Origin of the sequence: Paenibacillus sp. FSL R7-0048, from assembly GCF_038004505.1 — a bacterium.
Lineage (GTDB): Bacteria > Bacillota > Bacilli > Paenibacillales > Paenibacillaceae > Paenibacillus_AQ > Paenibacillus_AQ odorifer.
Window position 1 is genome coordinate 2,477,603 of record NZ_JBBORF010000001.1, and the last position, 115,343, is coordinate 2,592,945.

General features: G+C 44.6%; 103 protein-coding genes, 1 tRNA gene, 1 other RNA gene, 2 pseudogenes and 1 riboswitch (2 of these 108 running past the window's edge). Of the genes and pseudogenes, 80 read left to right on the top strand and 27 right to left on the bottom strand.

Annotated elements, in window-relative coordinates; all coding sequences use genetic code 11:
• On the top strand, positions 1-1,644 hold the 3' portion of the coding sequence (locus NSQ91_RS10775) for a DEAD/DEAH box helicase (protein ID WP_036689288.1). The gene continues 9 nt to the left of window position 1, outside the view; the window shows 1,644 of its 1,653 coding nt (coding positions 10-1,653); its start codon lies beyond the left edge, outside the window; the stop codon is at positions 1,642-1,644.
• 127 nt (positions 1,645-1,771) lie between these two features.
• On the opposite strand, the gene NSQ91_RS10780 is transcribed toward NSQ91_RS10775, so the two are convergent.
• Positions 1,772-1,870 (bottom strand): hypothetical protein, encoded by a 99-nt coding sequence (locus NSQ91_RS10780; RefSeq protein ID WP_036689290.1) that lies wholly within the window; start codon positions 1,868-1,870, stop codon positions 1,772-1,774.
• Positions 1,871-2,056: 186 nt separating this feature from the next.
• Here NSQ91_RS10780 and NSQ91_RS10785 point away from each other — a divergent pair, with 186 nt between their 5' ends.
• The 3 genes from NSQ91_RS10785 (at position 2,057) to NSQ91_RS10795 (ending at position 3,738) form a co-directional block, all read left to right on the top strand.
• Positions 2,057-2,893, top strand: coding sequence for a YesL family protein (locus tag NSQ91_RS10785; protein WP_076125120.1), 837 nt, complete (start codon positions 2,057-2,059; stop codon positions 2,891-2,893).
• A gap of 104 nt (positions 2,894-2,997) precedes the next feature.
• Positions 2,998-3,189, top strand: a non-coding RNA gene (ssrS, locus tag NSQ91_RS10790) — 6S RNA.
• A gap of 159 nt (positions 3,190-3,348) precedes the next feature.
• A complete protein-coding gene (locus NSQ91_RS10795; protein WP_036689295.1) occupies positions 3,349-3,738 on the top strand; it encodes a DUF1499 domain-containing protein in 390 nt (129 codons plus the stop codon).
• Between the two features lie 189 nt (positions 3,739-3,927).
• Here NSQ91_RS10795 and tpx read toward each other — a convergent pair whose 3' ends face one another.
• A complete protein-coding gene (tpx, locus tag NSQ91_RS10800) occupies positions 3,928-4,446 on the bottom strand; it encodes a thiol peroxidase (RefSeq protein ID WP_076125122.1) in 519 nt (172 codons plus the stop codon).
• A gap of 117 nt (positions 4,447-4,563) precedes the next feature.
• On the opposite strand from tpx, the gene NSQ91_RS10805 reads away from it, so the two are divergent.
• Both NSQ91_RS10805 and NSQ91_RS10810 read left to right on the top strand, forming a co-directional pair.
• Positions 4,564-5,199, top strand: coding sequence for a rhomboid family intramembrane serine protease (locus NSQ91_RS10805; RefSeq protein ID WP_076125160.1), 636 nt, complete (start codon positions 4,564-4,566; stop codon positions 5,197-5,199).
• Positions 5,200-5,203: 4 nt separating this feature from the next.
• The gene (locus NSQ91_RS10810) at positions 5,204-6,118 is read left to right on the top strand and encodes a LysR family transcriptional regulator (protein WP_076125124.1); all 915 of its coding nucleotides are present in this window, start codon (positions 5,204-5,206) and stop codon (positions 6,116-6,118) included.
• A 36-nt stretch (positions 6,119-6,154) separates the two neighbouring features.
• Here NSQ91_RS10810 and NSQ91_RS10815 read toward each other — a convergent pair whose 3' ends face one another.
• Both NSQ91_RS10815 and NSQ91_RS10820 read right to left on the bottom strand, forming a co-directional pair.
• The gene (locus NSQ91_RS10815) at positions 6,155-6,826 is read right to left on the bottom strand and encodes a zinc metallopeptidase (protein WP_076125126.1); all 672 of its coding nucleotides are present in this window, start codon (positions 6,824-6,826) and stop codon (positions 6,155-6,157) included.
• 35 nt (positions 6,827-6,861) lie between these two features.
• Positions 6,862-7,293, bottom strand: coding sequence for a MerR family transcriptional regulator (locus NSQ91_RS10820; RefSeq protein ID WP_036689305.1), 432 nt, complete (start codon positions 7,291-7,293; stop codon positions 6,862-6,864).
• 548 nt (positions 7,294-7,841) lie between these two features.
• Between NSQ91_RS10820 and NSQ91_RS10825 the strand changes: the two genes are divergently transcribed.
• From NSQ91_RS10825 to NSQ91_RS10835, 3 genes are read left to right on the top strand one after another with little or no spacing between them, the layout of a single operon-like run.
• Positions 7,842-9,236 carry an ammonium transporter gene (locus tag NSQ91_RS10825; protein ID WP_036689307.1) on the top strand — a complete coding sequence of 465 codons (1,395 nt, stop codon included), beginning with the start codon at positions 7,842-7,844 and terminating at the stop codon, positions 9,234-9,236.
• A 39-nt stretch (positions 9,237-9,275) separates the two neighbouring features.
• Positions 9,276-10,349, top strand: coding sequence for a DUF294 nucleotidyltransferase-like domain-containing protein (locus NSQ91_RS10830; protein ID WP_076184365.1), 1,074 nt, complete (start codon positions 9,276-9,278; stop codon positions 10,347-10,349).
• Complete coding sequence (locus tag NSQ91_RS10835; protein WP_038569828.1) at positions 10,346-11,095, top strand: exonuclease domain-containing protein; 750 nt, start codon at positions 10,346-10,348, stop codon at positions 11,093-11,095. Before NSQ91_RS10830 ends, NSQ91_RS10835 begins: the two co-directional genes overlap by 4 nt.
• On the opposite strand, the gene NSQ91_RS10840 is transcribed toward NSQ91_RS10835, so the two are convergent.
• Positions 11,077-11,556 (bottom strand): M67 family metallopeptidase, encoded by a 480-nt coding sequence (locus NSQ91_RS10840; protein ID WP_076125127.1) that lies wholly within the window; start codon positions 11,554-11,556, stop codon positions 11,077-11,079. The two genes, NSQ91_RS10835 and NSQ91_RS10840, sit on opposite strands and share 19 nt — an antisense overlap.
• A gap of 160 nt (positions 11,557-11,716) precedes the next feature.
• Between NSQ91_RS10840 and NSQ91_RS10845 the strand changes: the two genes are divergently transcribed.
• A complete protein-coding gene (locus tag NSQ91_RS10845) occupies positions 11,717-12,280 on the top strand; it encodes a TlpA family protein disulfide reductase (RefSeq protein ID WP_076130112.1) in 564 nt (187 codons plus the stop codon).
• A 590-nt stretch (positions 12,281-12,870) separates the two neighbouring features.
• On the opposite strand, the gene cimA is transcribed toward NSQ91_RS10845, so the two are convergent.
• Positions 12,871-14,490 (bottom strand): citramalate synthase, encoded by a 1,620-nt coding sequence (gene cimA, locus NSQ91_RS10850; protein WP_076130113.1) that lies wholly within the window; start codon positions 14,488-14,490, stop codon positions 12,871-12,873.
• Positions 14,491-14,607: 117 nt separating this feature from the next.
• Between cimA and NSQ91_RS10855 the strand changes: the two genes are divergently transcribed.
• The 3 genes from NSQ91_RS10855 (at position 14,608) to NSQ91_RS10865 (ending at position 17,911) form a co-directional block, all read left to right on the top strand.
• Positions 14,608-15,939: a DNA polymerase IV gene (locus NSQ91_RS10855; RefSeq protein ID WP_282579938.1), complete on the top strand. Its 1,332-nt coding sequence runs from the start codon at positions 14,608-14,610 to the stop codon at positions 15,937-15,939.
• A gap of 161 nt (positions 15,940-16,100) precedes the next feature.
• A complete protein-coding gene (locus NSQ91_RS10860) occupies positions 16,101-16,343 on the top strand; it encodes a ferredoxin (RefSeq protein ID WP_036689316.1) in 243 nt (80 codons plus the stop codon).
• A 134-nt stretch (positions 16,344-16,477) separates the two neighbouring features.
• Positions 16,478-17,911: a L,D-transpeptidase gene (locus NSQ91_RS10865; RefSeq protein WP_076304799.1), complete on the top strand. Its 1,434-nt coding sequence runs from the start codon at positions 16,478-16,480 to the stop codon at positions 17,909-17,911.
• On the opposite strand, the gene NSQ91_RS10870 is transcribed toward NSQ91_RS10865, so the two are convergent.
• The gene (locus NSQ91_RS10870; protein WP_167348489.1) at positions 17,908-18,045 is read right to left on the bottom strand and encodes a hypothetical protein; all 138 of its coding nucleotides are present in this window, start codon (positions 18,043-18,045) and stop codon (positions 17,908-17,910) included. The genes NSQ91_RS10865 and NSQ91_RS10870 overlap by 4 nt on opposite strands.
• A gap of 209 nt (positions 18,046-18,254) precedes the next feature.
• On the opposite strand from NSQ91_RS10870, the gene NSQ91_RS10875 reads away from it, so the two are divergent.
• The 6 genes from NSQ91_RS10875 (at position 18,255) to NSQ91_RS10900 (ending at position 24,089) form a co-directional block, all read left to right on the top strand.
• Positions 18,255-19,349, top strand: coding sequence for a quinone-dependent dihydroorotate dehydrogenase (locus tag NSQ91_RS10875; protein WP_076304800.1), 1,095 nt, complete (start codon positions 18,255-18,257; stop codon positions 19,347-19,349).
• Positions 19,350-19,383: 34 nt separating this feature from the next.
• Positions 19,384-20,196 carry a GTP pyrophosphokinase gene (locus NSQ91_RS10880; RefSeq protein ID WP_036689325.1) on the top strand — a complete coding sequence of 271 codons (813 nt, stop codon included), beginning with the start codon at positions 19,384-19,386 and terminating at the stop codon, positions 20,194-20,196.
• A complete protein-coding gene (locus tag NSQ91_RS10885) occupies positions 20,186-20,638 on the top strand; it encodes a DUF309 domain-containing protein (protein WP_076130116.1) in 453 nt (150 codons plus the stop codon). The genes NSQ91_RS10880 and NSQ91_RS10885 overlap by 11 nt, the downstream gene beginning before the upstream one ends.
• 101 nt (positions 20,639-20,739) lie before the next feature.
• A complete protein-coding gene (locus NSQ91_RS10890; protein ID WP_076140926.1) occupies positions 20,740-22,260 on the top strand; it encodes an RsmB/NOP family class I SAM-dependent RNA methyltransferase in 1,521 nt (506 codons plus the stop codon).
• A 2-nt stretch (positions 22,261-22,262) separates the two neighbouring features.
• Complete coding sequence (locus NSQ91_RS10895) at positions 22,263-23,027, top strand: pseudouridine synthase (RefSeq protein ID WP_076186699.1); 765 nt, start codon at positions 22,263-22,265, stop codon at positions 23,025-23,027.
• A gap of 261 nt (positions 23,028-23,288) precedes the next feature.
• Positions 23,289-24,089, top strand: coding sequence for a Cof-type HAD-IIB family hydrolase (locus NSQ91_RS10900; RefSeq protein ID WP_076186697.1), 801 nt, complete (start codon positions 23,289-23,291; stop codon positions 24,087-24,089).
• Between the two features lie 152 nt (positions 24,090-24,241).
• Here NSQ91_RS10900 and NSQ91_RS10905 read toward each other — a convergent pair whose 3' ends face one another.
• Together NSQ91_RS10905 and NSQ91_RS10910 are read right to left on the bottom strand one after the other, a co-directional pair.
• On the bottom strand, positions 24,242-25,855 hold the full coding sequence (locus NSQ91_RS10905) for a DUF4179 domain-containing protein (protein WP_076304802.1): 1,614 nt from the start codon (positions 25,853-25,855) through the stop codon (positions 24,242-24,244).
• Positions 25,839-26,357 carry an RNA polymerase sigma factor gene (locus tag NSQ91_RS10910; protein WP_076301217.1) on the bottom strand — a complete coding sequence of 173 codons (519 nt, stop codon included), beginning with the start codon at positions 26,355-26,357 and terminating at the stop codon, positions 25,839-25,841. The genes NSQ91_RS10905 and NSQ91_RS10910 overlap by 17 nt, the downstream gene beginning before the upstream one ends.
• A 204-nt stretch (positions 26,358-26,561) precedes the next feature.
• A riboswitch (cyclic di-GMP riboswitch) is annotated at positions 26,562-26,653 on the top strand.
• Between the two features lie 117 nt (positions 26,654-26,770).
• On the opposite strand from NSQ91_RS10910, the gene NSQ91_RS10915 reads away from it, so the two are divergent.
• Both NSQ91_RS10915 and NSQ91_RS10920 read left to right on the top strand, forming a co-directional pair.
• Positions 26,771-27,619, top strand: coding sequence for a DUF6612 family protein (locus NSQ91_RS10915; protein WP_076301216.1), 849 nt, complete (start codon positions 26,771-26,773; stop codon positions 27,617-27,619).
• Between the two features lie 172 nt (positions 27,620-27,791).
• The gene (locus NSQ91_RS10920) at positions 27,792-28,895 is read left to right on the top strand and encodes an NADH-dependent flavin oxidoreductase (protein WP_076301374.1); all 1,104 of its coding nucleotides are present in this window, start codon (positions 27,792-27,794) and stop codon (positions 28,893-28,895) included.
• 78 nt (positions 28,896-28,973) lie between these two features.
• Here NSQ91_RS10920 and NSQ91_RS10925 read toward each other — a convergent pair whose 3' ends face one another.
• The gene (locus NSQ91_RS10925; RefSeq protein ID WP_076304803.1) at positions 28,974-29,990 is read right to left on the bottom strand and encodes a CapA family protein; all 1,017 of its coding nucleotides are present in this window, start codon (positions 29,988-29,990) and stop codon (positions 28,974-28,976) included.
• A gap of 269 nt (positions 29,991-30,259) precedes the next feature.
• Between NSQ91_RS10925 and NSQ91_RS10930 the strand changes: the two genes are divergently transcribed.
• From NSQ91_RS10930 to NSQ91_RS11045, 24 genes and pseudogenes are all read left to right on the top strand, one after another.
• Positions 30,260-31,498 (top strand): FprA family A-type flavoprotein, encoded by a 1,239-nt coding sequence (locus tag NSQ91_RS10930; RefSeq protein ID WP_076304804.1) that lies wholly within the window; start codon positions 30,260-30,262, stop codon positions 31,496-31,498.
• A gap of 16 nt (positions 31,499-31,514) precedes the next feature.
• Entirely contained in the window at positions 31,515-32,729 is a 1,215-nt protein-coding gene (locus NSQ91_RS10935; protein ID WP_076304805.1) for an NAD(P)/FAD-dependent oxidoreductase, read from the top strand.
• A gap of 28 nt (positions 32,730-32,757) precedes the next feature.
• A complete protein-coding gene (gene rd, locus NSQ91_RS10940; RefSeq protein WP_076304806.1) occupies positions 32,758-32,940 on the top strand; it encodes a rubredoxin in 183 nt (60 codons plus the stop codon).
• A gap of 47 nt (positions 32,941-32,987) precedes the next feature.
• Positions 32,988-33,698 (top strand): Crp/Fnr family transcriptional regulator, encoded by a 711-nt coding sequence (locus NSQ91_RS10945; protein WP_051491610.1) that lies wholly within the window; start codon positions 32,988-32,990, stop codon positions 33,696-33,698.
• Between the two features lie 167 nt (positions 33,699-33,865).
• Entirely contained in the window at positions 33,866-35,275 is a 1,410-nt protein-coding gene (locus NSQ91_RS10950; RefSeq protein WP_076304807.1) for an extracellular solute-binding protein, read from the top strand.
• 222 nt (positions 35,276-35,497) lie between these two features.
• On the top strand, positions 35,498-36,562 hold the full coding sequence (locus tag NSQ91_RS10955) for an SGNH/GDSL hydrolase family protein (RefSeq protein ID WP_076280258.1): 1,065 nt from the start codon (positions 35,498-35,500) through the stop codon (positions 36,560-36,562).
• A gap of 16 nt (positions 36,563-36,578) precedes the next feature.
• A complete protein-coding gene (locus NSQ91_RS10960; RefSeq protein WP_076304808.1) occupies positions 36,579-38,132 on the top strand; it encodes an extracellular solute-binding protein in 1,554 nt (517 codons plus the stop codon).
• 74 nt (positions 38,133-38,206) lie between these two features.
• Positions 38,207-42,460, top strand: a complete 4,254-nt coding sequence (locus NSQ91_RS10965; RefSeq protein WP_076304809.1) for an alpha/beta hydrolase fold domain-containing protein — start codon at positions 38,207-38,209, stop codon at positions 42,458-42,460.
• A gap of 103 nt (positions 42,461-42,563) precedes the next feature.
• On the top strand, positions 42,564-42,770 hold the full coding sequence (locus tag NSQ91_RS10970) for a tautomerase family protein (protein WP_076130129.1): 207 nt from the start codon (positions 42,564-42,566) through the stop codon (positions 42,768-42,770).
• Positions 42,760-43,716, top strand: coding sequence for an ABC transporter permease (locus NSQ91_RS10975; RefSeq protein WP_076130130.1), 957 nt, complete (start codon positions 42,760-42,762; stop codon positions 43,714-43,716). Before NSQ91_RS10970 ends, NSQ91_RS10975 begins: the two co-directional genes overlap by 11 nt.
• 21 nt (positions 43,717-43,737) lie before the next feature.
• The gene (locus NSQ91_RS10980) at positions 43,738-44,622 is read left to right on the top strand and encodes a carbohydrate ABC transporter permease (protein WP_139329962.1); all 885 of its coding nucleotides are present in this window, start codon (positions 43,738-43,740) and stop codon (positions 44,620-44,622) included.
• 64 nt (positions 44,623-44,686) lie between these two features.
• Positions 44,687-44,824 (top strand): hypothetical protein, encoded by a 138-nt coding sequence (locus NSQ91_RS10985; RefSeq protein ID WP_340917744.1) that lies wholly within the window; start codon positions 44,687-44,689, stop codon positions 44,822-44,824.
• A gap of 15 nt (positions 44,825-44,839) precedes the next feature.
• Positions 44,840-45,022, top strand: a pseudogene (locus NSQ91_RS10990) (response regulator); the annotation flags it as partial.
• An 87-nt stretch (positions 45,023-45,109) separates the two neighbouring features.
• On the top strand, positions 45,110-45,718 hold the full coding sequence (locus tag NSQ91_RS10995) for a helix-turn-helix domain-containing protein (RefSeq protein WP_340921447.1): 609 nt from the start codon (positions 45,110-45,112) through the stop codon (positions 45,716-45,718).
• Positions 45,718-47,514 (top strand): sensor histidine kinase, encoded by a 1,797-nt coding sequence (locus NSQ91_RS11000; protein WP_076280254.1) that lies wholly within the window; start codon positions 45,718-45,720, stop codon positions 47,512-47,514. Before NSQ91_RS10995 ends, NSQ91_RS11000 begins: the two co-directional genes overlap by 1 nt.
• 47 nt (positions 47,515-47,561) lie before the next feature.
• Positions 47,562-48,323 carry an SDR family NAD(P)-dependent oxidoreductase gene (locus NSQ91_RS11005; protein WP_076304810.1) on the top strand — a complete coding sequence of 254 codons (762 nt, stop codon included), beginning with the start codon at positions 47,562-47,564 and terminating at the stop codon, positions 48,321-48,323.
• Positions 48,320-50,398 carry a heparinase II/III domain-containing protein gene (locus tag NSQ91_RS11010; protein ID WP_076304811.1) on the top strand — a complete coding sequence of 693 codons (2,079 nt, stop codon included), beginning with the start codon at positions 48,320-48,322 and terminating at the stop codon, positions 50,396-50,398. The genes NSQ91_RS11005 and NSQ91_RS11010 overlap by 4 nt, the downstream gene beginning before the upstream one ends.
• 2 nt (positions 50,399-50,400) lie before the next feature.
• Entirely contained in the window at positions 50,401-52,695 is a 2,295-nt protein-coding gene (locus NSQ91_RS11015) for a DUF4962 domain-containing protein (protein WP_076304812.1), read from the top strand.
• 57 nt (positions 52,696-52,752) lie between these two features.
• A complete protein-coding gene (locus NSQ91_RS11020) occupies positions 52,753-54,309 on the top strand; it encodes an extracellular solute-binding protein (protein WP_076304813.1) in 1,557 nt (518 codons plus the stop codon).
• Positions 54,310-54,482: 173 nt separating this feature from the next.
• Positions 54,483-54,875 carry a hypothetical protein gene (locus NSQ91_RS11025; protein WP_340917750.1) on the top strand — a complete coding sequence of 131 codons (393 nt, stop codon included), beginning with the start codon at positions 54,483-54,485 and terminating at the stop codon, positions 54,873-54,875.
• 143 nt (positions 54,876-55,018) lie between these two features.
• The gene (locus tag NSQ91_RS11030) at positions 55,019-56,191 is read left to right on the top strand and encodes a serine hydrolase domain-containing protein (protein WP_076191371.1); all 1,173 of its coding nucleotides are present in this window, start codon (positions 55,019-55,021) and stop codon (positions 56,189-56,191) included.
• Between the two features lie 48 nt (positions 56,192-56,239).
• Positions 56,240-57,061, top strand: a complete 822-nt coding sequence (locus NSQ91_RS11035; RefSeq protein ID WP_076191374.1) for an ABC transporter permease — start codon at positions 56,240-56,242, stop codon at positions 57,059-57,061.
• Entirely contained in the window at positions 57,058-57,840 is a 783-nt protein-coding gene (locus tag NSQ91_RS11040) for an ABC transporter permease (protein WP_036689373.1), read from the top strand. Before NSQ91_RS11035 ends, NSQ91_RS11040 begins: the two co-directional genes overlap by 4 nt.
• A 34-nt stretch (positions 57,841-57,874) precedes the next feature.
• Positions 57,875-58,873 (top strand): ABC transporter ATP-binding protein, encoded by a 999-nt coding sequence (locus NSQ91_RS11045; protein ID WP_248549246.1) that lies wholly within the window; start codon positions 57,875-57,877, stop codon positions 58,871-58,873.
• Here NSQ91_RS11045 and NSQ91_RS11050 read toward each other — a convergent pair.
• On the bottom strand, positions 58,864-59,433 hold the full coding sequence (locus NSQ91_RS11050; RefSeq protein ID WP_076304815.1) for a TetR/AcrR family transcriptional regulator: 570 nt from the start codon (positions 59,431-59,433) through the stop codon (positions 58,864-58,866). The two genes, NSQ91_RS11045 and NSQ91_RS11050, sit on opposite strands and share 10 nt — an antisense overlap.
• Positions 59,434-59,596: 163 nt before the next feature.
• Between NSQ91_RS11050 and NSQ91_RS11055 the strand changes: the two genes are divergently transcribed.
• The 4 genes from NSQ91_RS11055 to NSQ91_RS32005 are packed head-to-tail and all read left to right on the top strand — an operon-like array spanning position 59,597 to position 61,586.
• Positions 59,597-60,535: a ketopantoate reductase family protein gene (locus tag NSQ91_RS11055; RefSeq protein WP_076304816.1), complete on the top strand. Its 939-nt coding sequence runs from the start codon at positions 59,597-59,599 to the stop codon at positions 60,533-60,535.
• A gap of 27 nt (positions 60,536-60,562) precedes the next feature.
• Positions 60,563-61,204: a histidine phosphatase family protein gene (locus tag NSQ91_RS11060; RefSeq protein ID WP_076304817.1), complete on the top strand. Its 642-nt coding sequence runs from the start codon at positions 60,563-60,565 to the stop codon at positions 61,202-61,204.
• A 15-nt stretch (positions 61,205-61,219) separates the two neighbouring features.
• Complete coding sequence (locus tag NSQ91_RS32000) at positions 61,220-61,402, top strand: hypothetical protein (RefSeq protein WP_076191385.1); 183 nt, start codon at positions 61,220-61,222, stop codon at positions 61,400-61,402.
• Positions 61,356-61,586 (top strand): hypothetical protein, encoded by a 231-nt coding sequence (locus tag NSQ91_RS32005; protein WP_370510793.1) that lies wholly within the window; start codon positions 61,356-61,358, stop codon positions 61,584-61,586. The genes NSQ91_RS32000 and NSQ91_RS32005 overlap by 47 nt, the downstream gene beginning before the upstream one ends.
• A gap of 71 nt (positions 61,587-61,657) precedes the next feature.
• On the opposite strand, the gene NSQ91_RS11070 is transcribed toward NSQ91_RS32005, so the two are convergent.
• Positions 61,658-61,753, bottom strand: a complete 96-nt coding sequence (locus tag NSQ91_RS11070) for a sporulation protein YjcZ (protein ID WP_081383126.1) — start codon at positions 61,751-61,753, stop codon at positions 61,658-61,660.
• A gap of 112 nt (positions 61,754-61,865) precedes the next feature.
• On the bottom strand, positions 61,866-63,266 hold the full coding sequence (locus NSQ91_RS11075) for an RsmB/NOP family class I SAM-dependent RNA methyltransferase (RefSeq protein ID WP_076304818.1): 1,401 nt from the start codon (positions 63,264-63,266) through the stop codon (positions 61,866-61,868).
• A 157-nt stretch (positions 63,267-63,423) separates the two neighbouring features.
• On the opposite strand from NSQ91_RS11075, the gene NSQ91_RS11080 reads away from it, so the two are divergent.
• The 3 genes from NSQ91_RS11080 to NSQ91_RS11090 are packed head-to-tail and all read left to right on the top strand — an operon-like array spanning position 63,424 to position 69,148.
• Entirely contained in the window at positions 63,424-64,560 is a 1,137-nt protein-coding gene (locus NSQ91_RS11080; protein ID WP_076191391.1) for a glycosyltransferase family 4 protein, read from the top strand.
• 6 nt (positions 64,561-64,566) lie between these two features.
• Positions 64,567-65,919, top strand: a complete 1,353-nt coding sequence (locus tag NSQ91_RS11085) for a metallophosphoesterase family protein (RefSeq protein ID WP_076218090.1) — start codon at positions 64,567-64,569, stop codon at positions 65,917-65,919.
• Complete coding sequence (locus tag NSQ91_RS11090; RefSeq protein WP_076304819.1) at positions 65,909-69,148, top strand: AAA family ATPase; 3,240 nt, start codon at positions 65,909-65,911, stop codon at positions 69,146-69,148. The genes NSQ91_RS11085 and NSQ91_RS11090 overlap by 11 nt, the downstream gene beginning before the upstream one ends.
• On the opposite strand, the gene NSQ91_RS11095 is transcribed toward NSQ91_RS11090, so the two are convergent.
• Positions 69,135-70,256, bottom strand: a complete 1,122-nt coding sequence (locus tag NSQ91_RS11095) for a YkvI family membrane protein (RefSeq protein WP_076304820.1) — start codon at positions 70,254-70,256, stop codon at positions 69,135-69,137. The genes NSQ91_RS11090 and NSQ91_RS11095 overlap by 14 nt on opposite strands.
• A 196-nt stretch (positions 70,257-70,452) precedes the next feature.
• Between NSQ91_RS11095 and NSQ91_RS11100 the strand changes: the two genes are divergently transcribed.
• The 3 genes from NSQ91_RS11100 to NSQ91_RS11110 all read left to right on the top strand — a co-directional run bounded on the left by NSQ91_RS11100 (position 70,453) and on the right by NSQ91_RS11110 (position 71,778).
• Positions 70,453-71,025, top strand: a complete 573-nt coding sequence (locus tag NSQ91_RS11100) for a xanthine phosphoribosyltransferase (protein ID WP_038569895.1) — start codon at positions 70,453-70,455, stop codon at positions 71,023-71,025.
• Positions 71,026-71,126: 101 nt separating this feature from the next.
• Positions 71,127-71,444: a hypothetical protein gene (locus NSQ91_RS11105; protein ID WP_036689410.1), complete on the top strand. Its 318-nt coding sequence runs from the start codon at positions 71,127-71,129 to the stop codon at positions 71,442-71,444.
• A 115-nt stretch (positions 71,445-71,559) separates the two neighbouring features.
• Positions 71,560-71,778 (top strand): hypothetical protein, encoded by a 219-nt coding sequence (locus NSQ91_RS11110; protein ID WP_076186635.1) that lies wholly within the window; start codon positions 71,560-71,562, stop codon positions 71,776-71,778.
• 96 nt (positions 71,779-71,874) lie between these two features.
• Here NSQ91_RS11110 and NSQ91_RS11115 read toward each other — a convergent pair whose 3' ends face one another.
• A complete protein-coding gene (locus NSQ91_RS11115) occupies positions 71,875-72,321 on the bottom strand; it encodes a hypothetical protein (protein ID WP_051491615.1) in 447 nt (148 codons plus the stop codon).
• A 182-nt stretch (positions 72,322-72,503) separates the two neighbouring features.
• On the opposite strand from NSQ91_RS11115, the gene NSQ91_RS11120 reads away from it, so the two are divergent.
• A tRNA-Leu gene (locus NSQ91_RS11120) sits at positions 72,504-72,587 on the top strand.
• Positions 72,588-74,013: 1,426 nt separating this feature from the next.
• Here the strand turns inward: NSQ91_RS11120 and NSQ91_RS11125 are convergent.
• The 3 genes from NSQ91_RS11125 to NSQ91_RS11135 are packed head-to-tail and all read right to left on the bottom strand — an operon-like array spanning position 74,014 to position 75,955.
• Positions 74,014-74,697: a hypothetical protein gene (locus NSQ91_RS11125; protein WP_340917769.1), complete on the bottom strand. Its 684-nt coding sequence runs from the start codon at positions 74,695-74,697 to the stop codon at positions 74,014-74,016.
• Complete coding sequence (locus NSQ91_RS11130; protein WP_076186440.1) at positions 74,697-75,587, bottom strand: ABC transporter ATP-binding protein; 891 nt, start codon at positions 75,585-75,587, stop codon at positions 74,697-74,699. Before NSQ91_RS11130 ends, NSQ91_RS11125 begins: the two co-directional genes overlap by 1 nt.
• Positions 75,584-75,955 (bottom strand): GntR family transcriptional regulator, encoded by a 372-nt coding sequence (locus NSQ91_RS11135; protein ID WP_036689422.1) that lies wholly within the window; start codon positions 75,953-75,955, stop codon positions 75,584-75,586. The genes NSQ91_RS11130 and NSQ91_RS11135 overlap by 4 nt, the downstream gene beginning before the upstream one ends.
• A 199-nt stretch (positions 75,956-76,154) precedes the next feature.
• Here NSQ91_RS11135 and NSQ91_RS11140 point away from each other — a divergent pair, with 199 nt between their 5' ends.
• Complete coding sequence (locus tag NSQ91_RS11140; protein WP_340917776.1) at positions 76,155-76,964, top strand: class I SAM-dependent methyltransferase; 810 nt, start codon at positions 76,155-76,157, stop codon at positions 76,962-76,964.
• Here the strand turns inward: NSQ91_RS11140 and NSQ91_RS11145 are convergent.
• On the bottom strand, positions 76,956-78,203 hold the full coding sequence (locus NSQ91_RS11145) for a S8 family peptidase (RefSeq protein WP_340917778.1): 1,248 nt from the start codon (positions 78,201-78,203) through the stop codon (positions 76,956-76,958). The two genes, NSQ91_RS11140 and NSQ91_RS11145, sit on opposite strands and share 9 nt — an antisense overlap.
• A 166-nt stretch (positions 78,204-78,369) precedes the next feature.
• On the opposite strand from NSQ91_RS11145, the gene NSQ91_RS11150 reads away from it, so the two are divergent.
• The 12 genes and pseudogenes from NSQ91_RS11150 to NSQ91_RS11200 all read left to right on the top strand — a co-directional run bounded on the left by NSQ91_RS11150 (position 78,370) and on the right by NSQ91_RS11200 (position 86,909).
• A complete protein-coding gene (locus NSQ91_RS11150; protein ID WP_076129971.1) occupies positions 78,370-78,741 on the top strand; it encodes a hypothetical protein in 372 nt (123 codons plus the stop codon).
• Between the two features lie 196 nt (positions 78,742-78,937).
• Positions 78,938-79,639: a hypothetical protein gene (locus NSQ91_RS11155; RefSeq protein WP_076280562.1), complete on the top strand. Its 702-nt coding sequence runs from the start codon at positions 78,938-78,940 to the stop codon at positions 79,637-79,639.
• Positions 79,640-79,664: 25 nt separating this feature from the next.
• Complete coding sequence (locus NSQ91_RS11160; protein WP_076129973.1) at positions 79,665-80,216, top strand: GNAT family N-acetyltransferase; 552 nt, start codon at positions 79,665-79,667, stop codon at positions 80,214-80,216.
• A 232-nt stretch (positions 80,217-80,448) separates the two neighbouring features.
• The gene (locus NSQ91_RS11165; RefSeq protein ID WP_081394070.1) at positions 80,449-81,486 is read left to right on the top strand and encodes an ABC transporter substrate-binding protein; all 1,038 of its coding nucleotides are present in this window, start codon (positions 80,449-80,451) and stop codon (positions 81,484-81,486) included.
• 16 nt (positions 81,487-81,502) lie between these two features.
• Positions 81,503-82,492 (top strand): FecCD family ABC transporter permease, encoded by a 990-nt coding sequence (locus tag NSQ91_RS11170; protein WP_051491618.1) that lies wholly within the window; start codon positions 81,503-81,505, stop codon positions 82,490-82,492.
• Between the two features lies 1 nt (position 82,493).
• Positions 82,494-83,273: an ABC transporter ATP-binding protein gene (locus NSQ91_RS11175; protein ID WP_076301194.1), complete on the top strand. Its 780-nt coding sequence runs from the start codon at positions 82,494-82,496 to the stop codon at positions 83,271-83,273.
• A gap of 44 nt (positions 83,274-83,317) precedes the next feature.
• A complete protein-coding gene (locus NSQ91_RS11180) occupies positions 83,318-83,845 on the top strand; it encodes a HugZ family pyridoxamine 5'-phosphate oxidase (protein ID WP_076129975.1) in 528 nt (175 codons plus the stop codon).
• Between the two features lie 3 nt (positions 83,846-83,848).
• Positions 83,849-84,274 (top strand): DinB family protein, encoded by a 426-nt coding sequence (locus tag NSQ91_RS11185; protein ID WP_340917787.1) that lies wholly within the window; start codon positions 83,849-83,851, stop codon positions 84,272-84,274.
• 186 nt (positions 84,275-84,460) lie between these two features.
• Positions 84,461-84,586, top strand: a complete 126-nt coding sequence (locus tag NSQ91_RS11190; RefSeq protein WP_340917791.1) for a MerR family DNA-binding transcriptional regulator — start codon at positions 84,461-84,463, stop codon at positions 84,584-84,586.
• A gap of 9 nt (positions 84,587-84,595) precedes the next feature.
• Complete coding sequence (locus NSQ91_RS32010; protein WP_445670798.1) at positions 84,596-84,793, top strand: MerR family DNA-binding protein; 198 nt, start codon at positions 84,596-84,598, stop codon at positions 84,791-84,793.
• A 298-nt stretch (positions 84,794-85,091) separates the two neighbouring features.
• Positions 85,092-85,865, top strand: a pseudogene (locus tag NSQ91_RS11195) (alpha/beta hydrolase).
• Positions 85,866-86,318: 453 nt separating this feature from the next.
• A complete protein-coding gene (locus tag NSQ91_RS11200; protein ID WP_076306293.1) occupies positions 86,319-86,909 on the top strand; it encodes a TetR family transcriptional regulator in 591 nt (196 codons plus the stop codon).
• A 24-nt stretch (positions 86,910-86,933) separates the two neighbouring features.
• Here the strand turns inward: NSQ91_RS11200 and NSQ91_RS11205 are convergent, their stop codons facing one another.
• Positions 86,934-87,203 carry a hypothetical protein gene (locus tag NSQ91_RS11205; RefSeq protein WP_340917794.1) on the bottom strand — a complete coding sequence of 90 codons (270 nt, stop codon included), beginning with the start codon at positions 87,201-87,203 and terminating at the stop codon, positions 86,934-86,936.
• 85 nt (positions 87,204-87,288) lie between these two features.
• Between NSQ91_RS11205 and NSQ91_RS11210 the strand changes: the two genes are divergently transcribed.
• From NSQ91_RS11210 to NSQ91_RS11220, 3 genes are all read left to right on the top strand, one after another.
• The gene (locus tag NSQ91_RS11210; RefSeq protein WP_076129980.1) at positions 87,289-88,032 is read left to right on the top strand and encodes an SDR family oxidoreductase; all 744 of its coding nucleotides are present in this window, start codon (positions 87,289-87,291) and stop codon (positions 88,030-88,032) included.
• A gap of 83 nt (positions 88,033-88,115) precedes the next feature.
• On the top strand, positions 88,116-89,201 hold the full coding sequence (locus NSQ91_RS11215) for a glycerol dehydrogenase (protein WP_076129981.1): 1,086 nt from the start codon (positions 88,116-88,118) through the stop codon (positions 89,199-89,201).
• Positions 89,202-89,306: 105 nt separating this feature from the next.
• A complete protein-coding gene (locus NSQ91_RS11220) occupies positions 89,307-90,167 on the top strand; it encodes a divergent polysaccharide deacetylase family protein (protein ID WP_076129982.1) in 861 nt (286 codons plus the stop codon).
• On the opposite strand, the gene NSQ91_RS11225 is transcribed toward NSQ91_RS11220, so the two are convergent.
• Positions 90,154-90,906 carry an N-acetylmuramoyl-L-alanine amidase gene (locus NSQ91_RS11225; protein WP_248549233.1) on the bottom strand — a complete coding sequence of 251 codons (753 nt, stop codon included), beginning with the start codon at positions 90,904-90,906 and terminating at the stop codon, positions 90,154-90,156. The two genes, NSQ91_RS11220 and NSQ91_RS11225, sit on opposite strands and share 14 nt — an antisense overlap.
• A 183-nt stretch (positions 90,907-91,089) precedes the next feature.
• Here NSQ91_RS11225 and NSQ91_RS11230 point away from each other — a divergent pair, with 183 nt between their 5' ends.
• Positions 91,090-91,278 carry a YqzE family protein gene (locus NSQ91_RS11230; RefSeq protein WP_036689445.1) on the top strand — a complete coding sequence of 63 codons (189 nt, stop codon included), beginning with the start codon at positions 91,090-91,092 and terminating at the stop codon, positions 91,276-91,278.
• A gap of 68 nt (positions 91,279-91,346) precedes the next feature.
• Here NSQ91_RS11230 and NSQ91_RS11235 read toward each other — a convergent pair whose 3' ends face one another.
• From NSQ91_RS11235 to NSQ91_RS11245, 3 genes are all read right to left on the bottom strand, one after another.
• Positions 91,347-92,369, bottom strand: coding sequence for a hypothetical protein (locus NSQ91_RS11235; RefSeq protein ID WP_076129983.1), 1,023 nt, complete (start codon positions 92,367-92,369; stop codon positions 91,347-91,349).
• Between the two features lie 157 nt (positions 92,370-92,526).
• Positions 92,527-93,591 carry a YqhG family protein gene (locus tag NSQ91_RS11240; protein WP_076129984.1) on the bottom strand — a complete coding sequence of 355 codons (1,065 nt, stop codon included), beginning with the start codon at positions 93,589-93,591 and terminating at the stop codon, positions 92,527-92,529.
• Entirely contained in the window at positions 93,588-95,333 is a 1,746-nt protein-coding gene (locus NSQ91_RS11245; RefSeq protein WP_076304829.1) for a DEAD/DEAH box helicase, read from the bottom strand. The genes NSQ91_RS11240 and NSQ91_RS11245 overlap by 4 nt, the downstream gene beginning before the upstream one ends.
• Positions 95,334-95,737: 404 nt before the next feature.
• Here NSQ91_RS11245 and NSQ91_RS11250 point away from each other — a divergent pair, with 404 nt between their 5' ends.
• The 4 genes from NSQ91_RS11250 (at position 95,738) to NSQ91_RS11265 (ending at position 110,800) form a co-directional block, all read left to right on the top strand.
• Complete coding sequence (locus tag NSQ91_RS11250) at positions 95,738-98,377, top strand: adenosylcobalamin-dependent ribonucleoside-diphosphate reductase (RefSeq protein WP_445670799.1); 2,640 nt, start codon at positions 95,738-95,740, stop codon at positions 98,375-98,377.
• A 2,135-nt stretch (positions 98,378-100,512) separates the two neighbouring features.
• Positions 100,513-101,364: a hypothetical protein gene (locus tag NSQ91_RS11255; protein WP_339173158.1), complete on the top strand. Its 852-nt coding sequence runs from the start codon at positions 100,513-100,515 to the stop codon at positions 101,362-101,364.
• A 44-nt stretch (positions 101,365-101,408) separates the two neighbouring features.
• Entirely contained in the window at positions 101,409-104,696 is a 3,288-nt protein-coding gene (locus NSQ91_RS11260) for a hypothetical protein (protein ID WP_340917817.1), read from the top strand.
• A 17-nt stretch (positions 104,697-104,713) separates the two neighbouring features.
• On the top strand, positions 104,714-110,800 hold the full coding sequence (locus NSQ91_RS11265; RefSeq protein ID WP_340917819.1) for a hypothetical protein: 6,087 nt from the start codon (positions 104,714-104,716) through the stop codon (positions 110,798-110,800).
• Between the two features lie 350 nt (positions 110,801-111,150).
• Here NSQ91_RS11265 and NSQ91_RS11270 read toward each other — a convergent pair whose 3' ends face one another.
• Positions 111,151-111,606 carry a hypothetical protein gene (locus NSQ91_RS11270; RefSeq protein ID WP_340917821.1) on the bottom strand — a complete coding sequence of 152 codons (456 nt, stop codon included), beginning with the start codon at positions 111,604-111,606 and terminating at the stop codon, positions 111,151-111,153.
• Positions 111,607-111,861: 255 nt separating this feature from the next.
• Between NSQ91_RS11270 and NSQ91_RS32015 the strand changes: the two genes are divergently transcribed.
• Together NSQ91_RS32015 and NSQ91_RS11275 are read left to right on the top strand one after the other, a co-directional pair.
• The gene (locus NSQ91_RS32015; protein ID WP_368665120.1) at positions 111,862-111,987 is read left to right on the top strand and encodes a hypothetical protein; all 126 of its coding nucleotides are present in this window, start codon (positions 111,862-111,864) and stop codon (positions 111,985-111,987) included.
• Positions 111,988-112,025: 38 nt separating this feature from the next.
• On the top strand, positions 112,026-112,412 hold the full coding sequence (locus NSQ91_RS11275; protein WP_340917824.1) for a hypothetical protein: 387 nt from the start codon (positions 112,026-112,028) through the stop codon (positions 112,410-112,412).
• A gap of 519 nt (positions 112,413-112,931) precedes the next feature.
• Here the strand turns inward: NSQ91_RS11275 and NSQ91_RS11280 are convergent.
• A complete protein-coding gene (locus NSQ91_RS11280; RefSeq protein ID WP_036689594.1) occupies positions 112,932-113,330 on the bottom strand; it encodes a cytidine deaminase in 399 nt (132 codons plus the stop codon).
• A gap of 239 nt (positions 113,331-113,569) precedes the next feature.
• Between NSQ91_RS11280 and NSQ91_RS11285 the strand changes: the two genes are divergently transcribed.
• Positions 113,570-114,520: a methylenetetrahydrofolate reductase gene (locus NSQ91_RS11285; protein WP_256715849.1), complete on the top strand. Its 951-nt coding sequence runs from the start codon at positions 113,570-113,572 to the stop codon at positions 114,518-114,520.
• Between the two features lie 86 nt (positions 114,521-114,606).
• Here the strand turns inward: NSQ91_RS11285 and NSQ91_RS11290 are convergent, their stop codons facing one another.
• Positions 114,607-115,343, bottom strand: partial view of an SGNH/GDSL hydrolase family protein gene (locus NSQ91_RS11290; protein ID WP_076129987.1) — the 3' portion only. 1,006 nt of this gene lie beyond the right edge of the window; the window shows 737 of its 1,743 coding nt (coding positions 1,007-1,743); its start codon lies off the right edge, out of view; it ends in the stop codon at positions 114,607-114,609.

A 115,343-nucleotide genomic window follows, 5' to 3' on the forward strand; every position in this document is an offset into this window, starting at 1 on the left:
TTCGCAGAATTTGGCTTGGAGCCAAAAGTGCTACAAGCAATCACAGAGTTAGGATTTGAGGAGGCAACACCGATACAGGAACAGTCGATCCCATTAGCATTGACTGGGTCGGATCTGATCGGTCAAGCTCAGACTGGTACAGGTAAGACTGCTGCTTTTGGTATCCCCCTCATTTCGAAGATTAACCGTGAAGACGAAAAAATCTTGGCCCTTATTATGGCACCAACTCGTGAGTTGGCCATCCAAGTGTCAGAAGAAATTGGCAAGCTAAGCCGTTTCAAAGGTCTTCGCTCGTTGGCGATTTATGGCGGACAGGATATTGGACGTCAAATCCGTGGATTGAAAAAGAAACCACAAATCATTATTGGTACACCTGGTCGTTTGCTCGATCACATCAACCGTAAAACGATCCGTTTGGATGATGTTCAAACCGTTGTATTGGATGAAGCAGATGAAATGCTGGATATGGGCTTTATGGAAGATATTCAGACGATCTTGAAGCTCGTTCCTGTAGAACGTCAAACCATGTTGTTCTCTGCTACAATGCCACCAAACATTCAACGCCTAGCTCAACAATTTCTTAACAACCCGCAACATGTCTCCGTTATTCCGAAACAAATCAGTGCCCCACTGATTGATCAAGCTTATGTGGAAGTGCCTGAGCGTCAAAAGTTTGAAGCTCTTAGTCGTTTGATTGATATGGAATCACCTGAATTAGCTATCGTATTCGGACGTACTAAGCGCCGGGTTGATGAGCTTGCTGAAGCTTTGCAAAAACGCGGATATTCTGCTGATGGATTGCATGGTGACTTGTCACAGAACCAACGTGATGCTGTAATGCGTAAATTCCGTGATGGCAGCATTGACGTGCTGGTAGCTACTGACGTAGCGGCACGTGGTCTGGACGTATCCGGCGTAACTCACGTAATTAACTTTGACTTGCCACAAGATCCTGAAAGCTATGTACACCGTATTGGTCGTACAGGACGCGCAGGTAAAGAAGGTACGGCTTGGTCATTCGTTACTCCACGCGAAATCGATCACCTGCATTTGATCGAACGTGTTACTCGTCACCGGATTACTCGTAAACCTTTGCCAACAATGGCTGAAGCTATTGAAGGTAAACAACGCGTTACTGCTGAGCGTTTGCTTGAAGTGGTAGAAAGCGGAGAATTGAACGAGTACAAAGGAATTTCTATTCAATTGCTTGAGCAATATGATTCCGTACAATTGTTGTCCGCAGCTATGAAGCTTCTCACTGGCGACAAGAAGGATTCCGCAATTGAATTGACTCCTGAAGATCCAATTCGTGCTAAACGTCGTGGTGGCAAAAACGATATCCGCAGTGGCCGTAAACCTAATGGTGGTTATGGCGGAAACCGTGGTACTTCCGGTGGCAGCGGTAGCGGTGGCGGATACCGTGGTAACCGTGATAATAACGGTGGCGGTAGTCGTGGTGGCTATAGCAGCGGTGGCAGCAACTACGGTAGCGGCAGTGGCGGCTATGGCGGTGGCTATAAAGGCAACCGTGATGGCGCACCAGCTCGTGACGGTGGTGCAAACCGCAGCGCAGAGCGTAAACCATACACTCGTCCAAGCAGCACGAGCACTCGTCCTGCAAAACGTGAAGATTTCGATAATTAATACTTCGTCCAGATACCAAAGAAGACGAGATGCCGCATTGCGGTTCTCGTCTTCTTTTTGCTGAAATATAAGGATGTTTGGTGAATTGTTGTGTCCTTAGTAGGGCGCGAATTTGTTTTGTGAGATATTAGTATCCGAATGTACGAGTGATGATAACGAGCAAGATAAACAATACGAGGATCGTGCCTGTAGAAGTCCAACCGCCGAAGCCAACAGGTGTAGACATGAGATAACCTCCTTTAGAATGTGGGGATTTTGGTATTTCTTATGGTTACAATCCTAATATATGGACTATAAAGGCTTTACGTATAGACGATAGTCTATAATTCAGAAAGTTGGGCTATGGAAATGAGGAGGTCAAATGAGGTATAGTTAAGATATGTAGTATGTAAGAGACAGAGGAGGAAGGGAATTGGAGTTTAAAGGAGCAATGGGCGGCTTATACCGCGTCACAGAATGGATTTCACGTATCGCAGGAAGTAATATCTTATGGGCACTATGTTCCGCCCCGTTTTTGTTTTTTGGTGTTTTAAAGATGATTATGTTAGGGACAGGCGCAGGTGGAGCGAACGAGCAAATTACATTGAACTGGGCAATGGGGATTCTAGCGCCCTTTACGGTGTTTCCAGCTTCAGCCGCTTTATTTACTGTAGTACGTAAGTGGGTAATGGGGAATACGGATGTAGGAACTTTTCGTACATTTTTTCAGGGGTATAAAGAGAACTATGTAAAAAGTATGCTCGGAGGAGTTATCTATACATTGATGTTCGTTGTTATGTACGTTGATGTAACAGTTTACATGACACAAATGCCTAACTTCAGAATTGTTGGTATTTTGATGTTGGTGCTGATGATACTTTTGTCGGTATCCATGTTTAACTTCTTTTCCATTGTGGTTCATTACCAAATGGGCTTCAAGCAAGTGATGACCAATTCTATATTGCTGACTATAGCACGCCCAATTCGTGTGTTTTCTACATTGATTGCAGCCGCGGTTCTTGTTTATATCGGTCTTAGATATCCGGCTCTGTATTTCATTTGTATTCCAACGTTGATTGCAATGGCGGCCTTCTTTAACTTCTACGCTACTTATAATAAGCTACAGCTGCAAGTAGAAAAGAAGAAACTAAAAGAGCAGGAAGAAGCAGAAGCAGCAGCATTGAACAATCGGGCAGATGAATACGACGACGATGACGATGATGATGACTACGAGGATGAAATTGATGAAAAGGACACCAAACGCATTTAACAAAATGCTGGATTAAGCGTTGGATATTTCCAGGTAATTAATTCCTGTGTAAAAATAAAGCGCATACAGGTTTACTTTTTCGTTAAAACGCAATATAATAATAACAAATCCTGCGATGTACGTTACGGTTACTCGTTGTTTTGAACCAATGATAATGTCTTGGGAGATCTACACGAAGCGCAGCTGAACCGCCCTGTCTATATGACTTGGGGAATTCAAAAACGTTTTCTGCGATCACCCACCTGCTCTAGCAGGTTCAGAAGACACTGTAGCCGGACGGCATAAGCGGGTTTTCTCTTGTTTAAGCCAAGGCGCCCTGTTTCCCGTGAATAATGGGAGCGGGCGCTTTTTTGTATGTCTGGAATAAAGGGAAAGTGAGTTATACCCTTTTGTTCCTGAGACAAGAGTGTTACACTTAGAATAATGAACTTGGGATTTGTAGAGGGGGAAGAATTTTGTCGTTAAAAAGAACCTTGGTTGGCTTATTCCGCAGTCATGATGGAACAAGCGACCGCGCCAAAGATCCGACATTAAAAACGCGTTATTACAATCTAACTAAAGACAAAGCATGGGAAGAAGTTTCATCAACTTTAAAGAAAGTTCCTGGATTTAAGGTGCTTCACGAAGTGGAGTCTGTAGGTGAGATTACTCTTGAGAAGAGAACGGCATTTGGCCGTACGCTGGACATCACGGTATCGGTGCTAAATACGACGCCTGTTCGTTGTGGTGTAGATATGTATTCTGCATCTAGAGGTTCACTTGGTGATCTCGGGGCGAATTACCGTGTGATTCAACGCTTGTATGCATCTTTGGACAAAAAATTAGGAAAATACAAAGCAGACTGATTTTTAGAGGCCCGTCAAACCCTTCTTGCTTAGGGGTAGTATGAATGCGTTTACGTAAACGGTGAGCTGCTCAGTGTGTTATCGATAAATCTTTCTATTACAAAAAAAGCGGGAGAAGGATGGACCTTCTGCCGCTTTTTTAACAGAGATAATTAAGTATTGTTGGAATAACCGCTACTGATTAAAGAATTAGAGCAGCTTCTTCACGGCAGCAATAGCATCTTCATAGTTAGGGTGCTCGGTCATTTCACTCAAATATTCAACATATACGATCTTGTCGTTCTTATCCAGAACAAAGATGGAGCGCATATCTAAGCGGAATTCTTTAATTAGCACACCATAGGCTTGTCCGAATGAGGTTGCTTTGTGATCGGAAAGAGTAATTACTCGATCGATGCCGGCAGCACCGCACCAGCGAGCTTGGGCAAACGGCAGGTCCGTGCTTACCGTGAGAATTACCACATCGTCACCAAGCTCTGCGGCTTCACTGTTGAACCGGCGGGTCTGTGCGTCACATACCCCGGTATCAAGAGAAGGGACAACACTGATTAGCTTGATTTTACCGGCATAATCACTTAGAGACACGTCTTCTAGAAGATTCTTGCTCAGAACAAAATCGGGTGCAGGATCACCAGCTGTTAGCTTAGGTCCTACGAGAGTGATGGGGTTGCCTTTAAAAGTAGCTACGCCTGTTTTTTCTTGCGTCATATCCTTGTTTTCCTCCTCGAATTATAATATTGGATTCTTACTGCCACAATAAATTATAATCTTAATAGCAGGAAGATGTCCAACCGGACAAGATATATATGTAAAGGGATGGGTGTTATGATATTTATTCGATACGAAAATTGGAAAAGTTATGTCCGGTATTATCCGGTAACCTGTCTGCTCATATTGGCCAATGTGATCATGTTTATCCTGACGGTAATTAACGGAGGATCAACTAATATTCAAACGCTTATTGATTTTGGTGCTATAGTTGATGTGAGTCCGTACAAAGAGGAACTGTGGCGCTATCTGGCCGCTATTTTTTTACATAATGGGTTTTCCCATCTGTTCTTTAATTGCTTCGCTCTCCTGGTGTTTGCACCGCCTCTGGAGCGATTGCTGGGCTGGTGGCGTTATGCGCTGCTCTATGTGGCGGGTGGTTTTCTGGCAAATCTGCTTACAATTGCGATTAGTGCCCGCTCAGTTGTGGAGGTTGGTACGGTTTCGGTTGGCGCTTCTGGAGCAATCTACGCCATTTATGGTGCATTTTTATACATTGCCGTTATTCAACGGGCGATGATGGATGAGGGCTCGCGTAAGACTTTATACGGATTGCTAATGATCGGGATCATTATGTCGTTTGCTACACCGAATGTGAATTGGGTTGCACATCTCGGAGGTTTGGTTTCTGGCTTTTTCGTATATGGGCTAATTATTCGTATATTCAAAAAAAGCCTAAGACAGGGGCGATGATGGAGTGGAGCTAAGACAGCTGCAATATTTTTTAAAGGTAGCTCAAAAAGAACACGTAACAAGAGCGGCAGAAGAGCTTCATGTAGCGCAGTCTGCGGTAAGCCGTCAGATTCATCAGCTGGAGCAAGAGCTTGGGGTTGATCTATTCATGCAAAAAGGGCGCAATCTGCAGCTTACCCCTGTTGGGCAGCTCTTTTGCAAGAAGGTTGAGAGTATCCTTAAGGAGTTGGAGCATTCAGTAAATGAGGTGCATGAATTTCTGGATCCCGAGCGTGGTGAGATTCGGATTGGATTCCCGCATAGCCTTGGCACACATCTAATCCCGACTATCGTTGCAGATTTTCGTAAGTATTATCCTCATGTCAAATTTCGTTTTAAACAAGGATCTTACCCTTCTTTGATAAAAGACGTATTGTCTGGAGAAGTGGATTTAACTTTCATTTCGCCTTTTCCGGAGAATGATGAGCATGTTTCGGGGGATATTGTAATGACTGAAGAGTTGTTTGCGATTCTTCCTCAGAATCACCGGTTGGCAGGAGAATCTGAAATTCGGTTGGAACAGCTGCAAAAAGAGAAGTTTGTTCTATTCAGCCAAGGCTATTCGTTAAGACCTATCGTTTGGCAAGCTTGCTTGCAGGCGGGATTCCAACCGCAGATTGCTTTTGAAGGCGGAGAGACCGATACCATTCGTGGTTTGGTGGCCGCAGGGATGGGTGTGAGCCTGCTTCCGGAGATGGCGTTCTATCAGACGAATCCGCTTCAACCAGCCCAGGTGAAGGTTGTGGAGCCTGCGGTGACGAGAACGGTTGGCTTGATCTACCGTACAGATAGTAAATTACCGCTGGTGGCACGTTCCTTTCGGACTTTTTTAATCTCCTACTTTAAAGCTAGGCAAAATAATACCCCGGTCGGCTCTTAGCCTTCCGGGGTTTTTGTTGTTTAGAGGTATGCGATATTAGTCGCGGTTGCCTAAAAAGACGGTGATCAAGCGAAGCAATTCAAGCAAGGATACTAGAGCGGCAGCAACATAAGTTAATGCAGCGGCGTTGAGAACCTTTGCTACTCCGCGTTCTTCTTCGTTGCGGATGAAACCTTGTTCTACCATGACCTGACGAGCCCGGTTACTGGCGTTGAATTCTACAGGCAGCGTTACGAGCTGGAATGCAACAGCTGCTGAGAAGAAAATGATACCCAAGCCTATAAGATTAAAGTAACCGAAGATGAAACCTGCCATCAGCATGAAAGGCGCGATGCCTGATGCGAAATTAACTACCGGGAACATCCGGTGACGAAGTGTCAACATAGGATAACTTACTTTATGCTGAATCGCGTGGCCTACTTCGTGACAAGCGACAGAAATTGCTGAGATGGAACTTTCATAATACACAGGCTCTGATAAGCGTACAACTCTGTGGATGGGGTCATAATGGTCTGAGAGTGTGCCTCTTACAGGTTCAATCGGAACATCGTGTAAGCCATTAGCATCGAGCATACGTCTCGCGGCTTCATATCCAGTCAGGCCGTTCGAATTAGCTACCTTTGACCACTTGCTGAAGGTTCCTTTGACTCTAAACTGTGCCCACAATGAGAAAAGAAAAGCAATAATTACTAATAGGTACATAAACATAGATGCATTCCTCCACTGTATTGTAAATATGGTATTTACATTGGCGGTCCTTGCGTAAGCAATAGCCGGATCGCTTCCATGCAGGCTAATCCCTGAGGGAGCAGATTTGAAAGTACGCGACTGGCCTGTCCTGGCTTCAAACCACTAATAAGAGGTTCAAGGGCTTTTACTTCCCGTTCTAGCCGCTGCATTTGCTGCTCTAACTCAACTAATTTATCAGAGACGTCAGTTTCTGGTGTTGCCTCGTTCCATTTGCCTAGCATAGATTTGATTTCTTCCAATGAATACTTGTCATGCTTTAATTGAGTAATACGTTCTAAAGCAGCCAAGGTTTCATGGCTGTATAGCCGATAATTTTTGGTGCTTCTAGATTCCGGGGAGATTAATCCCAGTTTCGTGTAATAATCAATAGTTCGTTCACTAATGTGAGCAGCCTTAGCTAATTCTCCAATTCGATACAAAATCATATCCCCATTTAATCTCGCCTCACTAATTGAATACGACTGCCGATAAGTGGCGGTCATCTCCTAAATTGATGGTTTCTTATGCTATCTGTAATGATAACAAACTGGAAACCATACAGTCAAACGTCATACTTTCATAAAGTATATGCAGTAAAGAAGGGTTAATTCATGAACGGTGATCTGTAGTTTCTATACAATACACTCAAACTCAAAGGGATATCAAATTTGAAGAATGATTGGGTTTGGAAATTATAAGTCACTCCAATACATAACATTAAATGTTATGTATTTTGTAATTTTGGTAAAAGATGCGTTCAATTATCAGGTAATATAAATGAGGTTGTGCGCGTAGTTATTTTAATGAAAATGCAGCTAGAATCAGGCCTTTAGGACCTCTAGTCCATTAGTACTGTGAAAATTTCGTGTGCTCAAATAAAATAAAATAAAAACATTCCTAAAATAGTCTTGTCAATTTACCTGACTTCTGATTATAATGACATTAAGAGTTTCACGCTTTGTTAGAAAATATAACATTGGGGAGTGGGGTAAAAATGAAAAAGAAATGGTTGATGATGTTACTGGCCATGATTACACTGATGATTTATCCGGTAAGTGCTTTTGCAGCAGACGGTCCGACGAACGTAGACTTACAAGTCGGATTGGACACAGCGTTTACCTTCCTGGCATTCATTTTAGTATTCTTTATGCAAGCAGGGTTTGCAATGCTCGAAGCGGGTTCGGTTCGGATGAAGAATGCAGGGCACGTAGCAGGTAAGACAGTACTTACCCTGGCTATCGCAAGTCTTTGCTTCTGGGCTATCGGCTTTGGACTTGGTTTCGGTAACGGCAATGGCTTCTTCGGTACTACAGGCTTCTTGTACGGAGGAGATTCAACCGCAGCTTCTTTTGAATCACTTGCATTTTCTGATGTTACTTTAAATGTTAAATTCTTATTCCAAATGGCCTTTGCAGCAGTTTCCTTGGCTATCGTATCTGGTGGTATGGCAGAACGTGCGAAGCTAAGTGTGTATATCATTTTCGGAATTTTGTTCTCCGTCGTAATTTATCCAGTTGTAGCTCACTGGGTATGGGGCGGTGGCTGGTTGGCTGAGCTGGGTATGCAAGATTATGCAGGTTCCACGGTTGTCCATCTTACAGGTGCAACGGCAGCAGTGGTAGCAACCATATTGCTTAAGCCTCGGCTTGGTAAGTTTAATAAAGAAGGTAAACCCGTGATCATTCCAGGTCATAACCAAGTATTTACTGTACTCGGTGTTATTATCCTCTGGTTTGGTTGGTTCGGATTCAATCCAGGTAGTGCTTTGTCCCCAATGGGCGGTTTCTTCGGTCACGTAGCCCTAACAACGAACATCGCAGCAGCAGCAGGTGGTTTGGCAGCATTGATTGCTTCTTGGTTGTACTTTGGTAAATCTGATATTCCAGCAATGCTGAATGGTGTTCTGGCTGCATTGGTTGCAATCACAGGAGCGTGTGCTTTCGTTGATCCATGGGCAGCAATCATTATTGGTTTTGTAGCTGGCGCTTTTACATTCATGACTTCCCAATGGCTGGAACGTGCAGGGCTTGATGATCCAATCTATGCTTTCTCGGTGCATGGTATTGCGGGGATGTGGGGTGCAGTTTCAACGGGTCTGTTCGCTGTACCTGAGCTTATCACTAAAGGTGGCTTGGTAGGTGAAGCTGGGTTGTTCTACGGTGGTGGTTTCCATCAACTAGGCGTTCAAGTGCTTGGTGTGGTTGGAACATTTGTTTTCGTAGCCGTTCTTTCTTTCATCATCTTGTATGTAATGAAGGTAACTATCGGACTTCGCGTTACAGAAGAAGAAGAATTAATGGGTCTGGATATCAGTGAGCATGGTACTTACGGATACCCTGAGCAAATGAAATTGATCGCAGATTCGGAATCCAAAACCCTTAAACAATAACATTTCAACTCGGACAGGGAGGCGGACCGTGTGGCATCGATGGAGTTAACAGATGAGTATAATGAAGAAAGCTTTAGGACCATCGTATTGGCCGGTTCGTCAGAGGAGCTTAGGGAGAGGCGTGTTGCCTGTCAAAAAGTACTTCTCGAACAGTTGAATGTTATTCCTATAGAGGAATGGATGTTCCGTGTGAATACTATGCATGATCTTATTGCCCAAACCGCAGTACTCATATGTGAGGCGCAGATGAAAGAGGCGGGCTATGGCCCGCCTCCCTGTGCTTATTCCTTTATTGTGTTTGGCAGCAGTGGGAGGCAGGAGGCAACGCTTTGGAGCGATCAGGATAATGGCCTGATAGTCGAAGGAGAGCCTGATGGGGAAAAAAATCGCTATTTCGAATTTTTCGGAACTTTGTTATCCGATATGCTTGAAGAAGTAGGATATGAGAAATGTGCGGGGAAGGTAATGTGCTCCCAAGTCATGTGGCGTAAGACATTATCTGAATGGATAGAGCAGCTTGATAGCTGGAGAACTCAGTTGGAATGGGAGCCGATCCGGTATCTTATTATCTCTTCTGATATGCGTCATGTGGCAGGAAGCGTGAAGTTATCAGCGAAGTGGCAAGAAGCTTTCTATGAAGGCTTTGCGGAAAATGAGCAGCTGTCTAATGCTGTTCTTCGCAATACAGTACGCCACAAAGCGACTTTGAATTTACTGGGACAGGTGTTAACAGAACGGTTTGGTGATTATGCAGGCGGATTTGATGTTAAGTATGGGGTCTATATTCCGTTAGTGAACATTGTTAGACGGTTGTCATTACTACATGGCATTAGAGCTGGCTCGACATTAGAGCGGATTGAAGCGCTTGATAGGCTTGGGAAATATCAACATTTAGAGGATATCCGCAGAGCTTTCTTATTAGCAATGCGGTTGCGAGTGAACACGCCATATAGTGTTCAGGATGGATTGTTAATCAGCAGTGATTATGTAGCTGAGAGTGAATTGAAGAATAAGCAGCTGCTGTCTGAGCTGCGTGAAAGCCTGCTGCTTGTCAGACGCCTTCATCGGGCGCTGCAGCGTCAGCTCCGCTCAGCGGAAAGGTGGCGGTCATGAGGGAGCCGAACAAAAGCGGAGGATTCTGGAGTAATCTAAGACAAGGTGGAATGCCCTCGGCAATTGCTTCGATGAGAGGTGGAGAAACTGCACAACAGACTGCGCAGCAAATGGCCTTTATTAGATCTTTGATGCGAGAGAAACGGCGGCCTGAGGTGCTGCATACCCCATTGTCTGAATTAGAGACAGTGATCTTTGATCTAGAGACTACAGGCTTTTCCCATCAGCATGGGGATGAGATTATGTCTTTCGGAGCCGTCAAGGTTGTTGGAGAGCAGATCAAAGAAGAGGAATGCTTTTATACACTGGTGAACTGTCAGACGGCTATTCCGGAGGATATTACAAGGCTGACTGGGATTACGGAAGAAATGACACAATCCGCTCCCTCCTTAATGGATGGCCTTCATAATTTTATGTCCTTTGTAGGTCAGAATGTGCTGGTTGCACATGCAAGCTCACATGATAAGGCTTTTCTTAATGCTGCTTTATGGAAAACCTCTAAAGTTCAGCTAACACACCGTGTGCTGGACACGATGATGTTAGCGCGATGGCTTGAGCCACAGCGAAGTAATTATTCGCTGGATGAGCTGCTATATGTACATGAAATTCCGATTCATGGCCGTCATCATGCCTTGGAAGACGCAAAGATGACAGCACAGCTGTGGGTGATCTACCTGCGGGAAATTTCGGAGCGCGGCCAAGTGGATACCTTGGGTGATCTTTATGCTTATTTAAGTAGAACGTGAAGCGGGGCTTGAGATAAACCCCGGAACAAATTACCGCCGCGGTCATCAGGCAAACGCTCAATATAAAATCCGTTCAGAATGGGATTGCCGCTATCTTTGGTGTTGGGAGAACCTATAAGATAAAGCGCAAACTCAGGTCCTAGTGCTGTTAGTCCTTTATAATCGGCAACTGAAGGGATAGGTGCTGAATGTGGGTGGGAATGAAATAGTCCGATGATAGTTGGTTCATTGTACAGTGCATTAATCCACTCTTCAGGGTGGGGAGTAAAGGTGTGCAGCGGGTCTGGCGCTACGTTGCGCAAGGGTACGTAAGTATCTATGAGCATGCCACCCGCTGCGGCAGCACCCAGCAGGACTCCGCATGCTTCATGCGGATAACAGGACAGCAGGTGCTTCCCCAGTGCTTGCTGTACGGAATATTTCAGTCTAATAGGCTGGACATTTCCCTGGAATGCTGCCATTTGTTCACCCCTCTCTCTTCATTAGGGTTTCGTCGCAGACGAAACCCTCTTTTTTATTATAAAAGTATATATTATTGTGTAAAAAATGGATGGTTTGAAATTTAACCTATTGAGGGTACAATAGTAGAAAACTATTCCAATCGTAAAGGAACAGATGACTATGAAAGCAAGTAATAAATTAAATATAACAGTATTACTCATAGTTGTATGTGTTGCTGTGTTTGCGGTGTGGCATAATCGTGAGCCCAAAGCAGAAGCTGTGCTTGCGCAACAAAATGAGCTGCCGATGAAGAGCGGACCTAAGGCTGGACTGCGTGCACCTTCGTTTTCACTTCAGGGAACAGATGGGACTACCTATGTTGTTGATGGCCCCAGAGATAAAGCGGTAATCCTTAATTTCTGGGCTTCATGGTGTGATCCCTGCCAGCAGGAAGCTCCTGAACTTAATACCATGGCCACTAAGTATAAGGATGTTCTAGATATTTACGGTATTAATGTGAGCAGTCAGGATTATAAACCCAATGCTGAACGTTTTATCAAGAAATACGGTCTTGTGTTTCCGGTTATGTTTGATGTAAAAGATGAGGTGTACAGCAAATATAATGGAGCTGTTTTTCCCACCAATGTGTTCATTGATAAGAATGGAGTGATCTCCGAGATTATTCTAGGTATTCTTAGTCCTGAAGAGTTGGAGGAGAAAATAATCAAGCTTACCGAATCATGAAGCAGGCTATCCCATGTGGAGCCAGATCTGTTTTTTTCTCCAAACAGCAAAAGTCTATAGATCAGCGATTCTTCTTTTTGGAGGATCGCTGATCTGCGTTTTTGGTCAGCCGTGATTTGCTTTAGTTGACCCCAAGCATTAATTTCACTATACAGTGGAGCAGAAATGGCTGGAACCCCGAAGTAAGCCTCGTTAGAACAATTGGGGAATTTCTCCCTATTATTTCGAGATCTCGGGTCATTCAACGAATAATTAGGGAAAATATCCCTCTAATCTAGCTGTTTTGGTGGAAAATAATGAAATCACCCTGATTTTTAGGGAGGAATTCCCTGGTTCTGTTCATTTATAGCGAATATCGGCTATTTTCAGGGAGTTTTTCCCTAATTACTCTACCGCACCCGCACCCCGCACTCGCCCCTGCGCATCCCGCACCGCACACTGCCCATTGCTCACCGCCCACCACCCAAAGTCTATGGGCTAAAGCAATAGTCCGTTATATAGCCTATTTAATAAAAAGAAGCTGCCCTATAAGTAGAATTCTACTTTTGGGAAGCTTCTTTTTTGTCTTACAAAATTCTATAAGTGATCAATTAATGATTGACCAGGCCTCTAGGTTCATTGCTGGTCGTCTTCTCATTCTCCAATGAGAGCTCATTGAGAAGCGCGTAGCGCATACTGTCAACAAGAGCCTCCCAGCTGGCTTCAATTACGTTACTGGAGACACCAACCGTACTCCAGGTGTCTGTGAAGTTCTTGGATTCAATCAATACCCTTACCTTCGCTGCAGTCTGATCCTGTTCATCTATTACACGGACTTTATAGTCGGATAGATGCATTTCCTTTAATTGTGGGAAATAGGTCTGTAATGCTTTACGAAGCGCGTTATCGAGTGCGTTGACTGGACCGTTACCTTCAGCAGCAGTATAAAGATTCTCACTGCCAACTTTCAGTTTCACGAACGCTTCAGATACTACTGGATGTTCTGCGGTTTTCTCAACTAACATCTTGAAGGATTCAAAGGTAAAGGTTTCATTCATCTCGCCGGTAGCTTCCCGAAGGAGTAGCTCCAGTGAGGCATCGGCACCTTCAAATTGATAACCTTGATGTTCCATCGTTTTAATCTTCTCGATCACCCGGCGAGCCTGCTCGCTGCTTGGATCCAGATTTAAACCCATGTCCTGTGCTTTGGAGAGTACATTGCTCTGTCCGGCAAGTTCGGAGACCAGCACACGCTGCTTGTTCCCGACAAGCTCAGGAGCGATATGCTCATAGGTCCGTGAATCACGCATGATGGCGGAGACATGGATTCCACCTTTGTGTGCGAAAGCTGCATTTCCGACATAAGGCTGATTTACCGGCAGATTAACATTAGCCACTTCACTAATATAGCGGGCAGTGTTGGTAATCTGCGATAATGAATCGCCTGGAATACAGTGATAACCCATTTTGATCTGTAGTGTAGGAATAATAGAACATAGGTTGGCGTTACCACACCGTTCACCGTAACCATTAATGGTACCTTGTACTTGCCGTGCTCCAGCTCCGATGGCGCTAAGTGCATTGGCAACCGCTAGCTCACAGTCATTGTGAGTGTGAATTCCGAGATTGGCTCCGGGCAATTGTTGATTTAGAGCGGTAACAATCTCATGAATTTCGTAAGGTAAGGTCCCACCGTTGGTATCGCACATTACAAGCCAATCTGCTCCGGCTTCCCGGGCTTTGGACAGAACAGCTGCTGCATATTCAGGATTATTCTTGTATCCGTCGAAGAAATGCTCGGCATCAAAAATCACTTCAAGGCCTTGGTGTTTCAAGTAGGATATGGAGTCGCCGATCATGGCGAGATTCTCCTCAAGCGTAGTCTGTAATGCAGTGTGTACATGGAAATCCCAAGATTTTCCGACGAGTGTAGCAGCAGGAACCCCTGCGTCAATCATACGTTTTAAATTGTCATCGTTTTCGGCCAAGGAATTCTTCCGCCGAGTGCTGCCGAACGCTGTAATTTTGGCGTTCAGATGAAGCTCCTTGACTCTTTTGAAAAATTCAATGTCTTTATTGTTGCTTCCCGGGATGCCACCTTCAATATAGTGCACACCCAGATCATCGAGTTTCTTGGCAATCTTCAGCTTGTCGTCAGCCGACAGACTGATGCCTTCACCTTGGGTGCCGTCGCGTAATGTAGTATCGAAGATGGAGATGGACTTAGACATGAGAGTCCTCCTTATAGGGAAATGAATTTATATATTATAGCATTTTTACGCGGGAATGTAACAAAGAACTTTACAGCCTCTTAAGTTGACCTAACCGCAGCGGAGAGTTATTCTAAGTTGGACAATAGAAAACCTGAGGATAAGAAGGTAGATATTGTGCAGAATGTTGATCAGTATTATCCAACGAGTGGCAGGGTTATCCTGCATGTTGATATGAATGCTTTTTACTGCTCTGTGCATGAGGCAGAGGACCCTGACCAATATAGAGGCAAAGCTACTGCGGTTGCGGGTAGTGTTGAATTGCGGAAAGGGATCATAGTGACTTGTTCCTACGTCGCCCGCAGAATGGGGATTTCGACGGGAATGCAGGTTCAGAAGGCGCTTCGTATTTGTCCATCGCTTATCGTTATTAAACCGGACTTCCATTTATACCGCAAATATTCTAATGCTTTTATGCAGATTGCATATAGCTATACTCCGTTACTGGAAGCAGTGTCCATCGATGAATGTTACCTTGATATAACTGGCTCCAGACAATTCGGTACACCCATGGAAATAGCGGAGACGATTCAGCGCCGTATAATGGAAGAATTGGGCTTGCCATGCTCAGTGGGGATCGCTCCCAATAAGCTGCTTGCGAAGATGGCTTCCGATTTAAAAAAGCCAAACGGTATTTCAGTGCTGCGACTGCGGGATGTGCCTAAGATTTTATGGGACAAGCCTTGTAACGAAATGTTCGGCATTGGTGGAAAAACAGCAGAAAAGCTCCGCAAACTGGGCATTTACAGTATTGGTCAATTAGCAGCGGCTGATGAAAATATGCTGGTTGAGAATTTCGGAGTTATGGGCTCATGGCTAAAGCGTGCTGGCAACGGTATTGATCATGGGATCGTTAATCCTGAGCGGGAGCAGAGTAAGTCGATTGGACACACCACAACATTGCCGCGGGATGTCATAGGTCTTGCTGAGGTACGACCGATTTTGTTGAATTTAAGTGATCAGGTAGCCCGGCGCTTGCGTAAGCAAGGTCTTGTTGCCTCAGGGGTGCAGCTGACCATTCGGACACCCGATATGAAGACCATAACCCGTTCGCGTCAGCTAGAGGCTCCTTCGGAGAGTGGGGAGGATATCTACAAGTCCGTCTGCGATCTATATGTTCGTCATTGGAATGGGGAGAAGCCTGTGCGGCTGCTGGGTGTGACCCTGCAGGGCTTGATTGCTAAAGAGGATTCTGCCATTCAGCTTGATTTGTTCGATTACGAACGTCAGCCTAAGAAAGAGTCTCTTAACAAGACTATGGACATGCTACGTAATAAATTCGGTGAAAATGCAGTGTTGACCGCCGGGATGTTAAGCGATTCTCACTCTGCAAGGCTCCGCAATCATAAAGAACGTGGCACTTCGTTGCAAAAGGATAATCTTCTATCTGTCGAGTCTGATAAAGAGTAACAAGAACATTCTATGACATGTCAAAATAGATGCCGTAGAATGCGTCAGAAATGCAAACGTATTGAAAATCGATTGAAATTGTATTCTTTTTATATTAATATGAGAAAATATAAGACGCTGGTACAACAGCGCTGTATTGTTCAACGGGAGGCAGAGATAAAATGGCTAAGTACACTTGGGTCGAAAAAGACACTTGTATCGCTTGCGGTGCATGTGGCGCAACGGCTCCTGATATTTTTGATTACGATGACGAAGGTTTGGCAGAAGTTATTTATGAAAATGACGGAAACCACGGCATCACAGCGATTCCGGATGATTTGTTTGATGATCTCCAGGATTCTTGTGATGGATGCCCAACCGACTCTATTAAAATTGCGGATGAGCCTTTTAACAAAGAGGGCTAATTAGCCGGGATTTTGTAACTTCTAGCACAACATAAAGACATCTCTCGCGAACTTTTGTTCAGCTAGGGATGTCTTTTTTGCGATGTCTGACCGATATTAATGTAGGAAGGAATTATAAAATTTCGGAGGTTCCGATGAAAAATTCTCAGCACCTCAAAGCATATGTACAGATGCATCCAGACAATAAGATGGCATGGTACTTGCTGGGTAAGGAATACTATAAGAACGGTCAACAGGGGAAAGCTAACTATTGCTTCAATCAGGCTGGAGAAGTATATGAAGCTTTCGAGCATAGTAAGGTGCCTGCGGAAACGCTACGGGAATATGAGGAAGGGCTGCTTCAGGCAAGCCGCCAGCGGGACCGAAGGCAGCAAAGATTCCGCTACATTATGCTTGGGCTGATGCTTCTATTACTGGTTATGGTGCCATCGGCTGTGGCTCCGGGTCTAGATATTGCGGAAGATCAGGAAATGGTCCAAGACACGGTTGCTTCTGAAGTCAAAGATCCGCTTGACCAAAAAGATGTTAAGAAGGAACCCGTTCTAGAGGCACGAAAAATGATGTATACAGCGCAAGAGAGTGGAGCTTCGGCTTCGTCAGGGAAGCTGATGGCAACTATGCTAATGCGCGAGGAACCGTTTCAAGCTGCTATTTTGGGCATGGAGCGGGAAGGGAAGTGGCTGCTGTGGAAAGAGAAGCTTCCGCTTAATTCCACACTGCAGAAGAATGGGAACGGACGGTTGGTATACCAATCCTATGATCCAGCGGCATGTGCATGCGAACCGCCAGAGCAAGGGGAACTTGCGGTGGATGCAGCTAAGTGGCAGGGGGAACAAGAGGAGCTAGCTACATTATGGAGTGCAATGAGGTCTTATCAGAATCATAAAGGCAAGCTTCCGGCTTCTCTGGCGGAATTGACCAGACCTTTTCCGGAAAATTGGATTGGCGGGACGACACCAGTTATGAAACGTGAGTTCAAATCTCTTAAGGAAATAGCAACTGCTAAGGCACTGGGTACACCGGAAGTTGCGGGTGAGCCTCCAAGCTCAACTGCTGAGGCGGGAATGGGCATACCGACGGCGTTAAGCGAGAGTGGAAGTAGTGGAAAGGGCGTTCCTTTTTTTGACCAGCCGCTTAGAGTGATTGTGGATAAACAAAAACACCGCTTGGCAGTAGTCAGCGGCTCTGTTATTCTACGAAATTATGAGGTAGGGCTTGGGGGAGACAAGACTCCGGAAGGCAATTTCATCATTACAGATAAAGTGGTCAATCCAAACGGTCATGATAATGGGGAGTTCGGAAGCCGCGGACTACAACTCTCAGATAGTAATTATGCTATTCATGGCACCAATGAGCCAGAAAGTGTCGGCAAGGATGAATCCCTTGGCTGTATTCGGATGAGTCGAGAAGATGTGGAAGAACTATTCGCTATGATTCCAAAAGGAACAAAAGTGGTGATTAGTAAAGGGGTTCTGCCTGACAAGCAGCTGCTGCCGGCGAAACGCTTCAACCCTGCTGCTCCATATGATCAGACCAACCCCCACAAAGTATACCACTGGCTGAATTAGTTCCCGGCAACTATAAACAGAACGATGATGAGAAGAATTAGTAAAGTTAAACTTACGCCGATCCACATTAGCGCTTTACGATTAACTTCTTCTTTCTTTTGCTGCAAAGTTGGTGGTTTACGTTTAGTTGACATCCAGCATACCTTCTTTCTCTCTTAATCGCTGATTACCCCTATATTGTAATGCGTTTACAAGAAAATTACTATACTTTGGGTTAAGCTCTCTGCACACTTACAGGGTAAAATGCTTTTCTTTTGTTCAAGAAAAGGCTAAAATTAAGAAGAAACCTACAGAATCGGGTAGACACGTGGATTAGTGAAGTACCCCTTAAGGAGCGAGAACGGTGTTGTATCGTAATTTTGGTAAACCAATTTTCTTTAAGCTGGACCCTGAGAAGGCTCACCATCTCGTCATAGGTGGATTGGATAAATCATCATCAGTTCCAGGGGGAAGCGCGGCATTGCGTTTAATGTATGGCGTTCCTGAAACGGCAGATTTAGCAGTTGATCTGTTTGGCATACATTTTCCGACTCCAGTTGGACTGGCAGCAGGCTTGGATAAGAATGCCGAGGCCGTTTCTGGATTCTCTTCGATCGGATTCGGATTTATGGAAGTGGGGACGGTTACCCCTAAGGGTCAGCCGGGTAATGATAGCCCGCGTTTGTTCCGTCTTCCCTCTGATGAAGCTCTGATCAATCGTATGGGCTTCAATAACGAAGGGGCTGACGCTATGGCAGAGCGTCTAAAAAAATTAAAAAATCGCAGAGTTCCAATAGCAGTAAATATTGGACGGAATAAAATAACTAGTAATGAAGCGGCTCATGAAGATTATCGTCAGTGTATCCGTACGCTTTATCCGTACGGTGATTTTTTTGTGGTCAATATCAGCTCACCAAATACACCGGGGCTGCGCAGTCTCCAGCATGGCAGCGAATTAGCGTTCCTGCTGGCACAAGTAAAGGAAGAAATGGAGATTCATCGTAAAGCCACAGGCCTGAATAAGAGCTTGTTGGTTAAGATTGCTCCAGATGTAAGTGATTCTGAATTGGAGTATATGGTTCAATCACTGACAGAAGCTGGTATGGATGGTATTATTGCTACGAATACTACATTGAACCGGGATGGACTTAGTCATGAAAAGGCTAATGAGACAGGTGGATTAAGCGGTAAGCCACTTCGTGACCGGTCAACGGAAATCATTCGTAGGATTTATCGCCAGACTGAAGGGAAGATGCCGATCATAGGTTCAGGGGGCATATTCACCAGTCAGGATGCGTATGACAAGATAAGAGCAGGCGCAAGTCTGGTCGAAATTTATACAGCACTCATCTACGAAGGACCGGAGGTTAACCGCAGGCTGCATGCCGGATTACGGCAGCTCTTACGGCGGGACGGATTCAGTCATATCTCTGAAGCAGTGGGTGCTGATCATCACTGATTGAAGGAGTCGAAAGGACAGGAGGACGAAGGCGATGGACGGCAGGGACTGGGGAACTTTTTTGCTTCCATATGAACAGACTGTGGAAGAATTGAAAGTTAAATTCAAAACAATGCGTTCGGAGTTGAAGAAAAGAGAGGAATACACGCCGATTGAATTCGTAACTGGTCGTGTAAAGCGGCTGTCAAGCATTTTGGAGAAGGCTAAGCGCCTGAATGTGAAGATGGAGGATCTGGAGACAGGCATTGAAGATATAGCCGGGATCCGGATTATGTGCCAGTTCGTGGAGGATATCCGCAGAGTGGCCGAATATATCCGGGCTCGTAAGGATCTTGAAGTCCTGTATGAGAAGGATTACATCACCAATTATAAAGAGAGCGGGTATCGCAGCTTTCATATGATTATTAAATATCCTGTGCAGACAGCTCTGGGACAAAAAATAGTGCTCGCAGAGATCCAAATTCGTACACTAGCTATGAATTTCTGGGCAACCATAGAGCACTCTCTGAATTATAAATATCGGGAAAGCTTACCGGATGAAATGCGAGTGCGCCTGAAAACCGCAGCTGAAGCAGCCTCCATCTTGGACAGCGAAATGTCCAGTATTCGTGATGAAATCCTGGAAGCACAAAAGACCTTCGAGGAAAACTCGAATATGACGACTCAAATTCTCAAATCTATTCATCAATTGTATTTCTATCATTTGGTGAATGAGGCTATAGATACTCAGGCTCGATTTAACGAAATATGGCAGGCTCAGGACATGGAAGCGATGAAGGAGCTTCTGGATCATGTACGGGGACTTCTCTCTGCAGCTAAAAAGGATAGTTTGCCGGATGGCTTATGATCCGTTGTACTTGGCGTATCTAGTGTACTTTAATCGTGACCGGGATTATTTCGAATGTCACGAGGTGCTCGAAGAGCTATGGCTTGCCAAGCAACGCGACCCATTGTACAAAGCACTTCTCCAAGTAGCTGTTGGGTTGTACCATTGCCGCAATAATAATATGCGTGGTGCAACGATTATGCTAAGCGGGGCTGCTGCCAAGCTGGAAGAATATTCAGCAGTGACACTCGGCATTAATTTGGCTAAGCTAGTGGTGGAAGTGAAGGATTATGTTCGCCGCATGGAGTCGTGTGAGCAGCAGCCATTTTCTTATTATGATCTGACTATAGAAATCATTGATCAAGGTCTAGCGGATGAAGTGAACTCTGCGGCTGAGGTGATCACACCGAATAATCCTCAACGACGAGGTCCTCAAAGACCGACCTCTTCTCATCGTAAATAATGATCCTCTATAAATGAGTATTGCCAAAGGGACACCCGTAAGGGTGTTCCTTGAATCTTTAAACACCTAAATTTTAGCAGTACTATCAGGAGGACGGCATCATGGCGGCACAACTGCCCAGTTCTTTCAGCGAGCGTATGATGGACTTGCTGGGAACGGATTATAATCAATTTGCGGATTCGTACAAGGAGACCCCTAACGGAGGCGTTCGTGTTAATACCTTGAAAATTTCAGTGGAGAAATTGCAAGCTCTTTCCACTTTAGAGCTGGAACCCATTCCGTGGTGTCCAACCGGATTCTATACAGAGGATGGGGCCAGACCAGGTAAACATCCACATTATCACGCGGGATTGTATTACATTCAAGAGCCAAGCGCTATGGCACCTGTGGAACTGCTTGATGTACAGCCAGGAGATCGTGTCCTTGATTTATGCGCTGCACCTGGGGGCAAATCCACACAGATTTCTGCCAAGCTCTCAGGAGAAGGCTTGTTGGTTACCAATGATCTTCATCCAGAACGCACGAAAGCCTTAGCCAAAAATCTAGAGCTATATGGGGTGCGCAACGGTATCGTACTAAACGAAAGTCCAGATCATATTGCAGCGGCATTCCCGCTTTATTTTGACAAAATCTTGATTGATGCTCCTTGCTCAGGTGAAGGGATGTTCCGTAAAGATGAAGACATGGTGAAGCAGTGGGATTCAGGTACACCTGCCAAATATGCTGCCATGCAGCGGGATATTTTACGTTCTGCTGCAACAGCGTTGGCACCGGGAGGTACACTTGTCTATTCAACCTGTACATTTGCTACAGAAGAAAATGAAGAAATTATAGCGGAGTTTATTTCTGAACATCCACAGTTTTCGGTGATTACAGTTGGAGGCACTGGCTCATTTGCTCCTGGTTTTGGAGAACTATCAGGGACAGCAAGACTATGGCCGCATAAAGTAAAAGGTGAAGGACATTTCATGGCTGTGCTGCAGCATGTGGGGCCAAAGGTATCTGCAGAGGAACGTGATCAAGCCGAAGTTAAGTTGAGTGCAGTTACACGGAATACGAATAAAAAAGGCACTGCTCATATTAAATCCGCAAACAAACCAGAAGCCAGACGAGGGAAAGAAGGTAAGTTCTCTAATAAATCTGCTGCTGGCGCTGAACGTGGCCGTCAAGGTTCAGGAGAAGAGCAAGCCTTGGCTGCATATGGAGATTTTATAAAAGACCAGCTTGGCTGGGAGCCAAAAGGGTATCCGATTTTCTTCGGTGATCATCTGTACATCTCCCCACTACCTAAGGAAAGATTAAATGGATTAAAGGCGATTCGTCCAGGATGGTATGTAGGACATGTCCGTAACGGCAGATTTATCCCAGGACATCCAATGGCTACCGCGTTACACCCTGAAGAGAGCTGCCGAAGTGTCTCACTTTCCAGTACGAGTAATGAAGCTATTTCCTATCTTAAAGGAGAGACATTGTTGATTAGTCAAGAACGTCTCTCTATTAAAATAGGAACTACCCAAAAAGGATACGTACTGGTCTGCATAGATGGTTATAGTGCAGGCTGGGGGAAGTGGCAGGACGGTGTGCTCAAGAATGAATATCCCGCAGGCTGGAGGTGGATGTAAGAATGAGCCTATCAGGGAAAACTGCAAAAAAGCAGCGTTTAGATAAAGTATTGTCCCATATGGGGGTAGGATCACGCAGCGATATTCGTAAACAAGCCAAGCAAGGTTTAATTACCGTGAATGGTGCAGTCGTCAAGGATAGTGGATTTCATGTAGACCCGTATCACGATAAAATTGTGGTTGGCGGCGAGCTTGTTACCTATCGTGAATTTATTTATCTTATGATGAATAAGCCACCGGGAGTTCTGTCGGCAACAGAGGACAAGCGGGATCGGACCGTTCTGGATCTTTTAAAGCAGGAATATGTACAGTTTGAACCTTTTCCTGTAGGAAGGTTAGATAAGGACACAGTAGGGCTGCTTCTGCTCACCAATGATGGAAAGCTTGCTCACGAGCTACTATCGCCACGCAAGCATGTCCCTAAGACGTATGAAGCTACAGTTGAGGGAGACGTAGATGCAGACGATGTAGCGGCTTTTGCGGCAGGTGTCGAGCTGGAAGATGGATATGTTACTTTACCTGCACAGCTAACTATATTGGGAAGAGAACGCGGCAGTAAAGTAATCTCACATATTTCGCTGATCATCACAGAAGGAAAGTTTCACCAGGTGAAGCGAATGTTCCAAGCTGTCGGCAAAAAAGTCACTTTTCTGAAACGAGTATCTATGGGAGAATTGAAGCTGGACGAAAGCCTGCCACTGGGAGCTAGTCGTGAACTTACGCTAGAGGAACTGGCACTCTTAAGTACAGAAGCATTAGAACAATAATATAGAGAAAAAATGGTATGTAAATTGAATTTGGAAACTTGGGATAAGGGAATGGAGTGGCGGAGGGGAAATTTGGAACTGTAAGAGCGATAGCGGCCGCCTTTGTTTCCGGATTTCAACCACTAGTAAACGGTATAAATCAAGAAATCTGGAAACAACAGCGGCTGGAAGTCCAAATATTCACCGCAGTTGCGACTGAAACTTAACTCAAATAGCCAGGTTCAATATATATAGAAAAAGAAAGACAAGGATGGTGGGAGTATGAGATACAAACTGATTGCACTAGATGTAGATGGTACACTGTTGAATGATGATCACCACTTGAGCACTGAGAATAAAGAAGCCATTGCTGAGGTTACACGTCTTGGAGGACAAATCGTGTTATGTACCGGCCGCAGTCCGCAGAACTCGATTCCTTTTATGGAGGAAATGGGGTTGTCTGGTTATGTGCTGGGTCATAACGGAGCTGCAACGGTTCGTGTGAAAGATCGGGAAGTGCTGCATCAATACGGTATGGATGCTCGTGGTCTTGACCCTTATATTGATTATTGTAGAAAGCATGATATTCATTATGATGTGAATACGGCTTTTGATATGTATGTAGATAATGTAGAAAACCTGACCAAAGAAGCCAATTATATGTATGAACACTTCCGTATCGTGCCGGCTACACTGCCAGCATGGGAAGATTTCCGTGAACCGGTTGTTAAGTTTACTGTATTTACACAATCAGAAATCCTTGACGAAGCTGAACGTGAATGGCGCACTTGGACCCATGAGTACAATATTTTGCGCAGTGGTGAATTTTTCGTTGATTTGATGCATCCGGAAGCCTCCAAGGGCAACGCCTTAAAGAATCTGGCTGTGAAGCTGGGAATTCCGCAAGAGGAAGTTCTTTCGATCGGTAATTATTTTAATGATATTTCTATGCTTACATACGCGGGTATGGGCGTTGCGATGGATAATTCTCCGGTTGAGGTCAAAGCGGCAGCGAATGCTGTCACGGGGTCTAACAACGAGCATGGTGTGCGAGATGCGCTGGTTAAATATTGTTTATCTTAATAATGGAAAGCATAAAGCGGACTTGAGTCCGTTCTATGCTTTTTTTGTGGTGAAGGAAATAAAAGAGATACATAAACAGAAATGATTTTATCCATAAATAACCCGCCCTTAGGATTAACTAGAAAGGGCGGGACATAGATTAACTTCCTGTATTAAAGTTTAATTTCCTCGTTCCGGCTAGGATCGCTATATTTATAGATACCAGGGTTCAGTTCGATTTTTTCGTCGAAAGGGATATCTTTGTAGCTATCAATATTAGTTCCTGTAGATATCATGCCCTTAGGTGTAATTTCAGGCACCACTTCTTTGCCATTAATCCGTAACGTAGTTTGGTTAACGCTTTTGAAGCCAGAAGATTTGGATGTTGATTCGACAATCAAATTTTCGTCCTCAGTATAGTAAGTGAATTCAATTTTTAACCCATCGACATCAAGTGAAGTGAACTGCTTTTCTTCTTTAGGTTTGTTTATAGTGATCCAATTCTTAGTAGTATCACGTTTCTCAATGACAGCATCCTTTAATATAAGTTTCATTGGAACATCGGACCAGTCGTTATACCATTCCGGAGATTCGAATTGAAATAAATGCTGGTAGCTTTCGGAATGATCTCCTTTCAAATTCCAACCCCCAGTGATTGTTTGATCACCTATAACCAACTGAGCGGTATTATAGTGGACAATTCCTTTTTTAAGCGAATCATTTTCATCTATTAGAATTTGGATATCCAAAGGGGTAACCACTAGCTGATCTAAGGTTATGCCGGTCTTTTCTTGAAATTCAGGACTGTTATACAGTTTCTTAGTGTAAATCGCCTCACTTGCTTTTTGTCCATCTGCTTTAAAATCGAACTTCCACGTACCTGAAAATCGTTTCGCTTCTTCAATGTAACTAAAATGAAGACTAGCTTCCTTCCAATCTGATTCAGTTATATTGAAAACCTGTTCAATAAATAAATCCGATCCTTCGTTAGGCATGATGGTTGGAATTGCTTCATTCTTTTGACCACCAGTACTAACTACCAAATGTGGATTACCCCGTCCTAAGTCAGATGGTGATGCAGCGACTTTGTAACGGATAATGGTTTGATTGGAAACATGTCGAACGGATTCGATTTGAATGCTTGGATATTGCTTAACTCCAGTATCGATAGTATCCCCTGCTTGATGATTAGATTGTAAGGGAATATTCTGATCACGGTAAAAAATGAGATTCCGTGCTTCAAACCTGTAGTCCTTTTTATCATCCTTTAATGTATCAGGTGTCTCATATACTCCAATGAGTTTCTGGCTTTCAGGATCGTATTCTAAATAACCGTATACCTTTGCCTTGGCACCGGATTCATTAGTCATGATGTTTTCCTCTGTAGCAAATCCAGTATATTTGGATAGATCAGATTTAGTATCAAGTGATAACAGCATTTTCATTTTTTCTCCATCAGTTACAACACCGTTCAAATTCATTGTTACTCCTGAACTGGAAGTTTGAAGATTATACTGTTGACCGATGCCGTTATTTAATGCATTGCTCACACTTCGACCACCAATTTTATCCCAATTAATCGTCATACTAGCGAATACAGGAATGGCTACAAGTAAGAGGCAAGAGAAGACAATACTGATAGGAATAACCTTTTTATTAGACCTAGGAGTATTCTGGGAGGCATGCAGATTTCTTTGACGTTTATAAGCTTCTTGTTCTATGGCAGTCCACATCAAATCATAATCCGGTCGGGGAATATGTTTATCTTTTTCAATATACAGACTCATTACTATTCAGCTCCTTTAGTTGGGTTCCACCCATTCTATTTAGTATTTTAAGTCCCTTGTTCAGTCTGGATTTTACAGTTCCTTCGGGTATGCTCATAACTTTAGAGATCTCGGGTACAGTCAATTCGTTTATAAAACGAAGGACTACTACCATTCTGATTTTGTCGGGAAGCTGACTGTATAACCCTTGTAATTCTTTTTTAGTTTCCTGTCGATCCAAACGTTTTTCTACAGGGTTTGATTCCTCAGACCTGGATAGTAAATAATTACGTACTTCTTTCATCCACCCCGTCTTACGCCTTTTGATCACACTGTTGCACTCATTCGAAGCAATTCGTAAAATCCAAGCTTTCAAGTTTCTTACCTTCGACTTATCCGCTAAGATAACTTTTACAAATACCTCTTGGGAAATATCCTCCGCATCTGCCTGATTTTTCATTAAGTAGTAACAAAAATAATATACTTGTTCTTTATAGAGCTCGAAAATTTCCCGGTCACTCATTTTGCTGCACCCCCTGTCTTTGCTGTTCTCATTAATAAGACTTATAAGCGTATGTAATCGTTCATTTTTCATTTTGATTGTAGTATTTCTTCTGAATATCATAGCGAATTCGAATGGAAGATAAGTCGTTTACAGGTAATTATAACCATGATAAAATTAGCGGTGGGACATGCGTCCGTAATCTAATTAAAACTAATTGAATGTCCGCGTTAAAGGTAAAATCATCGAAAGATGATGACACAAAGCCATGGGTCTAAAGCCTTTCGACAGAAGGAAATGATCGCCAGGCCGCCATAGGGATGTCTTATGAAGCATAAAGGATAGCTCTAAAAATATGTAGTCTATTTTGAGCTCTTTTATTATTTCGACCTATACGGCGTTACATTATCGCAAGGGGCCGAAAGGGGAAGTACATGAACAGTTTTTTCAAAACAATAGGTACTAGTTTGGCAGTAGGTGCTTTATTGCTGTCCGGAACGATCGGATGGATGTCTAATCCAGGAGTAGTGTCTGCAGCTACCTCAACAGTAGTAACCGCGGATCAGATGATCAGCAAAGTAACGGCAGCCTCCAAAGCAATAAAGAATTTCCATCTGGATGTGACCAAAAAACAGGATATTCAAAGCGGCGGGGTGCGTATCAGCAACACCAACACTCTGAAGCTGGATATCAACCGTCTGCCGAATTTTGCCGCAGCAGGCACTGTCGCTAGTAGTCTTTTAGAAACATCGTACAGTCTATATGCCAATGACAAGGAGTTTTACTATCTTGTAGACGGAAGTGAACTGATCGATGAATCTGAAGATGAAGGTTACGACGATGACGGGGAGCCAATCGATCCTGATGCACAATATTGGCTTGGACTGGAGAAAACGGAATGGGATGCCTTTTACTCTAAAGGCCAATACGATCCTGTTTCCATGCTTGATTCGGTCAAAAGTTATAAAAAATCCATGAAAGTCAGCACTGCTGGCGCACAAACAGTCTTACAATTCACGGTAACCGATCCGACAGCAGCTAAGGGGATAATCAAACTCTATGACCAGGAGAACCTCTGGGATGGAGAGACAGTTCAACCCAAAAGCGTAACGTGGAAATTATTCGTCAATACTAAGACCTGGCAAACGGAAAAGCTGATAGTCGATCTGAGTTATGTGCTGGTAAGTGATGGAGCCAAAGATACATACACCACGAAAATCGAAGCTAAATATTCCAAAAATAATAAAGGTGCAGCCATTGTAAAACCGGCCGAACTAGAATAATAAGGACGATTCATAACGAGCGAAAAGCGCTGTTCAGCGGAACAGCGCTTTTTGTTGTATCCAACAGCAGTTCTTTATTAGTTGACAAGAATAAATCATTGCTGTAATTTATATGTATGCGCATGTATATAATAATTTATCTAAATATAATTTAATGAAAGTTGGGAAAAAGATGATAGCACTAGACACAGCATTAACTTTTCGCAGAGGGCTGACATTAAAAAACCGAGTGGTTATGGCTCCAATGACCACTCGAATGAGCTTTTATGACGGTGTAGTAACACAAGATGAATTGAAATACTATTCGCTAAGAACGGGCGAAGTAGGTGCGGTCATCACTGCGGCAGCAAATGTACAAGAGGGTGGAAAAGGATGGGAAGGTGAACTTAGTGTTTCCTCCGATGAATTTATTCCTAGCCTCAGCCGATTAGCATCTACTATTAAACGAAATGGAACAAAGGCTATTTTACAGCTATTCCATGCAGGAAGAATGACAGATTCAAAAATATTGCGTGGCGTACAACCCGTCTCCTCCAGCGCCATTGCTGCCGAACGCCCGAATGCAGAAATTCCAAGAGCATTAACAGAAGATGAAATTTTCGGTGTAATTGAGGATTTTAAAAAAGCGACTCAACGTGCTATTCAAGCTGGATTTGACGGGGTAGAAATTCATGGAGCAAACACATATTTAATCCAACAATTCTTCTCTCCACACTCCAACCGTCGTGAAGATCAATGGGGCGGAAGCTTAGAGAAAAGATTTAATTTCATTAACCAATTAGTGGATGCAGTTATTGCTGTCGTTGACAATTCAAAGGTTAAGGATTTTATTGTCGGGTATCGTTTTTCTCCAGAAGAATATGAAGAGCCTGGAATTAAAATCACCGATACCTTTTATCTTATTGATAAATTAGCTGATAAAAAGCTGGATTATCTGCATATTTCATTAGGGGATTTTAAGAAAGTATCTGCATCAGAAGATTTTAAAGAAAAATCAATCCTGCAATATGTGCATGAGAAAATCAATGGCCGTGTACCTTTAATTGGGGTAGGAGATATCCGTACCAAACAGGACGCAGAGGACACGTTGACAAATGCTGAATTAGTAGCAGTAGGACGGTCTCTTATCATTGATCCTCATTGGACAAGTAAAGTACTGGAGGGTAAAGAAGATCTCATCAGAAGAGTACTTGCTGATCAAGATAGAGAAGAACTTGTAGTAGAGAATGGTATTCTAGAATTCCTTAAATTAATGATGCCTGATCGTTTACGCTAAACTCAAATACAGTTTTGAGGTCTAAATCTATAACGTTCCGCGGTAAATTCCGCGGAACGTTATTTTTCTGTAACGACTCTATTCCCTCTTTAAGATTGTTGTCGTATGTTTCAACATTCGATTCATGAGATTTCGCCGCTCTGTTTTTATGTCGGTGTCGCTTCTCTTTAATGCGTCGCGGATGGGGATGATCTCTGTAATTTTCCTGCCGCTTTTTATTCTTCGATCTACACAAGTCGGGATGTAACCTACGTTAGTTATACTCGTGTGTCCTTTTTCATCCTTCTTTATTTTAAGCGTAAGAATGATACCGCTTTGTGTATAAGGAATATTCATTAGTTTAGTAGAAACAAAATTCCCCAATGAGTAAATAACGAATTGTTTTTTTCCACGAAGCGCTAACGGTTGAAGAACATGTGGGTGAGACCCCAGTATGATGTCGGCGCCATTTTTAAAGAAGAGATTGACCAGCTCTTTTTGCCTCTTGTTTGGAGTGTAACGATATTCGCTTCCGAAATGCAGATAAAGCAAGACTAGATCGACTTTCTTTTTTAAATCTCGAATCTCCCGAATGATCTTGGGCGTAGATATCCGGTTAACCAGCCATGGCTTACTCACTGGTACAGGAATTCGGTTGGTTCCTGCTGTGTAGGAGAGGATGCCAATCGTAATTCCTTTGACGTTTTTAATAAGCGTTCTCTTGGATTCTTCTAATGATTTAGCTGTTCCCGTGTGGTCCATTCCATTACGGTCCAGAACTCGTAACGTCCGAACCAGACCCGGGGCACCATAATCCATGCAATGATTGTTGGCCGTTACTAATACGTCGAATCCGGCTTCCTTAAGTGCAGGGGCCAGTTCGTCTGGACATTTGAATATCGGACCGCCTGATCGGGGACTTTTCCGGCATTCGGGGCCACTTCCAGCAAAGGTGGTTTCGAGATTGCCAATCGTCAAATCAGCCTGTTTCAGATAAGGAGCTACTTTTGCAAACAGGGGGCTGAACGAATAGGTTCCGTCAGGCTGTTTAGCATCCGAAATAATATAACGTTTGACCATTAGATCTCCCACAGCAGCTATTTGTATTTCAGTCATGGATATCCACCTTTTTATTATTTTCATTAGGATATGGCATAAAGTTGTTATGGGTTATTCTTTCTTTAAGGCGAAGTGCAAACATTTGTGTGGCTTTTTATTTAAAATGTGACTCAACGCATAATCACTTTATTTAGATCGTCTAAATTTAAGGTATTCATTTTTTTCAAACTTTTATAATTTGATTCAAATCCTCTTTTTTGTTTGGCAGCCATAATAAAATAAGGTTGTTGATAAACATTATCAATCAAACATTGGAGGTTAAAGAAATGAGTACACAATTCAAAAAAATCGCCGGGGATACTTACTGGATAGGCAAAATCGATAACCGCCAGGTTCCATTTCACCGCCTGATTCTGGCAAAAGGAACTACCTATAATTCTTATTTATTAAAAACAGGTAAACCAACTGTCATTGATACCGTAGATATGGAATTCGGACGTGAATATGCCGAGTGTCTGGGTGAAATGATTGATCTTCTAGATATCCATTACATTGTAATTAATCATACAGAGCCTGATCACTCTGGTGGACTGGCAGCTCTCGCTGCCAAGGCTGCAAATGCCACGATCGTATGCACCGAGATTGCTGTTCCCGAATTGCAGGAAATGTACAAGCTTCATAGCCGGAACTTCCTGGTGGTTAAAGACGGAGATAAGCTGGATATTGGCGGGAAAACGCTGCTGTTTAAAGAAACACCGTATCTCCATACCGCAGAAACGATGATCACCTATTGTATCGAAGATCAAATCTTATTTCCTTGTGATATTTTCAGCACGCATGTTGCGGTGGAGAATCTATTCAGCGATGAAGCCGGGTTTGATATTACGGAAGATTTCCAGGGCTATTACGCAGCAATTATTCATCCTCACAGAAGATATGTAAGAACCCTGTTAGAGGCTGTTAAGGATCTTGAGATCCGGATGATCGCTCCTTCCCATGGGTTTGTGATCCGGAAGGACATACGTAAATATATCGGGATGTACGCCACATTGAGCCGTGAAACGACGCAAGGAAAAAAGGCAACCATCGTATATACCACCATCAAAAACAGTACCAAGAAGATGGCCAAAATCATACAGGATTGCTTGCAGGAAAATAATATAGAGACAGAGGTCTGGGATGCAGATAAAAGTAGTGCCACTGATATTCTGAACAGCATAACGTCAGCGGACGCGGTCTTTATTGGCAGCTCCACTAAATACGCGGACATGATTGGGAACCTGGAGAACATTCTGAAAGAATTGCACAATATGAATCTGGAAGGTAAACTTGCTGCAGCCTTTGGCTCCTACGGCTGGAGTGGTGAAGCCATTGAAGTCATTCAGGATTATCTGAATGGAACAAACATGACGGTGCAAAGCACATCTGAGGTTATTAAAACCACGGGGATGACACATGTAGAGTTCCCTGTACGAATCAGATTTTCCCCGAAAGAGCCTGAGAAAGTTCAAAAAATTAAAAATGCGGCTGAATTTGTTTCGGATTTGCTGCTGAGTTCATTTTAGGGAGGAGGAACATAGGATGACAAAACATTACGTTATTGTTGGCGGAGGAGTAGCCGCCGTCCATGCCGCCAAAGCCATCCGTGATCAAGACGCAGAATCGGAAATTTCGATCCTCGGGGAGGAAAGTCAACTGCCCTATAACCGGATTAAGCTGACCAAAGGGCTGTTTACCGACCTGCACAGTGAGAAGGTGCTGATTAAAAAGGAAAAATGGTACCGCGATAACCGTATCTCCGTAAAAACCTCGACCCGAATCCGTTCTGTCCACCCGGACCGGCAAATAGTTGTGACAGAAGATGGGCAGAGTGTTTCTTATCATAAGCTTTTATTGTGTATGGGAGCGAAGAATCGTGCACTCTCCCTTGAGGGCTTCGCCCTGAACAATGTTCATACCCTCCGGGATATGAACGACGCGGACAGATTGAAAGAAAACCTGCAGGATGGCAGCCATGTAGCCGTAATCGGTGGGGGAGTGCAGGGAATCGAAACCGCTTGGGCGCTGCATGAAGCTGGATATCAGGTAACGGTGATCGAAGCTTTTCACCGGTTGATGGGCAGACAGCTTGATGAGAAATCCTCACAGCTCCTTAAAGAGAACCTTGAACAAGCAGGTGTGAAGGTTATTCTTCGAGCTGATGTAGCGTCTATAACAGGAACTGAGTATGTTACCGGAATTACGCTGCACGACCAATCTCATTTTTCCTGTGACCATGTAGTCTACTCTATTGGTATTGTACCGAATACGAAACTGGTAAGTGGCTCGAATATTCAAGTCCGGCAGGGCATTATCGTAAATGAACAAATGCAAACAAATGATCCGCATGTGTATGCAGCCGGAGATGTTGCTGAAATTAACGGGCATGTGGAAGGACTGTGGGGCGGAGCGATTGAGCAGGGCAGGATTGCCGGCAGTAATATGGTTGCCAATCTGACGGCGTATCGTAGAGCTGTTCCGGTTACCTTGTTTACCGCCTTTGGTATCTCTTTATTTTCGATAGGCAACGTGGATGAACAGTGTTGCGATACGGCGGTAAGCGGAGATGACAATGGGGCGTATACGCGTATCTATGTGAAAGATAACACAATGATCGGTGCGATATCCTGGCAAGGTGCAGCTGCTTCTCTGGGGTATAAAACCGCTGTTGAGTATGGCATCTCCCTTGAGGGGATCGATGTTAACGGGAGTAGCATCGAGGAGATTATGGCTGAAGTACAAAGCAGGCTGAACTAAACTATTAACTTTTTAGGAGATGATAAAGATGAAAAAATACATTTGTCTACCCTGTGGTTATATCTATGATCCGGCATTAGGCGATCCCGATGGGGATGTTGTTGCAGGCACTGCATTTGAAGATTTGCCTGAAGATTGGGTCTGTCCGGTATGCGGTGAAGATACCAGTCATTTTGCGCCGGTTGAAGATAAAAAAACTTCTGTATCCTAAAGGAAAGTAGGAGTTGTACAAAAAAATGAACAACAGGGGGGACAGTTATGAAGGAGTATTCTTGCCAATACGCTGCTGAACCTTGTACCCGCAAGGTGCCTATTTTTGCTGCGTTAAGCGATGACGATCTCTCCCGGATCAGCGCTATGATCAAGCATCGTAAGTTTACTAAAGGTCAACCTTTAATTCTGGAAGGGGCGCCGTCAGATACGCTGTACATTATTCAGCGAGGGCATGTTAAATTATCTAAGACAACTCCTGAGGGCAAGGAACAAATTTTGCACATCTTGACGAATGGAGACTTTTTCGGAGAACTGAGCATTTTTAACAGCGATGAGCTGAGTAACTTCAGTGCTTATGCTCTGAAAGACACTAACATTTGCATGCTGACCCGAACGGATATGGAGCAGCTGATGAGGGATAATCCGGATATTTCGCTCAGACTACTGAAGAGTGTGACCAAAAGACTAGCTCATACGGAAAATCTGGCGCAAAGCCTGGCGACCAAAGATCCCGAAATACGAATTGCTTATATGATCATGGAACTCAGCGACAAATATGGTAAGCAGCGTGGCACTCATATTCATATTGACCTTCCGTTGTCTCGTGAAGAGCTGGCCAGTTATGTTGGGGTCACCCGCGAAACTATTAGCAGAAAATTCTCAAGGTTTGAAGATTCAGGTCTTATTGAGCTAATCGGAAACAAGCAAATGCTCATTATAGATCCAGCCGGTTTGGAGAGTTATATGGGGTATTAAGAGGATTACAGTGTATTGACCGCTCTGTATGAAACCGTGGGTGCAGAACATACGCTATATGGGGCCAGACTCCGATACTTGTCGTTCCCAAAGGATTTCAGTATGATGAATACTATATAAACTTGTCCCTATGGGCTCGATTAATCGGAAGATGGCGAGGAAACCCAATGCAGAAAAGGAATAGCAGAAAATTTTTCCGTATCAGGCTAGAGGAAATGATTCAAACCTTGCGACATGAAATTCATTCGGGAAGTATAGCGATCGGCAGTTATCTTCCTTCAGAAAGCGACTTAGAGGTGCGCTTCGGACTTAGCAACGCTTCTGTGCGCAACGGGCTCAAGGTGCTGGTGGATGAAGGCTTAATTGAGAAAATTCCGCGTGTTGGCAATCGGATAATTCCTCCCGTAGAGGAAGGCAGAACGACGATCAAGTTCGGATATGTGAACACCATCTCCAAGCTTGTAGAGATGCAAGAGCTACTGAATGAGTTCGGTAAACGCTATCCGCATATCGACGTTCAGCCGCTCGAGTTGTCTTCAGGAAACTACTCGACATCTTTGAAGGAATATTTGCAGTCGGAAATCATGGATGTCGTACTGATGAATAATAACAATTATGAGGATTTTTTGGAGCAAGGCTGTACGGAGCTGCTGGAGCCGATGGAGGAACAGCCGGACACGTATCGTTTTCTTTCCGACCCGTTCCGGTATGGTGACCGTAATCGCGTTCGCCCCTTCATTTATTCTCCAGTCGTGCTTTGTTATAATAAACAGCACTTTAAGGAAGCCGGCGTATCACCACCAGACAGTAGCTGGACCTGGGACGATTTGTTTGCTAATGGTCGAAAGGTAGCAGAAGGTCATGACTGGTACGGTTTTTATTTTTATTTGCCTTCTCGTAACCGGTGGCCGTTGTTCCTGCTTCAAAGCGGCACAACGTTTGCGGCAGAACAGGATGACGAAGGGAAATACCGGTTCAGCGGCTCAAAGCTACTCGACAGTTTAGGAACCATCCGAAAGCTGATAGGCATGAAAGATGTATTTCCAGCCGTATTGTCCGAGAGCGATGCGGATGCGGAAGCCTTGTTCTTGCAAGGCAAAGTGTCCATGATAATGACGACCTATTACTTCTTGAACCAATTGCGTCAATCCGATTTGGCATTCGATATTGCTCCATTGCCGCGGCTGCAAAATGCTGATACGCTGCTGATTATAAATGGACTGGCGGTTAACAGCAAATCACAGAACAAGGATGCATCCATGCTACTCGTCGATTTTCTCACCTCACACGAGGCACAACTGATCATTAGGCGCAAGACGCTGAATATTGCAGCCAACCGTTTGGTGATGGATTGGGAAGGTGAGGAAGTGGGTTATCGTCCGGCCCGTTTTCAGCTTTATCGTGAGATCTTCCCTACCTATCGTCTGGTTACAGAGCTGGGTTTGAGCAACCTCCAGTTGAAAGAGATTCAACGTGATATCATGATGTTTGTTTCAGGTCTACTGGACAACGACGAGTTATGCCGCAGACTTGAGGAAATATTGAATGCGGTAAATCAGGAGACTCAGCACTCTTGAGGACTGAAAGTTTATGTGAAAATCCCGGCACAGGTTCAATTCTGAATCTGTGCTTTTTGTTATGTTGAAGTATTTGTTTGTTGCACAAGAATTGACTCATATATGACTCATAATAAACATAAAAACTTGTTGACTATGCTTTTGTTGTTATTATATGATGCAATAGAAGTCAGATATGAGTTAACACGAACTCGATTTTATTAAGGTGGTGTAGCTGCAAAGATGGAAAAGGAAGGCGTTTATTTTCACAATGTTTCGGAGCTGGTTCATAAACCCTATCAATCTGGATTGCATCTCCAGCGTTTTCCACAGCATGTGCGCAATGGCTTGTCAGAGAAAGGAAGAACCAAAGCTATACAATCGAACGGCTGCGAATTGCGGTTTGTCACCGAATCCAAGCATGTTAGGGTCACTGTCGGATCGAATGATAGTAACGGCCGCGTTGTGGTATGCAGAGGGGATTTTTTTCATTCTCAGCATTTTCTGCAGGCGGGTACGGTAACCACTCTGCACTTGGAGGAGCCGGAACGTTTTACAGAGGTATCAAGTAAGCGGCTGAATCAGTCTGGATTTTCCTCTAACGTATGGCGTTTGCATTTTGATCGTTTCGGAGCTGTTTACTACGATGTGGATGCTTTTGGTTGTGAAGTACGTGCGCCTAGACCGGAAGAGGTACCGAAGCTTACGATGCTCGCCTATGGATCTTCCATCAGCCAGAGCGCGGGATCCACGCATCATTTCAATGGTTACTTACAGCAGACAGCGCGCAGACTTGGTGTGGATGTGCTAAATCTTGCGCTTAGCGGATCTTGTTATTGCGAGGACGTAGTTGCCGATCATCTGGCTGAACGTGAGGATTGGGATTTTCTGTTTCTGGAACTTGGTGTCAATATGCGTGCTGTAGTGTCTCCCGAGGAATTCAAGCGTAGAGTGTCTTACATGCTGGACCGGGTTATCAAAAATCATCCTGACAAACCTGTGTTCGTTACTACGATTTATCCGAATCGTGCAACGTATTTTCTTGATACAGGCCATCTTCTTCATGTCCAAGAGGCGGTTTTTAACGAAGTGCTGCTTCGTTACTGTGAGAGCAATAAACATCCACAACTACATCTGCTGGATGGCGCATCAGTCATGCGCGATCTAACCTCGCTGACCTCCGATCTTATTCATCCTTCCGATTATGGACACACGCTAATGAGCGAGCATTTAGCAAAGCTGTTGCGGCCCATGATCGAACCCCTCCGAACTTCTAGTCATTCTACCGAAGTGTCCCCAATTTTATAATAGGGAGTTGATGGAAATGAAGCGTTGGATGCTTACCATGGTGGGAGTTTCATTATTAGCCGTCTCTATGAATGGATGTTCCTCTTCTAATAAGGGGGGAGAAGAACAAGCAGGGGAGAGTCCGGAAAAAACCACTGCTTTCTCCATATCGTTCCGGAGCGGAAACATTTCGTATGCAGACAATCATCCGAATATCAATGATGACAAATGGGTCAAAAAGCTGGAGGAACTTACAAATACAGATCTTAACATCCGTTTGATGCAGCAGAAAAATTTTGATTCGCAAATGATTCAAATGTTCGCGATCAACGACATTTCGGATGTCGTGCAAGCAAGCTCTGGGCTGACGAACCCTCAGTTGGCAGGTTCCGTGGAGGCCGGAGTATTCATGCCCCTAAATGAATTGCTTGAGCAGTATGGGCAGGATCTTCTCAAGAAAGTTCCGAAGGAGGCATGGGACAAGGAGACCGATGCGAAAGGTAATATCTACGCGATTCCGGAATGGCTGTCCAATCCGTCACGCCGTGCAACTTGGATTCGTGCGGATCTTTTGGAACAAACAGGGCTGCCAGAGCCTAAAACAGTAGATGACTTCCTGAATGTCATGCGTGCTTTTAAGAAGCTGGGTGTGGAGAATCCTTATATGGGCCGGGAGGACTTTGTATATTCGGATATGTTCTTCGGATCTTACGATACCTTTGCTAATTTCTTTATGAAACAAGGGGATCAAATTGTCCCGAAATTTATGAATATCGAAAATATGCAAAAGACGATCCAAACGTACAAGACAATGTTCGACGAAGGACTGATTAACAAGGAATTCGTCACAATTAATCCCACGAAATTTAAGAACGATATTCTTGCAGGCAAGGCGGGCATCTGGAACATGAATGCGAACCTGTTGATCCAATGGGATCAGCAGCTAAGAGAACAGGTGCCTACTGGTAAAATGAAGCTGATTGCCTCGCCAACAGGGCCAGACGGTAAGGGGGGACTTCGTCTTGTCGGTACGGTGCCGCGAGCGTATTTAATTAACAGGAATGCGAAAGACCCTGCCGGGATCGTCAAGTTTTTCAACTGGATGGTTAGTGACGAAGCGGAGAAGTTTTTTACCTTCGGAATTGAAGGGGAAAACTACACTGTAGAGAACGGAAATATTAACTATAACAGACCGAAAACAGCTGATGAAGTTGATGAAGAAACGTTCCGTCAAATCCTGCTGTGGTTCGTACAGGATACTACCTACAATAAAGGTGCGCTTAGTCTCACACCCGAAGGAAAAGATTTGATGAAGCTCTACGACACAGTACTTGCGAATGAGGGACGCGACGGGATTCAATTTGAACCGCAAGTAAAAGGCTATCAGAAAAACCCGGACATCACCCCAGGTGGAGATAAATTGCCACCAGTTATATTGACGCATGTGATCAATATGGTATACGGAAAAAAGCCGATTTCCGACTATCCGAAGGTGGTGGAGGAATGGCTGCAGAAAGGGGGAAGTGACATCGTCAAGGAAGCAACAGAACGTTATAACAATAACGACGGTGTGATTTTGTCCCGACATTAATAAGCTGCATCTCACAAGAGGTTTGAACTCCATAATGCTTGTGATTACCTATACCATGTCAAGGAGGAATTTATTTGAGAAACGGACTATATAGGAAAGCTTTTCGAGTGGGCATTAGAGTACTGTTGTCTTTGGCTTTGTTATATTCACCTTTGGAAATGCAAGCGCTTACCGAAGTTTATGCAGACGGAATAACCGATGACTATGTTACGCTCTACGAGGAAAACTTCGATGACCCTGACAATTTTGGATCTACCGGTGGTATTGCCATTCCGGGGCCTTGGCTGCAGGAAGGCGAAGGAAACAGTATGGCGAAAACTTCGGTTTCGTCCACGGCCCCGTCCGTACCGAATCTGGTGAAAATCGATGGCAAGGATGCATTGGCGCTGTCAGTGAATTCGACGGGGTACCGCAATCTTCAATTGAGTTATTATACACGGGCATCCTCCTACATCGGAGGAAGCGTCATCGTAGAATGGTCAAGTGACGGAGGGATAAATTGGACAACGCTGGAGGAATTTAAGCTGCCCCCAGGAATGCTGGAACAAAAGAACAGTGAGCCGAACCAACTCAAAGTCCAAAACTTGGGCAGCGGAGCTGACAACAACCCGAACGTCAAAATCCGGGTTCGTGTGGGGGAGCTTATGAGCGCGAATATGTACATCGATAGTGTCGCCCTCAAAGCTCAAGCGATTCCCGGAATACCACCCGCAGAGACACCGGTGCCAATCCCTACACCGGCTGAACCTAAGCCGTTTGTGGTTCCTGAAGGCGTTAAGCTGTATGAAGATGTGCTGATTGGGAATGCTGGAACGCGGCCGATTTATACTTCGATTGCCGTACCCAAGATCCTGCCTCAAGCACCCGTGCCAGTGATGGTATACATTCATGGCGGAGGTTGGAATCACGGAGACCGGAAGCAAGCCCTTGCCAGTATCTGCAACTATGTAACCAAGCGAGGATATATCGGAGTATCGCTGGATTACCGCTTAACCCCGGAAGCGCCATTCCCGGCGCAAATTCAGGATGTGAAGCTTGCTATTCGTTACTTGCGCGCGCATGCGGCAGAATACCATCTGGACCCGAGTCGGATCGGTGTATGGGGTTCGTCATCAGGGGGGCATCTGGCCTCACTGCTCGGTACGACTGGGAACATTAAGTCAGGCGAGACAATCACATTGGATACAGGACATACCGTAAATGTTCCGGATTTGGCAGGAAATGGCGGTTGGCAGCAATATTCTGATCAAGTGCAAGCCGTTGTCGATCTCTACGGTCCAGCGGATTTTACAACAAACTTCGCTAATAGCTATAAATCAGTGAAAGCGCTTTTAGGCGGGAACGACGCGTTCTCTGTGCCAGACCAGGCAAGGTTGGCCATGCCTGGCACTTATGCGTCACCGGACGATCCGCCTTTTTTCATCCGCCATGGAGATGTGGATGCAACGATCCCATACACGGACAGCATTACGTTCTCCAATCAATTGAAGGATGCAGGCGTGAAAGTGGTCGATGTAAAAATTGTACCTAAACAAGGTCACGGTTTTATAGGCGAAGCGGCTGAGCAAGCAAGCGCCGAGGCTTGGGCTTTTATGGATCAATATGTAAAGAATCGAATGGCAACAACACCTGATGATGAGGTTGTATACCGCGATCTAGCCAGTCTGGCACCGAGCGACGATGCAGTCATCGACAGCAGCAAGCCCACTGTAAACTTCAATAGCGCGACGGGCAGCAGCAATGGATTGTTCAGTATTTCTTCTGGCGCCGAGAACAAGAAATATGTGTATTTTAAATTTGATGTCTCTTCATATAGCAATCCTGCAAACAGGTACATTTTTAATGTTGCTGCCAAAAAGGGTTCATCCAATGCGGACCTCGAACTTTCGTTATTCGGCCTAAAGGATACAAATTGGACTGAATCGGAGCTGACTTGGAGCAATGCGCCTGTCACGGATCTGACCATTGCTTCGTTAAGTGGGAAATTTACCGTAACGGCAGACAAATCAGGAGCTCCACAGGTTTACAGCATCGATGTGTCCGAGTTTGTCAGAGAAAGATTGTCCGCATCGGGCGGTAATATCGCTTTTCTGCTTGGTGATGCGGCAAGCACTGGAATTTCCCTCAATCTCTATTCGAAAGAAGCTAATGGCAACAGCAACCCCCGTCCACAGCTTGTTGTTCAAGAAGCGGTTGCACCTTCAAGCGACCATGAGAAACCTTCCTGGCCGGATGGAAGTTCTCTGAAAGCAGTCAATATAGGTACAGAGTTCATTCAACTTTCATGGCCGGCCGCCAGCGATAATCAAGGTATCGGCTCCTATCGCGTATACCGGGATAACACCCTGTTATCCAATGTTACCGGTGCAACGTACACAGCCGTTGGGCTTAGCCCTAGCACGGCGTACAGCTTTAAGGTTGAAGCGGTGGATCAGTCGGGCAATACATCCGTACCGCTTTCTTTTACGCGGTCAACGCTTACAGAACCCATCATTCCTTACGCGATTGCAAACGTGACAGCCAGCGACAGCGATGGCAATATCGCAACGAATACCATCGATAATAACTTGTTCACCCGTTGGTCCGCCGCAGGTAACAGCCCGTGGGTCCAATACGATTTAGGCGAACGGAAGCAGATCAGTTATTTAGGTATTGCCGTTTATAAAGGTGACACGCGTACGGCTCAATTGAGTATCGAAACTTCAAATGACGGTTTGGCTTGGACTACCATATGGACTGGTGCAAGCATGTACAGAACCATAGAGATGCAACCTTTTGATCTTCCTGACACAGAAGCCAGATATGTGCGGATCGTGGGTCTTGGAAATTCTGATGGCAGCGCGTTTACAAGTTTATCGGAGGTAAACATCTATGCGCCGTTCGCAAATGGCGATACACCTGTAGCCAGCATCCCGAACTACACACCTAATCCCCCCCGGGAACCGATCCCATTCACAGCTCCCGGATTAACCGAACCTGAGGGTACGGTGCATCCGGTTCATTCCTCACCTACTACCACTGGGCGCATCTTGAACGTGCTGGACTATAATGCTGATCTCGCCGATAACGACACAGATGACGGTATTGCTATTCAAGCTGCCATAAACAGTGCTGAGCCCGGCGATGAGGTCTATTTGCCGTCTGGGGTTTATAATTTGAACTCAACATTGGATACTCTTGTCAATTTGAAGCTCAAGTCAGGAGTAAACCTTCGCGGTGAGGATCAATCAACAACCATCCTCAAGACATCTCTCAATAAGGTAAAAAACAGCGCCCTGATGAAAGTATCCGGACAGCATGATCTGTCCATAACTAATCTCACATTGACTTCTACATGGAACGGTGTCTACACGACGGCTCACAAAGTGAACAACCCGGACGCCGGTGGTCCCGACAGCATGATTACCATCGCAAATTTTGGTGAAGTTCCGTCATACAACGTCACGGTTGATGGAGTTACTGTAGAGAAGTATTCACGTATGGGTGTGCGTATCGACAACAGCCGTGATATCGTCGTACGCCGCAGCACGTTCCGAAATGCGACAGATGTAGGTCCGGGCGGTGCTGGCTATGGTGTGTCGATTCAGGGCATGGCCAAGCAGGATCGCAACGGGTATGAGAACGACACGGTTTGGAATGTTGTGGAGGACTCCCATTTCGAAGGCCCTTATTTGCGGCATGGGGCGCTGATCCAATTTGTTGCCCATAACAATGTCCTGCGAAACAATCAGTTTATGAATACAAAGCTGGATGCCATCGATCTGCACGGAGAACTCGAATATTTGAACGAGATATACGGCAATGTGATTAGCGATATTCCCTACGGCGCGGCGATCGGACTGGGAAACACCGGGGGTGCAGCACCCAGCAATCACAGTAAGTCAGGACCGCGTAACTATATCCATGACAATACGATTCGTAATACAAGAGAAGGAATCAATGTAACTATGGGCACCCCGGATACAGTCATTGAGCGAAATGTGATTGAGAATACAACGCATATAGAGAACGCCAAGGGCATTCAGATTTTGAACGGGCCAGGTACTATCATTAAGGAGAATATCATTCGCAACAACACCGCGTCGAATTATTGGGCTGTATCCCTTGAGCATGATCCCGGCGATAGCAAAGCAAATGATATCGGAGCGGGCGACCCGCAGGACGTTCAATTGATCGAAAATTCGCTGATTGGCAATACGAACGGTATTCGACTTCTTGCTGGAAAAGGGATCATCCTGCTGGGGAATCTTATTGACAGTATAAGTCGCAATTATTTCAAAAATGACCATGTGGTAGTAGAGGGTTGGCCGTTACCGATTATACCCTAAAGAAAACACAAGCTCACTCATAGAAACTCCATATTGCAAGCGCTTTATTGTAGGTAGAATGAGGTTAGATTCATTCACTATTTAAGGAAATGGAGGAAAGCCGATGCCACATATTGAGATTAGGATGTACGAAGGCCGAACGAGTGAGCAGAAGGAGGAGATAGTCACCGTATTCACGCGGGAGTTATCCCGAATTATTGAACGGGAGGAACGATTTATTACCGTCGAATTTCAAGAAATTCCCCTGGATGAGAATGCTCCGGCGAACCTGCTGAAAACAGGACCTATAGGAAACGGTTATGAAAGCTAAGTTAACTGGGGTTGACCTTATTAACTACAAAGCCGACACGAAAAGGTCCTTGCTTTTAAACATGTGGAAATTCAGAGCACTCTATGTGATTGCGATTCCCGGGATCTTGTATTTTATTATTTTCAAGTACTTGCCGTTGGCTGGTTCAGTTATTGCGTTTCAGAACTACAATATTTTTAAAGGCTTTACAGGCAGTGAATGGGTGGGACTCGAGCACTTTAGGACGATGTTCCAATACCAGGATTTCGGAAGAATCTTGAGCAATACAATTCTGCTAGGCTTGTATGATCTTATATTCGCCTTTCCGGCTCCAATATTGCTTGCGCTTCTGCTGAATGAAATTCGGCTTGTGTTTTACAAACGGTTTTTGCAAACGGTGGTTTATATGCCCCATTTCCTATCTTGGGTAATTGTCAGCGGTATCGCCTTGGGTATCCTCTCCCCAGGAACAGGGATTGTGAATCAGGCTTTACAAGCTTTCGGCTTTGAACCGATTTATTTTCTTGGTGAAAATTCATACATTCGCACGATTTTGATCAGTTCCGGTATCTGGAGGGATTCCGGGTACGGTACGATCATTTATCTGGCCGCGTTGGCAGGAATAAACCCAGATCTTTATGAGGCTGCTGAAGTAGACGGAGCCGGGCGCTGGAAACAAACCTTAGCCATTACACTGCCGTCTCTGATACCGACGATTATGATTTTGTTCCTTCTCCATATCGGGAGATTTCTTGATCTTGGCTTCGAGCGGGTATGGGTATTCCTGAATGCGCTTAATACCGGGAACGGGGAGATTCTGGACACTTATATCTATAAGGCGGGGCTGCTGTCTCAGCAATACAGCTATACAACAGCAGTGGGGCTATTCAAGTCGGTAGTTGGACTCATTCTGGTGCTCATCGGCAACATTTTGAGCAAAAAAACAACCGGTGAATCGCTGTATTAATCGCTCTTTATGGAGGTAGGGATGATGAGAGTACGCTATACTCGCGGCCAGAATCTATTTAATGTGTTCAATCTTTTGTTTCTGACCGCTCTCGCTTTGGCTATGTTTCTTCCGTTTCTGAATGTGATTGCCCAGTCCTTTAGCAGCTCTGAAGCAATTATTAATGGCAGGGTAGGCTTGCTGCCAAAGGAATTTACCGCGATCAATTATCAGTACGTTTTCAGCGATCATTCCATTTGGCGGGCGTTCGGTGTTTCCGTCTATATTACGGTACTGGGCACCGCCATTAATCTGATTGCGACAGCTTCTCTCGCTTATCCGGTGTCGCGGCCGGAATTCGTAGGACGTAAATACATCGTCATGATGGTATTGTTCACTATGGTATTCAGTGCCCCTCTTATTCCAAACTTTATCCTGATCAAAAATTTGGGGCTTATGAACTCCTTATGGGCACTTATGATTCCGGGGGCCATCAGCGCATTTAACTTTTTCGTGATGAGAAGCTTCTTTATGCAGCTGCCTCAGGAGCTGATAGATTCCTCCAGAATCGATGGGTGTGGCGAGCTGCGGATCATAGTCAATATGGTACTGCCGTTGTCCAAACCGGTAATGGCCTCATTGGGGATTTTTTACGCCGTCGGGCACTGGAATACGTACATGAGCGCTCTGTATTATATCAACAAGCCGTCATTATGGCCTCTGCAAGTGATGTTGAAGAAGCTCTTCGAGACGGACGATATCAGCATTGATCCGGCTTCCTCAGTTTATAGCTCTTTGGCCCACACCTCACCTGAGGGCATCAAAATGGCTGTTATCATTGTCGCTACTATTCCGATTATCATGATTTATCCGTTTCTTCAACGCCATTTCGTTAAAGGAATGATGGTCGGATCCGTCAAATCCTGATCTATCATAGTGTGGTAGAATAGGAACGCGTTAAGCGAGACGAATCGGAAGGTGGTATCCATGGATGAGATGTGTATTAATCGTAGACGACGAGCCCATGATTCGAAAGGGACTTTCTATCATGATCCAGCAATGCGGCGAGCATCCGTATAACATTAAGCTGGCCCAGAATGGCGAGGAGGCCATCCAGCTCATTATGTAGGAACAGCCGGATTTTCTTTTTACAGATATCCGTATGCCCAAGGTAGACGGACTGGAGCTGTGCCGGCGGCTGTCGGAGATGGAGACGGATATTCAGACTGTTGTCATCTCGGGTTATGGGGATTTTGAATACGCCCGCCAATGCGTGTCCTATGGAGTGAAAGAATATCTCCTGAAACCCGTGAGCAAAGGGAACCTTCAAAATGTGATCGCCAAACTGGAAGCGCATAGAGAGAAGTTAGAGAGTTTTGTCTCTGTCGCTAAGCTCGATGAATGGGTCGTGCGTATGGATGATGCCATCTGGACCTTGGATAAAGAAAGGCTGTACCTTGTACTGAAGGAATGGGAAACTGACTTCCTCCAGCGTAAGATGAGCCGAATTCAGCAAAAAGAGCTTCTGGAAGAGGGCTATGCTTTACTCGTGAAGAAGCTGCTTGTCAATTCAGTTACACCCGGTAAAAGCGTGTTAGACTTGTCCGCAGCAGCTGGACCTGAGCAGTTATTTCACTGCTTCGCAGAAGCGTCAGCAGCTATATTGGAAGAGCTTCGTAGAAAGCGCAAGGGTAAAGCGAAGGATCCGATAGAGGAAGCTAAAGCATTTATTGAAAAGCATCTCGCCCAGGAAGTATCGCTGGAAGAAGTGGCGGAAGTGCTTGGGCTAAATGCCTCTTATTTCAGCCAGATGTTTAAGCACTCAACAGGAGAGACCTTTGTACATTACCGCATAAAACGCAGGATGGAGAAGGCCAAAAGATTACTTGCCGATGCAAGCTATCGGATCACCGATATTTCCTATGAAGTCGGGTATGCAGACCATCCTCATTTTACGAAGACGTTCAAAAAGTTCACCGGGCTGGCTCCTTCTGAGTACCGCAACCAGCTGGGGATCGATTGATGAGAAAGAGTCTGTCGAACAAGCTGTTTGCCTCCTTTCTGACCGTCATTCTTCTATCCTTGTCCATGGTTGGATTTATCTCTTATTTTCAGGCTTCGGCTGAGCTGGATAAGTCTTCTGAGAAGTCCATTGCTCAAGTCATCAGAAGTGCGTCTTATCAAACGGATCTGTATTTGCAAAATTATGAAAAGGCTAGCGATTCCATCCTGTCCTACAATCAAGTCAAGGAGTTCTTGGATATGGACCCGGAGGATAGCTTCTCCTACTATCAATATACGAATGACATTCAGAAGTATTTGTTTCGTTCTTTGTTTATTCTGTATCCCCAGATTAATCTGATGTACGTCATCGGTGAACACGGCAAGGCCATTAGCGATGATAACTCCTATCAGGCACATAGCCTGCAGTTTCATCCTCAGGAACGCTACAGTTTCTTAAGCGAACATACGCCGGAGAGCGGCCGCATCACCATTCTCAACACGAATGTGATGAATGAAGGGGATAAGAACATTATTACGATGGTCCGCCGAATCAGAGGGGTCTCTTCCTATCGTCCCAAAGGTATAGTCGCCATTGAATTCAAGGCAGAGGATCTGGCCCGTATATGGGAACCTCTTGATCTGGGACAGGGCGGGTCCTATTTTATCATGGACGAATTCGGCAAGCTCCTTTACCGGGCGGAAGGGAATAATAACCACCCTGGGTTATCTGCTGAGCACATTCAGAACGTATTTCAACACCCAAATGACTCTGTGGTGGAAAAAGTAGACGGGAAAGAGTATTTGTTCGTGTCGAGAAAATCCGAATATTCCAAATGGCAGCTTGTAGTATCCATACCCGTTGGTGAGCTGCGCAAGCCTATTTCTACCATTCGTACGACCACGCTGGTGGTGGGAGTTCTCACGCTTGTCGGCACACTGCTCCTTGCAGCCTGGTTCGGACGATCCATCACGAAGCCCATCCTGATTCTTAAGGAGGGCATGAGGGAGACGGAAAAAGGCAAGTGGCGCAGGCTTGAGATGAACGGCCGTCAGGATGAACTGGGGGGATTGATGCGCAGCTACAATCTCATGGTGACCCGGCTGTCCGAAATGATTGAGCGGGTATACGAAGCGGAGCTTACCACCCAGAAGGAGGCTCTGGAGCGTCATCAAGCTGAATTCCAGGCACTCCAGCTGCAGATTAATCCGCACTATCTATATAACACATTAGAAACTATCAAATGTTATGCGGTCGTTCAGGATTCGGATGAAATCACAGAAATAGTGGAGGCCATGGCATTCATGCTTCGCTACTCCATCCAAACTAATCTGGAGGAAATTACGATTGCCAATGAGCTTAATCATGTACTGAGCTACATGACGATTCTCAAGCACCGGATCGGCAGAGAGTTCGAAATTGACGTAGTGATTCCGCCGACGCTGCTACTGGCTAAGATGGTCAGGCTGACACTTCAGCCCTTGATCGAAAATATTTTTCAGCATGCGTTTCCCGAGGGAATTGAAGACAAGCACTATATTAGAATCGACGCCAGAAAAGAGGGAGATCGTTTTCTAGTTCTTGTAGAGGATAACGGCGCAGGGATGTCCCGCGAACGGCTTGATAAGCTTCGTGAGAAGCTGAATCTGAATCAGCTGGCGGATACGGAAGGAGACTCCCTCTATCATAGAGGTGGAATCGGGCTCATGAACGTGCACCGGAGAATTCAAATGGTGTTCGGTGAACAATACGGATTAAGTGTCGAAAGCGTGGAGAATGAGGGAACCCGGTTGATCTTATCCATGCCTGCGGAGTGAGGAAAAAGATGTTTTCAGAAAAAATTACTATTAGGAGGAAATAGGCAATGAAAATTGATTTGACTGGTAAAATTGCGCTTGTTACAGGGTCCAATGCAGGGATAGGCCGACAAATCTTGGAGACTTTGGCTGCTTCCGGCGCCAAAGTGGCGGTAAACTATTTGTTCGGTTCTGCGGAGGAGACGGTGGACGCGATCCGTCAGGCCGGAGGAGAAGCTTATGCTTTTCAGGCAGACGCAACAAGTCCTGGTCAACTGGACAATATGGTGAAGGAAATAGAGGAGCATTTCGGCGGAACCATCGATATTCTCGTCAACAATGCAGGCGGCATGATCAATCGGGTTCCCACTACTGAAATGAACGAAGAGCATTACAACAAGGTGATGGACGTTAATTTTAAATCATGCGTGTTTGCCTGCAAAGCCGTATCCGCAGGAATGATTGCCAAGAAAAGCGGTAAAATCATCAATGTATCTTCCCTTGCGGCCCATGACGGCGGCGGACCGGGCGCTTCCATTTATGCAGCGGGCAAAGCTGCGGTATGGTCTTATACCAAGGGACTTGCCAAGGAGCTGAGTCCTCACGGGATTAATGTAAACGCTATCTCTCCTGGATTTATCGGTCAGACCGCTTTCCATGCTACCTTTACTGCGGATGCGGCAAGACAGGCAACGATTGCGAAGATTCCGCTGGGCCGGGAAGGTGCTCCACAGGATGTGAGCAATGTGGCACTCTTCCTCGCTTCAGAGCTGTCGGATTATCTGACAGGCGAAATTATTGAAATTAACGGAGGCTTGTTCATGCGATGATGAACCTTAAGGAGAAAGCAGATACTTTTTCCTGGGTTGGTCTTGAGGTGGATAAATTGAAAATGGAGCTGGATCCCTTCCGGAGAGAAGAGATTCTGCTCCCGACAGAACCTGGTGGCTGGTGGCACCAATATGTATGTCCCCAGCATCATACTGAGCTAATCTTCGATGTTATGGAGCAAGATGCGGTTGTCTTTTCTTGCCCGAAGGGCTGCAAGCTGGAAGGTGAGCCCTACCGGGGAGCATGGCTGGTATACCGGCATCAGGCAATGGCGCGATACGCCCTGCAAGCTGCCGTGGTATTCGCCGCAGACGGAGAAGAATTCTACAGCAGCTTAGCCCGGAAGATTCTTGTCGGTTATGCGGAGCAGTTTCCTTTGTATCCGGTTCATCCCGATGCTCAACCCTGGATGCTTAGTGGCCGTGCCTTTCATCAGGCGCTGACAGAGGCTATCTGGTCCACTACGCTTATTCGGGCCTATCTGCTGCTTGTGGATCATGGAGTAACGTTCACTGGGGAGGAAGAGGTAAAGCTGCAAGTGTTCTTCACGATGCTGGAGGAGAGTATGGAGCAATACCGCCACATCCTCATTTACGAGAAGAAGAATGCAGAGAACAATTATACCGCATGGCTGAATGCTAGCCTGGCTTGTGTATATGCCGCCAAAGGTACCAGAGAAAAGCTTGCTTCTTTGCTGGAGGGAGAAGGCGGATTCTATCATCATCTGTCCATTGGCGTGAAGCCAGATGGTTTTGAATTTGAAGGCAGCACGTACTACCATATTTTTGTATTGCGGGCTTATCTCATAGCAGCCGAGATGTACGGGCGCTTCGGGATTGACCTCTATGCTGCCAAAGGAGAACAGGGACAATCCATCCGTGGCATGTTTCAGTTGCTGGCAGAGCTTAGCGGCGATAACGGGGAGCTTCCAGCCGTGCATGATGGTCCTTATGCGCGCGTTCCTTTCGCCCGAGAAATTGCTGAAGTATTTGAAATAGGTATTGCGGTTTACAAAGACCCGAGTCTCCAGCCAATACTGGCGAATGCTTATAGATATCTATACGGGCAGGAATTAAGGACTGGTCTGGAGGCAGTGCTGTATGGAGCAGGTGAGAGTAAGGAGCTTCAGACCAGTTACAGGGTGAGAGACTCTGTCCTACTGCCGGATTCCGGATTCGCCGTGCTCCGCCACCCGGGCAATCCGCTGTCCGTGCTGGCGGATTTCGGAGAGCATGGCGGATCACATGGACATTTCGACAAGCTTCATATCACGATTATGCACCGATGGGGCGAGGTTGCTCCCGAGCTGGGTATGGTTCCTTATGGATCTGTTTTGCGCAAGGAATGGTATTCCGAAACTGCGAGCCATAACACGGTCACCATCGGAGGTCGTTCCCAAGCTCCACATACCGGAAGCTGCTGTCAATTTCGCCAGGAAGGCAACGCTACGTACTTATGGATTCGTTCAGACGGCGCCTATGAAGGAGCTGTTCTAGAGCGGCATCTTGTATTGGCCGACGGTTGGCTGCTGGATTGGTTTCATGTTGAGCAAGTAACGGAGCGGAGTCAGGAAGTAGACTTATGGTTTCATCCGACGGGACATTTGCTGTTACCGTTCGACCCTCACCGTGTCCAGAAGGATTCTCCGGCAGTCCTTGGACTGGAAGCGGGTTATGGCTCAGTAGAAGTACTGTCCGCAATGAAAAATGAGACGGACTGTCCGTTAAATACGGAGTGGAATATCCGTTATGATGGAGTGAGCACCTGCCGGGAGTATGAACTATCTACGAGTACTCTACTAGCGCCCGGCTCCACTATGTATGAAATCCGCACACCGGGTAATGCCGAAGACCCGAGTAGATTGCTACGAGGCATTATGCTTCGGCACAAAGGCCCGTCGGTTGATTTTATTACGGTTTATCGGGACGGGCACGAACCTGCTGTACTGAAGCTAGTGAGTCAGGTGGGCGAACCGCCCCAAATCCAAATAGCAACAACTGGGCAAGCAGTGGTGTATTGCCTTGACCCTAAAGCGGGACTGATTCAGGAAAAGTCCCGGAATACGGAGGAGTAGAGATGTTAGAACCTTTATTTCAACCTACCAGCGGCGTACTCGACCTGTCATATGGGCCAGATGAACATACAGATGTTGGAGAGAATCCTCCGCGGTTTACTTGGATGCCTGCATGTCTGGAAGAGAGTATGTATGAGCTGCAGATCTCCTCAAACACTGAATTTAAGCCGGAAGGCACATTGACCTACAGTAGAATTCCCTATAATTTGTTTACCCCGGATAAGCCGTTGGCGCCCGGCTCGTATTATTGGCGATATAGTCTTATCGGGGAGAATGATATCCGTTCCGAGTGGAGTAAAGTAAGAGCTTTTGTGGTGGAGGATGAATTGCCGCTAACGCCACTGCCTTCCCGTACAGAACGATATTCAGCTGCTTCCGCCAACCATCCGCGGCTTTGGCTTCAAGCGGAGCAACTTCCGTTTTACCGGGAAGTTGTCCGCCAAGACCCGATTTCAACTGGCTGGGAAGACTTCCTGAAGCATTCCGTTCTACCCTGGACAAAGCGCGAGCTTATTCCCGAGCCTGCACCGTATCCAGATAATAAGCGTGTCGCCACACTATGGCGGCAGATGTATATGGACTGCCAGGAAGTCTTCTATGCTATCCGGCATCTTGCTATAGCTGGAGTTGTGTTGGAGGACGAGGCGCTTATCGCCAAAGCTAAAGAGTGGCTGCTTCATGCTGCAAGCTGGAACACAGATGGTACCACCAGCCGGGATTACAACGATGAATGCTCCTTTCGCATAGCCGGAGCGTTGGCATGGGGCTATGATTGGCTTCACGGCTCTCTGACGGAAGAAGAACGCCTTAAGGTAAGGCAGGCGCTACTGCGAAGAACCGGGCAGATCGCATTCCATGTCATCGAACGTTCCCGCATCCATCAAGTTCCTTATGACAGCCATGCGATCCGCTCTTTATCCTCTGTACTCGTACCCTGTTGTATTTCCATGTTGGGTGAGGAGGAGAAGGCGCAGGAATGGCTTGATTATACGCTGGAGTACTTCTCCGCCATGTATACCCCATGGGGTGGCAAAGACGGCGGGTGGGCCGAAGGTCCGATGTATTGGACCACTCAGATGGCATTCGTTACGGAGGCGCTCAATCTAATTCGCAAATACATGGCAATCAATTTCTATGACCGTCCTTTCTTTCGCAAAACAGGTGACTTTCCGCTCTATTGCTTCAGTCCGGATACCATGAGGGCCAGCTTCGGCGATCAATCGTCACTGGGAGATCCGGTTAATCTCAAAACGGGCTTCAATATCCGTCAATTCGCGGGTTTAACCGGGAATGGCCAGTACCAATGGTATTTTGAGCAAACTAAGGAACTGAACCCTGACACCCAGATGATCTTCTATAACTACGGCTGGTGGGATTTCCGGTTCGATGAGATGGTTTATCGCACAGATTATCCGCAGATTTCTTCAGAGCCACCGGTGGCTGCAGAACCTTTGAAGTGGTTTCAGGATGTGGGATGGGTGGCCATGCATCATCGGATGGAGGATCCGCAGGAACATATCATGCTGTTGACCAAGAGCAGCCGTTACGGCTCTGTGAGCCATAGCCATGGGGATCAAAACGCCTTCCTGCTGCATGCCTTCGGCGAGCCCTTGGCTATTGAAAGCGGCTATTACGTTGCATTCAACAGTACGATGCATATGCAGTGGCGCAGGCAGACCCGCTCCAAGAACGCAATTCTTATTGACGGCAAAGGCCAATATGCTGGCACGGACAAGTCGAAGAACATGGCAGCCTACGGCAAGGTGTTGAAGGCGTATAGTACGCCCGGAATCAACTACACGCAAATGGATGCCACCGAAGCCTACCGCGAGAATGTGCCCTATATCAAGCGGTATGTGCGGGAAATATTTTTCTTTGATAACGCTTACTTCGTTATCACAGACAGTGTCGAGCTGGAACGTCCGGGAAAATTGGATTGGCTGTTTCATACGCTGTATCCCATGAAGCTGAAGGATCAATCTTTTAAAGTACATGGTAAAAAAGCTCAGTTGGAGGGCAGATTTGTCTATAGTTCCTCGGGAGAAATGACACTCAGCCAAAGCAATCAATTTACAGATGTAGATCCGAAAGAATGGGAAGGGCTGCCCGAGCATTGGCATTTGACTGCCTCTACTCAAGAGGCCGTAAGCCATCGGATCGTTACTCTTCTGATTCCCCAAAAAGCAGGAAGCCGGGATTACGTATCGTACTTTATGGACGATCAGGACCATGGGGTTCATGTCTACTTTACGAATCAGGGAATTACCCACCGGGTTGAGATCCCAAAAGCTTATTAGTCTTAAGATATCTTCATTTTACGTATACACCCCATTGTACAAGGAGAGGGTTATATTATGAAAAAATGGATTGGCATCTGTCTGGCTATCGTAATGGGTGCTACCGTTATTGCAGGTTGCTCGAACAAGGACAAAGAAGAGACTGCCGGAGGCGCGTCAAATACGCCGCAGAAAACTGAATTCTCGATCTCGATGCGGACGCTGGCTTTTAACTATGTTGAGAAATCACCCGACTTGAATAAGGACAAATGGGTGAAAAAGCTGGAGGAGATGACAAACACAGACTTGGATATAGTGTTGGTTCCTCATAAAGAGTTCGAGCAGAAAATGGTGCAGATGTTCGCCACTAATGATATTCCGGATGTCGTTCAAGGTTCGGGCGGCGTAAATGGCAAGGAGATGGCTGGTTCTGTTGAAGCTGGTGTGTTCATGCCCTTGGATGATCTGCTGCAGCAAAACGGCCAGAACCTTTTGAAAGTAATCCCAAAGGAAGCTTGGGAGAACGTCACCTATCAAGGAAAAATTTATGCAATACCGGAGTTTCTGTCCAATCCCTCCCGCCGGGCGACTTGGATTCGCAAGGACCTGCTGGATCAAACCGGCTTGCAGGTTCCAAAAACGGTCGATGAGTACTTGACTGTGTTGCGTGCCTTCAAAAAGCTGGGGATAGAGAACCCGTACATGGGCCGTCAAGACTTCAAATATGCGGATGCTTTCTTTGGCGCTTATGATGTTTTTCCGTATCTGACTATGTTCGAGGAAGTAAACGGCCAGGTTCAGCCGAAGTTTATGGATAGCGAAAATATGATGAAGGCGTTACAAACCTACAACACCATGTATACAGAGGGTTTGATCAACAAGGAATTTGCCACCATTAACCCGACCAACTACAAAAATGCGATTCTCTCAGGCAAAGCGGGCATGTGGACGATGAATGCCAACGAGCTTCTGCAGTGGGAGCAGCAACTGAAGGCTACGACGCCATCCGCCAAGCTGGAGATTATTCCTTCGCCAGTGGGACCTGATGGAAAAGGAGGCTCCTACTTGTACGGCTCCGCCACGCGCACCTACTTTATTAAGGAAGGTACGAAGAATGCTGCGGATATTGTGAAATTTTTTGACTGGATGCTGAGCAAAGAGGCAGAAACCTTCTTTACCTTTGGGATTAAGGACGAAACCTATAAGGAAGAGAACGGCAAAATCGTATACACTTCTCCTGCGGATTCCGCCGCTATAGATGAGGAGCGCTACCGCCAGTCATTCCTCTGGATGGTGCAGGATACTACTTATAATAAGGGTGTCCTTAACATGACAGAAGAAGGTAGAAGCTTGATCAATGTATACGATACTATTCTGGCTAACGAAGGCCGTGACGGAATTCAGTTCGACCCTCGGCTAGATGCCTTGGTGAAGAATCCAGACATTGCACCTAACTCGGACACGGCTCCTCCGGTACTGCTGACGCACATGGTAAAGATGGTATATGGCAAGGAACCTATCAGCGACTGGCCGAAGGTTGTGGAAGAGTGGCTTTCTAAGGGAGGCAACGATGTCATCAAGGAAGCTACGGAAAAATATAATAACAAAGCTGGCGTCACCATGCCTCGCAGATAAACTTATCCTTCAGGGGAGTTGGAATTCAATTAAGGGCTGCCGAGAGGTAGCCTTTTTAGTTAGGGCCAGTTTACTTTAATGTAATATCCAAAGTATGGATTATATGGTAAGTTAAATGGAGACATTCTAATTCTAATGAACTATATAAAAAGAAATGGAGTGATTTCATGAAGATGCGGAATTCAAAACTTTTATATTATCTTGTCTGGATCATAGTGGGGGCGCTCTTATTACATTATGGAAACTCGCTAATTAGTCATTACACTGAAGAGGCACAAAAGAACTATCAATTAGAAAATACTGTATGGATCACGGCTATTGTCCCGTTTGTCTATGGAATCTATCTGGCATTATTAGAAGGATTACCTAAAGCTTTTGTTGTTAATTGGCTTCTGTTGTTTATTGTGTTTCTTCCAAGTTTTCTTCTGCTTATGTATCCAACTTTAGTAATGTATTTTAACATTTCGAATATCGAGATCTACAAGTTTGCAAGCATACATGATGGAATAGTATTTGGTCTGGTTAGTGGAATGGCACTAGTTAAATCTCTAACGACAAACCGTTAACGAGATTACAGCATTGCTGTTACAGAATTATTGGAGCAGTATAAAATAGTTATATGTAAAATCACCCTTTCAATTATTTGGGTTTTATTGCAAGATATTTATGCATCATGTATTTTATTGAATAATAAGGGGGAGTGCGAATAATGTTATCATCCACAGAGCTTAGCAAGCTGAACGAAGTGAATTACAGGGAGGACCGTTTAGAGGTAGTTAATCATTTTTATGAGGATCTCTGTGATAAAAAAGTAGTCGATGGTTATATTTATTCTCTTAGTCGTTACGGGAAAATCTTTGCTAGTGCTGCCGGAGGTCGTTTCAGTTACGAAGAAGAAAGCACCCAGGAAATGAAAACGGATACAATTTTTCGTGTTGCTTCAATTACGAAGCTGTTTACGGCGACAGCGATTTGGCAGCTTGCGGATGATGGTAAGATTTTTATGGGGCAGCCTGTGAGTTCTATTCTTCCAGAGTTTGATGCCGACCCTTTTAAGCCGATTACCATTGCACATTTACTGACTCATACCTCTGGCATCGCTCCCGATCCTGGCACTATAAGTGATACTTACTATAAAAGTGCATGGTGGTATATTTTTGAATCAGAGCTTGGAAAAGAAAACTGGATTAAAGCCGGTCTATCTAAAGGGATTCATTTTCCGGTAGGGACTCAATGGATGTATTCATCGTTTGGATACGCGATTTTGGGCGCAATTATCGAGAAAATAACAGGTGTTTTTGCAGAAAAATACATAATGGACCACATTGTAAAACCGTTAGGCATGAAAGATACCTTCTTTGATATACCAGCAGAAAAAGCTGGTAGGATCGCCATTCGTTCGGAAAGGGCTAAGGAATATCTTCAGAAGCTGCAAAACGGGGAAATTACGGATGCGGGACAAAGGTCTGAGGAAGAAATCAACGTTCCCGAAACTGGTGGTGGGTTATATTCCACAGTTGCTGATCTGCAAAAGTTCGGAATTATGCTGCTTAATCAAGGGCAATACGAAGGGAGTCATATCTTAAGCCGTATGGCGGTACAAAGAATGACCAAGCGGTTTAATTCTGAGAAAATCCCAAACTATGCATGGGGAGATGCAGGAGCGGATCGACCATACGGACTGGGACCAGACCTTCGCTATAATGTGAGTACTTCTTACTCTGAAGGCACTTTTTTTCACGAAGGGGCTGGGGCCTGTGCCTTATTCGTTGACCCGGTTGAAAAGCTGATTGCCGTTTGGTATCTTCCTTTTCACAAAGGGGTATGGGACGGTAGAGCGGTATTTGGCACCCACAATGTGATCTGGTCCGGACTCGAATAAGAAAAAGACTTTTTTTTGTGATATCTATAGATAGGCAGGATGTGACTTATGTTTGAGATGATAAAGCACCGCTTTCGCATTATGAGGGCGGTTGCTTTTGTTACTTATAAGGAATGGAGTGCGTACAGGACGCATTCGATGGTTTCTATTTTTGTAGGCCCAGTGTACTTTTTAGTGCAGTATTATATATGGAGCGCTGTTTATAGCGGGGAATCTTACATCAACGGGATGTCACTCTCCCAAATGCTTTCCTATTTTTGTGCTACGATGTTGATCAACTATTTGACGATGGATTTTGCCGATTGGAATTTACAAATGCTTATTCGCACCGGGAAATTCATTACGTTTTCGTTAAGACCGCTAAATCATATGTTCTTTGCTTTGTCTCAGAAGGCAGGGCATAGGGTACTTGGGCTTTTATTTGAATTTTTACCCTGCTTTATGATCTTTTTCTTTATTTTTCATATTGATGTCTTACCCGCAAATTTACTATACGCGATTCTTTCGATAGCTATGGCGTTTATGATGAATTTTTTCATTCATTATAGTATTGGAATGGTCGCCTTTTGGATGGTGCAATCCTCTAGTATTCGTAATTTTTTTAATCTTTGCGAAGGGATATTTTCAGGATCGCTGATTCCATTAGTATTTTTCCCAAAATCCTTACAAATGGCGTCCTTTTTCTTACCCTTTCAATATACGGCCTTTCTTCCTGCAATGGTCTATACAGGTAGCTATACTTTAGCGGATATAACCTTACCTATTCCTCAAGTGTTATTGCTGCAGCTCATAGCGGTAATTATTGCCGGAGTTGTCTGCCGGGTGCTGTATGCGGTGTCGCTTAAGCATTTTACGGGGGTGGGCGCATGAAACGTATGTATCAAATATATAAAACCTGCATGAAGGCAAATATTGCTTCTGCTATCACTTATCGTGTTAATTTTATTCTTAATAGTCTTATCATGCTCATAGGGAATGTGCTGTTTCCTCTAGTAACGGTATTCATTTATAATTCGAATGCTTCATTTGCAGGTTGGACCTTTAAAGAGGCGCTGTTGATTCAATCCGTTTTTATTCTGTCTACGGCTTGTGCCGGGATTTTTTTTAACGGAATTATGTGGAATACGATGTCTCATGTTGTAGAAGGGACTTTGGAAGTGGTATTAATTAAACCGACCTCGAGCCTTTTTCTGCTGTTGGCCAGATCTTTTGAGTTCGAAAGTATCGGGCTTTTAGGCGGAGGAGTAATCATGTTCGTATACGCACTTAGCGGAATCGATGGGATGACCATCGGCTCTTGGTTATTGTTCCTGTTGTTGTTTGGCGCAGGGCTGCTTGTTATGTTCGGCGTGGCGCTTATTGTGGCAGCGATTTCCTTCAAATGGGTAGCGAATTCCCGCTTGCCGGAGATGTTTGAGAGCATTAAGTCTTTTGGACGTTATCCAGGGACGATTTTTCCTAAAGCAGTCGTAGCCGTGAGTTCTTTTCTGTTTCCGGTTTCCATGATTGCTTACTTTCCAGCATCTACACTGATTGGCCGATGGGAACCCTATTTTTTTATAGCGATTATCCCTTGTGTGTTATTTGCTGCCTTCGGAATTTGGCTCTATACATACATGCTTCGCAGTTACAAAAGCGCCGGAGGATAAAAGATTAGTTTAGCTCTAAGAAGGAGAATTTCACTTGGACATTATTACCGTCAAGAACTTAACCAAGCAATACGAAACCTATCACCGTGGACAAGATGCAAAAAGTGTATTTAAAAGTCTGTTTCACCGTGAAAAATCGATCATTACCTCTGTAGAAGATCTTTCGTTCAGTGTTGGAAAAGGAGAAATTATTGGGATTCTGGGTCCAAACGGTGCGGGGAAATCTACGACTATTAAAATGCTGACAGGCGTTCTTTATCCTACCTCGGGTGAAATAAATGTTCTAGGGTACAACCCTCATAAGCAGAAAAATCAATATGTAAAACAAATCGGGGTATTGTTCGGACAGAAATCGCAGTTAATATGGGACATTCCCCCATTGGATAGCTTTTATATGAACAAGGAAATCTATGATATTCCTACGAACGACTTTCGTACAAGACTAGACCGATTTGTAAACATGTTTGAGATTGGCGATATTATCACTAAACCCACACGAACCCTTTCCCTGGGAGAACGAATGAAATGCGAGTTTATTATGGCGATGCTTCATTCACCACCTGTGGTTTTTTTGGATGAGCCGACGATCGGGCTGGATGTGATAGCTAAACAAAGAATCAGAGAATTCATTAAGCAAATGAATCAGGAAGGCACCACATTTATTCTGACAACACATGACTTGGAAGATGTAGAGCGTTTGGTTCAAAGAGTACTTATAATTCATCAAGGGAAAAAAGTATATGACGACAAGTTTTCTGAACTTCGACTGCATCTGGGCGCCAAAAAAGTAGTTAGGCTTTCAGCCGCCACAACTATTGGAGATATTGATCTGCCTGGGACTCTGATATCGGAAAGAATATCGGATTACGAAGTGGAGCTGCTGATCGATACTGAGCAATGTAAAATGGGTGAGTTTCTGCATATTCTTAGCGAAAAGGTAGAGATCCTTGATATATCTATTAAGGAGATTCCCATTGAAAAAATCATCAGCTCCATTTATGAGATGGATACGGGAGAGCATATTCAAGCTTGAGTACGGATCATCTGCAGATTTAGATCGAGCATGGACCATAACTTTTCAGTGATCTCTTTTGCAGAGCAAGGATTACTATGAGTAAACCACCATTCAATCACTCCGACAGTCGCCGAACTCAAAAATTGCACAGATATATCTTTACTCAGCTCATCCAGGTTAAAATTGTTTTCTGAAAATTGTACCTTAATCTGCTCATTTATCATTTCTTGTAATTGGTTTCTAAAGGAGAGTAAAGCTTTGTTTCTTAATAAAGTCTTATAAAAGAGAGCATTCTCCTCCAATTGTTCCAGCGTGCGGAGCAATGACGCCTTCGAGGGATTAGGTTCGGTTTCATCCTCCACTGCGGAGCAGCTTTCGATTAGTTGCCGGAGCTGAGCCTCCAGACATTTATCCATCAGATCGTATTTATCCGCATAATGGGAATAAATCGTTCCGCGGTTTACATCAGCGCGCTCTGCGATTTCGTTGATCGTTATTTTTTCAAAATCTTTTTCAGCCATCAGTTGAATTAATGCATTCATGATGGCTGTTTGGTTTTTTTTAATTCTTCTGTCCATGGTAAGACTCCCTTTTTATTAGACAATGTATTGTATTCTGTTGAAAAATCAACAAACCCGATCAAACTAACGATTGAACCCTACCGGAGATGTGATAATCTAATTTTATCGAACAGTTGATCAAAATTCAACAAATGTCTAAAAAGGGATAGAGGAGTTAAATATGAGAGTTTTAGTTTTTGGAGCGGGAGTATTAGGCAGCTATCTTGCACATGTTCTAGTGCGTGGGGGAAATGATGTCACCATGCTTGCCAGAGGAAAGCGAGCAGAGCAATTGACGAAAGACGGACTTGTGCTTCGCCATTATTTTCAAATTAAAAACACTGTGGATACAGTAAAGGTCATCTCTACGCTTCGATCCGATGATCTCTATGATCTTATTTTTGTTGTTATGAAATATAATGATTTTCCATCTGTGCTACCTATTCTAGCTGAGAATCAGAGTCAGAATATAATTCTTGTGGGGAACAATGGCGATGCTCCTGGCATGCAAAAGGATCTACAGGAAATGAGCAATGTGAGGAAAAATATACTCTTCGGATTTCAGCTTAGTGCAGGAATTCGGGAAACGAGCGGTCGCGTTATCAAAATACACGCAGGAGGGCAAATGGTACTTGGCAGTTTAGACGGTGAGATTCCAATAAAGCCTGTACTGGATGATGCGTTTAAAAATGTTAAGTATAAGCTAACTTATCATGAGGATATGGATGCTTGGCTCAAAAGTCATATCGTGCCTATAGTGGCTTTGAACTCCCTTAGTTATCTGCATGACGGGGATTTGAAAAAGGTATCCAAAGATAAGAAGCTATTAAGACAAGCCATTTCAGTAATGGACGAGGGGTTTCAAATCATGGAGCAATTAGGTTATACTGTCACTCCAGCAGGGCAAGTTAACTTTGTTCGAAAGCACAAGCAGGCTGTATATTATGGTCTGACAATAATTCATAAATTACCGTTTATGAAATTAGTGGACGGTTCTTTCAGCGAAATAGCAGCTTTGTTTGATTCATTTGATATTTTGAAGCAACAAGCAAACATTGCAACGCCCAATTGGGATCAACTTAAAAAACAAGCGTTTTCGAAGTTTAATGCAAATGTATAACAATCTTGTTCAGGAGGTATACAATCGATGGCTATATATTTTATAAGGCATGGAATAGATGAAGAAGGCTTTCGTGGGGGTTGGAGTCAACGTGGACTTGTAGTAGAGGGATATAGACAAGCCGAACGTCTTGGATATTATCTTAAGGAAAATCAAACTAGCTTTAACATAACCCGTATTCTTTGTAGTGATTTGCAACGTGCGTTAGATACAGCAAATGAGATCGCCAGAGAGCTTAATTTGCCTATTGAAAGCAGCCAGTATTGGAGAGAAACGAACAATGGTGTAATCGCTGGAATGCCCCATGAAATCGCAAATGAACGATACCCGGGTCTTTATTTCTCGGCTTTAAGAATGGATGAGAGATTTCCAGGAGGAGAAAGTCCCCAGGAATTTTTTACGCGAATAAGTTCAAGTTTCTCAAAACTATGTAATGAACTGGAGAGTACTGATCCAAATGAAAATGTAATTATGGTCACTCATGGTGGCGTAATTAATGTTATATACCATATTTTAAAAGGGCTAACGTGGACGAATAAGAATGCTCATTTCCCGACTTCATATACTAGTATTCATAAAATAGAGTATCAAGCAGATAAGTGGGCAGTTACAGCAGAAAATCTTACGGAACATATATCAAGGGATCAGGCTGCTGGTATGGCCAATTGATTGGGAGGTACAAATATGGGTTTATTGAATGCGCTGATTGAGCAAGCCAAGAATCCTAGAGGGTTCGTAGGAAATATCATGATCAAAATCATGAATCAGGCACATACCAGCATCACCGTTCAACGATGGATTTTTTGGGACGATCACAGCGATTCAGACGCATTATTTCTGGCCGGACCTCGAACACGATATAAGTGAAGCATTTAGGGTGCTGATAGCAGGCGGTACATTTGTTATTATTTCTGAGATCTATAAAATCAATTATCATATGAAGCAATTTACTAAGAACGAAGAGATGGAGCAGTTATTACGGAAATCGGGCTTTCAAACGGTAAATATTCACGAGAATAACAAATGGAGATGTTATGTCGGAAAGAAATAAAGCGGCCGCACCGCCCCAAAAAAGGACGACACAGCCGCTTCGTTTCACCAGCTAATTAAGCCGGGAAGGTTTTAAACAAACAACGAACGGGAAATGATGACCAGCAAGATGAAAAGTACCAAAATCGCTCCGGTCGAAGTGAAAGCTCCTCCTTGAAATTCACCCATGATTTATTCCTCCTCAACTTATGTCTTCTTCTCAATTGCTGTGACTGGTGTCGCAGCTTTCTGAGATAATGACATCATATGCCGAAGAGGGCCTGTTGCACTGGTCTATGGCCTATTGCTCGTCAATATGGGCTTTTAGGATACGTAATCCTTTAGGAAGATGATTTTTAAGCTGGCCTAAACTCGCCTTGCCCCAACTAATTGGCAAACCATCTAAAGTTACAAGTGTCCATCCATGTAATTCGCTGGGGACAGGCAGGCTTTCACCGCGGAGCCAAGCATGTATTTCCGGGCCCTCACTGCTGAGATCAAAGCTTCGTGATGCTTGTAGGGGCTGAAGTGCCATAGCTAATGCATGAGCAGGTTCAATCCGATTTTTCTTCAAATGGGCAATATGTAGTCCAGCTCGTGGAATACGCAGTCCGTCCAGCAGCCCGGCATGGAGGTTGCCATTAAAGGATTCTGGTAGCAAATAAAGAGATTCGCCGAAGAGCAGGGGTACACCTTGGCATGAAAGACCAGGCAGTTCTACCGCAGCCCAGTCTTGAAAAAGCTGGTAGGCATCACGTACAGAAGAATTAGTTTTTGGGTTGTTTTTGCTTCGGCGTTTTTTGGCGTTGCGGTTGGCATCGTCATTCACGGATACAGTGTCAATTTGCTTACGCAGGAGTGCAACAAAGTGACCTTCGCCCTTTTCTAAATGCGGCCAAAGGCGTTTGCAGGTGAGTAGTTCCATATCGGGGTAACTAGCCGTCAATCGAGCAATGGTTTCTTCATTCTCTTGACGGTTAAAGGTGCAGGTAGAGTAAGCTAAAGTACCCCCTGGTTTAAGCATAATGTAGGCGTCTTGCAGGATATCCCATTGTCTCGCTGCGCACATAACTACATGAGCAGGAGACCATTCTTGAATGGCTTTTGGATCTTTTCGGAACATGCCTTCTCCAGAACAAGGAGCATCCAGCATAATTCGGTCAAAAGCTTGCGGGAAACGCGCAGATAGCTGTTCTGGTGTTGCACAGGTTACGAGGGTATTCTTAATGCCCAGACGTTCAACGTTCTCTGCTAGAATTTTTGCGCGTTCCGGATGGATTTCATTAGAGATTAAGAGGCCTTGTCCCTGCATTAAACCAGCGATATGCGTAGTTTTACCTCCAGGGGCTGCTGCAAGATCGAGGACGGTTTCACCGGGTTCAGGTGCCAGCAGTTCAGCTGCGGACATTGCGGAAGGCTCCTGAATATAATATAGTCCAGCGGCATGGTAAGGATGTCTGCCTGGTCGAGCGGACTCATCATAATAAAACCCGCCCTGGCACCATGGGATAGGCTTCAAATTAAATTGTGAGACTGTACGGTCCACCGCAACTTGGCCTATGGCTGAGGTGCTTTTTAGCGGATTAAAGCGCAGTCCTTGAGTTCGTGGCGCTGAATAACTTTCTAGAAAAGCATCTGCCTCTTGCCCCAGCATTTCTTTAATAGATGCGGTGTAAGAGGCAGGCAGCTGTTCTTCCTTCATAGCTCATTCTCCTTTTTCTTAGTTGCTGTTTCATGTTTATACCGATAAAATCAAGGTATGGGGAACGTAATCGTACCTGAAATTCTACATATATTCAACTATATCATAATTGCCAAGTCTTACAGTACACAGGGCAATTGTAAAGGGGATGTACCATATGAATTTGCTGCAAGCGCTCTTCTTCCCGCCGGAGCAACCCGGTGGTGTATCATCTATGATCCCTTATCTTCAGGAAAGATTCCGTTCAAGCCGTTGGGAGATGGATTTGTTTTGGCTGCCTAAGCGGATTCGCAATAAGGGGCATGAGGAAGTAATATTCGAGACGTTTGATTGGACGCAGTATGGAGAAAGTCCGATCGTTCAGAAATATATTCAGACCTATCGTGATTATTTATGGTGGACAAAACTGCGGATGAGTAAGCCTTATGATCTTATTCATTCTCATCATCCGATTGCTGGCTTAGCGATGAAAAAAGTTTTCCCTGATACTCCGTTAATTCATACCCTGCATTCCAGTTACGAGCGAGAATTGATTCTAAATGGAGCGATTTCCGAGGATGGCTTGGAGCATCGTTTTCTAGTCTCACTTTATCGTGAACTTGAGCATGTTAGTGATCGATTAATGACGGTGTCGCGATCTTTTGCAGAGTATGTGGCCCCTTATATTATTGATCCTTCTAATATAGGTGTTATACCGAATGGTTTTGATGAAAAAAGATTTAAGCCTGTTCCGCATGATAACGCTATTCCGCAGCTAGTGACCGTGACACGTCTGGTTCCGGCTAAAGGAATAGATATATTACTCAACGCTTGCGCGGAGCTTAAAAATCGCGGCCATGAGTATGTACTGCATATTATTGGCGACGGTCCTTCACGTGCGGATCTGGAAAAGATGGCCCAGCATTTAGGGATCTATAATGAAACGATCTTTTACGGATATACGCTGCACCCTGAAGAATTCATGCCATTCTTTGATATTTTCGTATTGCCCTCTCGGGCGGAGGCGTTCGGTTCAGTGTTTGCGGAAGCGGCACTTAGCTGCCTGGCTTTAGTGGGGACAAATGTGGGCGGAATACCGGAGCAGATTGAAGATGGTGTGAATGGTTTATTGGTCAGTCCTGACGATGAGATTGCTCTTGCTGATGCATTAGAGAAGGTGATATCTGATCCGGCTTATCGTTATGAGCTTTCGCGCTCCGCATGGGATAAAGCCAAAAGCCTATATTCGTTGACACGAGTTGCTAATGAACTTAAAAAAACCTATTTACAGTATCCTTCAGGAACGAAAGGGTGAGCACCTATGATTCCATTTCGCTTTCTGCATACTGCTGATTTACATCTGGATAGCCGTTTTGCCGGGCTGGCGCATATTTCGCCAGCCATTCGTGCTTATTTACGTGAGTCTACCTTTGCCGCCCTCGGGCGGCTTGTCCGCGTTGCGATCCAAGAGAATGTTGATTTTATTGTCATTAGTGGAGATGTGTATGATGTTTCAGATGCATCATTACAGGGACAGCTGCGATTTCAGGAAGCGCTCAAAGAACTCGGTGAGCACGGGATTCACGTGTTCCTGATTCATGGCAACCACGATCCGCTTGACGGACTGCGTCTGACAACGGAAATGCCAAAGCATGTTACCGTATTTGGCGGAGAGAAGCCAGATCACGCTACAGCTTGCCGCCGTATAGATGGCCAAGAAGTTGCCATCGTTAGTGGAATCTCTTACCCAACGGCGAAAGTGACGAACAACACAGCTGTAACCTTTTCTCGTAAACCTGGCAGCCGCCTGTTTCATATTGCGATGCTGCATGGCAATGTAGACGGTGATTTGCTGCATGAGACCTATTCTCCTTGCAGTCGCAGGGACCTTATCGAACGGGGGTTTGATTATTGGGCGCTTGGACATATTCATAAACGTAGTGTACTGCATGAGAAGCCTGTGATTGTATATCCAGGCAATATACAAGGGCGCAGCATTAAGGAAACCGGAGCTAAAGGCTGTTATATTGTGGATGTAGATGAGGCTGGAAGATCCACTCTGCAATTTCATGAACTTGATTTCGTCCGCTGGCAGGTTAGAGACTTATCTATAGAAGGATTAAGCAATGAAGCAGAATGGATACAGAAAGTGGAGCAGGTTATTGAAGACATCCGCGCGGAGCTCCCGGAGCTCATGTCGGTGGTCAGATTTCGTCTGATTGGGCGAGGGGACGTACATAAAGTATTGGCTGAAAAAGGGGCAGCAGAGGATTTGCTGTCTGAACTCCAGCGCCGTGAGGCGATTAGGGCTGAGCGTAAAGATTACAAAGGGCTTGTCTGGACGGAAGGGTTCGCTATAGAGTCCGGTTTAGCTATTGATCGCCAACGCTTATTGGAAGAGGATAGTTTTCTTGGAGAAATGCTGCGCATTGCAGAGCATACGGAACATTCCCCGGAAGCGCTCGAAGAACTATTAAATAGTGCGCTTAAACCGCTATTGGAGAATCAGGAGCTGCGAAAGCTGTTGTCTATGACTAGTCAAGAAGAGAAGTTGAGCTGGCTACGTGGTTCAGCAGAGCAGGGAATCACGATGCTTGGCGGGATGGATGATACTGTTGAAGCGGCGGAAAGTCTTTCGTATCAACAAGCCGGAGGGCAAAACGATGAGAATTGAACATTTGCATATCAATGGCTTTGGGCGTCTTCACAATCGAGAGATTCATTTAACGCAGAGAGTGACCGTACTTTATGGGCGTAATGAAGCAGGAAAAAGTACGACACTGCAATTCATACGCTCTATGCTGTTTGGAATTCCAAGCCGTGGAAATCCCTTGGAAAGGTATGAACCTTTGCAAGGCGGATTGCATGGGGGAACCTTGAAGATACGTGACAGTAATGATGGTTTGTGGACCATTCGCCGTTTTGCTTCAGGTGCTGAGGGATCAGGAAGAAATGAAAAGCTGAACATTACAGTAAATCATCCAAATGAAATGACTCAAGAGCTGGGACAAGCTGAAATGGAACGACATTTACTTGGGGGGATCTCTAGGAGTATGTTCCAGCAATTGTTCGCAGTTTCACTGGACGAGCTGCAGGAGCTTGCTGCCCTTCAATCTGAGGAGATGAGCAGCTTTCTTTTTCATGCAGGTATGGGCGGTGGCGGTGCAATCATGCGTGCGGAACGCCGTTTGGTGCAGGAAGCTGAGAAGCTGTACAAACCTCGTGGCAAGCTGCAAGAAGCAGCAAAAGTTGTGCAAGCCATAGAAAAGCTTGAGCGACAAATGGTTGAGAGCCGTTCTTATCTTCCGCGATATAACGATAATATAGTGGCATTGAGGGTAACGGAGTCGGAGCTAGATGAATTGGAGCAACAGCGCAAGCTCACTGGAGAGCAGCTAGTGATGTTTCGAAAAGCACAGGAAGTCCGTGAGCTGTGGTTAAAATGGAGCGAGGCTCAGCTAGAGCTGCAAGGATTGCCATTGATTTCAGCCTTTCCTGAAGAAGGGGCAACTCGCTTTCAGGCGTTTGAAGGAGAAATTCGGAATGCACAGGGATCAGTAGTACGTTATGAACGTCTTCTAAGCGAGCTTACTATTGAACTGGCAAAGAACCCTCCAGATGAAGTATTAGCAGCGCAGGGGCCTGCTTTGGAGCGGCTGGACCGGCATCGGAGCAGTTACGAGAATCGTAGAACGGAAAGACAACGGCTTGAGGGAGAGTTAACGGCGCTGAATGAGCATTTGCGGCGAATTCTGCGCGGCATTGATGTGAGCTGGGGCCCTGCAGAGCTGACTTCGTTCTCTGGGACAGCGGCGGATCGTGAAGCTGCACGGAAGTTTGCGGCGGCGTTCGCTAGTTATGACCGCCGCATGGAGGCGGAGGGTGTAACGCGGCAGTCGTTGCGCTCCCGTTTGGCCGCTGCCTCAGCGTCGCTCCAAGCAGCAGAACGGGCGCTGGCGCGTGAGCACGCTACCGGCGCGGAAGCTTTTGCGCAGCTGGCTCCGCGCAGCGCCCGTGAAGTGCTGCAGCTGTGGGACGAGCTGCAGCAGGCGGCCGAACGCTGGCGCGAAGCGCAGCTCAGCGAAGGGCCAGCGCGCGGCGCCGGAAGTGACGGCCTTGGCGCGAAGCGCATGGCCGCGCTCTACCGGCGCCTGCTGTGGGCCGGGGCAGCACTAACCGTGCTGCTGCCCGCAGCGCTGTGGCTGACCGGTGCTCCGCCGGCCAGCGCCGTGCTTGCGATCGGCCTGCTGGGCGCGGCCGATCTGGCCCTTTGGGCCGGCTTGCGCGGAGCGCGCCGGGTGGAAGCGTCCCCGCCAGAGCATGGCGGGGACGTCAGCGCAGCCGCAGCCGAGATGCTGCGGCTGCGGGGGCAGCTGCTCTCCGGGGCGGAGCCGGAGAGCGTTGTGCCGGGGCGGCGGACGGCCGCCCCGGGGTCCAGCCCTGACGCAGGCGGGCTGGAGGCCTCCATGAGGGAGCTTCGCAGGCTCATGGAGGCTTGGTCAGCTTGGCGGCAGCGCATCGAACGCTATGCCGCCGAGCGTGATGCCTGCCGCACGGAGCTGGAGACGCTGGCAGGCCAAGAGAAGCTGCTCGCTGAAGAAATGCACCGGGCGGAGGCGGCATTCACGGAAACGGCTGAGCAATATGAAGAATGGCTTTGCCAACGCAGGTTGCCTGAAGGATTATCTCCTGAAGGGCTGCCGGATATTTTTGCTATGGTTGAACAAGGGAATGAGCTGCTGCGCCAAGAGAATAAACTCTCCTTACGATTGAAGGAGCTGGAAGCAGAATGTAACGTGTTTGAGGAGGAGCTGCTCGCTCTTATTTATGAGTCGGGTGCTGATCTTGGCGACGAGTCTGGTGTAGCGGCAGCTGGTTTTGAAATAGATCCGCAAGAGGGGAAACGAGTATCTGCATTAACCTTACTAAGCTGGCTGGAACTGCGAAAAAGAGCATGGGATGATCTGAAAAAGGACTTGATTCGCCGGGAAACTATGCAGTCAAGATTGCAGGATGTGGATGAAGAACTCAAGGAGAGCCACAGGATATTAGGTGAGCTGAGAGAACATCGTGAGCTTCTGATACAGGAAGGCGGGGCGACTGGTGGAGAGGATTTCTTACGCAGGTCAGCAGCTGTGCAGCGGCGCAGTGATCTGAATAAATCGATTCGCCAGTGGGAGCTTGCTATGTTCGGTGGTTGGGAGGAGGAGCGGGTTGCTGCTCTGCTGGAATTATTAAATCATCATGATGCGGAAGCATTGCAGCTGGAGCGGTCATCGGCTGAAGAATTGATGGAACGGCAGGAAGAGGGTTGGAACACCCTGCTGGAGCAACGAGGCAAGCTGCTTCAGGAAAGGGAGTATTTGAAGGAGCGCTGCGTGGAGGATTCCGTTATTCAGCAACTGGAAGAGCAGAGAGCAGCCTTGCGGATCGTGGCTGATAAATATGCAGTGGCAGCGATAACTGCCGAACTAATCGGGCGAACTCGCCGTGTGTATGAGCAGGAGAAGCAGCCACAGGTATTACTGCTTGCCTCAGATTATTTCTCCAAGCTGACGGAAGGGGAATACAAAAGGGTTGTTATGACACTAGGGCATAAAGAGCTGAAAGCTGAACACAAGGACGGGGGACTGCTGGACAGTGGACTGCTCAGCCGAGGGACGGCAGAACAGCTGTATCTTGCCATCCGGCTGGCATTGGCAGAGACCATGTCACGGCAAGTATCGCTGCCGCTGTTATTCGATGATCTCTTCGTTAACTTTGATGAGTCTCGTCTTCATGCTGCGCTTGGACTTCTTGGAGAACTGTCGATCTCCCGCCAGATTGTGATGATGACCTGTCACAAGCATGTGGCGGAAGCGGCAGCACGTATGATTCCTACAGCAGCGGTTATTTCCGTGTAGTTCGGGTGATTGGTTTTACGGATACGAGACTGTTCCCCTTCTCCTTTGAGTTCGATGAAGTATTACTACCTGGTGGAGAGGACCATGGCGTGCGCAGCAGCTTGACAGCCCAGACCAGTGATAAGCCTCCGAAGATTGGGTAGAACACGGAGAGCAGTGAACTAAAGCCGAACTGGCTCAGTAAATAGCAGACCAGCATCAGAAGTGGTGTAATCAATGCGGTTGATAGGGGAAGCCGTTGCTTAAGCTGTACAGCTACTCCATAGATATCGGCGACAAAAGTGCTGAAGATCTCCAAAAAGATCAGCAGCAGATATATAGTTTGCACTACAGTACCCAACCGGACGGCGATGCTGCCCATCGGAATTTCAAACTTGAGAATCCCTGGCATCTGTGAGCTCATTGCGAAATGTGCGGCAATCAACATAAAACCAATCCCGGTACCCCCAATAATACCGCCCCATACAAGGGATTTTTCTTCCTCTGTGTGACGAGCCATAGGGACTAAAACAGCTTGTGCCATCCCTAAATTAAAGGCGGTGTAGAGCAGCGGTGACATCCATGCCCCAAAGAGAGAGCGATGGTTATCAAGGAACAGGAACCGTCCAGCTCCCGGAATTTGAAAAGTATTAAAAATAATGATAAGTGACAGAGTAAGCATTAAAGGAACAACAATACTGTTCATTTGCAGAATACCGGAAATCCCTCGTTTTAGCAGAAAGTATGAACCAAGCAATGTGATAAGTAGTCCAGTCTGATAATGAAGTCCGAGATGCTCCTGAAAAATAGCGCCGGCCCCTGCAAGCATAATACTGTTTACTCCGATCAGGACGACCATCGTGAACAAACTGATGGTGCTTCCGACCTGTTCCCCGAAGAGGTGACGGTTAAAGTCCTCATAGGATTCCGCTTCTATTCGCCGAGCAATGACCATCATTTTTGTACCCAGCCATATGAACAATATAGTTGAGAGCAGGATGGTCAGGACTGCCCAGTGCCCGTAACGTGTGAAAAATTTTAATATTTCCTGCCCGGTGGCGAATCCGGCTCCTACAATGGTGCCAATATAAGTGAAAGCGATCTGTAATGTTCGGACATGTGATTTCATGGCTCCCCTCCTAATAGTTTTACGAAGCTAAAGAAAAATCATAACGAGTGCTATGCAGGATAACCTTGTGTACTCTGTATAGTACAGGTTATGATGAGGATCAGTAGGACATGACTTCCGTCGTAATTGCTTTATGATCAGTGATTAATTTGTACGGAATGTCTGCGATTATAAAGGGTATTGGAGGTTCAAAGTCATGGAAGTGTTGAAACAGCGGATTTTGGAAGAAGGTGTCGTCGTTTCGGATGAGGTGCTGAAGCTGGATGCACTGCTAAATCATCAGGTTGATCCACAGCTTACGATGGAAATGGGACGGGAGTTTGCCGGGAGGTTTGCGGACTCAGGAATTACACGTATTGTGACCGTTGAATCCTCGGGCATTGCCGTGGCATTTGCCACCGCGTATGAATTAAAGGTGCCGCTAGTTTTTGCACGCCGCAAAAAAACACTGTTAGCTGATCCGGATGCGCTTTGCGAAAGAGTTCCGTCTTTTACAAAAGGTATCGTTACCGATATTATGTTGTCTCGCCAGTTCATCTCTCCAGAGGATAAAATCCTCTTTATTGATGATATTATTGCCAATGGTGATGCAGCGCGTGGATTGATTAAGATCATTCAACGTTCTGGCGCTGAGCTAGTTGGTCTTGGTGTTGTAGTAGAAAAAAGCTTTCAGGCAGGGGCTCGGACGATCAGAGAGCAAGGCATTCGTCTGGAGTCACTCGTAAGAATTACCTCTCTAAATGGAGGCACCATCGAATTTGGGGAATAGCCTAATTGGTAATAAGAACAGGCCTATTTTTTAAACAACTGCTTTTCACCCTATGGATTTTCCTTTATAATAAAAATTAGACATAGGGAGGAGGCGTCACAATGGGGAAAGAACCGGTGACTGAACAATTTTTTATTGATAAATTAACCGAGGCCAAGGATCATTTCGAGCGTGCGCTGGATTGCAAACACACGGAATTCGACGATCTGTATCCCTATATGATTGAACATCCTCAGTTTTTTTGGTACAAACGCTATGTAGCCTGGTCAGAGCTTCTGACAATCAAAGGTTTATGCGAAGAGTTATCCTTCCCGTGGAGGGAGAAATTCACAACTAACCAAGTGGAGTATCTGGAGCAACGTGTGATGTCCGCTAAAGTTCTTGACTTCTGGTTTGAGAAGAATGAAGCGCTGATATAAGAATGCTTTAGTAGACATGCAAGTCGTTAATTGCCTACATGAGACCCAGATGATTTATCATTTGGGTCTTTTTTCTGAGACTAAATAGGACAAGCTATGACAGGAGGGATTAATGATGATTAGCGATGAGCAATTGGATGCCTATCGGATTTCCGGTGAGAAAATTCGTGTAGTGCGTGATGGCTTGGAAAGTAACGATGTAAAAGGGATAGTTCTTGCTTGGGATGATTCTCAGGTGATGATACGTCGTCAGAATAGACGAGTAGTGAAGCTGGATCGCAATTATATATTCCAGCCATTTAGCGAACCAAGACAAGATCCGGATAATATATAATTTTTACAGTAATAATATCCGCAGTAATAATCTTCATAATACAAAACAGCTCCTCGCCCTACTGGGCGGGAGCTATTTCTGTAATGTCATTTGGGACTATATAGTTAGAGCAAGTTCAGACGCATTCTCTTCTCTGGAGAGTATGGAGAGTTCTGTGGACAGTCCAAGATACGCGCGCATGCGCAGCATCATTTCTCTACGGAAGCCTGGCCATAATATATTCATCTCTCCTTGAAATCCTCTGCAGGAATATAAGGCTTCGACTCCTCGCTGATCTTGGCGAACGGTTGTAATCTTCAAATCATGGGAGCTCAGCTCGCGCGTAACCTCTTGAAGCATTAGTGACGTCTTCTTAGTGGCACCAGATACGAGCTCCATATATAGCTGAGGGGTCTTAAACAGGCCGCTTCTACTGATTACACGGCAGTCACGTTCGAAAACTTTATGAATAAACGTTAGCAGCAAATAGCTTCTGACCAGGGACAGTTCTTCTTTAGTTACTTCTTCATCAATAATGGATGTGTTTAGCTTTGTAGTCGCCATTATAAATCACCTCATTTATATTATGCGAACTTTTGTTCTCATTATACCTTATATTCGGCAACAAAAGCAATAATTATCCATAAATTAATGAATGATAAGAAAACGGCAAAAATATATTGACGTTGGATTCTCAGCGTGGTATGATCTATCTTGTGACCGCAATAAGCGAGTCATTATAATACGCGGTCATGGCGGAATTGGCAGACGCGCTGGCTTCAGGTGCCAGTGGTAGCAATATCGTGGAGGTTCGAGTCCTCTTGACCGCATAGCTAAAAGGATTATAGAACTGCTCTAGTAGCAGGTTTATAATCCTTTTTTTATGTTTTTCAGCAGACGGTAGTGCGAAAGAGGAAGGTATCCTTAAGATACGTCACCTGAGGCTAACGGACCCAGATGAAGCTTTTTGCTCATTTATCGCCTTTTGAGCGTAGTATCGGACCCCAGTGCAGCTATTGCATGGAAAAAGGATCACAATTGGCGTTTTTTATGCCAATAGCGACTGTGGGGTCCGATAGGAATCCAAATCTGCTTTAAAGCTGCGAATAAGGTCAATGGGGTCCGACAAGAATTCAAAGTGCTCTAATGCTACAAATAAGGTCAGTTGGCCCGATAGAATCCAAATGTACTCTAAAGCTGCGAACAAGGTCAGTTAGTCCGATAGAAATCCAAGTTTGCTCTAAAGCCACGAATAAGATTAGCTGGGTCCGATAGAAAACCAAATGTGCTCTAAGCTACGAATAAGGTCCGCGGAGTCCGATAGTGTCTCCACGCGCAGATTGGATAAAAACTAATTTGTATTTTGCTTCTACGCTACTCGCCCCGCGGAGTCATCATCATCACCTGAGGCTAACGGACCCAGATGAAGCTATTTGCTCATTTATCACCTTTTGAGAGTAGTATCGGACCCCAGTGCAGCTATTGCATGGAAAAAGGATCACAATTGGCGTTTTTTATGCCAATAGCGACTGTAGGGTCCGTTAGGAATCCAAATGTGCTCTAAAGCTGCAAATAAGGTCAGTTGGGTCCGATAGAATCCAAATGTGCTCTAAAACCATGAATAAGGTCAGCGGGGTCCGATAGAAAACCAAATGTGCTCTAAGCTACGAATAAGGTCAGCGGAGTCCTATAGCGTCTTTCCACGCGCAGATTGGGGAAAGACTAATTAGTGTTTTGCTTCTACGTTACTCGCCCCGCGGAGTCATCATCATCACCTGAGGCTAAAGGACTCAGATGAAGCTATTTGCGCATTTATCACCTTTTGAGCGTAGCATCGGACCCCAGTGCAGCTATAGCATGGAAAAAGGATCACAATTGGCGTTTTTTATGCCAATAGCGACTGTGGGGTCCGATAGGAATCCAAATGTGCTCTAAAGCCACGAATAAGGTCAGCTGGGTCCGATAGAATCCAATATGCTCTAAAACCACGAATAAGATCAGCGGAGTCCGATAGAGCCTTCGCACGCGCTGATTAGCGAAATACTAATCTGTGTTTCGACCCGTCGTTATCTGCAATAGCGAACTGCGTTTGCTTCTAAGCTACTCGCCCCGCAGAGTCCGATAGCACCATCGCACGCGCAACTATGCTCGAATCCAATAAAGTTTGTTGTCTAGATCAAAGTCTAAGACACGAAAGAAAACAGGTGCACCCGGCATGGCTTTTGGGACACACCTGTTTTTTTATAGGATAATGAATTACACTGTTGCTCTACGCAGCATCAAAAACGATAAAAGAGCGTACACAACTGTCAAAGGCATGGACCACAAAGCAAGTTCAAATGCGTTATATCCAGCAAACCAGTTGAAGAGGTCTACCCACCACTGATTATAGGTCATTAATAATACACCGAGACTGCACAGGATAAACATAGCCCCTGAGAAAATGAACAAACCGCTTCGGCCAAATCTCCGGAAGATACTGGATATCATTAGCCCCAGAAAAAACATATTAAGAAAGAGCACAAAATACATCCACAGCTGTTCTATGGCATTACCATCATTTAAAAAGGGCAAATGAAAATAATGTAGTTCCAAACCCCAGCCACCCGTGAGCCTGCTTTCAATGATTGCGAGCAGGTAGAGGAGAATTGAGTAGGTGGCGCTAGTTATAATAGCCATTAAGGAAGTGCCTATGAAATAATCCGTTCTGCGTTGGCTTAAGCCCAGAGCAAAAGGGAAGGTCTGCACCAAAATGAGTATACCGGTGATTAACATATAAATGAAGATGGAGACGAGACCGCCGGTATAGATTGGTTCTTGGATGAAAGAAGCGACGATGACATTTACCAAGAAGCTGGATAACAAGATTACCCAAGGCATATACAACCATAACCACTTATCTCTGAAATGCATTTTTATCATGCCTGCCGTAGGATTCATTACACGGTCACTTCCTTTCCTAGAGATTTTTTATTTGTGAGATGAACGATTAATTGCTGTAAAGATACAGGTGAGATCTCTAAGCCTAACTTTTCAGCATGTGCGTGATCTTTCGCGTTGAAACCGATAATGGTGGCCGTAAGCAATCCGCCAAAAGACTCGCGGGAAATGACTTGTTTGCCGGCGATAAAATCTTCGATCTTCGCTGTCGCGCCGATTACCGTAACAGCTTGCCCGCGAAGGGCTTCAGCATCTTCGTTAATAATTAGCTTGCCGTTGTCGATGACGATAACATGCTCTAAAAGCTGACTTACCTCATCGATCAAATGGGTGGACAAAACAACTGTGCGTGGATTTTCAGCATAATCTTCAATTAGGCGATCGTAAAACAGGCTTCTAGCTACAGCATCAAGTCCTAAATAGGGTTCGTCAAAAATGGTAAGCGGGGCACGGCTGGCTAGACCTACTACAATTCCTACAGCCGAGAGCATACCTCGGGATAGCTTTTTTATTCTTCTTTTTAATGGCAGATTGAAATCCTTGATTAAAGAGTGAGCATATTCCCGATCAAAGTTTGGAAAAAATAATTCGGATACCTCCAGTACATCGATGATTCGGTACGTGTCCGGATACCTTTGGCTTTCCTTAATGAAGCAAATCTGCCTGAGAACCCGGTTATTCTCGTACGGATGTTCACCAAATACGTTCAGGACACCACTTGTGGGGAAAAGCTGAGCTGTGATCATATGCATTATTGTGGTTTTTCCTGCACCGTTTCTGCCGAGAAGCCCGTATATCTTGTTTTTCTCCAAAGAAAAACTGAGTTCATGGATGGCAGTGACATTTCCGTATGACTTAGTCAATCCTTTGATTTCAACAACTTCATTCATGACTTGTTGTCTCCCCTCTGAATCATAATTGTTAATTGATCCAACGTAATTCCTAATTTTTCAGCTTCACGGATCATGGTTACTACATACTGTTCATAAAATTGTTCTTTTCTCTTCTCCATCAATACTGCACGCGCTCCAGATGCCACAAACATACCGATTCCTCGTTTTTTGTACAATATCCCTTGATCCACAAGCAAATTCACACCTTTCGCAGCTGTAGCCGGATTGATCTGGTAGAAAACTGCAAACTGATTTGTCGAAGGAACTTGTGATTCCTCCAGCAGTGTTTCTTCGATGATGTCATTTTCTATTCGTTCGGCGATCTGCATAAATATCGGTCGTGTATCATCCATTAAGTTTCCCATGTATTCACCGCCAACTTCATTGGTTAGTTAGTTATGTAATTAACCATATATGCAACGAAGTTAATTGTCAATATTTTTAATTATTTTGGGCTGTATCCACATAAATAAAGGCTGCCCAGAATGCTCTGGATAGCCTTTTATTTGCACAACATATCTGCTATGATTTTGTCCTTGGTAAAAAAGAAGGGGGAGTTCAGCTATGAATGATTATGGTCCGGATCTGTTCAAAGATACTGCAAGCTATTACACCAGATATCGCCCGCTATATCCGTCCTCACTGATTCGATATCTAGTGGACAAATTCTCACTTCACGGAGAGGGCCGGTTGCTGGACTTAGGCTGTGGTACTGGGCAGTTAGCGCTAAGGTTTACGGATTGGTTCGAAGAAATCATTGGCGTAGATACTGAACTAGAGATGCTAGATGAAGCAAAGCTGTTATCACAGTACAACAGGGTTGAGAATGTTAGCTGGCAACAGGGGAGAGCGGAAGAACTATTCAATGACTGGGGTTCCTTTCGTCTCATCATGATGGCTAAGGCGTTTCACTGGATGGACCGAGAATCCATACTTGAAGTTCTCTATCATAGTTTAGATGATAACGGTGGTATTGCTGTAATTGATACTTTTAATGAACAACTAGAACCGTTACCTTGGCAACAAAAGGTAGAGGAAGTAGTGAAACGCTGGTTGGGTGACGAAAGAATAGCCGGAAAAAGTACATATAAACATCCCCAAGAAAGACATGAGGATGTTGTAAAGCGATCCAGTTTTAAAGACGTTAAAAGACAGGTATTACCGAGTTATTCCATCACTTGGACTGTTGATTCGATACTAGGAAATTTGTATTCTACGTCTTATGCTTCTAAGCGATTATTTAGAGATAACTTAGAACGTTTTGAAGATGATATGAAATCAGCTTTATTAGAAATAGAGCCTACAGGTATATTTACAGAGGAATTGTCGGTTTCCGTCATTACTGCCTTTAAAAAAGAAGCGGATTTACGATAAAAACCGCGCATTGATCTCACCGCATCCTGCTGTGTTAGGACTTAGTTTAAGGCGAAACGTGTTCTTTTTTAGTATGGATTTTACTTGCTTAGGCGTAAGAGAAGGATTCTTCTGGAGTAATTGCGCGATCACACCCGAGACGATAGGTGTTGAGACACTGGTACCGGACAGCACAAAGTAATCTTTAGCTATCCGCAAATAAGGCAGCTCGCGATCCAGCTTGGATCGTGGAGCACGAAGGGAGATGATCGTCTCGCCTGGAGCAACGAGATCTGGTTTCTTCCTTCCTCCCGGTGCGGGTCCGCGACTGGAGAACCAAGTAATTCGGTCGTCCGCTTGTGTGAGCGTGCGACGGTCATCCACTGCACCGACAGTAATTGCTGAAGGACTAATCCCTGGAGATTCGATCGTACTGCGTCCCGGGCCGCTGTTTCCAGCAGCTATTACAACGTTAAGTCCGGCTTTAATTGCTTTTTCTACAGCTTGGCAGAGTGGATCATCTGAACAAGGAAGATTCACCTTACCCCCGAACGACATCGAAAGAATACGAAGATTAAGTCTTCTCCGATTCGCAATACACCATTCAATTCCTTTAATGATTGTGGAGTCATATCCATCGCCATTTTTATCTAGTACTTTGACACCTACTATCCCTGCCTCTGGAGCAGGGCTTTTGTATTTTCCTTTACTCATCCATCCGTTGCCTGCTGCATCCCCTGCGATATGAGTTCCATGGCCGTTATCGTCATAGGGCTGTTTTCTATGATTGATAAAATCTTTAAAAGCAACTATACGGTTAACAGGGCGAAACAGGTCAGGGTGCCGATACACCCCTGTATCAAGAATGGCAATGTTGATGCCTTTTCCGGTAAGCCCCTTTTTCTTTTGGGCGGTTGTAGAACCAATGGATGGTGTCGCTATATTAAGGGATGTTTTTTTGACTTGATCCAAATAAATCTTTTCGATTCCATCCCAGCGGCACATCCGGTTCAGGCAGTTCTTTGAAACTTTGGATGATATCGAATTGAGCAGGTGAAGATGATGTCTGATCGGAAGGTCGTGGGATTTTAAATGCTTTTGTAAAGACTGTAGCTGGGCTGTAGTTATTTTTTTTTTGAATTTAATGATAACTGGAATGGTATTCGCTTTATGCCCTGGAAGATAGGAACGTTGAACTCTTTTTCTCAAGGAATGGTGCATTTTCGAATGATATTGCTCTAGCCATTTTTGACCGTTCATTAGTAATGAATCACCTCTTGAAGGTATTATATGCACTGCAGAGCTAGTGGACACGAAACTATGAAACTAGGGTTTAACATATTTTCAGATTTGTAGGTGAAAGAGAGGTCAAATCTTACGATTCTTGCATTTACTAACGTATCCTAAAAAGAAAGTGGTGAAGTAAATGGCAATTATTAAAAAACCAGTTAACAAGAAAGCAGTTATGGCTAGCAAAGTTCTCGCGGCTAAAAAAGCGAAAGCAGCTCCTACAAGAAAGAAACGTAGAATTAGACAGACTCTGGATAGATTTATTGTTGTTGCTATTGGTACAAATGCAACGGGTACACCTAAAGATACTACGGGGTGGACAGCTTCATTGAGAGCTGGAACTACAACGGTTACTGCTGATTTTGACGAATTTGGTGTAGTTAGATTTCCAACAATTAGCACCTTAACATCGGTACCTTATCTTCTCACTTTAAGAGATGAGAGTGGAGCTACTATAAGAAGTTTTAACGTTCCCGCAGACCGCGAATTTTTTGTGGCTAGATTCTAGTTTGGACAAGTCCTGATAGTAAACAGCATGTGTCGATTTTATATCGATGCGTGCTGTTTTTTTTATTTTTCTAACTTTGATTCAAGTGAGTGATTTGTTACAGACAAACAGATTGAGGGGATGCCATACTTTCAGCATCAGAATTTTGGGAATATAGTACAAAAATGGACAATATATAAGGCGGGTGAGAGGTTTCGTGAAAGAAAAAGGGAATATATCAGGTATTCAATATTTTTTATTAGGACTGCTTATATTTTTAATGTTAGGAATGGATATGTTCATCATGGGATTAGATCAATGGTTATGGGGGGATTTGTTTAATATAGACGACTTTTTTGTCAGCCCTTGGTACGTACTAGTTGTTCATTGGAGCATAGTTACCCTATTGTGGGCAGTAGGAGCTATGATGTTTCTACTTTGGTTCAGGAAGAGGAAGTTGATTGGACAGGTTATATCTTTGTGTTGGAGCTCTAAGGTCATTCCTTTGTTAATTGTAGCTTTTATATCAAGCTTTTTGTTCGCTGTGTTGGAATTTTGGATTAATGGGGAGAGCATTCCACAGATTTATAGGGAATATGAAAACTTCAAGTTAGAACATGGTTTTATGGGCATATGGGTTGCCTTGGTTCAAAACATATATTACATTGTGGAAGCTGTACTAGTTGTACTATTGGTTGCGCTAATGCAGCGTGCAGGAGAAGTATGGTTTAAGAATCCTTCTCTTCCTTATGGGGGAATAGGTTTAATGCTGACTTGGGGATTAGGTCATTTGACGCATGGTCTGCAAAGCGGCTTGTATATTACTGCTTTTTCTTTGGTATTTGGCTGGCTGTTTGTGAAAGCGGGCAAGCAGTGGTGGCCAAGTTTTCTGTTTATCTGGCTTGTATTTGTTTTATAATATTTAGTTTAACGGGGGGACACCATTGTACAATTCAGAGAAGAGAACAATTACTACGGAAAGATTGATTTTAAGACCTTTTGCATTGTCTGATGCACAGCGTGTCAGTGAGCTCTGCAATAATTATAATGTTTACAAAAGTACATTAACTCTACCTTATCCATACCCTATTGATTGTGCATTATCATGGATTGAAACACATGAAGTTGAGTTCAATAATGATAATTCATATGAATTCGCTATTACTGATAAAAATACAAACGAACTGTATGGTGCTATAGGTTTGAGAAATAACCGGACACACAGAAACGGCGAGCTTGGATATTGGATAGGCGAGGAACACTGGGGTAATGGATATGCTACAGAAGCAACAAAAGCGGTCATTAATTTTGCTTTTACAGAAAAACATTATCACAAAGTGTACGCCAGATTCTTTGCTTCAAATCCTGGTTCGGGACGAGTTATGCAAAAATCTGGCATGCTGAAAGAAGGCGTTTTGTTACAGCATATTTATAAAGAGAATGAGTTTGTAGACCTTATTCATTATGGGATATTAAATACGGGAGCTACTGACTAACGCTTGGATTTCATACACCACTATTTGAAGTCACGCCCATAGGGCGTGGCTTTTTTATTAGAAATGCTAGTTGGCTTCAACGGACAATAATGAAATTCCCTCTTATTTAAAATTAAAATAAAATTCTTGACACTTCTCATTGATAACGATTATCATAGGAATCGATAAGTGAAAATGAAAATCATTATCACTACATGAAACGTATAAATATACATATTTGGAGGGATAGATTTTGAAAAAAATATTAGTACTACTGGTTATTGCAGCGCTTACGGCAATGACTGCATGTTCGTCTACAAATACAGCGGACAATCCAAAAAATGAAGCGGTAACGAATACAACTGCTAATGAATCGAAAGAAGCAAATGCAGCAAAAACAACAGAAGTAGCAAATACAGCGGAAGCTGCCGGCAAGGTGTACAGTCTGGAGAATGATGGTGTAGATGAAGTATTGTTCAACGAAGCGTTAAGCCAATTCCCAGCCACAGTACCGGAGCGTATTGTAACAACTTCTGTACCGTTAACAGAAATGCTTTATTTGCTCGGCATAACACCGGTAGGTGTACCAACTTCAACGAATCCAATCCCTGCTGATTTCGAAACAATTGATCGTATTGGATCACCTATGGCGCCGGATCTGGAGGTAGTAACCAAACTCGAACCGGACTTGCTGCTGGGAGCGGAATCTCTTCGCAGCACGTTGGACAAATCGCTAGAAGGAATCGACCTACAAAAAGCATATTTGAGAACAGAATCATTCGAGGATCTAAAGCTTAGTCTCAAAGTATTAGGCACTTATTTTAATAAAAAAGATGAAATGAATGCTGCTTTAACAAAGATTTTGAACAAAGAAAATGAGCTGAGTCAATTAGCCGAAGGCAAAGAACTGCCAAGCGTGCTGCTCGTAATCGGAACCGCAGATTCCTTTATGGTCATGAGTGAGAAATCTTATTTAGGTAGCTTGGTTAAAAAGCTTGGTGCTGATAACATCGCAACTTCTGTATTGCAAGTTACTGACACTTACTCACCTATCAATATGGAGAACATTGTAGCCGCTGATCCAGACATCATTCTCGTACTCGCTTCAGGCGATCACGGAGCGACTGAGGATAAGTTCAAAAAAGAAATAGAGAAAAATGAAACTTGGACAAAGCTTTCGGCTTATGCAAATAACAAAATCAACATTCTAGATTACAGCGTATTCGGTGTCACTTCGATTATTAACGCGGAGACAGCCTTAACCGAAATTGCAAAATACTTCTATGAATAATTAAAGGAGACAGCAAGTGATAAATACATCTCGTAGCAGAATTATTGTTATTGTAACGTTAGCACTTGCGCTCGTTGCCGCTATAATTGCGATTGGACTAGGCTCAGTATACATTCCTATACCAGACATCCTAAGCACGATCTTTGGTTCAGCGGCAAAAGCGGTGAATGCGACCATCATATGGGATATTCGTTTGCCGCGTGTATTACTGGCGATGATCATTGGGGCAAATATCGCGGTTTCAGGTGCTCTTCTGCAAGCCGTGATGGGCAACCCACTTGCTGATCCAGGATTGACCGGTGTAACGAGTGGAGCGGCTGCATGTGTGCTTGTCATTATGCTTGCAGCCCCACAATATACGGAGTTCATTCCAATTGCGGCTTTTGTGGGTGGACTAATTGCTGCAGGGATTGTATATGCATTAGCGTGGAGAAGAACCGGTATTTCGCCCATCACTATTATTTTATCAGGAGTTGCTGTGAATGCTCTTTGCGGGGGATTAATAGGACTCCTGACCATCATGTACAGCGACAGACTTCCGGCAGCGGTCCAATGGTTAAACGGCAGTCTGGCTGCTAAAGGGAACAATGCCTTGATGATGGTTTTCCCGTATGCCATAGCAGGCTGGATCTTATCCTTTTTCGCGATCCGCAAGGCGAATATTATACGTTTAGGGGATCAGGTAGCTTCGAATTTAGGTGAAAATGTGGACCGAATTCGTATTCTACTTTCCTTGCTGGCAGTATTTCTAGCGGCTATCTCTGTAGCGGCTATTGGGATGATTGGCTTTGTAGGGCTTGTTGTGCCACATATGGCTCGATTGTTGGTGGGTTCAGACTATAAATTTCTTTTGCCGATGAGTATGGGACTTGGTGCATTGGTATTGTTGATAGCAGATACAGGTGGACGTACCCTATTTGCACCTTTAGATATTCCTGCGGGTATCCTTATGGCGGTGATCGGTGGACCTTATTTTCTATACCTGATGAGAAAGAAGGCGTTCTAACATGTTTACTGTCGATTCTATTTCGATTCGGTATGAGCAGAAAAACATTATTAACAACTTCTCTTTTTCCGTAAAAAAGGGTGAAATCGTCTCGATTATAGGACCAAACGGCTCAGGTAAATCTACATTGCTTAAGGCGGTATCACGGCTAATTCCATATCATACGGGTGCGGTCACACTCGATGGTACGGATCTAAAGTCTATGACTGCCAAACAAGTCGCTCGAAAAATGTGTATGCTGAGCCAGAAGAACCAAGCACCTAATGATATGACTGTGATCGATCTCGTCTCCTATGGAAGGTATCCACATAAAAAATGGTTCGAAAAATTAAATCATGAGGATATGGACATTGTCGACTGGGCACTGGAGAAGACACATTTAAAGGATTATAAGGATCGAGCCGTTTCCTCGTTATCCGGTGGTGAATCACAGCGTGCTTGGATTGCTATGGCCTTGGCGCAGCGTCCTTTGGTTATGTTGCTTGACGAACCGACCACTTACTTGGATATTTCGCATCAGCATGAAGTTCTTGAGTTAGTACGTGAGCTAAATCAAGACATGGGGATGACCGTCGTGATGGTGTTGCATGACCTCAATCAAGCCTCTACCTATAGTGATAGTATTGTTGTGGTGCAGGCGGGTGAAAAAGCGATGTATGGGACACCAAATGAAGTTATGACAACCGATATGATCCGGGATATATACCGAATGGATGCCGAAGTTCAATATGTTCCTACAGAGACGAAACCTCGTATTCATTTGCTAAGTACCGTTCGCTAGATTCGTGGCTAGATTACATAACCTATTAATGGAGGGATTTTATAATGAAGAAGCCTGTAGATGTTGAAAAAAATAAAGAAAACTATTTGCAATTTATTGCGAATCGTAAAAATCTGATTTTGAGCTTGATTGATGACGAAGGAAAACCTTTTATCAGCTATGCTCCTTTTGTTAAGCATGAAGGCAAGCTGTATATCTACATTAGTAAGATCGCCGAGCATTACAGATATATGGAAAATAACGATTTTGTAGATGCGCTTCTAATTGCAGATGAGTCTGCGACGAATAATAAATTTGCAACGGAACGTGTGCGGTGGAATTGCACATCAAGCAATATCGGGAATGACGGGCATGAGGAGATCTTTGAATTGTTTAATGCTGATCATGGGGCGGCAATGGTGAATTTGCTGCGTGGATTGGATTTTTCATTGTTTGAATTGACCCCTCTCCAAGGGCGTTATGTTGTTGGTTTTGGCTTGGCCTTTGACATCGACGTAGATGCGAACCTGTTCAACCATGTGGTGATCGACAAGAAAAAAGACGAAGAAGCCACTGTACAAGGGAGCAAATAATCTATGGCTTTCACTTCAGTGTTGCCAATCTGGCAAGCGGTGCAAACGCGATTTCATAAAATGGTGAAGACTTTGCCGGAAGAGGATCTTAACCTTAAGCTAGGGATCTCTACGATTGGAGGATTAATTCAGCATAATGCAGAAGTTGAGTTTATGTTCGCAGAGTGTTTTTTTGGAAGACCTAATCCTCAAGGCGACAAGGCGGCATATTCTACATTGAATGAACTCGTTGATCTGCTGACTGTTTCCAATGAGAATCTAACTGCTGCGATGCAGGAGCTTCCTGAAGAAGCGTGGCATGTGAGTGTGGAGTCGGCTTTTGGCACATCTACACCGCTTGAAGCGATAGGCAGACTTATGTATCATACAGGCATTCATGCCGGACAGATTTCGCTTATACAGAAAAATGCAGTTCGAAGTGAAGTATAGTGAATTGGGAAATGATTGATGAGAAAACGGCAGAAATGTCGTTTTTTTTGTGCGTAAATAAGGAGTTTTTAAAAAGGAGTTTGGGTAGTTGTTGACGTTCTTTTGATGTCCCTTTGATGTCCTTTTGATGTCCTCTGCAGCCTCTGGATTTGGTATAATGTAGGGGATTCTAAGGGGGCGCTGATTATGACAGAGTACTTGCGAGGCCAAATTGCCAAAATGGCGAATGTGAATATGGAGACGTTAAGGTATTATGAAGAGCTCGGATTAATTAGCACTCCCTTACGTTCGGAAGCTGGTTATCGTCTTTAATCGGATGAGGTGTTTAGCCGACTTGTTTTTATACATAATGCTAAACTGTGTGGTTTCACTTTAAAGGAAATTAAGAAGGCACTCACTAAATCTGAAAGCAGCGGCATTAGTATAGCTGATTTTGTAACTGTTGTGGATAAGAAAATGGATCGAGTCCGTGGCGAAATTGCAAAACAGGAAATAAAACTAACAGCCTCGCAGATTTGAGGAAAAATTTGTTAGCCACAGATAAACACCCAGGCGTACAGTCCACGCTCGAAATCCTAAAAATGGATTCTTAACTTGACCTTGTAGTCTCCTACAGACTTTACAATCTGAGTTGAAAAGAATTGTAGGAGGGATTTACGAGATGGAAAAGACAAGTACAGAGCAGCTTGCAGCGATCGAAGATTATTTGCGACAAAGCAACCGATGGGATAGCAAGGCTATCGGGCAAATACGGCAGGAGATGGCCGCGACGGCTGCGAACATGCCCAGTCCTACGGATGTTATCGTCGAGCGGGTCATGATTGGACCCTTAAGCGGAGAGTGGATTATTCCTGTGAATTCTGCTCCACCCGCTGATGAAGTGATCCTTTATTTCCACGGTGGGGGGGTTATTTCTGGGACTTGTGAATTTTATCGGGATTTGGTTACACGAATTGCAAAAGCTAGTGGTAAGAAAATACTAGTCATTGAATATCGCTTGGCACCAGAGTTTACTTATCCGGCTGCTAACGAAGATTGTATAGACGCTTATCTGTGGCTGCTCGCGAATGGATATTCTGCCGGGAATGTCGTGCTTGGAGGGGATTCTGTTGGAGCCAGCCTTGCGCTGATGACGTTGATTACTTTACGGGATGCGGGTGGAGAATTGCCGGCGGGTGCTTTTTTAATCTCGCCGCATACAGATCTCGTCCATTTGGATGGTGAATCGTATCTGAGTCGAGCGGAGTTTGATCCAACAGGCAGCTTAGACGGAAATAAACGAATAATTGATGTTTATCTAGGTGCTCGGATAGAACTAGCTCCTATATTATCTCCCTTAAGGTTGGATTTGTAGGGATTACCTGATTTACTTGTTCAAGTAGGCGACCACGAGGTATTGTTAAGTGATGCAACGAGGTTGGCTGAACGAGCACAAGCTGCGGATGTTCATGTAGAACTGGAAATATGGGAGAACATGTGGAGTGTCTTTCACTTTTTAGCTTATATGCTGCCAGAGGCGCAGCAAGCGATTGCGAATGTCGGTAAGTTTGTTAGGACGAGGTTAGATCGGATTGAGCAAAAAAGCAGCTGATATTACCCGCCTTCTTGAGAGATCAAGGAGGTTTTTTGGTGAAATCGTAGGTTAGCAGAAGGTGGATTGCTAGATATTGGGCTTCTTCATCGTAACGGACCGTATTGCAGCTATTTGCTCAATTTAGCGTGTTTGGCTAACTTTTCGGACTGCATAGCTCTTATTAGCACATTAGAATGCCGAAAAGGTGGGGATTTGGGTGAATAGCCGCATTGGAGTCCGATAGCATGGCGAATTACGGTGATTTTTGAAAATAAGGGCTCCTCAGTCCGAATTCATGTAGTACGGGGCTACGGAGAATAAGATACTAAACTGGGACCTAAGTTTAATAATTGGGTGCGAGTATATACTGATAATGATTTAACGAATGACAAAGTGGTAATATTGTCAGTTCGTTTTTGAACATAATATGCTATGATAATTACCACCAGAGATAGAGCGAGGGGAATACATATGTCGAATGATCTTCCATTATCAAAAGAAAACATTTTGGACGCGGCTGAACAAGTGCTCCGGCGTTTTGGCCCGGACAAGACTTCTGTTGTAGATGTAGCGAAGGTGCTTAAAGTAAGTCATGGTACGTTGTATAGACATTTTTCCAGTAAATCTGCTTTGCGAGAAGCCGTAACCGAAAGATGGTTGCAGTATAATATTTCAGAGCCTTTAAAGAATATTTCAGAGCATTTTGATGGGAATGCCAAACAGCAGCTCCGATTATGGATGGATACGCTGATTCGTAGTAAACGCACCTATGCTGTGGATGATGCCGAAATGTTTGCTATGTACGCAGCTGTAACTTTAGAAGCGGTAGATATGATTACCCTACACGTAGATCAATTAATTGGGCAAATCGCAGGCATTATTGAAAAAGGCATACAATCCAAAGAGTATAGAGTGGTGGAACCAGTGGTAACGGCTAGAGCAATTTTTAATGCTACTTCGAGGTATCATCATCCAGCACATGCTATAGAGTGGCAGTCGGCTACGATTGATCAGGATTTCGCCTCCGTTTGGGATTTGATTATTTCCGGGATTTCTTTGTAACATCTACTTAAAACCTTCTGAGACTCAGGAGGTTTTTTTGTGTCTTAAAGAGGTATAAATCCCGTAGATATGATTGAATTGTGCGAGTTGCTGCGAATGAGCGGTATAAATCCCGTTGAATTGATTGAATTGTGTGACTAGCAGCAGATGAACGGTATAAATCCCGTTGATTAGTCTGAATTGAGCGACTAGCGGCGAATGAACGGTATAAATCCCGTAGATTAGGCTGAATTGAGCGACTAGCGGCAGATAAACGGTATAAATCCCGTGTGCAAAAACGAATTCAAATGACAAATATTAAAAAATGTCACTTGTAATTTGTAATCGATCGATTTATAATCAGACCAACAAGAAGGACAAAGTGATAGGAGGAGTAATTATGAATCAGAATTTAGCTGGAAAAGTAGCATTAGTAACAGGTGCATCGAGAGGCATGGGCCGGGAGATTGCGGAGAACTTGGCACAACAGGGTGCGAAGGTGGTCGTTAACTATTCGAGTAACCCCGGCAAAGCAGAGGAAGTCGTAACCGGTATTAAACAAAAGGGTGGAGAGGCCGTCGCTATTCGGGCAGACATCAGCCAGGTGGCAGAACTTGAACAATTATTCCAAACCACACTAGAAGCCTATGGACAACTCGACATTCTCGTCAACAACGCCGGGATTATGATTACGAAGCCGATACTAAATATGACGGAAGAAGATTTCGACAAGCAGTTTGCGATAAATGTAAAAGGCACCTTTTTTGCTTGCCAGCAAGCAGCTAAATATATGAATGATAACGGACGGATTATCAATTTTTCAACTTCCGTTACGGGTCAAATGTTCCCGACCTACAGCGTCTATGCAGGAACTAAGGGAGCAGTGGAACAAATCACTCGTCAGCTGGCCAAAGAATTTGGACGAAAAGGAATCACTATCAATGCTGTTTCACCTGGACCTGTGAATACGGAGTTATTTACCGTAGGGAAATCAGCGGAAGAGATTGCGACCGTGGGGAATATGAATTCCTTTGGACGTTTAGGCGAGCCTGAGGATATCTCAAACATTGTGTTGTTCTTAGCCAGCAAAGAATCACAGTGGGTTACAGGTCAGACGATCCGTGTGAATGGTGGATTTATTTAAGCTGGTGGTTAAAGGGATCTTTTTAATAGCTGAATGTGGTCAATCCTTCTAATATGAATGTAAATAAAAGGAGGAGTGAAAACATGATGCAGATCATCTGCTCACCGACTAAATATATACAAGGACATGGTGAAATTCGTAAGCTGGGAGATTATTGTTTGCAGCTAGGAGCGACAAGAGCTTATGCCATTATTGATCCTTATATTTTCTCTGTGTACAAAAAAGAGATCACATACAGTTTTGAAATGAACGAAATGCCACTAGTGATGTGTGAATTCAAGGGCGAGTGTAGCCGTAATCAGGTCAATGAGATAGTTGCAGCACTTGGCTTGAAGGATACCGAAGTCATTATAGGGATTGGCGGCGGCAAGACCTTAGATACGGCAAAAGCAGTAAGCCACATGAGTAACCTCCCGGTAGTTATTGTACCCACAGTGGCTTCGACGGATGCACCTTGCAGTGCTTTATCAGTGTTGTATACGGATGAGGGAGACTTTGACTGTTATCTTCCATTAAAAAGAAATCCTGATCTGGTTATCGTAGATGTCGATATCATTGCTAAAGCTCCTGCAAGATTACTTGTTGCCGGAATGGGAGACGCTTTGTCCACTTTTTACGAAGCAAGAGCTTGTCGAGAATCTGGGGCAATTACACACGCAGGTGGGACTAGCACAATTGCAGCCCTTTCATTAGCTCGTGCCTGTCTGGATACCCTTCTTGCAGAGGGTGAAACGGCATTAAAAGATGTTAAGCAAGGCATCACCTCTCCTGCGGTGGAACATATCATTGAAGCCAATATTTACTTGAGTGGCATTGGGTTTGAAAGTGGAGGACTTGCTGCGGCGCATGCGATTCATAATGGATTGACGCTGCATGAGGTATGCAGGAATACTCTTCATGGTGAAAAGGTTGCTTTTGCTACGATCGTTCAGCTTTTACTGGAGAAAGCACCATATGAAGAGATTGATCAGGTGATTGGTTTCTGCAAAAAAATCGGTCTTCCCGTTACTCTCAACGATCTTGGAATTACCAGTAAGGATATTGATCCATTGATGATGGTGGCGGAAGCTAGCTGTTCTGAGGATAGCCCCATCTGGAATATGCCCTTTGAAGTTCAAGCTGTGGATGTGCTGGAAGCAATTCTTGCCGCAGACGCGCGGGGACAATAGAAAAAGCCCGATTGTAAATTATTGCGAACCCTCCCCGTACATATTTAACCTTCGTGAACCAAACAATGAGAACAATTGTTTAAGACGAAGGAGGCGTTCCTCTTGATGAAGGATAGTCGAAAGTTCAAACGTTTTTTACTAATTTGGATTGCTGTTGCTGCTTTAATGGTTACTTTAATCGTTCCCGTGACAACGTCTGTTTCAGCTGCCGAGTCCAGAGACAACCCTACAAACACACCAAGTGAAGAGAAGACATCTCAACGTAATAAGGTCGTAATTATTATTGACGATTTCGGCAATGGCATGAAAGGGACGGATGAAATGTTTTCGCTGCCAATAAAGCTTACTGTGGCGGTTATGCCCTTTTTGCCTACATCTGTGAAGGACGCCACACGCGCGCATGAACGCGGAGATGATGTTCTGGTTCATTTGCCAATGGAGCCCCGCCAGGGTAATCCTAAATGGCTTGGACCGGGAGCTATACTGGCTAAGATGTCTGATGAAGAAGTGCGTCAAAAGGTGGAAGCCGCGCTCGATAATGTGCCTTATGCTATCGGTATAAACAACCATATGGGCTCTAAGATTACCGGGGACGAACGGATTATGGGTGTGATTTTAGCCGTCTGCAAAGAGCGGGGATTGTTTTTTGTGGACAGTAAGACCAACTACCGTTCTGTTGCTGGCAATATGGCTTATCGAATGGGGCTGCCGCGCGTAGAGAACCATATCTTTTTGGATGATACACACACAGCTAATCATGTGCTGAAACAAATGGGTCTAGTAAATAATCTGGCGAAGGATCAACGATTCTGCGTAACCATTGGTCATGTTGGTGTATATGGAAAAGAAACCGCCGCAGGCATCCGCAGCGGTGTTGAGCAAATAAAAGGTGATGTTGAATTTATAGGCATATCTGATCTCGTTAAAAACGAAATGAAATGGAACTCGAATCCTACACTTCCATAAGATAAGCTACTATGCCGCCAGCAATTGCTTCAGCAATTTCTTGTTGCCCTTTAGGGGTGCACAGCTTTTCGCGATCTGTCGGACTGCTTACAAAACCCGCCTCAACAATTACGGTTGTGGCGGTTATTTTGTTGAGTAAATAAAAAGGTTTACCCGGTCTTGTCTCTGCCTGGATATTATAGAGACTGTTTAATTGTTGCTGAATGGTCTGGGCGAGGATAAAGCTGCGCCCTTCTTGGCGATATAATACAAGCGGACCATGCTTGGATGGTGAAGGTGCCCAGTTAACATGGATGCTGACGACTACAGTAGCTGGTAATGTCTCAGCCAGCTCTTTACGCTGGGCAAGGTCGCGCAGATGCCGGGATTTACTGCGCAGCCAGCGGTTCTCATCGCTTGGAGCGTAATCTCCATTACGATTTAAGGCAACGTCAAATCCATCGCTGCGCAGCAGCAGAAATAATCGGCGTGAGATATCTAATGTAATATCCTTTTCAAGAATGTTCCCGTAGGAAGTTCCTCCGTCGATCCCCCCATGTCCTGCGTCAATTAAGATCATCCGGTGACCGTGGCTTAAGAGATGCTGACGTTCATCATTCACTACGGGTTTGGATGGAGTTGCAGAAGCATATGCACTCCCCATAAACAGCATTAGAAGTCCAACTGTGGTTAAAGTAATACGCAAGCTACATATTGCAGCTGCTGTCTTGGAATAAGCTTTATTTCTCCCATTGTTCAAATGAACTCCTCCTTGCATGTGAATAACCTCGTGCCCTAGATTCTTTGTTAGATTGTGCTTTAATAGGTAAACCTATTCGAACAATTCGAGACAAGAGTTTAGATATATGCTCGGTGGTGCACACTAAGAGCATGGAACGACGCTGGCTATCTTAATTCACTTACAATGTAGGAGGTGTTACAAATGGCTTCCGGCGGCGATGAGCTTGTAAAGTATATCACTGAGAAGGTAGTTGTTTATATCGAGGATCCGCGTGCCATTCATGCTCGTAGAGCGGCTACAAAGCAGCCGTGGTCACAGAAATGGTTCGGTATGCTTCCGCTTGGTTGGTCGATTTGGCGAAGCAAATGGAGCCACAGTGATAAGGATTGAATTTCACAAATAACAAATAACCTTCCAGTGCCTTGTCGAGGGTGGCAGCGGAAGGTTATTTGTTATGTTTAGTTATAGATATTTTTGTCGGGCAGCTTGTGTAGTGTTCCGATAGCCTGCAAGGCAGTGAGTGGCAAATACCGTCTTCCTTCTGGCCCTGATGCTGCATAAACGGTAGGCATGTTGTTTATTGCTTGTGTTTTATTCGAAGCAGGCAACCAGTTTTGATAACCTGTAATCATGAAAGGTGCCCCTACGATATCATTTCGGCCAGCGGCTTGATAAGCAATACTTTCCTTGGGACGAATCAGTGCGGCGATATTGTCACCGTCTACAGCAAGCAGTTTTGGGGAGGTCAACCACATGATATCTTTATAAGGATCATCTGTTCCCCCGCTTTGATATACCGAAAGCGGAGACAAATCAGTAGTTAGGTTAGTGATTACATCCGTTTCTGTCTGCTGTCCTTTAAGCACTTCTTCCGCTTTACTTAGCGTCCACGGTAAAACTTGCGGCACGGAAGCATTGATAAATATTGTCTTATCGTCAATGACGATTTTCCATACGGGTAGAAGTGGTGCATATAAGGCTGTGAGTTTTATTTTTCCTGTATAAGATGAAGGTATAAGTCCTTCCTGCACCAAAAATTGGCGCAGTTCTAATAAACTATAGGGGAGTCCGTAAGTGCCAGTTCCATATTCGCTAAGCATATAACCACCTTGATCCGTAGCGGAAATGATCATGTAGCCGATCCGCTGTTCACCTTTCATAACGTTGACAAGCCAGCTATGAGTACCTGGACCCAGAGGATAATATTCTATTCCTGCGTCCTTCCAGGCTGTAAATGGAGCTTCTGCTGCGAGCTTGTTCAGTGTACTCTTGGCAAATTCTTGGACCGTACCGGGTGAAGGTAAGATATCCATCTGCAGTACAGGTATCAAATCCTGTGTGACTGAATCAACTACACTTACTCTGGAAGCGGCAAGCGCAGAAGAGGAACCGGAGCTCGTTGCGATGAGTCCGATGCATAGAAGCAGGAGGAAGCAGCTTTGACCTGCAAGAAGCAGCCTCCGCCGTACACTTATTTTCATGGCGTCGTTCACCTTTCTTTGTTATGAAATATCAGAAAGTAAAAAGCTTCCTTTTTATTGTAGAGGACAAGCTATAAAAAGGCTGTTGCTTGCTGTCGCGCCGGAAGGCGGCATTTCCCTTGTTTTTTTGCCTGCTTTTAGCGAGTAGGGTCGCATTCTATAGGCTCCGCAGATGAAACAGTCCATAGGTCACCGCAGAAACTGCGATTTGCGGCTCATATTGCCAAATGGTCTCTTGTCGACGCCGATTATACTGCTCTTGAGTCGCTAGGCGTTTTTCTTCGTCAGGCTCCTTCAGCAACTCTCCATAATAGACATCAATGATGTCCAGTTCAACCCTTAGCCGCTCACGTGCCTGTTCTGCCCAAGTGTAGTCCAGTTCGGCTAACTGAGCGGTAAGATGAGTTTCCAATAAGTCGGTAGCGGCTGCTACTGTCATTTCATAAGGCTGGATATGCACATTTTCCGGTAAGCGTGGCATCATCTCTTTTGTGGAAACTTTTGCATTAAAGTCATCAATGATGGTTCCCTTTGTTAGGGAGATGCCAAGATAATGGAGTTCTTCACGTTTCAAATCGCAGCTCATCTCCACTTTATAGCAGACACTAAGCCATGGCTCGTAAGCGGCAGAGAACAGCGTGTTTCGCTGCCTGCTGCCCGGGTCCTCAAATAAGTAAAGGCATTTCCCTTCGTCCCGAGCGGCGTTCCAAATCTGTTGCAATCGCTTGCTTCCGTAAATAATATCCTCTCTGCGGATCATTCCTGGCCCAATTCGTGGGAGTGCCGGCACAATGCCGAAGTAGCGGGCTAGGATACTTTCCTCCGGGTCAGTAGATGGAGCATTCACTGCTTCTGAGCCCGGGGAGGCGGATTCGAGTAAGTCAGTGCTGGCCTCTGCATCGTTTGTTCCGCCTGTAGTTAGGCTTCCGGTGACAACTTGATTCAAAATGCCAGCACTACGATTTGCAATGGGGGGAACCTCTACTGCAGCTTGACTGTCGTATTTTTCCGGATCAAAAACAAAGGTGAAAGAAAGGGTCTCAGGATCTACACCTGTGCGCTCCACGAATCCCCAATAATACGGCCGGTCGGTAAGCATTTTGTCAGCTCTAGGTGATAATTTCACAGTTACGTGAAGGGGCGAAGCCTCAATGATGGAGCATTCAGTGGCTTCAAGATAGTCCATCACATGCTTGCGTACTTCCTGTGCGGTGAGGGTCATGTCGCAGTCCCACTTTCTTTTTTAATACCCTGTGTCAATTCACTGAGGGATTCACCAATATGGTCCAGCTCATGCCGCAATTCTTCGTCGGAGCGGGATTCGAGCATGATTTTGTATAAACTTTTCTCCAGCGATTCCTTCTTTTCAAAACGTTCCAGGATTACATCCAGCCCGCCAATCACCATTTCAAACATATTGATTTTTTCATGCAGCAGATGCAGGATATGTTCTTCAATCGTGCCTTGCGTAGACAAGTTGTAGATCACTACGTCATTTTCTTGCCCTAACCGATGGACACGTCCGATACGTTGCTCCACGCGCATGGGATTCCAGGGCAGATCAAAGTTGATCATATGGTGGCAAAATTGCAGGTTAATTCCTTCACCACCGGCTTCCGTTGCAATCATAACTTGAGCGCGGCCGCGGAAAAGATCCATCATCCAATCTTTTTTTCCACGGTTCATTCCGCCGGAATAAGAGACACACATCAGCCCATGTTCACGGAAATAGTGTAGTAAATACTCTTGAGTTGCTCGATATTCCGTGAAAACGATGACCTTTTCATTCATTTCTTGAATGAGGGCTAAGGTTGTTTCAGCTTTAGTGTTTGTTTTAACGGTACGGAGGGTCTGTAGCAGCTCCATCATCCGGTCTCTTTTTGGGGAATCCGCAGGCAGCTTTTTGATCAAATTAACTAAAGTGATAAAGACGGCATCCCGGCTGCTGCACACCTCACGTTGAAGGGTTACCAGAGAAAGCATGCTGCTAAGATTGCCGCCGGATTCCTGATACTGGTCTTTGACAAAGGAAGTAACACTGTTATACAAATCTTTCTCTTCTTGGGAGAGAACTAAGGGGATATTACGGACTTTTCGTTTCGTGAAATTAACTGGACCTTCACCACGGCGATTGCGGATCATGACCTTCGAAAGCTCGTCCCGCAGTTGACCTTCATTCTTGGGCTGGCGTTTATCAACCACGAAATTCGAGGCAAAATCGCCCTGATTTCCAAGTTGCCCCGGCTTCAGTATAGTGATCAGATTAAAGAGTTCGCCCAGATCATTCTGAACGGGAGTCGCGGTGAGCAGCAGGCAATATTTTTTGCGTAATTGCTGTACAAATAGATAATTGGTCGATTTTTTATTCTTCAGCTTGTGAGCTTCATCAATGATCAACATATCGTATTCATTTTCCAGCAAGATTTCCTTATGAGGATCTCGTTTGGCGGTATCCATCGATGCGACGACTATGGCGTTGCCCCACGAATAGGCTTTTTTCTGAGCGACAGCAGTGATGCCAAATTTCGCATTTAGCTCACGAACCCATTGCAATACTAGAGAAGCAGGTACGAGAATAAGCACTTTGGAGACAAGACCGCGTACCAGATATTCTTTGAGCACCAGTCCTGCTTCAATGGTCTTGCCCAGTCCAACCTCATCTGCAAGAATCGCGCGGCCTGACATTTCGAACAGAACCTTATGCGCTGTATCCAGCTGATGGGGAAGTGGGGACAAGCCGGATAAATGCTTCATACATTGCAGCTCATCGAAGCTCGTTACTAGACCTGTTTCCTCTCCTTGTACGGCAAGCTTAGATAAACGGTAGTCTCCCCATGGGCCGCCCTTTTCCAATTTGAGCTCCAGATCTTGCAACCAATTCCGGTCAAAAGAAAGAGGAACAGGCAGTATTGGCGCGGGTGTTCCCCCTTGCTGGGGTAGAGAATTACGGAATAATTGCGTCATAATGCAGCCTCCTCAAGCTCGGATTTATATCACCATTCGTAAGAGTAGTATGCTCGTAAACGAGAGAATTCATAACCTCTTATTTTTCACGATAGCCTTTAAAAAAGAGAGCAAGAGCGAGAAAAAGCAGCAACGTTTGCGATAATTCGGCAACTTGACTCTATTTTCGAATAAGACCTTCGATACAATATGTGGTATAGTTTAAAAGCTGACGCACACAATATATTGTGACAAAAGCTTGAAAATGTATTTTTTATAGAGTGCTTAGCTGGTATTTGTTATTGACAAGATGAGCTTCCTACATACACCTGTTAAGCAGTGGAGGATGGTAAGGGGGTTTTTGTTGTGGGCCCATACCTTGGACCGGAAACTAATATCTACTACACATGCGGGAGGTTTTTTTATTGAGTAAAGTGGAACGTAAGCAACGCCTTGAAGGGCTAAGTGAAAAAATATTTTTGGATCGTTATGCTTGGAAGGATGCAGACAGCAACAATGCTAAAGTAGGCGATGTTGTATTGGTGCTGACCAAAGATGATCCGAAGTTTCCAACTAAGGAAGTCGGAGAAATTGTGGAGCGCAGTGGTCGAATCGTAACTGTAAAGACACGCAGCGGTGAGTTTGTGAAATCGGATGTTGAAAAGTTGACCCTTAATATAGAAAAAACTCCTGAGGAAATGTGGGACCGTCTATCCACAGCGATGGCTTCTGTAGAGAAGACACCTGAGCTTCAAGCAGAATGGGCGGGCAAATTCCGTTCAATCCTAGATGATTGGAAGCTTGTGCCGGGTGGACGTATTGCGGCTGGTGCAGGTGCTAGTGAAGAATTAACATTGTTCAACTGTTATGTAATCCCTTCTCCAAAAGACAGCCGTGGCGGCATCATGCAGACATTGTCTGAAATGACGGAGATTATGGCCCGTGGTGGCGGTGTGGGCATTAACCTGTCTTCATTGCGTCCTCGTCGTGCGATTGTTAGAGGGGTTAATGGTTCATCCAGTGGTTCCGTATCTTGGGGCGGTTTGTTTAGTTATACTACGGGGCTTATTGAGCAAGGCGGCAGCCGTCGTGGCGCGCTCATGTTGATGATTAATGACTGGCATCCCGATGTTGAGGACTTCATTACCGTGAAGCAAACGATGGGCCAAGTCACTAATGCTAACCTTTCGGTATGTGTGAGCAATGGTTTTATGAAGGCTGTAAAAGAAGATCTGGACTGGGATCTCGTATTCCCGGATACAACCGATCCTGAATATAACGAAATGTGGGATGGCGATCTCGACAAGTGGAAAGCTGCCGGCAAAAACGTTATCCATTATCGCACCGTAAAAGCGCGTGACGTGTGGCGTACGATCATTGAATCGGCATGGAAATCTGCTGAGCCAGGCGTCGTGTTCATGGAATACTATAACCAGATGTCTAACAGCTGGTATTTCAACCCGATTATTTGTACGAATCCTTGTGGAGAGCAAGGCCTGCCAGGCTGGGGAGTCTGCAATCTGTCTGCGGTGAACCTGTCCAAGTTCTACGATGAGAAAAATCATGATGTAGATTGGGAAGATCTTGCGACTACAACCCGTTATTCGGTCCGTTTTCTGGACAATGTAATTGATAAAACACCTTATCATTTCCCGGAAAATGAAGCGAATCAGAAAAAGGAACGCCGCGTGGGTCTCGGAACCATGGGATTGGCGGAGCTGATGATTAAATTGAACATCCGTTACGGCAGCCCGGAATCGTTGGAGTTTCTGGACAAGCTATACGGCTTTATGGCTCGTGAAGCCTACCTTGCTTCGGCAGAAATTGCTGGAGAGAAGGGTTCCTTCCTAGCTTTTGATACTGAGAAATATCTAATGAGCGGCTTTATGAAAAATATAGTCGAAGCGTATCCAGAGGTTGGCGAAGCGATTCGTGAACATGGTATGCGTAACGTTACAGTGATTACACAAGCACCTACAGGTAGTACAGGTACAATGGTAGGTACTTCTACGGGAATTGAGCCTTATTTTGCCTTTAAATATTTCCGTCAAAGTCGTCTTGGCTATGATGAACAGTTTGTTCCAATCGCTCAAGAGTGGCTGGAAGCTCATCCGGGTGAAGAGCTGCCTGACTACTTTGTAACTTCGATGGATCTGTCAGCTAAAGATCATATCCGTGCGCAAGCAGCGATCCAACGCTGGGTAGATAGCTCTATTTCCAAAACAGCGAACTGCCCGTCTGACTTTACGGTTGAGGAGACGGCTGAGCTATATGAAATGGCCTTTGATCTAGGATGTAAGGGTGTTACGATCTACCGCGATGGAAGTCGTGATGTTCAAGTTCTGGAAACCACGAAGAAGGAAGACAAAAAAGAAGCTGCTACGGTTGCAGCAGAGGAAGTTACAACTACTGTAGAAGCAAGTACAAGTGTTGTAGCAGCAAGTCCAGCGCCTCAAGTGACTACAAAAGAGGCGGATAAACAATACAAAAAACGTCCGCAGGTTCTGCGCGGCGCTACCTATAAAATCAACACACCATTTGGGATGGCATATATTACGATCAATGATCTTGATGGAATACCGGCTGAAATCTTCCTGAATGTAGGTAAAGCGGGTTCTGACGTATTTGCTATGGCAGAAGCATTAGGCCGCGTCTGCTCCTTGTTCCTCCGTTACGGAGATCATGGTGAGAAAGTGGAGCTGTTGATTAAACATCTGAAAGGCATTGGCGGATCAGGAGCTATCGGCTTCGGCGCGAACCGGGTTGAATCCATTGCTGACGCTGTAGCTAAGGCACTGGAATCACATGTGCTGAACAATGCTCATGATGATCATGTACCTGCTCCGATTGCGGCAACTTTGGAGCTGGAGGATTTCAATGAAGCATTAAATGCGGAGTTGAAATCGAGCGTTCCGTCAGCTACGGAAGATGGACATGGTGGTCATCATGGACATAACCATGCTACGGCTTCCCGTGACCTTTGCCCATCCTGCGGCAGCGCCTCGCTGATTAATATTGAGGGTTGTAAGACTTGTGGCAATTGCGGTTATAGTCGTTGCGGGTAAACGGTAGAGCCGATAAGTGTTTTGTGGGAAAATGTGTGGTGGATCACCAAAGCTGCGAAAACGACCAAGAAATCTGCGAAAAATGGCTCATGAAAAGTGAGAAAAATGGTCGGCACTCAATATTTTGTATAAATATTCATTTAGGTATATTTATATGTTGCATTGAATAATTATTCAAACGTTGTTATGTGTTTGATTCAAGCAAACAATTATATTATAACTATACAAAAGGTCCCGATTAGGAAATTTCCTATATCGGGACTTTTATCTGATGTTGGATAAAGCCACTCCACTAACCCTAAGGAAGTATTCCCTCGAAGGGTGTGCATCCACCTGTTTATCCAATACCATACTGTAGTGTATTACAAAAATGCACTGAAGGGGCCCTTCTGAAGTGGGACATCGCTTTAAACAAGGCTTATCAGACTTTGTAGGAGATTAAGGAGGAGCGAAGAGAGTCCTTTACTACCAACCTTCTGGTCCAGCCATCCATCATCCGCGCTATACCAGGCAGACCATCAACTATGTATTGCAACAAAATTTGTACTCGCTGGTTCCACAAAGGGAAATATCCATGTGCGTGGCCGAATCTTGGAAGTCGCAAAGGAACTTCAGAACGCATTCATCATCTGCCGGATAAGAGATTGTGAAGGGAATGAGTGAGGAGTAATATTTCACATTTAGAAAGGCGATGTGTTGCAATCATAATTATTTATACGAAGACCAGCCCGGTTTACTATTTACATGTAGACGACACCCTGTCTTTGTTGAAAATTTGAACTACCACTATGTTCCTTTTTCCTGCTCTGGTGAATGTATAGTCGATTAAGACAATTGAGTCAATCACAAGCTTTTATATAAGCTCTCACAGTCTGGGGGTCATAGGGACTGTAATCTGGAATCAACTGACTTTTTTACTTATTGTACAGACAACACAAGGCAGTTGAACAATATTCCTCCGTTAATGAAGATCACGAAATTGCAAAGCAACTTTTATATGCTTATTTAAACCCTCAGTTGCCTCTTAATGATAAATTAGAGCAAGCAGAGGGCGCCTAGGATATGAGAAAAATGGCACGTGAAAAATGAGAAATCAATGAATTTTGTTACATTAATATTCAATAGAGCATATTTATGCTGAATTTTGCAATGACATTCACTTTGTTTTTCTTTTGTTTCTAAGATTAAATACAATATAGTTTTATTCTCAGAAATTTGTATTGGAAAAATAAATAACTATTCAAAAAGTCCCGATTAGGAATTTCCTATATCGGGACTTTTTGAAGGTAATAAATTATGTTTGGCATTTTTTATTATGTCGAATATCTTTATTGGAATTATAAGTAAATGAGTCGATGACTCTCATATTAGGGAGGGAGCAATTAATGCCGCAATTTGCTTTTTTGGAACCGTTTGATGGTTGTGAGTAGGTTATCCCTAGTGGAGAGCTAGAAGAAATAAGCGAGCAGAGATTTATAATATGAGATACAGAGAAAATAACTTCTGTAGAAGTAGCCAATTTGAGCGTCAGAAAAGCCATTTAATTTGCCCAATCTGTGATGAGCGAGATTTTTTCGTATCAATGAAATTTATTGCGGTATTTATATAAGTTGATGATATAGATGGAACATTAAGTACAAAGGGCATTTTAATGATGATTGCTCCATTGGACTGTAGAAACAATTCCTGTGGATGTTTGAGGCTGTCGAGTGTGAGGCTCGAAGATACCTAAATGTATTTTCCCGTCGGCCTGCTCCCTTAAGGGAGCATTTTTAATTGGTATAGCGTCAAGATATCGGGATTGAAAGGACGCATTACATACCGTATAGAGAAGTTGCTGTGAGTTGCAATTCAAATTATCATCGTTTGAAAAGCACGTATTGGCTTCATTCAAGACATAGTCTCTCTGCGATCCGCAGGCTGAGCGTCAGTTGCAGAACGTTCTTTATCTCAGTCTCAGTCTACTACATATTTTTCAATGCTTATTTTTTCGTGCCCAAAAAGCTGATGAAATCAACTGCTCCAGTTCACCTCTTTATTTTCATAACATTTTTTTGTTTTGCCTGGGCTTACTCTTCACAGGAAAAGCCCATTTATACATATAATGCAGCAATGATAGCAGGGAGGTAAATCACTTGAGCATAAACAGCAATATTGACATCGTACAAAGAAAGATCGCACCATGCACAGGACCTTTGGTCTGTTTTACATTAATCGGTAAAGGTGATTATAAGATCGAAGCTGTAGTTGAGCTTTATTCGCTGAAAGGCAGTGAGGTTGACCTTGCAAGAGTTAAATTCAGGATCGGAACTTCATACATGGTCATTGAAGGATCATCGATTGACCGTGTGCTGTCGGACAATAAAAGTTTGGAGCAATCCACCTGCTTTGTATCCGGGATACATGGCTGTCCGCAAAAGTTCCATGTATGCATCAGTTACGTGCCAGCGGTCGACCGCCAGAGCGGGAAAATATATGTCCAGGGATTACTTACAGACCGATATGGCCACTCTCCCAAATCCGTTTCCTATTTAATCGCAGAATGGCAGGGAATGGCGAACCTCTGTATCACGAGGCTATGCGGCGCTCCTATAACAAGCTCTCCGATATGCGGTCCGCTGAGAATGGATATTGAACTTTCGAAAGATTTTGTGAAGGAGGCTAATTCCTGCCCAGCAATTAATGTGGCTTCCATATCTTTCGTCGATATAGCAACAGGTTTAGGTTTGGTTCAAGCCTACAAGGTGGGAAGGAGACAAAAGGACCCAATCTTTCTGTTCAATCAAAATCTGGAAGAAAAATACGTCGCATTATTTCCGGCAGGAGGCCCTTTTTCAGATAGTGTTGTTAAAGAGATCAGGATTAACAGTCTTCGCATGACCATTCCGAGTGCAGAAGTATATGGGAGCTTATGTATAGATGGATATTACTTAGCGCAAAATAAATGGCATTGCATAGAGCCGAATTTGTTAAAACAATGGACTTAAATATTAGTGAATGAACTCACATCAACGGATGAGGTGATATATCATTGTTTTATAAAAAAATGAGCAGTCGAAGCTTATTTGAGGCCGAGGATGACCCTTCTGTTGGCTGGAGGGGGTATCGACCTCGTGAGGGGACATACGAGCGGGATACTCTGAGTTTGGTTGAAGCTTGGGGCGATAAGGGAATATTCCTGTTTGCGGCAATTCGTCCGCAAGAAAATCAACTTTTAGATGCTTTGGAAGAGTACGAGCGAAACAGAAGAGATTCCGATGAAATCCAGCTTATCTGGCTGAACACTATTGAGCTTGACAAATGTAGTATCCTCAAGATCGTATCTGGTATTGGGGGAATGAAAGTAAAAGAAAATCTAAATGTAATGATAGGAAATGGCGCCTATGAATTAGATATTGATATGAGCGTAAAAGTTAACTTTTTGTACGAGGACATGAGACTTGATTTATGCAATACCACCTCTGCGTTTATTGATTTTATGAGCAATGATAATGCAAGCATTGATGGAGGAGTGATCCATCTACCGTTTGCCGGCAAGGACGCCGGGACCTTTCGATTTCGCATCGAAATACCCTCTGATTCTGTGTTTGATGAGAACGGGAATTTTAATGTCGGACTTAAATATTTTTATGCGCAACAGAATGGGCATACCATTGCAACTGAGGAACATAACTACCCGGTTTTTGAGAAACAAGATGGGAAGTGGCTTCATTATCTGGTGTCTCTGGATGAGCTTGATCCATTTAACCGGAATTATGAGACTCTGCCTGATTTAGGTCTTCGGTCTTATCTAGCCTTTGATCCATCGACGGATGCATTGCCCAGTCATTTCCGAACCCCATTCGGTCATACTATAGAACTCCAACCAGATGTCCGATTGGAACCAAATGTTGAAGGGGTACTGCCGCGACCGTTGCCTGGCAGTGGATTGCTGGTGTTATCTCCGAAATATAAAATAGCGGCATTCGAACCGGCATATACGGTCCCACAAGGGAACTTTTACCTTTCAGTCTCCGATGCAGAACCGTTTGCAGGAGCTATGCGCCTGCTTTGTGGCAGCACTGGAACGGAAACCATTGCTTTTGTACCTCAAGGCAATGGTTACAGAGGTGACCGCATGGAGTTCATACGGGGCAAACCTGCTTTCTGGTCCTCTGATCCAGCCGGTAGCGAAACAGAACAACCTCCAGAATTAACGGATGAGGCTTATACGTCCTGGATAGCAGTACGCCCGAGCGACAACCGTATTTTCGAGGCTCCACCAATCACTTATTCGGCACAGCCTGAGGATGATCCTCATTACCGCCCGGCGGCTGAAAGTGTTAGTCACTTTCATGAACCGGTTATCTTCGATTGGACAAGGGATACAGATAACAGTATACCTCTGGTTCCTCTTCTTGGGGTTCAACGGAATGATGAAATGCAGCTCACACAGGCGCTTACATTGGAGCGGCGAGGAATTGCCCCGGATCGCAAGCGGCGTATGAACCAACTCTCAGCGAGATCAGCCATCAACAGCACTGCCTTTACAGATGGCCTTTCGAGCACACCGCAAGGCTTGTTTGTTCAGGACATCGCCGGACAGTGGTCGGAATTAATTATCGGGCAGAACATCCGAAACGCAGCAGGTCTCGTTCCGGGGGCAGCCGAAGCATGGGACATGCTGAAATTTACTAACCCTTCTGCGACTTTCCGAAACGCCCTCTTGTCCAGCAGGCTCTTTCTTGTCGTTTCAATGAATCCCACGGCTTCGCCGCTATGGGAAAAGTTTGATGACCTGGTGACTATATCGGGTTGGCCCTTCAAACTGACAGTACCGGGTGGTACGAATTACCAGAATATCCTCATCTTCAAATTTTGCCAAGGATCGTTGTTGGATGGCATCGAGCAGCCCGGACGTTGGACGGATGGTGAAGCATTCAATCAAGCAGGGCAATTGGGCATATTATCAAAGTGGTTGAGCGATTACTGTATGGGTGGAGCGGCCGAAAATGAGATTCCCCCAGAATTGGTTCCATTTTACCGGATGTGCCGTGATCCGAAATGGAACGGAATTCTTGCTCTCAATGTGGATATTATACCGGAACAGATGCCGGATGATTTAATAGGTCTTATTGGCGGCATTAAACCAGGAAGCCTGCGCGCACACCATGTGGGCCTCGATTCCAGCCTGGTGGAGTGGGATGCTGTTGCCGGCCTGAAATTGGACAAGCCAAGCTCGCTATTCGGGTATGTCAGGTACGAGGATCTGGATACTGTCGATTGGGACATTCATACTTACAAATTTCGCGTAACCGAGCTGCAGGCCCGATTTGTAAACACAAAAATTGAATTGTTCCACACCAAAATTGAGCTGCTTGTGCGTACGTTATATGGGAGTCCAGTAATAGTCAGTGAGGATGGTGGCCCTGAGTTCCCAAAGCCTATCCTTACTTTATACGGATCGATGGAGCAGCATGAAGGTGTACCTACCTATGTCTTTCAGACGAAGACACCTGTGCGTGCAACTCTCCAGAAACTGGTTCTCCCACCAATATTACAAAACTTGCGCTTAGACAAAATCAGCTTCCAGACGCTCGACGCTTCGGATAAACAAAATATAAAGACTGTATTTTCCATATACGGTTCGAAAATTTTTCTTGATAAGTTGAACCCAGAGGTTGATCAGGTGATTGATTTGTTTGGCTATGGAGTCGATGAGGGTTTGTTAGGTCTCTTGTTTGGCAACTTAAGGGTCACAATGGATTTTGACATTAATGACCCCGTAAATTCCGGTAAGTTTGCTTTTGATATCTCACAAGTCTCCCTCGATCCCGCCAAAAGCAACGGACGTCCTGGCAGCTTGGGCGCCAACTTTCCGCTCCGTCTTCGCTATCTGGTATCCGTAGAATCTGTGGCTGATTGGAATAAGCTTGGTTACCGTGATGTGCCCATTGCCGGATTGCCAAACCATAATGCTGCAAACGGACCATGGTACGGACTCGGTTTTGACTTCGAAATGGGTACTCTTGGCAAGCTGTTGCCCGAGGGCATGCTTGTCGGCAATTTTATTGCAGGCTGGAATGCAGAGGGGAAGTTTTATTGCGGGCTCAAAATACCAGGGCTTGATCTGGATAAGGAAAAGGGGCTGCTGGCTCTGGAGGAAATGTTGGATCTGAAGTTGCCAAACGATCTTCAGCTTGCTTTGACCAGTGATGGTTATCTAATGAGCACTCAAGCTGCTGTACGATTGTTCGGGACAAGCTACAAGACTCAATTTACGATCTTTCAAGCCAGTAATCAAAAAGGACAGATCGGCTGGTATCTAACAACTGTCTGAAAGGAGAGCGAGAGAACATGAGTGATCTGTTTGCAGGATTAGGTCAGTTTGTTAGTTCTGATGAGTTTAAAGCAGATATGAAGACCAAGGCAACAGTCGATAGAATAAAAGACTTATTTACAGTGATGCATGATGGCCATTTACCAAATGGTCTATTTTATAACCCCAATGCCAGATGGCTCGCCGGTATCCAGTTCAAACCGGTTCCATTCGTTGATCTTTCCGCTTTATTTCAGGATGAGCATAACCGTTATGGCATTTTTGTTCAATTACTTGGAGATGGGGCAGGTCCCTTCGCTGGATTGAACGGTGATTTCAGTTATGAAAAAAGAAAAGGCTCCGTTGGACGGTTCACCGGAGCTATCAGTCTACCTGAAGAACAGCGGCGTATCGAGATGGGCGCAGTAACCGTGATCGTCCCCGAAGTTGCACTCGATCTCTACCGAAACGGAGATTTCAAGATCGATGTCGGGTTTCCGGTCGGCTTGGATTTTAGCCGTTCATTATGCATAGAGGCTCCGCCGTATGTTGGATGGGGAGGCTTTTATTTTGCCCGCTTAAGCGCTGAGACGTCTGCGTATAGCAGAGTTCCAGAAATTAGTGCGACAATAGGTACTTTCAGTTCAATTATTGAGGCCGGACTAGCTGTCAATCTGGGGTACGGCAAATACTTCAAACGGGGAGTGCTGAATGCTGGACTTAGTTTGACGGGGATTGGAATCCTGGAAGGAACGAATGCAACGTTTAACGCGAATTGCGACCCTTCCAAGAATGGAGCAAAGTTCAGCTGGTACCAAGGAATATTGGGACTATCCGGCAAAGTTTTTGGAGAGGTGGATTTAAAGGTACTTAAGGCCGTAGTGGATTGCGAAGTCAACGCAACGGCCAACATGATCATTGAAGCCTATAAGGAAACGAATATCGATTTTGTGCTGGAAGTCCATGCGCATGGAGAAATAGAAGCCGATTTCGGTATCGCAAAGGGGAAGATATCACGAAGCTTTCACGACAAAATGAATATGGATTTTGTAATGGGCAAAGAGACTACAGCTCCATGGGATACATGCTCTCCCCTTCAATCCCCACACCATTCATTGACTACGGACAATCTGGTCTGGTGGCCGGTTATCGTTCCTGCGCTGGAACGGCGCAAATTAACGCTCTATTGTATGCCGCAGCTTTCCGTCGGAGAAGAGGGCGGCAGCAAGAAGGTTCAGTGCTCAGCCATGTTGTACATGATTGACGATCCTCTTCAACCCGACGGATTTAAGGCATGGGCTAAGGGGGTACTGCTATGGACGCTGAATGCTTACTTGAACCGTAATTCTAGCTCAGGTACTCCCATCGACAGGTTGCTTCAACAGAACATTACTAAAGAAGAATTAAAGAGTATTGAAAGATACACAACAGACGGCCAATCGCCGATTATCTATAATCAGAGCGGAACGGGTATTGTATCATTTCTGGCCGAATATTTTGAGATTTCGATATGCCATCCGGAAATAGGTTGCAGCGGAACGCCGGAAATCAAACAATTAGTATTTTTTCCGATCTTCCCCGATATCGAACTGACAGTCGAACAGGCACTCCTTGGGGTAGCAATGCCGCAAACCTCAAAAATTGATTTCACAAATAACCAAACGATCTCCACGGATAAGCTTGAGTATATAAGACAACATTCGCGTCGGATGATGGCCGAGCCAGTTCATGAAGATAAGTGTGAAGAAACTAACCCTCAACCCGATCCTCTACCATTGCTTAATATAGAGCTATCAATGGCTACCTTGTGGATTCAGGATGTTGTAACCATGTGTACGCGTGCCCTGGCCAGAGAAGCCGTTGATCAATCAGGCTTAGGTTTGCCAGGGGATATGATATTAATAAGCGATCTTGTCGATAAAGTCGTCGATAATAATGAGCGGATGAAAATAGTCGCGGCAAGCATCTCCCAATTCACTCTGTTCGGGCTCCTGGTGAAGCAGAGTAAGTCTTCGGAGCAAAAATCTGTTTATAGCGAGATTGGGCAGCAATTTCCGTTATCCGATTCGTTGACTGGGCTTACCTTAAAACTGGAGCTTCTGCCAAGCAATTTGCCGGTAACAATGAACAATTGCACAGAGCCTCACGGTGATCTGTCTACCCTCACGATCATTTTTCCCGATTGCGAATTGGATCGGATAACGGCGTTGCGACATACCGAATTACCGAATGATGATTGGTCATGTGTCCGTCCGCTTACACCCTATGTTGACGTTCCCAACACTTATCCGGGGAAACAGCTGCAGATATGGGAAAACACCCGTTCAGCGACAGGAATCAGACGGAAACTGAGTGTGTTCACGGCAGCGCTTGGTCATAGATTGGCGGCACAGGCAGGAACTTTGGCTTTGTGGCAAATGGATAAGCAACAAGCACATAAACTAGATCCCGCCAGAGACGAATATCGACTTGCGACATTTGTAGAAATCCGGTTGTGGCCAACTAATGTTCTTAATATGTATGAGCTGAAAGGCGCGAGCGGATACGGACAACTGCTTCTTGAACGGTTAAGCCGGGAGATCGCAAATGAATCAAGTAGAGGTCCGGTAGGTCTGGAGAGTGTTCATGTTCTTCACTTGCGTAAAGAATCGGATGGTCAGGTTATTTGGAGTTCGGACAGCAAGCTGCCTCTGGTTCTCAGCAGTAATCTGACAAAGTTCACTGAACCTCCGGTAAACGGCTTGTCTGCGGTGACAGCCCAAACTCCCGCAACATTCGCACAACTGCTGCATACCAGCGGCACTATCCGATCCGGAGGCTTTTATCTTTGGTATGAGAATCCATTTGACCAGCCGCCAGACCCGGATAATCCTATACTTGCACAGATCCTTTTCCGGTATGTTAACAACGCGCCTCTCGGTGCATACGTGAATGCGGCGGATACGGTAATAGGTTCCGATTCGGATGAAGCCTTTTATTTTCTGGATACCCTCCGAAGCAGCAAACCTGCATTTCCTTCCGGTCATGCAGGCATTGAGATATACCGTCCTGCCGACAAGGAGTCAACGGATTTGCAGGCGTATTTGCGCCGGATGTTTTATCTGATCGGTACAAAGCTGAAGGGTAATCTGGCGTTTGCTGAGCAGGATCTTTCAGACGTGCCCATCGCACCGGTTGGGGAAGTAGATGCACTGCCCTGTGATTTACCCACAGATCCCTCCAGGTGGCCGGGACCATGGTATCAGTATCGGCCTGTATTGCCGATTGTCAAGCATGCTATACAGCCGCCGGAGACTGTAGAATGCGATAAGCCCGCGGGTAACCCCTATGCCGGTCTGGGAGAAAAAGTAGTAATAACCCTATATCCACGGGATGTTCTTGGAAATACACTGTCCAAACCAAAACACGATTACATTATACCGGTGCTTTACCGTGATTTTGTTATTCCTCCTCACCAGTGGCCGGGGACAACCCTGTGCTACCGTCTGGATCAGAACGGGCTTGTTGTAACTCTGGCTTTTTTTGCGGACGGTCTGACAGATGAACAAGCCCGTGCTGCCAAAGACAGCTATGCGCTGGCTTATCATCAGTTGTCGCAGGAGTATGTCGAAGTGGGAGTGACCTTGTCGATTGATGAGACGAAGACGCATGATGTGAAGGATATCCTGACTGAATATGCCCTGGAATGCTGGCGTTCACTTTGCAAGAAGCTTTCCGGCGAGCCTTATAATCGGGTGATCAAAAAGTGTGAAATTGATCCTTCAGCGATAACACTCACCAAGGAGAAGCCTCTCTATGAGCTGACCCTTGAATTGACAATATTACGCGCATTCGAAGAGCATATAGATCCTGACATGAAATCCATTCCAGAGACAGTCAGTGGCACCAGCCGCATCCAGCATGAATCGTCAACCAGAATTGCTGGAACACAAACGATCGAAGCGTTCGCCCGATATTTTGAAGTGGCCTTTGATCGAAAGATAGGTGCGGGTGCATGGCGTGATAGCGAGGATAGCAACCGACTCTGGGTTGTCGGTATAGGTACCAAAGCCACAGCTTGCTTGAAAACAGAACGACAAGCCGCTGAATTCTTCTACGGTGCAGCACCGTTTGAGACCATGAAGCGCAGCCGCACATTAACCGTTCAGCCGTATGAATTATTCTCTGCCACAGGCGGTACAGTATTGGCTGATGCTCTGGAGACGGAATCCGTGGAAGACTTGGATATTTGGGTTCAGCAAGTGTTCGCTTTCATTGACGAAATGCTCGACAAGGATTGTCTGAGCGTGATAGGCAAACATGATGGAGCCATACAATTGGAGAGTCTTCGCAAGGCAAAAAGCGAAATAGCCGAAGCATATGCGAGCAAAGTCAGTCATCTGGGCAAGCTGAAGGTTTCCGATATTTCCGATTTGGCCGCTGCACGTGAACGATTCAAGCAGCAAATGCTGGTCCAGCTCGCCGAAGCCTATAAGCAGGATACAGTCATACAGCAGCCGTTTAACGTGGGAATCGCTTGCGGTGATCCGGGTGAAATGGATCAAGTGAGTTTTTATGGGCCGATTGAGGCGGAAAGCTTCATTGGATTGTCTGATGAATGCAAGGCGGAACCGGGAAGTGAGATTTACGTCCAGGCAAGCTTTACTCCGGCTAAACTGTCGCTTCACAGGGGTACACAGCAATTGACCTATTTGTTTAATGTTAAGAACACCGGTCATTTTCCGCGGTATCAAGCCAAAGGTGTGAATTATCGGGTTACACATTTGGAATATGCGCTTGAGGAGAAGGGGGTTGTTTCATCAGCCTGGATATCGTTAATCGTACCGTATGATCTTCCATTGGGAGACATGGTTATCCCTGTAGTGATAAAAGGGCATCCGGAGCCCCCGTTGCTTCTGCGCCATGGTTATATCGACCCGGAAGAACCGGATATTGACAATGCCAGGACTCTTCTTGATTTGACTAAAGAATGGAAGTATACGTTTACGTATAAGCTTCGGCAAGAAATGACAGGACAAGATCGTTTGAAGCATGAAATTGTCTGGAATGAAGAACTGCCAGTTGCTAAGCGCACATTAGCAGATGAGCTTCCTCAGGCTCTTGCCCAGCTCATCCATATCATGCCGGATATACGCATGGCTTTGCAGCCTGAAGCTGATTCAACTGGAGTTTCCAAAGCGGTGGAGTGTTTGAAGAAATGTATGGAACAGATCGTCTCGAAATGGAATTCCTGGCTCTCCAAGGCGGCATTCGGAGTGAACAGCGGCGAGCCCACCACGTTCGATACGTTCGATACTTTGGAGCAGCAGGATAGTTCTTCCCTGTTGAAAGTGATGCTGGATAAGCTTACAGGTCCGATCTCGGTAGGGGATTTCTCCATGCAGATAGGTAAATACCAATCCGAACCCGCCGGCCCGGGAGCATTTCTCTTCTACTTTATGGGGGCAGACGGGAACCGGGAATATCTGCTGTTTGATCAGCGTATGCTGCCGGAAAATACGGAGCGGACTGTTCAAATCGAGAAGTTCAACATTTTCAGACTCCAGAGATCCCGGATAAGTCTTTATGAGACACGCAATGAGAGCTTAATGAAATGTTGCAGCTCCTATGAGGAAGCAACGGCAGAAGAGTTTGTTTACCGGACGCCAAAGGTCAGCCTCACGGAATCCATTGCACCTTGTTTAAGAACGACAAGGGAGATTGATTTTTCAACACTCTCCGGAGCCATGGAACATCCTATTAAAGAGCATGTAGGCACCTTATTGAACCAGCTGTTCGAAGATGGAGGTATTCCATTGCTGTCGCATTCGATAGTCTGCTCAGCATCCTATAAGTATGCGTACCTGTTCGTACACACCTTTCAGGACGACGCCACAGGGGAAATAACAGTTCCGGTCTGTTTTAAACATGCTAACCTGTATAAGGAAAATGAAGGATCAGTTGTGGAATTCTGCAGACAATTGAATGAGTGCATGAAACGAAAGGATGGACCTCTAAACAAACAAGGAAGGTTTGTCATTCAACTCAGCATTTACCCGGGAAATGCAGTAAATGCTAATACACTCCCAGTGTTGGTGATAGAAAAGCTCACATTGCCGCTTAATAAAATCAGCATTGTGGAGTAAGTATAATTAATGCAAGAGTGAGGGGGCTCATAAGCCATAAAATGGCTACTTGGGACACCCTTCTTTTTTTGTAGGGTCAACGTGAATACTCGGGTAGATGCTCCACCAACGGACTGTTATTCTGATCGCTATGCTCTCAAGATTTCTTTCATTCGCCTTAATGGTGAAAATCCGGGGAATAAGACGACATTTCGAATGGTTGCCAGGTGTGGTCAAGATTTTCTCGAAAGTTTTTCATCCCATGCGTCTATCAATTCAATCAATTTATAAATCACTGGAGCTTTCCAGTTGAACTAAATAAAGAAACAAAAACTGTAATAATTATACTTAATGAAAATATTCTTTTCATATTATATTCCCCCTTTATTATTTCTAACGATTAGATTTTTTCTTATTTTGATTAGATAATATAGAGTTAAGATAAATTGTATAATAGAAATACTCCAAGGAAGCAGAAAGAGCATTTCCACTTGATATTTTGGAAAAAATTCAATAGAAACGACAACTCCATATTCAATATCACTGTCATCTTGCATTGCATTGAAAAATAAAAGAAGTAAGAGGCTGGATAGCATAGTTACCAAAAACCAAATGGCATTGTACTTTATCCTCTGAGTCCTTATAAACAAAAAAGAATTAATAAAACATAATAAAAGTGGTATAAAGTACACCTTAAATGAAATATTTAATAACTCCGTTCCCCATCCCTCTATTCTTATCTTTAAAAAATAGATTAAGATCAGATGCAGTCCAACCACCAGTATTACATAAAGAATGGCTTGTAGTCCTGTCTTGAATGACTTCATCTTTCGTTCCCCTTTTCCATTCGTTCACTTAATGCTCTAATGATATCATCACCCTTCATCGAGATTTTCTTCTTACTTCAAGCACCTATATACCACCCCTGAAATTATATGGATTAATTTTAACTAAAACACTAAATATCCTTATAATGTAATCATCGGGAATTTTAAGGCGAAAATTAATAGTAAACCCCTCTTCCGAGTAACAGTACTAACTCAACCCCGACAATTGTAATTGGACTTAGCAATATAAAAGTCATAACAGCAGGCAATCTATTTAGTTTTGCAATTTCTAAGGATGGAAATGTGTGGGGCTGGGGAGCTAACACGAATGGCGAACTGGGAGATGGTACGAGAATTAATCCAGTTTCACCTGCATGGTAGCCTTAACTTAAAAGAGACGTGTAGAGGAGTTTTTTATTTTGGGAGCGGCAGGGAGTATTTTTAAACCAAAAATATTGAGCAGGAAACCTGGTATTTTAACATATGGGATGACACCACCGAAGGTAAGCCATTCACCAGAAAAGATATCAGAAATTGCACAGAAACAGGTTGAAAGACTTAAAAACGTTGATTTAGATGCTTTAATTCTTTACGACTTCGAGGAGGAGGTAGAAAGAGTTGATCATGAAAGACCTTACCCATATTTACCAACGATTGATCTGGCTATTTATGGTGATAAATATCTAGGACAAGTGGAGGTCCTAGGATTTCATTTGAAGGAGCAAACAGTATATTACATTATTACGTTAAATGAAAAGTGTACCCATTTTACGGTACTCTTTTTAATAGCGCATTTTCTCATTTAAAATGAAATATTAGATGATTATTAGTTACTGGGGATTTAAATTCTCAATTAAATTGAAACAGTCTCTCTTATTTTATAAGGGTTTTCTAACAGTGAATTCTCATTTAAAATGAAACATCACAGGAAAACTAGAAATGTGACTATGCATAGCTACTAAAAGCAAGCGATCATCGAGAGGAAGTGTTTATCCTTTTATCTCAATGGATCGCTTGTTTTTTATTATTGATGATGTTCATTGAGAGGTTTTAACTATATGAGTTTTAGATACTATAGAACTACATACAGACTATGATAAAGAATTTATTGAATTTAGGGTAAGAAATGCTTTGGAAATGATAAAGGTAGTATTTAAAGAAAAAGATAAGGTTGGAATTGCGATTTGGTAAGTAACAACGTATTTACGCGGTGTGTCTGGTCTGTGAACTCTGTGTTCTGACTAAGCTTTTTAACACAAAAACACGCGTACTTGTCTAACAAAGGTACGCGTGTTTTTGTTATTCCACTACGAGAGGAATTATTTTTACATATCTAAATTTTTGAATGCATAAGGCAATAAATCCCTTAAACTCAGCTCTAAGATTTCTTTTTTCTCATTGGTTAAATAGACAGGCATGTCGGGCAAACAGAATTCCGATAATACTTGTCTGCAGATACTGCATGGCGGCAGAAAATCCATTGTGTCACCTGCTACAGCTATAGCCTGAAAATCACCTTTAGTATAGCCCTTTGTAATAGCTGTGAAGATTGCTGTTCTCTCTGCACAATTAGTAGCGCCAAAAGATACATTTTCTACGTTTACTCCATTAATAACATTTCCATCTTTAAGCAATAAGGCTGCTCCAACTGGAAATTTAGAATATGGGGCATAAGCAGCTTTCTTTGTGTTACGTGCGCTTTCCATTAATTCTTCTTTATTCATAATACTCACCCTTTTTAAATAAGAATGAACCTTTCGGTCCCCTTATCGCCAACTTTAAGGTTGGCAGGACTTCTAATATTATAGTCACACCAAATGGTTGTCAACATGTACTACTCGATAAGTATCATTAGGGAATCATAGCTTTAAAATATAACTAGATATAGTAAATAGAAGTTACACATATTAAGCCTGCCATGGTAACCTTATCTTAAAAGCGACGAGTAGAGGGGTTTTATAATTTGGGAGCGGCAGAGAATACATTTAAACAAAAAATATTGAGCAAAAAACCGGGTATTTTAACATATGGAATGACACCACCGAAGGCAAGCCACGCACCAGAAAAGGTCTCGGAAATCGCCCAGAAACAGGTTGAGAGACTTAAAAATCTTGATTTAGATGCGTTAATTCTGTACGACGTTCAGGAAGAAGTAGACAGAGTGGATCATGAAAGACCTTATCCCTATTTACCAACGATTGATCCGGCTGTCTATGGTGATAAATATCTAAGACAGGTGGAGGTCCCGAAAATAATTTACCGGTGCGTCGGTAATGATACTAGAGCTCAGTTCGAGGATTGGGTTAAAACTGACGAAAATGAAGATAGATTTTCCGTGTATGTGGGCGCTTCGTCAAGTAAACAAGAGGTGAAATTGAATTTACCAGATGCTTATGAGCTAAGCAAACAGTTAAATAGTAATTTAACTTTTGGTGGAGTTGTCATTCCGGAAAGACATATAAAAAAGAATGATGAGCATATACGGGTTGTCGAAAAGACCAACAATGGGTGCAACTTTTTTATCACTCAGGCAACTTATAATGTAGAGGCATCTAAGAATTTATTGTCTGATTTATATTATTACTATACAAATAACGGTTTTGAGATGGTTCCTATTTTATTTAATCTTGCACCATGCGGCACCGCGAAAACATTACAATTTATGAAGTGGTTAGGGATCAGTATCCCGGGATGGTTAGAAAACGAGTTGAAATACTCGAATGATATTTTGGATAAATCAATCCAGCTATCGCAAAAAATCTTTGAAGAATTACTAGATTTCGGGCTGGAGAAGGGAATTCCTATTGGTTGCAGTATTGAAAGTGTTTCAACAAGTAAGTTGGAGATTGAAGCATCCGTACAGCTTGTTAAAGATGTGAAGGCTATTTTGGATAAGAAGCTGCCTACCAAATAGAAAAAGATTCCTCAAATTATTGAGAAACCCAGGTCATTTAAAGACCATGGGTTTCTTTTTAGGTTATATGCCACTAGGTCAAATTATTAAACATTATAGCCGAAGCCCAGTATAGTAAAAGACTTGTCCTGATCTTCCGGCACCATTCTGATTTCTACCTGATGCTCCCCGCTAACCTCATTTTGATAAAGAATTACCGGATTGCAATGTGTCCAATTATTCTCATGTGGATCAGCGGTGACTACAAGACAACCATCGACGTAAATGTTTGCCTTGCCGAATTCGCTGCTGCCAGAATCCTTGTATACAAGGATGAGATTTTTGCTTGTTATCGTCAGCTTGAAGCTGTGTTCCCCAGACGACGCTGAATGCATCCAATTATGAGGGAATTCCGGAGTTCCGAAAGGATTGGTATCCATTTCTACCCGCTGCAAATCGGTATCGATCCCCGAAAATCCGCCCACCTCGATCCTGCCTGCGTCAATATGGCTTTTGCGGTCCAGCAGGAGGGTTCCCGCAAAATCATTCCCGATGACCGGATGTTGATCCAATAGGAGATCATCTTCGTCCATTAGCGTTTTGTGGGTTTCGGAGAATAAATAAGCCAGACAATCAGCCATTACCCGGTGACCATCATTAGTAGGATGATAGATATCATAGAAAAATTGCCGTTTCGAGAGGATGTTCCCCTCATTTTTGTTTAGGCGGAATTGCCCGGATACCGCATCCTTTACACTAACCATAGGAAGATTATAAGCCCGGCCAATGGGGGAGAGCCGTTCCTGCAGGTTCCAGTCATTCATAAACACGCTGAACAGGAGAA

Bases quoted from the DNA above. Each gene is read 5' to 3' on its own strand.
- NSQ91_RS10780 (WP_036689290.1), bottom strand. From the start codon at position 1,870: ATGTCTACACCTGTTGGCTTCGGCGGTTGGACTTCTACAGGCACGATC.
- tpx (WP_076125122.1), bottom strand. From the start codon at position 4,446: ATGACGCAAGAAAAAACAGGCGTAGCTACTTTTAAAGGCAACCCCATC.
- NSQ91_RS10805 (WP_076125160.1), top strand. From the start codon at position 4,564: ATGATATTTATTCGATACGAAAATTGGAAAAGTTATGTCCGGTATTAT.
- NSQ91_RS10815 (WP_076125126.1), bottom strand. From the start codon at position 6,826: ATGTTTATGTACCTATTAGTAATTATTGCTTTTCTTTTCTCATTGTGG.
- NSQ91_RS10820 (WP_036689305.1), bottom strand. From the start codon at position 7,293: ATGATTTTGTATCGAATTGGAGAATTAGCTAAGGCTGCTCACATTAGT.
- NSQ91_RS10825 (WP_036689307.1), top strand. From the start codon at position 7,842: ATGAAAAAGAAATGGTTGATGATGTTACTGGCCATGATTACACTGATG.
- NSQ91_RS10830 (WP_076184365.1), top strand. From the start codon at position 9,276: ATGGAGTTAACAGATGAGTATAATGAAGAAAGCTTTAGGACCATCGTA.
- NSQ91_RS10835 (WP_038569828.1), top strand. From the start codon at position 10,346: ATGAGGGAGCCGAACAAAAGCGGAGGATTCTGGAGTAATCTAAGACAA.
- NSQ91_RS10840 (WP_076125127.1), bottom strand. From the start codon at position 11,556: ATGGCAGCATTCCAGGGAAATGTCCAGCCTATTAGACTGAAATATTCC.
- NSQ91_RS10845 (WP_076130112.1), top strand. From the start codon at position 11,717: ATGAAAGCAAGTAATAAATTAAATATAACAGTATTACTCATAGTTGTA.
- cimA (WP_076130113.1), bottom strand. From the start codon at position 14,490: ATGTCTAAGTCCATCTCCATCTTCGATACTACATTACGCGACGGCACC.
- NSQ91_RS10860 (WP_036689316.1), top strand. From the start codon at position 16,101: ATGGCTAAGTACACTTGGGTCGAAAAAGACACTTGTATCGCTTGCGGT.
- NSQ91_RS10865 (WP_076304799.1), top strand. From the start codon at position 16,478: ATGAAAAATTCTCAGCACCTCAAAGCATATGTACAGATGCATCCAGAC.
- NSQ91_RS10870 (WP_167348489.1), bottom strand. From the start codon at position 18,045: ATGTCAACTAAACGTAAACCACCAACTTTGCAGCAAAAGAAAGAAGAA.
- NSQ91_RS10880 (WP_036689325.1), top strand. From the start codon at position 19,384: ATGGACGGCAGGGACTGGGGAACTTTTTTGCTTCCATATGAACAGACT.
- NSQ91_RS10885 (WP_076130116.1), top strand. From the start codon at position 20,186: ATGGCTTATGATCCGTTGTACTTGGCGTATCTAGTGTACTTTAATCGT.
- NSQ91_RS10890 (WP_076140926.1), top strand. From the start codon at position 20,740: ATGGCGGCACAACTGCCCAGTTCTTTCAGCGAGCGTATGATGGACTTG.
- NSQ91_RS10895 (WP_076186699.1), top strand. From the start codon at position 22,263: ATGAGCCTATCAGGGAAAACTGCAAAAAAGCAGCGTTTAGATAAAGTA.
- NSQ91_RS10900 (WP_076186697.1), top strand. From the start codon at position 23,289: ATGAGATACAAACTGATTGCACTAGATGTAGATGGTACACTGTTGAAT.
- NSQ91_RS10905 (WP_076304802.1), bottom strand. From the start codon at position 25,855: ATGAGTCTGTATATTGAAAAAGATAAACATATTCCCCGACCGGATTAT.
- NSQ91_RS10910 (WP_076301217.1), bottom strand. From the start codon at position 26,357: ATGAGTGACCGGGAAATTTTCGAGCTCTATAAAGAACAAGTATATTAT.
- NSQ91_RS10915 (WP_076301216.1), top strand. From the start codon at position 26,771: ATGAACAGTTTTTTCAAAACAATAGGTACTAGTTTGGCAGTAGGTGCT.
- NSQ91_RS10920 (WP_076301374.1), top strand. From the start codon at position 27,792: ATGATAGCACTAGACACAGCATTAACTTTTCGCAGAGGGCTGACATTA.
- NSQ91_RS10925 (WP_076304803.1), bottom strand. From the start codon at position 29,990: ATGACTGAAATACAAATAGCTGCTGTGGGAGATCTAATGGTCAAACGT.
- NSQ91_RS10930 (WP_076304804.1), top strand. From the start codon at position 30,260: ATGAGTACACAATTCAAAAAAATCGCCGGGGATACTTACTGGATAGGC.
- NSQ91_RS10935 (WP_076304805.1), top strand. From the start codon at position 31,515: ATGACAAAACATTACGTTATTGTTGGCGGAGGAGTAGCCGCCGTCCAT.
- rd (WP_076304806.1), top strand. From the start codon at position 32,758: ATGAAAAAATACATTTGTCTACCCTGTGGTTATATCTATGATCCGGCA.
- NSQ91_RS10945 (WP_051491610.1), top strand. From the start codon at position 32,988: ATGAAGGAGTATTCTTGCCAATACGCTGCTGAACCTTGTACCCGCAAG.
- NSQ91_RS10950 (WP_076304807.1), top strand. From the start codon at position 33,866: ATGCAGAAAAGGAATAGCAGAAAATTTTTCCGTATCAGGCTAGAGGAA.
- NSQ91_RS10955 (WP_076280258.1), top strand. From the start codon at position 35,498: ATGGAAAAGGAAGGCGTTTATTTTCACAATGTTTCGGAGCTGGTTCAT.
- NSQ91_RS10960 (WP_076304808.1), top strand. From the start codon at position 36,579: ATGAAGCGTTGGATGCTTACCATGGTGGGAGTTTCATTATTAGCCGTC.
- NSQ91_RS10970 (WP_076130129.1), top strand. From the start codon at position 42,564: ATGCCACATATTGAGATTAGGATGTACGAAGGCCGAACGAGTGAGCAG.
- NSQ91_RS10975 (WP_076130130.1), top strand. From the start codon at position 42,760: ATGAAAGCTAAGTTAACTGGGGTTGACCTTATTAACTACAAAGCCGAC.
- NSQ91_RS10980 (WP_139329962.1), top strand. From the start codon at position 43,738: ATGATGAGAGTACGCTATACTCGCGGCCAGAATCTATTTAATGTGTTC.
- NSQ91_RS10985 (WP_340917744.1), top strand. From the start codon at position 44,687: ATGAGATGTGTATTAATCGTAGACGACGAGCCCATGATTCGAAAGGGA.
- NSQ91_RS10995 (WP_340921447.1), top strand. From the start codon at position 45,110: ATGGATGATGCCATCTGGACCTTGGATAAAGAAAGGCTGTACCTTGTA.
- NSQ91_RS11000 (WP_076280254.1), top strand. From the start codon at position 45,718: ATGAGAAAGAGTCTGTCGAACAAGCTGTTTGCCTCCTTTCTGACCGTC.
- NSQ91_RS11005 (WP_076304810.1), top strand. From the start codon at position 47,562: ATGAAAATTGATTTGACTGGTAAAATTGCGCTTGTTACAGGGTCCAAT.
- NSQ91_RS11010 (WP_076304811.1), top strand. From the start codon at position 48,320: ATGATGAACCTTAAGGAGAAAGCAGATACTTTTTCCTGGGTTGGTCTT.
- NSQ91_RS11015 (WP_076304812.1), top strand. From the start codon at position 50,401: ATGTTAGAACCTTTATTTCAACCTACCAGCGGCGTACTCGACCTGTCA.
- NSQ91_RS11020 (WP_076304813.1), top strand. From the start codon at position 52,753: ATGAAAAAATGGATTGGCATCTGTCTGGCTATCGTAATGGGTGCTACC.
- NSQ91_RS11025 (WP_340917750.1), top strand. From the start codon at position 54,483: ATGCGGAATTCAAAACTTTTATATTATCTTGTCTGGATCATAGTGGGG.
- NSQ91_RS11030 (WP_076191371.1), top strand. From the start codon at position 55,019: ATGTTATCATCCACAGAGCTTAGCAAGCTGAACGAAGTGAATTACAGG.
- NSQ91_RS11035 (WP_076191374.1), top strand. From the start codon at position 56,240: ATGTTTGAGATGATAAAGCACCGCTTTCGCATTATGAGGGCGGTTGCT.
- NSQ91_RS11040 (WP_036689373.1), top strand. From the start codon at position 57,058: ATGAAACGTATGTATCAAATATATAAAACCTGCATGAAGGCAAATATT.
- NSQ91_RS11050 (WP_076304815.1), bottom strand. From the start codon at position 59,433: ATGGACAGAAGAATTAAAAAAAACCAAACAGCCATCATGAATGCATTA.
- NSQ91_RS11055 (WP_076304816.1), top strand. From the start codon at position 59,597: ATGAGAGTTTTAGTTTTTGGAGCGGGAGTATTAGGCAGCTATCTTGCA.
- NSQ91_RS11060 (WP_076304817.1), top strand. From the start codon at position 60,563: ATGGCTATATATTTTATAAGGCATGGAATAGATGAAGAAGGCTTTCGT.
- NSQ91_RS32000 (WP_076191385.1), top strand. From the start codon at position 61,220: ATGGGTTTATTGAATGCGCTGATTGAGCAAGCCAAGAATCCTAGAGGG.
- NSQ91_RS11070 (WP_081383126.1), bottom strand. From the start codon at position 61,753: ATGGGTGAATTTCAAGGAGGAGCTTTCACTTCGACCGGAGCGATTTTG.
- NSQ91_RS11075 (WP_076304818.1), bottom strand. From the start codon at position 63,266: ATGAAGGAAGAACAGCTGCCTGCCTCTTACACCGCATCTATTAAAGAA.
- NSQ91_RS11080 (WP_076191391.1), top strand. From the start codon at position 63,424: ATGAATTTGCTGCAAGCGCTCTTCTTCCCGCCGGAGCAACCCGGTGGT.
- NSQ91_RS11085 (WP_076218090.1), top strand. From the start codon at position 64,567: ATGATTCCATTTCGCTTTCTGCATACTGCTGATTTACATCTGGATAGC.
- NSQ91_RS11090 (WP_076304819.1), top strand. From the start codon at position 65,909: ATGAGAATTGAACATTTGCATATCAATGGCTTTGGGCGTCTTCACAAT.
- NSQ91_RS11095 (WP_076304820.1), bottom strand. From the start codon at position 70,256: ATGAAATCACATGTCCGAACATTACAGATCGCTTTCACTTATATTGGC.
- NSQ91_RS11100 (WP_038569895.1), top strand. From the start codon at position 70,453: ATGGAAGTGTTGAAACAGCGGATTTTGGAAGAAGGTGTCGTCGTTTCG.
- NSQ91_RS11105 (WP_036689410.1), top strand. From the start codon at position 71,127: ATGGGGAAAGAACCGGTGACTGAACAATTTTTTATTGATAAATTAACC.
- NSQ91_RS11110 (WP_076186635.1), top strand. From the start codon at position 71,560: ATGATTAGCGATGAGCAATTGGATGCCTATCGGATTTCCGGTGAGAAA.
- NSQ91_RS11115 (WP_051491615.1), bottom strand. From the start codon at position 72,321: ATGGCGACTACAAAGCTAAACACATCCATTATTGATGAAGAAGTAACT.
- NSQ91_RS11125 (WP_340917769.1), bottom strand. From the start codon at position 74,697: ATGAATCCTACGGCAGGCATGATAAAAATGCATTTCAGAGATAAGTGG.
- NSQ91_RS11130 (WP_076186440.1), bottom strand. From the start codon at position 75,587: ATGAATGAAGTTGTTGAAATCAAAGGATTGACTAAGTCATACGGAAAT.
- NSQ91_RS11135 (WP_036689422.1), bottom strand. From the start codon at position 75,955: ATGGGAAACTTAATGGATGATACACGACCGATATTTATGCAGATCGCC.
- NSQ91_RS11140 (WP_340917776.1), top strand. From the start codon at position 76,155: ATGAATGATTATGGTCCGGATCTGTTCAAAGATACTGCAAGCTATTAC.
- NSQ91_RS11145 (WP_340917778.1), bottom strand. From the start codon at position 78,203: ATGAACGGTCAAAAATGGCTAGAGCAATATCATTCGAAAATGCACCAT.
- NSQ91_RS11150 (WP_076129971.1), top strand. From the start codon at position 78,370: ATGGCAATTATTAAAAAACCAGTTAACAAGAAAGCAGTTATGGCTAGC.
- NSQ91_RS11175 (WP_076301194.1), top strand. From the start codon at position 82,494: ATGTTTACTGTCGATTCTATTTCGATTCGGTATGAGCAGAAAAACATT.
- NSQ91_RS11180 (WP_076129975.1), top strand. From the start codon at position 83,318: ATGAAGAAGCCTGTAGATGTTGAAAAAAATAAAGAAAACTATTTGCAA.
- NSQ91_RS11185 (WP_340917787.1), top strand. From the start codon at position 83,849: ATGGCTTTCACTTCAGTGTTGCCAATCTGGCAAGCGGTGCAAACGCGA.
- NSQ91_RS11190 (WP_340917791.1), top strand. From the start codon at position 84,461: ATGACAGAGTACTTGCGAGGCCAAATTGCCAAAATGGCGAATGTGAAT.
- NSQ91_RS11200 (WP_076306293.1), top strand. From the start codon at position 86,319: ATGTCGAATGATCTTCCATTATCAAAAGAAAACATTTTGGACGCGGCT.
- NSQ91_RS11210 (WP_076129980.1), top strand. From the start codon at position 87,289: ATGAATCAGAATTTAGCTGGAAAAGTAGCATTAGTAACAGGTGCATCG.
- NSQ91_RS11215 (WP_076129981.1), top strand. From the start codon at position 88,116: ATGATGCAGATCATCTGCTCACCGACTAAATATATACAAGGACATGGT.
- NSQ91_RS11220 (WP_076129982.1), top strand. From the start codon at position 89,307: ATGAAGGATAGTCGAAAGTTCAAACGTTTTTTACTAATTTGGATTGCT.
- NSQ91_RS11230 (WP_036689445.1), top strand. From the start codon at position 91,090: ATGGCTTCCGGCGGCGATGAGCTTGTAAAGTATATCACTGAGAAGGTA.
- NSQ91_RS11235 (WP_076129983.1), bottom strand. From the start codon at position 92,369: ATGAAAATAAGTGTACGGCGGAGGCTGCTTCTTGCAGGTCAAAGCTGC.
- NSQ91_RS11240 (WP_076129984.1), bottom strand. From the start codon at position 93,591: ATGACCCTCACCGCACAGGAAGTACGCAAGCATGTGATGGACTATCTT.
- NSQ91_RS11245 (WP_076304829.1), bottom strand. From the start codon at position 95,333: ATGACGCAATTATTCCGTAATTCTCTACCCCAGCAAGGGGGAACACCC.
- NSQ91_RS11265 (WP_340917819.1), top strand. From the start codon at position 104,714: ATGAGTGATCTGTTTGCAGGATTAGGTCAGTTTGTTAGTTCTGATGAG.
- NSQ91_RS11270 (WP_340917821.1), bottom strand. From the start codon at position 111,606: ATGAAGTCATTCAAGACAGGACTACAAGCCATTCTTTATGTAATACTG.
- NSQ91_RS11280 (WP_036689594.1), bottom strand. From the start codon at position 113,330: ATGAATAAAGAAGAATTAATGGAAAGCGCACGTAACACAAAGAAAGCT.